Genomic DNA, 115343 nt, shown 5'->3' on the forward strand with positions numbered 1-115343 from the left:
GTCGAAGTGGCGCGCATTTTAGAGATTTCTGCCTCGCCGTCAAGCTTAAATCATGGATTTGGTAATTTTCTTTGATTTTATGATTACTTTATAACCAACCGATTGTTTTCTGTGCCATTTTGTTTATTTTTTGTTAAGTTGAACTCTGTCACCAGATTTTAGTCCTATTAACCCTGATGTACCTTTTTGTTGGAATCCGCAAATGAAGAAGATGCTCTGCTCAACGATAGTCCTTTCCATGTGCGCGATATGTCCGGTTCTGGCAGAAGAGTCAGTTTCATCCCCGATCAATGACAAAACCATCGACTTTATAGAAAAACAAGTTGAGCAGAATATGTCCGTGGGGCGTGCCGTAAAAAGTGTCGTCAGCCATTATCCTCAGGATGTTGAAATTGTTGTAAGAACGGCCCTTGATTTATATCCAGACCAATACAGGGAAATCGTCCATGCTGCAATATCCGCACAGCCGGCACTAACAGAGGATGTTGTTAGTATTGCTATCGAGAAGCACCCAGAGCATTGCGCCAGTATTGTCCAGACAGCCATTAATGCAGAACCCAGCTATATAGACTTCGTAGTTAATGCAGCCACTCATGCCACCCCCGGAGAGCTGGAGGAAATCGTCAGAGTTGCGGTAATCACTGAGCCAAACTCAGCGGACACTATTGTACGCTCTGTAGCACAAGCTCAACCTAACCGACTCGCTGAAATTGTTACGACGGCTATTGGCGCTGTGCCACTCGTGGGCGAATATATTGTTGAAGCCCTGCTGGTATCTTATCCTGACAGCACAGAAACCGTGATTACTAGTGCCTTCAGACAATCCAGCCTCAGTGATAATGGTCTTCTGAGGATCCTTGCAGCTGCCAGAGGAGCTGGCCTGAGTGATGATAAGCTCAGGGTTTATGCCCTGAATGGGGGGATTGAGGAAGAGGATTTTACCTCATTGATACAACAGCTTGATAAAGAGTAACGCTATAAACCATTAAAAGACAGACAATAAAAAACCGGGCATAGCCCGGTTTTTTATTGTCTCGGTAGCTTATTCAGCAACCACTTCCTCTGCAACGTCTTCTTCAACGTCAACAACAGGGCGATCAACCAATTCAACGTATGCCATAGGCGCGTTATCACCGGTACGGAAGCCACATTTCAAAATACGAATGTAACCACCCGGACGCTCGGTATAACGTGGACCCAGGTCATTAAACAGTTTACCTACCACCTCTTTATCACCTGTACGGGCAAAAGCCAGGCGGCGATTAGCCACGCTGTCTTGCTTTGCAAGTGTAATCAGAGGCTCAATTACGCGACGCAGTTCTTTCGCTTTGGGCAGAGTCGTTTTGATGATTTCATGTTTCACCAAAGAACCTGCCATATTGCGAAACATCGCTTGACGATGGCTGCTGTTGCGATTTAACTGACGACCACTCTTACGATGGCGCATGGTTCTTTCCTTCTTAACAAATCAGTTTAACTTGCGACCTGATTAGTCTTTCTCAGCGATGCTCTCTGGGGGCCAATTTTCCAGGCGCATACCCAATGAGAGACCGCGAGACGCGAGCACATCTTTAATTTCCGTCAGAGACTTTTTACCCAGATTAGGGGTTTTAAGTAACTCAACTTCTGTGCGCTGCACCAGATCACCGATGTACTGGATAGCTTCTGCTTTTAAACAGTTAGCTGAACGTACAGTTAGCTCCAGATCATCAACCGGACGAAGAAGAATCGGATCAAATTCCGGCTTCTCTTCTTTTGCAACAGGCTCTTTGATATCCCTGAGTTCAACGAAGGCATCCAGTTGCTCAGCTAAAATTGTAGCCGAACGACGAATAGCTTCCTCGGGATCAATAGTGCCGTTGGTTTCCATATCGATAATCAATTTATCCAAGTCAGTACGCTGTTCTACACGCGCAGACTCAACTGCATAAGCAATGCGTTCAACCGGACTGAAAGAGGCATCAACTAACAAACGACCAATGGGCCTCTCGTCTTCTTCAGAGGTGCGACGGGCAGCGGCAGGAACATATCCACGCCCCTTTTCGACTTTGATACGCATATTGATTGACGCATCACCCGTTAACGTACAGATAAGATGATCAGGATTAACAATTTCCACATCACCATCATGCTGTATGTCACCCGCTACAACCGGGCCTGAACCAGATTTAACCAGAGTCAGATTGGCTTCATCTTTTCCTTCGAGACGCACTGCCAACCCTTTAAGGTTCAACAGTATTTCGATAACGTCTTCCTGGACACCTTCCTTGGTACTGTACTCGTGCAGTACGCCATCAATTTCCACTTCTGTTACCGCGCATCCGGGCATGGATGACAACAGAATGCGACGCAACGCGTTACCCAGCGTATGACCAAAGCCACGCTCCAGCGGCTCAAGGGTCACCTTAGCGCGAGTTTGGGATACGTTATCTATCTCGACTAACCTTGGTTTAAGGAATTCAGTTACAGAACCCGACATTGTTTCCTCTCTTTGACCTTCTTTACTTACTGTAAAGTTCGACGATCAGCTGTTCGTTAATTTCGGCAGACAAGTCTCCGCGCTCAGGAATGCGCTTGAAAGTGCCTTCCATCTTCTTGCTGTCCACTTCTATCCAGGTAGGCTTTTCACGCTGGTCGGCGAGCTCCAGAGCCGCCACAATACGGGCTTGCTTTTTGGCCTTCTCACGAACAGACACAACGTCTTCAGCAGAAACGTTAAAAGAAGGAACGTTAACAACCTGACCATTTACCAGAATGGCTTTATGGCTAACCAACTGACGCGCTTCAGAGCGAGTGCTGGCATACCCCATGCGGTAAACAACATTGTCAAGGCGTTGCTCCAAAAGCTGAAGCAGGTTTTCACCTGTGTTGCCTTTCAGACGTGCCGCTTCTTTATAGTAATTACGGAATTGCTTTTCCAACACGCCGAACATCCGACGTACTTTTTGCTTTTCACGTAACTGCACGCCGTAATCAGACAGACGGCCACGACGGGCGCCATGCTGACCAGGTGCAGTATCTATCTTACATTTCGAGTCAATTGCCCGAACGCCGCTTTTGAGGAATAAATCTGTTCCTTCGCGGCGGCTAAGTTTGAGTTTTGGACCCAAATATCTTGCCATGATCTTTCTCCAACTGTCCTGAAAGCGCGCTTAAACGCGACGTTTCTTAGGTGGACGACAACCGTTGTGAGGAATAGGCGTCACATCGGTAATGTTAGTGATACGGTAACCCGTCGCGTTCAGGGCACGGATCGCAGACTCTCGGCCTGGACCTGGACCTTTGACAAACACTTCAAGGTTTTTAAGACCGTATTCCTGGGCCGCAATACCAGCGCGCTCGGCTGCAACCTGCGCAGCGAAAGGCGTGGACTTGCGAGAGCCACGGAAGCCAGAACCACCAGAGGTAGCCCATGATAAGGCATTACCCTGACGATCCGTGATAGTCACTATCGTGTTGTTAAAAGAGGCATGGATATGAGCCATACCATCTGCTACCTGGTGTTTTACGCGTTTACGTGTACGTACTGGTGCTTTTGCCATAAATCCCCCGCTTACTTCTTAATCGGCTTACGAGGACCTTTACGGGTACGCGCATTAGTTTTAGTGCGCTGACCACGTATAGGCAAGCTGCGACGATGGCGTATGCCACGAAAACAACCTAGGTCCATCAGACGTTTAATGCTCATCGATACTTCACGACGAAGGTCACCTTCTACGGTAAACCTGGCGACTTCTTCACGAAGTTTATCAACTTGCGTTTCATCAAGATCTTTAATCTTAGTACTCTCTGCAACACCAGCGGCTGCACAGATGCTTTTCGCACGTGTGGCGCCAACACCGAAAATAGCTGTCAAAGCGATTACGGTGTGTTTGTGTTCAGGGATGTTAATGCCAGCGATACGGGCCACTAACAGCACTCCTCTATGTTAATATGTCATCAGCCTAAAAAGCCCGCTAGGATACTTACCCGACGACAAAATTGCAAATTTAGCTCAATTGAGCTTGTTTATGGATTAACCTTGCCTTTGCTTATGCTTGGGCTCTGTGCAAATCACTCTCACAACACCGTTGCGCTTTACGATTTTGCAGTTACGGCAAATCTTTTTAACAGATGCACGAACTTTCATTTCGTTACTCCGTGATTGACCAATCTTAGCGGCCGAAGCCTTTCAGATTAGCTTTTTTCAGAACAGACTCGTATTGATTAGACATCAAATGGGTCTGCACCTGTGCCATAAAGTCCATGATTACCACCACGATAATCAATAATGATGTACCGCCAAAGTAGAACTGTACGTTCCAGGCAATCATCATAAACTCGGGCACTAAACATACAAAGGTAATGTACAAGGCACCTGCCAGCGTCAGTCGGGTCATCACTTTATCGATGTATCTGGACGTCTGCTCACCGGGTCGAATACCGGGCACAAAAGCACCGGACTTCTTCAGATTATCTGCCGTCTCGCGCGGATTGAATACCAGCGCAGTATAGAAGAAACAGAAGAAAATAATCGCCGCGGCATAAAGCAACACATACAACGGTTGTCCCGGAGACAGCATCAGTGAAACGTCCTGCAACCAGGACATGCTCTCGTTGGAACCAAACCAACTGGCAATGGTACCCGGGAACAGAATGATACTGGATGCAAAAATCGGCGGAATTACCCCGGCCATATTCACTTTAAGTGGTAAATGTGTGCTTTGCGCAGCAAACACCTTACGGCCCTGCTGGCGCTTGGCATAGTTAACAACGATACGACGCTGTCCACGCTCTACAAACACCACGAAATAAGTAACGGCAACGATAATTACACCAATCAGCAGGAGGAACAGCATATTCAGGTCGCCCTGTCTGGCTTGTTCCACTGTCTGACCGATAGCGGTCGGCAAACCTGCCACGATGCCGGCAAAGATAATGATAGAAATACCATTACCTATCCCTCTTTCAGTGACCTGCTCACCCAGCCACATCAGGAACATGGTTCCTGTGACCAGACTGACTACAGCGGTAAAGTAAAATCCGAGGCCGGGATTGAGTACCAATCCCTGCATCAGATTCGGCAAACCAGTTGCGATGGCTATGGCCTGGAAAATCGACAGTATCAGGGTCAAATACCTGGTGTACTGGCTGATTTTCTTACGCCCTGTCTCGCCTTCTTTTTTCAGTTCAGCCATTTGCGGATGAACCACTGTCATCAACTGCATAATAATGGATGCCGAAATATAAGGCATGATGCCAAGCGCCAATATTGATGCCCGCTCCAGAGCACCACCGGAGAACATGTTAAACATTTCTACGATAGTACCTTTTTGCTGATCAAATAACTGAGCCAGCACAGCTGCATCAATACCAGGAATAGGCACAAATGAGCCGAGCCTGAATACGATAATCGCCCCAAGGACAAACAACAGCCTTGATTTCAGTTCACTCAGCCCGCCTTTGGCACCTGAATCCAGTCCTGGTTTAGCCATTTAGCTTATTCCTCTACTTTACCGCCGGCAGCTTCAATAGCTTCACGAGCGCCTTTAGTTACCTTCAAGCCATTTACAGTCACCGCACGAGAGAGGTCACCACTTTTCATTACTTTAACAAACAGCACTTCTTTTTTGATCAGATTCGCTGCTTTCAAAGTTTCCAGTGATACCACCTCGCCTTCAACCTTAGCGATTTCTGTCAACGTTACCTGGTCACTGACCATGGATTTACGAGACGTGAAACCAAACTTTGGTAAGCGACGCTGGATGGGCATCTGACCACCTTCGAAGCCCGCACGGATTTTACCGCCGGAACGAGAAGTTTGTCCTTTGTGACCACGGCCACCAGTCTTACCCAGACCGGAACCAATACCACGGCCTACCCGCTTGGAAGATTTTTTCGCTCCTGGTGCAGGAGCAAGTGTATTCAAATGCATGGATTACTCCTCCACTATTTCAACCATATAGTTGACTTTATTGATCATACCGCGAACAGCAGGAGTGTCTTCCAACTCACGGACACGACCAATGCGACCTAATCCCAAACCAGTCAATGTTGCTCTGTGCTTTGGCAAACGGCCAATCGCACTCTTGGTTTGTCTAACTTTGATAGTCTTAGCCATTGTCCATTACCCCAAAATCTGTTCTACGGCCAATCCACGTTTAGCAGCAACCTGCTCTGGAGACTTCATCTCAACCAGGGCATTAATCGTTGCGCGCACGACGTTAATAGGATTGGTAGATCCGTAGCATTTTGAAAGTACGTCTTGTACACCAGCTACTTCAAGGACCGCACGCATTGCACCACCGGCAATAATACCAGTACCTTCTGATGCAGGTTGCATGTATACCTTGGAGCCGGAATGACGCCCTTTTATCGGATGCTGAAGGGTAGTCCCGTTCAGATCCACTGTTACCAGGTTACGACGCGCTTTTTCCATTGCTTTTTGAATAGCAGCGGGAACTTCACGCGCTTTACCATAACCAAAACCGACACGACCGTTACCGTCACCCACTACAGTCAATGCAGTGAAGCTAAAGATACGACCACCTTTAACCACTTTGGAAACACGGTTTACGGCAATCAGCTTTTCTAACAGTTCACCGTTTTGAACTTCTACTTTAGCCATAATAAACTCCTAGAACTGAAGACCTGCTTCGCGAGCAGCATCAGCCAATGCCTTCACTCGACCGTGATACTTGAATCCGCTGCGATCAAAAGCCACTTCTTTAATGCCTTTTTCAATCGCTCGCTCTGCAATCACTTTGCCTACTGTGGTTGCCGCATCTGCGTTACCTGTGGATTTCAGGTCTTTACGCAGATCCGCTTCAACAGTAGATGCCGTCGCCAGCACTTCTGCGCCATTAGGGGCGATCAGTTGTGCATAGATATGACGGGGAGTGCGGTGAATCACCAGGCGATGCGCTGCCAGTTCACTAATCTTTTTACGTGCGCGGGTAGCGCGACGCAAACGAGATGTTTTCTTATCCATCGTATCACCCACCTACTTTTTCTTAGCTTCTTTACGACGTACAACTTCATCGGCATAACGAACACCTTTACCTTTATAAGGTTCTGGTGGACGATATCCACGAATGTTAGCTGCGACCTGACCCACCAGCTGCTTGTCGGCGCCTTTGACGACAACTTCAGTCTGACTAGGGGTTTCTACGCTGATACCCTGAGGCATCTCGTAGGAAACGGGATGAGAGAAACCCAGTGTTAAATTGAGTTTGTTACCCTGTGCCTGAGCACGGTAACCAACACCATTGAGTTCCAGTTTCTTCTCGAAACCCGAGGTAACGCCAATCATCATGCTGTTCAATACAGAGCGAGCAGTACCAGCCTGAGCCCAGCCATCGGCTGCGCCGTCGCGGGGAAGAGTTTTCAGTTGATTCTCTTCTTTTACAACTTCTACGCCCTTATTGAACACAAAATTCAACGTTCCGTTTTTACCTTTAAGGCTGACTTCCTGACCTGCGATGTTTACTTCAACACCAGACAGTATATCAACCGGGGCTTTTGCTACACGTGACATCGATTAATCCTCCGTTACGCTACATAGCCGATGACTTCACCACCCATGCCGGCTTTACGCGCCGCACGGTCGGTCATCACGCCCTTGGATGTGGAAACGATTGCGACACCCAGACCACCCATAACTTTTGGCAGCTCATCTTTTTTCTTATAGATGCGCAAACCAGGGCGACTGACTCGCTCGATAGTTTCGATTACCTTTTTGCCTTCGAAGTACTTAAGCGTCACTTCCAAGACAGGCTTAACATCGCCAGAGGCCTGGTAGTCAGTGATATAACCTTCTTCTTTCAGTACGTTTGCAATGGCAACGCGCACCTTCGAAGAGGGCATAGCAACGGAAACTTTATTAGCCAGTTGACCGTTACGAATGCGGGTAAACATATCCGCGATAGGATCTTGCATACTCATCTTAAGCTACTCCTTACCAACTGGCTTTTTTCAGGCCAGGGACTTCACCACGCATGGCCGCTTCACGTAACTTAATCCGGCTGAGGCCGAACTTACGCAGGAAACCATGTGGACGACCAGTGATGCGACAGCGGTTATGCTGACGAGCACGGGAAGAGTCACGAGGCAGTTGTTGCAGCTTGAGAACCGCGTCCCAACGTTCTTCATCAGAAGAATTTACACTGCTGATAATGGCTTTAAGCTCAGCACGCTTCTCGGCGTACTTGGCTACCAGCTTGGCACGCTTTACTTCACGTGCTTTCATTGATTGTTTTGCCATAACCCTACACCTTATTTCTTGAATGGGAAGTTGAAAGCAGCCAGCAGAGCGCGACCTTCTTCATCTGTCCCGGCAGTCGTAGTGATAGTAATATCCATACCACGAACCTTATCGACTTTATCAAAGTCAACTTCAGGGAAGATGATTTGTTCGCGAACACCCATGCTATAGTTACCATGACCGTCGAATGACTTAGCATTCAGGCCACGGAAGTCACGGATACGCGGGATAGCGATTGAAATCAAACGCTCAAGAAATTCCCACATACGCTCGCCACGTAGGGTTACTTTACAGCCAATCGGATAACCTTCACGGATTTTAAAACCCGCGACAGATTTGCGTGCAACAGTGACAACAGGCTTCTGACCAGCAATTGCCTGCATATCAGAAGTGGCATTTTCCAATACCTTTTTGTCTGCTACCGCTTCACCCAGACCCATGTTCAGGGTGATTTTCTCAATCCGAGGGACTTGCATGACGCTTTTGTAGCCGAACTGCTTTGCAAGTTCCGCCACTACTGTTTCTCTATAGAAATCATGCAGTTTCGCCATCGTAATCTCCAATAATTAAACCAGTTCGCCGTTTGACTTGAAGAAACGTACTTTCTTCTCGTCTTCAAAACGGAAACCGACGCGATCTGCTTTACCCGTCTGCGGGTTAACAATCGCGACATTAGATACATGAATTGATGCTTCTTTCTCTACGATACCACCAGTAACACCTAACTGTGGGTTAGGTTTCTGGTGTTTCTTCATCAAATTCACACCTTCTACGATCAGTCGGTCAGACTCAGTCAGTACTTTCAGGACTTTACCTGTTTTGCCTTTGTCTTTACCGGCTAATACGACAACTTCATCATCACGACGAATTTTTCTTGCCATTATCGTGACTCCTTATAATACCTCTGGGGCCAGTGAGATGATTTTCATGAATTGATCTCCACGAAGCTCACGGGTTACCGGGCCAAAGATACGCGTACCAATTGGTTGCTTATTGGTGTTAAGCAACACGGCTGCGTTGTTATCAAAACGGATCAGAGAACCGTCAGGACGACGAACGCCTTTTCTAGTACGCACCACCACTGCATTCAGTACGTCACCTTTTTTAACTTTACCGCGAGGAATTGCTTCCTTGACGGTAACTTTGATGATGTCACCGATATGTGCATAACGGCGATGCGAGCCACCAAGAACCTTAATACACTGAACCCTGCGAGCGCCGGAATTATCGGCCACATCCAGGTTAGTTTGCATTTGGATCATGCTAGTGCTCCGCTGTTGTTACGGCCATTTTCAGGCCATTAGCTGCTTTAATAGTCATACCCCCATAAAAAGGGCGCGAAACTATAACAGAAAACAACGGGATGTGATACCCGAATGTGTAAAAAAACGCCGGGAGGCATTTTTGAGTGAGGGGAGAGGGGTGAAGAGTGAAGAGCGGGGCTACTGTCAGGTTCCCGTACCTGAAATTCACTCCCCAGATTAGTTAACCGATTTGGCGCTGGCGAACGATTTCGTACAGACAGATACCTGTTGCCACAGAGACGTTCAGGCTGGAAACAGAACCGGCCATGGGCAATTTGATCAGCTCATCACAATGCTCGCGAGTGAGGCGGCGCATGCCTTTGTCTTCGGCTCCCATCACCAGCGCCATGGGACCTTGCAAACTCGCTTGATAGAGGGTTTGTTCGGCTTCGCCTGCTGTGCCCACTACCCAGACTCCGGCCTGTTGTAACTCCTTGAGCGTCCGGGCCAGGTTAGTGACCTGGATAAAAGGCACCACTTCTGCAGCGCCACAAGCCACCTTGCTAACGGTGGGTGTTAACCCTGCAGATTTATCTTTCGGTACCACCACCGCATCCACACCAGCAGCATCGGCACTGCGAATACAGGCCCCCAGATTATGAGGATCAGTTACACCATCAAGGATCAGCAAAAATGGCGCATCACTGCCGGCTATAATAGCGTCAAGATCCGCTTCATCCAGCACTTTGGCCGGTTTGGCTCTGGCCACGACGCCCTGATGCTGGGCCCCTTCGACCTTGTCATCCAGTGTGCGGCGCTGACAAAACTGTACCGAAACGCCAAAGCGCCGCGCCTGATTAACGATGTCGATCAGGCGCTGGTCGTCACGCCCTTTTAGTACAAACAACTCGATCAGCCGTTCCGGCTCCCTGTCAAGCAGCGCTTCTAACGCATGTATACCGTAAAGCCATTGGGTTTGTGCCATAACTTACTTCTTCGCTTTTGCCGGTTTGCGCTTCGGTCCACGGCTTTTGGTTTTGGCGTCCCTTGCAGGCGCTTTCTTTTTCGCTGCCCCACCCTTACCTTTCGCTGAAGCTTTTTTGACTGCCACCCTGCGGCCGCCTTTACCCTTTCCCTGTGGCTCATCCATCACAAAATCGATTTTACGATCATCCAGATTCACACCGGCCACCTTGACCCGCACCTGATCACCAAGACGGTATACCGTGCCAAAATTCTCGCCTATCAAATGTTGTTTAACCGCATCAAAATGATAGTAATCATTCTCCAGTGCAGTAATATGCACCAGCCCATCAATATGAAATTCACTCAGGCGCACAAAGAATCCGAAGCTGGTCACAGAGGCAATCACGCCATCAAAGCTGGCCCCAACATGGTCCTGCATAAACTCGCATTTCAGCCAATCGGCCACATCACGGGTAGCGTCATCGGCACGGCGCTCAGTCATTGAGCATTGCTCACCCAGTTGTTGTACTTCTTCACTGGAGTAGGCTTTTCCGCCACTGATGCTCTTTCGCTTACTCTGCTTGTCCAGTACCCCTTTTATTGCCCTGTGCACCACAAGATCAGGATAACGCCGTATCGGGGACGTAAAGTGTGCGTATGCTTCCAGAGCCAGACCAAAGTGACCGATGTTTTCACGATCATAGATAGCCTGCTTCATTGAGCGTAATAACATGGTCTGAATCAGTTCCTGATCCGGTCTGTTAGCAACCTTGTTGACCACATTTGAAAAATCCGCGGGCACCGGATCATTACCAATACCATGGGGCACACCCACTTCGGCCAGATAACCCAGGAACGTCATCAGACGATCGGCATCGGGCTTGTCGTGTACACGGTATAAGGCTTCGGCTTCATATTTTTGCAGAATCATTGCGGCACTGACATTGGTCAGAATCATGCATTCTTCGATCATCTTGTGGGCATCATTGCGTTCAACTGCCACCACATGATCGATTTTACGCTGTGCATTGAAGATAAATTTGTTTTCCTGAGTCTCAAACTCAATGGCACCACGTTTGGCGCGGGCTTTCTTGAGCACCCGAAACAAATCATGCAGACTACGTAAATGAGGCACCAGCGGCTCATAGCGCTGATACAGCTCCTTATCGCCCTGCAAAATGTCCCACACTTTGTTGTAGGTCAGCCGGGCATGAGAATTCATTACTGCTTCATAAAACTGATAGCTTTTAAGATGCCCGGTTTTATCGATACGCATCTCGCATACCATACAAAGCCGATCCACTTCAGGGTTGAGTGAACAAAGCCCGTTAGAGAGCACTTCAGGCAGCATTGGCACAACCTGTTCAGGGAAATAGACCGAGTTACCCCGTTCAATGGCTTCTTTGTCCAGCGCAGTACCTGGACGCACATAATAACTGACATCAGCAATCGCGACCCAAAGTGTCCAGCCCCCTTCATCCAGAGGTTCACAGTACACTGCATCGTCAAAGTCACGTGCATCTTCACCATCTATGGTCACCAACGGCAGCTGGCGCAGATCCACACGGCCCTGCTTGGCTTGTTCCGGCACCTCTTCGGTTAAACCCTTAATTTGCTGGGTTACCGCTTTAGGCCAGTCATGAGGAATATCATAGGTGCGCATGGCCATTTCGATTTCCATGCCCGGGGCCATATGCTCGCCCAGTACTTCAACGATTTTGCCGGTAGCATTAACTCTCTTATTGGGACGTTGCACGATTTCAACCACAACAACATGCCCCTGACGCGCACCTTCGGTTTGTTCCGGAGGAATCACAATATCCTGGCAGATACGACTGTCATCCGGCACAACAACGCCGAAGCCATGCTCAACAAAATAGCGCCCCACTACTGGTTCGGTGCGGGGTTCAACGACCCTGACAATACGGGCTTCAGTTTTACCTTTATAGTTCTGATTGCTTTCCCGTACCAGCACAATATCGCCATGCAATAAGGTACGCATCTGAGCATTGTGAATAAATAAATCTGACTTCCCGTCTTCCCGTTTAAGAAAACCAAAACCGTCACGGTGACCAATGACCCGGCCACGAATCAGATCCATCTTGTCTGCCAGGCCATACTTCTTGTTGCGATTAAACAGAATTTGCCCTTCTCGCTCCATGGCCCTTAAGCGGCGCTGAATGCCAATACGGCTGTCTTCATCTTCGGCACCCACCAGCTCGCAAATTTCCAGCATGGAAAGAGGCTTGTTTTCATCGGTCAGGAGCTGAAGGAGATATTCCCGGCTGGCAACCGGGTTGTCGTATTTTTCTTTTTCGCGCTGGTAGTAAGGGTCATCTTGTTGCGTTGGCAATGCTAGTTTCCGTTATTTCTGAATATTTAACGCACAGTATAACGAATTCACAGCCTGAAAGATTGCACAATTTTGAAACCCTGAACGCCAGCTCAGGAGTTAAGCGGGCGACGAGCCTTACGCACGGCCTTTGGATGCATTAATTTTTCAAGGCCTTGCAGACAACGTGCAATCTGTTGATGCGTCTCGTTATCGGCAGTAATAGCATTATATAACCAGTGGTAGGCATCCTCATAATCGTAGGGGCTACCGTGGCCTTTGATAAACAACTCTGCCAGACGAATTTGTGCTTTGAGGTTGCCCATGCCTGCAGCTTCGCGCAAAAAGACAATGGCACGTTTGATGTCCTTTTGAACCAGCCTGCCGATGGCATAGTAACGGCCCAGTTGCTCCATGGCAGCCGGTAACCCCTGCTGTGCAGCCAGGTTCATGTAGTGAACGCCATGCTCAGGCTCAGCATCGACACACACACCCCAGGCCAGCATATCCCCCCATAAAAACTGATAGGCTGGAAGTTTCAGGGTCACCGCCCGGGCTTCGATATCCTGAACGAGTTGGCAGTCATCCATTACCACCCGATCTAAATGAGTGTTCTCATTGATCATATTGATCAACTCATCCTGAGGATAGATCTGTACGGCCTTGAGCTCGGCTTGCTGTGCCAGCACCGATGCCGTCATTGTCAGCAGGAAACAACTGCCAAACAGCTTCTTCAACATACTCTCGCTCCTCCGACAGCTGTTAGTTATAGATCAACGCCAGCCTATGTATCGGCAAAACAGACAATTCTTAAAGCCGCCCGCCTTATATAATTCTACTCAGTCTGACTTGTTTAATCTCTCGATAGCCTGGCGCAGGTAGTCGAGCGAACTGCCAAAGTTAATTCTCACAAACTGCTTTTCCCCAAAGTCAGCGCCAGGAGAGGGTCCGAGTCCCTTTTCTTCAAACCAACGCTGAGGATTGTCTACACCTAAGCCACTGGCATCAACCCAGGCCAGAAAGGTCGCCTGCGGAGAAATGAGTTCTAATCCGTCAATCTGATTGATTTGTTTAACCAGATAATCTCTGTTACTACGCAGATAATCGAGCTGTGCGTTATACCAATCATCGCACTGCGTAAAAGCCGCTTCAGTAGCGTATAGGCCAAGCACATTAACCCAGGGTACGATCCCCATTGCCGCCTGATTAAACTGACGACGCAGTCTTGCATCGGGGATTATAGCAAACGCCGCTCCGAGGCCCGCGATATTAAACGTTTTACTGGCAGCCATAAGAGTAATACTGTTGCACTTGAGCGAGTCCAGTTTGCCTGCGGGAATGTGATGGGCCTGTTCATCGAGGATAAGGTCACAGTGAATTTCATCACTGCATAACTTCACTCCATTGCGCTGACAAATATCTGCAATTCGCTCCAGTTCTTTTTCGGTTAATACCGTACCCACAGGATTCATCGGATTACACAATACAAACAGCTTAGTTGCCGGATCGGCTGCCTGCTTTTCCAGCTCGTCAAAGTCCAGCATCCAGCGACCATTTTGGTTCACAGTGGGAATATCAACCCGCTGCAATTGATTCAGCTGAGGTGCCGCCAGCAGAGGTGGATAGTTGGGCACCTGAATCATCACTTTGTCACCGGGTTCGCAACAAGCCTTGCAGGCCACATTGAATCCCGGCACCACACCAGGCATCCATACAATCCAATCCAGCTCAATTTGCCAGTTATAGCGCCGGTCAAGCCAATCTGCCACGGCTTGCTTGGCTGGTTCATACTGACCCGGTAATGTATATCCCAGCACCCCATGTTCGACTCTGCTGGTCAGAGCGTCGAGAATAGGTTGAGCGCATCTGAACTCCGTATCCGCCACCCACATAGGCAATATATCCTGGCCTTTATACTTCTGCCATTTGAAAGAGAAAGTGGGTTTGCGATCGATGATCTGGTCAAAATTCATAAATATCCCATGAAATTATTAGCGCTATTGGCAAGTACCGAAAAACTGACTACTACTTTATAAAGAGTGGCATACAAGACGCAACTTTGATCTGGAACAACATATACCAATCCAATTGACTATCCGTCCGGCAAGTTGATCCTAATCAAAGCATTGTGCCATGTGTCAGGTGATACTCAGTCTAAACGTAAAGGAGATAAGACGATGCAAGATAAAGACAATGTTGGTGTCTGGGATACGGCTATTCGCTCAGTGCTCTCATGCATTTTACTGGCCCTGGCGGTAGAAGGCATCCTTCCCCCGGTAGTGAGTGTGGTACTGGTTGTCGCTGGTATTATGCTCTGGACCACGGTATCAACCGGGGTTTGCTGGATATACAAGCTATTTGGTATCGATACTTACCATCATGCCAGGTAGTGGTGGCCAGATTGAACATTTGAAAAAGGCGCCTTATGGCGCCTTTTTGATTACCGGATGAGTTTACAGCGCGTAAACAAATAACAAGCCCAGAACCAGGCCGGTAATGCCGAAAAAAATGTATTCAACCTTAGACTTCATCTCGGCACCGGCTGCGACGGGTTTATACGCCATAGCCATGATAATACTGCTGACACCCAGCACCAAAGCCAGCAATGCCAGACCAAATAATACCGCTTCAACCCAATTTCCCATGATAATGCCCCTGAATAATAACGATGAGCGTATTATGCCGTAAAACGAACCACTGATCAGTGCACCAGATCAAATTTTTACCAGGCTATCTGCATAGAGGCCTGATTGGTAGAAATACACATTAAGTTGCGAAACTGACCACTGCTTTTGCACTTTCCTGATCGGGATCTGACTAATATACCCTATTAAACAACAAGTTAGTGTTGTGGCGCGAGACTTGCAGAGTCTATGGCAACGAATAATGTCAATTTCTTGAGGAAATCTAATGAAAACACTAGCCACTTCACTTTTGTTGCTGAGCTCATCTGTTTTAGCCGCTGACTGTAACGTCAACCTCAAAGGGGAGCTTAGTCTTGAAAAGGGCGTTGTGACCCTCTTTACGCAGGATAAGCATCCACTGGTCCTGAATGGAACCAATGCCACCTACAGGGGCAACACCTTGTCTCTGAACGACGAGCAACAGTTGCTACTGAATCAGTATCACCAACAGGTGACTGACTTAGCGCCTCAGGTAGCCGATATTGCTATGGATGCTGTCGCGCTTGCCAGTAAAGGAATTAACACTGCTTTTGGCGAGTTATTGGGTGAAGATGACCCCTTAGTGCTGGAATTCAGTGAGGAGATGGATATGCTCAGAGACAAAGTCTCACAGCAACTCTATGCTGAGGATGGCACTATCCGCTTTAACTCTGTGCAGCTAAAAAATGACCAATTTCTTGGGCCTCAGTTTGAATCTGAAATCGAACAGAAAGTAAAGCAAATGGTTGCACGTTCCATGGGTAGTCTGATGATGGCAATGGGCAAACAAATGCTGGCCAGCGGCGGTGATATGAAATCCTTTGAACAACGCATGGAAAATTTCGGTGAACGCATCGAACAGCAAATGACAACAAAAGCCGATGGCATTGAAAAAAGAGCTGATGAGCTCTGCTATGATCTGGCCAAACTCGATGGTCTGGAAAAGCAAATCGGTCAACAGATTCCTGCCCTGGCGGGTCTGGATATTGTCAGGGTTGATGGCCATAAAAACCTGATGTAATGATCTGTACGGTCCTGTCTCTGGTATATTGCTGATGATTATCAGGCGACAGGAACCGGCCACACTATGACTAATATTAGTATTTGCGGTTGCGGGTGGCTCGGCGAGCCGCTGGCGTATATGTTTCTGCAACAGGGATTCCGGGTAATGGGAACCTGCCGCAGTCAGCAGAAACGTGATCAACTGCAACAAAAGGGTATAAATGCCCGCCAGTTTGAGCTTGGCCATCCGATGCCGACAGATATATTCCATCAATCAACACTGATTCTGAATCTGCCGCCAGGACAATATCGTCAACAGCCTGAATTTTTCGTCAACAAAATACTTTACCTGATCGAAACGGCGAAACTACATGGCTGTCAAAACATACTGTTCATCAGCACCACTTCTGTTTATGGCGACAGCCGTGGTCGGGTGACAGAGCACAGCCAGCTAAAACCGGTGACGTCCTCAGCAAAGGCCCATGTACAAATTGAACAGGCGATACTTGCAGCAAACGGTACCGTACTGCGCCTGGCCGGCCTTATTGGCCCGGGACGTCATCCAGCCAGGAACCTTGCCGGCAGGAAGCAAATCAGCGGAGGGGCTAATCCGGTCAACCTTGTCCATCAGGAAGATGTGATCAACGCCGTGATCACGATTATCAAACAACAAGTATGGGGCAAGGTGCTGCATCTGGCTGCCACAGAGCATCCATCCAGAGCAGATTACTATCGGTGGGCTGCAGGCGAGGCCGGATTAGCCCCTCCTGAATTTAAGCCTGACAATGGTGGTGATAGCAAAGTAATTGATGCCACCGCCACTCTCAGTATGCTGAATCTGGAACTGGCCTATCCCAGTCCGTTTCAGATGCCGGTCAGTTAAACATCCCGGCATCGAAAAACTTGATTGCTACAGTGTTAATAAATATCACCAACAGAATGATGGGAATAAAGGTTCCGAGAGAAAAATCTACGTACTTCTCATAGAAACTACTTTTGTATCCGTCATCACCTTCACGCAGGGCATTATTAAAGTTCGCTTTTTTCCAGCGGTAGATCACAAACAGGCAGACCAGAAGCCCATTCAGGGGAAGAATGGTGTCATAGAAAACATCCACCAGCACATCGAAGAATGACTTATTCATACCGGCATAATGCGTCATTTCAGTAAAAAAGCTGAACATACCGAAAGAGGTAGTAGCAGCCAGCGTCAGGGCACCTATCCCTAAACCCAACACCAACAAAGCTTTACGGCGACTTAAGCCTTTTTCATCCATCAACGCCGCGGTAGGCACTTCAATAATGGATACCAGAGATGTTATAGCCGCAAAAAACACTAACAGGAAAAAGACGGCGGCGACAAAACTGGCGGCGCCATATCCAATACTGGTTTGCAGTGCCAGGAATATTTTCGGCAGAAAGGTAAAAATCATACCCACAGACGAATCACTTAGATCCGCCATATTGGTATCGGGGTTAAACGAGAATACAGCCGGCAACAACAACAGCCCCGCTACAAACGCAACCAGCGTGTCAGTCAATGCCACCAATCTGGCCGAGCCGGGTACCGAATTCTTGCGAGACAAATAAGAGCCATAGGTAATCAATATGCCCATACCCAGTGATAGTGAGAAAAATGCCTGTGACAGAGCCGCACTGACAACCGAGGCATTAATCTTGCTGAAGTCCGGGATCAGATAGTACTTTACCCCCTCCATCGCATTATCCAGTGTCAGCACAAAGATGACTAAGGCCACTAACATGAAAAACAGCGCTGGCATCAGGAATTTCGCCGCCTTTTCAATTCCTTGCCTGACCCCGCCTTGCAGAATCAGAAACACGATCGCGGCAACCACCAGCATATAGGCAAAAATGTCCCCGCTATTTATAAACACACCAAAGGTGGCCGGGTCCGCGAGGACATCAAGATTACCGATAGCGACCTGAATCAAATAGCCAATCAACCATACCGTGATGACCGTATAGAAAACGGCAATCATAAAAGGGGTCAGTATGGCTAACCAGCCTGCAAGCTTCCATTTAGACTCGCCACCGGATATATCCCGATACGCTCCCAGAGGATCTTTTTTAGCATGGCGGCCTATAGACATCTCTGCCAACATTACCGGCAGACAAATGAAGAACACAAACAAGGTATAAATTAACAAAAAGGCTCCGCCACCATTCTTTGCGGCAGCGACAGGAAATCCGACCATATTACCGATACCAACGGCTGAGCCAGCCGCAGCAAGAATAAAACCTAACCTTGAACCAAACTCTTCGCGAGGAGCTGAACTCATTAGTGATCCTTATTGTTATTATTGACCGTCAGGGATAGTTTTTTTATCCGTTTATAGTAATTTCGGATATTAACAGCAGGGTAACAAAATGTCTTTGTACCTCAGCGAATAATTCTACCCCTTATATCGACTACCAGGGAATGGGTTTGCCCTGCCAATCCAGATAGTAAGGAGCCTGGTCAGAGGTGAGTCCTTCGAGTTGACTCAGCAGATATCCGGCAGCCTCTTCTTTTTTGAATAATTTGTGCGCAGGCACCCTGTCCTGGAATGGCGCAGATAAAGGCGTATCGACGGTGCCGGGATGGTAGCTCACCAATGCAACACCAGGGCAACGGCGTCGATATTCTACCTGTGCAGTTTTAATCAACATATTCAGCGCCGCTTTGGAAGACCTGTAACCGTACCAGCCACCGAGCCTATTGTCGGTGATACTGCCGACCCTGGCGCTGAGAAACGCGATAACAGCAGATCGTTTAGCATCGACAAGTGCAGGGAGATGTTTTAGCCAGAGTGCCGGTATAATGCTGTTAACCGCAAAGTACCGATGCAAATGCTCAGCGTTGAGGTGTTCTAGTTTTTTCTCGGGTTGCAATTCCCCCTCATGCAACAAACCGACACAGCAGATAAACTGGTCGATATGCGATACGGTTTCCACCAGTTGCCGGCAGATACCCCCGATACTGCTGTCATCCTGTTCAGGTATCTGAAACTGTTCAACAGACGCAGGCAGATCAGGCTGTGGCTGTCGGCTTATGGCCAGAACCCGGTTATTTTTATTGTCCTTGCCGAGCCGGGTTGCCAAAGCTTTGCCAAGACCGCCGCCCGCTCCTACTATCATGGTCGTTTTCATTATCGCTGGCCTGTCTCAATACATTCAAAGATCTGCATACGCATAAAAGTTCGCTTTGGATGACTTGAATAACTGTCGCGCCAGTCCCAGATCGGAACGATAGTTGTGTATAAATCCATTATAATTTAACCACTTTCACGGAGGCCTTATGGCACAGAATTTACAGCAGGCAACATTGGCAGGCGGGTGCTTCTGGTGCCTTGAATCCGCGTTCAACGGCCTCAAAGGCATAGAATCGGCCTATTCTGGCTATGCAGGGGGTGAGGTAAAAAATCCGTCCTACGAGCAGGTCTGTCAGGGAAATACGGGACACGCCGAAGTGGTCCGCGTGACGTTCGATGCTGATGAGATAAGCTACAAAGAGTTGCTGGAAATATTTTTTGCACTACATGATCCGACTCAGTTAAATCGTCAGGGAAATGATGTTGGTACCCAATACCGAAGTGGGATTTTTTACCACAACCGTGAGCAAAAGGAGCAGGCGCAAGCCCTGATTCATGAACTGGAAGAGCAGCAACTATGGCCGGGAGACATCGTTACAGAACTGGTTGAAGTGAACAATTACTATCAGGCGGAGGATTATCATCAGGATTACTTCAGTAACAATCCTCAAAACACCTATTGCAATATGGTGGTGGCTCCGAAGCTGGCTAAATTTCGCCAGAAATTCGCCAACCGTCTGAAACAGGACTGATTCCCGACAGAGTCTGTCAGCGATTATCGGTGGTGGCCACGCAGACCCTGTTGCGGCCTTCCTCTTTGGCCCGATAAAGGGCATTATCGGCTCGATGCAATAACGCCTCTGCGTTTTCACCTTCTTTGGCTTCCGCCAGCCCAAGGCTGCCTGTCAGGCTAAAATCCCCGAGTAACAGCCGGCAATCCAGTTGACTGATTGACTGGCGCAGGCGCTCTGCGAGTGCCAGTGCATCCTCCAGGCAGGTATTGGGTAGTAACAAAGCAAACTCTTCACCGCCCCAACGGGCCAGTGTGTCGATTTCCCGGCTATTTTCACGAATACTCTGCGCGACCAACGTCAGAACCTTATCACCGATAGCATGTGAAAACTGATCGTTCACTCTCTTGAAAAAATCCAGATCCAACAGAATCAGGCATAGAGGGCTCTCGTGACGCCGCGCACGGGACAATTCACGGGTTATGGCTTCATCAAAAGCGCGCCTGTTGCCCAATCCGGTCAGCGCATCCTGGCGGGCCTGCAGTTCAAAGGCTTCAGATTGCTGGCGAATTTTCTCGACCAACGCTGATTTTTCGATATCGGCCCGCTGCAACGACTCGGCCTTTTCCCTCAATTCTGCTGTTTGTTCATCTACCTTGAGTTTAAGGGTATTGGCGGCACGCTGAAGGCTGACCAGTCGCCACTTTATCAACCCTGACACCAGTAAAAGAACCAATGCTATGACCAATACCCAGAAGCTGGTTCTTTGCCAGAAAAAAGGCTGGATAGAGAAGCGTACAGATTCCTGCTGACTCCATTCTCCATCAGGATAAGATGCCATAACTTTAAACTCATACTCACCAGGCGGCAGATTGGTAAACTCACTGCTGGTCTGTGTGTTGCGCGACACCCAGTCGTTGTCAAAACCTTCCAACAACGTGCGATACTGGATCTTCGAGGGCATCACAAACCCCAGTCCGGCATAACGGATTTCAATACGGTTGGTGCCTGCCGGAAGCAGTGGAAGATTTGCCGGTTGGTAAGGCTTGCCATCGGCCACCAGACTCTCAATCACAGCCGGGGGAACAATGGCGGAAAATTCAGATAACCGTTCAGGCTGTACGCGGGCTACGCCTTTGGCTGTAGCAATCCAGATGTCTCCATCATGCGTTTTAATTGCCGCCGGATTTGAGCCACCATTAGCCTGAGAACTGACCATACCATCAGATTCACCAAATAATTCATAATCCAGACTGGTGCGCTCCCCCAGTGCTACTTGTGTGGCATGCTCACTATTTATCCTGATGATGCCACGGTTACTGCTAACCCAGAAAAACCCCTGCTCATCGGCAACAATCTGAAAGTACTTGTCGAATGGCATTCCAGCACTAACCCCCACCAGGCCCAGTGATTCAGAGGCATAATCATAACGCAATAAACCACGGTCACTGGCGGCCCACAAGGCTTGATTATCGGGCTGCTGATAGAAGCCAAATATAAATTCAGCCTGCTCATGAGGCCCGAGATCCAGAACCTCTAGCTGGTTATCTTTCCAATACGCCAGGCCCTTTGCTGTTCCGATCCAGATGCGGCCATCGGGTGCACTTAATAGTGAGGAAATAAACGGGCTGGGCAACTCATTCTGCTGTGGTAAGGCGGTCACAAGCCGATTCTGAATTATATTCAGCCCATTGACTGTACCCACCCATAGCCGGGTGTCGTCAACAGGAAGAATTGCGCGTACCTCATTTGAAAAAAGCCCGCTATCCCTTGTAAAGGCTTGCTGCACCTTCCCTTCGTGCCATCGGGCCAGCCCCTGTGTATAGCTACCTACCCAAATCGCGTTATCCGGCGCCTGAGCCAGGCTAAGTACGCTACTGCTGACGACTTTCCCGTTAAGCGCCTTCAGTTGGTCGCCCTGTATGACATCTAAGCCCCGGCTGGTACCTATATAAATACTGCCATCTCTGGCCTGTAACAAAGCGCGCACAAAATTGTCAGTCAGTCCCTTTTCATCGGTCAGCGTTGAAAAAGGTGCATCTCTGAGCCTGAAAAGCCCTCCATTGGTACCCAACCAAAGACTGCCCTCGCGATCGATAAATAAAGAGGTGATACGGTTATTAGGCAATCCCTCCTGCGCCGACAAGTGCTCCAGCTCACCATTGTGTATTCTGAACAAGCCATTTTCTACTGTTCCGATCCACAATGCACCATTTTGCCCAACCAGCAATTCCAGTGCAGCGACATCATCAAGGCGAGAGTCAAGTCGAGTAAAACGTTGATTTTCAAGGCGATATACACCATTTTCCGTGCCAATCAGCAAGCGATCCTTAAGATCCACTTTAACAGAAAATACCGGGCCGTCAGGCAAACCGCTAAAACGCTTATCATTGTCGACAGCCTGCGCCTGTTCACTGACAATACGGAACAAGCCACCAGCAGTACCCACCCAAATAGCGCCGTCTTTATCACTGACCAGATCATAGACCCTTTCGTCTGTCAGCCCCTGTGCCGCTGAAAACCGGGTGCGTGTGCCATCAGGTTGCTGACGGATAACACCCGCATTGTCGGTGCCCAGCCATAAATCACCAGCGGCATCACAATGCAATGCTCTGACCATAGAGCTAAAAGCAGGTTCGGCAACCCATCTCTCTGGACGCACTTTACTCAGCCCACCTCTGGCACTGGTGACCAATAGATTGCCCTGACAATCTTTACCCAGATTATAGGTGCCGGTGTCGGGCAAACCGGTTTTCTCACCGCGCCCAAACACCTCCATACTGCGGCCATTGAAACGAGCAACCCCCTCCCAGGTAGCAAACCACAAATAGCCATCTTCTGTTTGCTGGATACTGTTGATGGTGTTGTGGGGTAATCCGTCCCGTGTAGTCCAACTCTCCTGGAAAAAATCGGTCAGCTTTCCCTGTGCATAGGTCATCTGAGGTATCAGTAACAAAACAGCGAATAGGAAAAATACCCCACACGCTATCCTGGAATATTCAACCTCAGCTTTCACTCTCATTCAATCTGTCCTTGCAATTTCATGACCCATTGCCAGTATCAATATTCAGCTACATATTATCAGTACAATAAACTATAAAACTTACGCCGGTACTGGCTGGCCAGCGCATCGCCTTCGGGCAGAGCGTTAAGGCTGTCAAGCATAATCCTGCGGGCTTCGCCAAAATTCAAATCTTTGCGTAACACCTCCAGAAGTAACGAAAGTGCTTCTTCTGCCCGTCCATTTTGTTGTAATTGCACCGCGAGTTTGACTTTTACGTCCATATCATCAGGATTCTGTGCCAATGTTTGCTGCAGGGCTTTGATTTCAGGCGACTCAGCCGCTTCCTCAGCCAACTCTATACGCCCTTTAAGACTCTGATAAGTAGCATCCTGGTCCACCAGTCCAATGGTCTCCAGCAACTCTCTCGCTTCACTGATACGTTTCAGTTCAATAAAACACTCGATCAGTACAAACTTAATATCACTGCGCTCAGATTCCAGTTCCAGTGCTTGCTTTGCCAGGCTAAAAGCTTGCTGAACATCGGATTGTGCCAACGCCGCCCGGGCCTGCTCGAGTAATCCATCCGCCGGACTGGGTAAATGCTTATCCAGCAACGTCCGAATTTCTGTTTCCGACTGCACTCCGGCAAAGCCATCCACAGGCTGGCCATCTTTGACAAGAATCACAGTAGGCAGACTGCGCACGCCGAATTGCATAGCAATCTGCTGTTGCTCGTCGCAGTTGACTTTGGCCAACACCAGATCGTCGGGCCGCTCCGCTGCCAGCTTTTCCAGCACCGGCATAAGATTCTTGCAGGGCTCACACCAATCTGCCCAGAAATCCACCAACACAAGCTTGTGTTGTGACGTTTCGAGAATGACTTGCTGAAAGTTGTCTAGATCTACATGGATAATGTTATTTGATTGTTGTTCCATCTGTTTTACTACCTGTTCTGATTCTATCTGGATTTATTGTCCTTCAGGACAGCGTTCTGGCCTTATTCGCCAGATGCGGGAAATGACTTTCAGGAACATAATCTGCCAGTGCCAGCATAGAAGTTGCCAGTTCCGGGTAGGTTTGCCCGACAAGATTAAAATGGCCCATTTTGCGCTTGTCTCTGACGGTCTTACCATACCAATGCAGATGGCATCCGCGGATCGTCAACATATCCCGTGCAAAAGAGGCATAACCGATAATATTCACCATGGCACAAACCGTTTTTATACTGGTATCCCCTAAGGGCAGATCACATATAGCACGTAAGTGGTTCTCAAACTGACAGGTATCGGCGCTTTGCATCGTCCAGTGACCCGAATTATGTACACGGGGGGCAATCTCATTGACAAGCAAACGATCTCCCAGCTGAAAAAACTCTACCGCCAGTACACCAGTGTAATTCAGTTCATCAGCCAGAGTCTTGAAGATTTCTCTGGCCTGTTGTGTCAGCGCTTCGGTTACCCCGGGTGCTGGCGCCAACGACACATGTAACTGTCCCTGATGGTGTAAATTTTCTGCCAGATCATAAAAACGAAAATGCCCTTTGCTATTGCGCACGCCAACCAGGGAAACCTCTCTGTCAAAGTGGAGCATTTTCTCCACCACCAGTGGCACTTTTCGCAAGTCCAATGCCAAGAGCTGTTGTTTCAAATCAGGCAGATCGTCCGATTTGTGTAACCGCCACTGACCATAACCGTCATAACCGTCCCGACTGGCTTTAACAATTAACTGGTCACCCAACTCGTCCACAGCACCGTCCAGCTGTTCGACGTTATCAATAACCCGATGAGGGCAATTGGCAATATCCAGTCTCTGAAGCAGGTGTTTTTCTCTGACCCGATCGGCCCCGGTCAGGATCGCACCAATCCCTGGCATTAATTTACCGCTGAGTTCGGCCTTTTCCAGCAGCGCCTCCGGTACATGCTCAAATTCTACCGATATGGCATCCGCCTGTTCTATCGCCTCTTCCAGACCGATATTGTAAGGCTCTTTGTTCACCGGGTTAACTACCTTGTGAGTATTAACATCTACCGCAGACACCTCAATACCGAGCGGACATCCCGCCAGATACATCATTCTGGCTAATTGACCGGAGCCAAAAATCAGCACGTTCATTCAGGCAACTCCAGATTCTGACTGGAAAGTACCTTATCAGTTTGAGTGCGTCTGAATTCCTGCACAGCAGTTCTGACAGTTTCATCATTAAGCGCGATGATCTGAGCCGCCATCAAGCCCGCATTGGCCGCACCGGCATCGCCGATTGCCAGCGTGCCCACGGCTACGCCCTTGGGCATCTGCACAATAGACAGCAAGGAATCCAGCCCGTTCAGAGTACGGGACTTCACCGGCACGCCAAACACCGGCAAATGGGTATGCGCAGCAATCATGCCCGGTAAGTGGGCGGCACCGCCAGCACCGGCAATGATCACGTCAAACCCATTGTCCGCGGCAGTGGCTGCAAACTCAGTCAGCAGCTCCGGGGTACGATGAGCAGATACGACCTGGGCGTGGTACTCAACCCCCAGCTCCTTAAGCATCTGCGCAGCATGCTGCATTGTCGGCCAGTCAGATTGAGACCCCATTACAATTGCCACTTTCGACATTTTTGCTCCTCAGGTATGAAGGACTCTGGTCCGCCCCTCTTAGTGAAAAAATAAAAGCGGGATTGTACCTCAAAAGATTGCCCCATCCTAATCCCGCCAGATATCTAAAACGTAACCGTTAAGCATAAAAACTTCCCCGTGGCCATCGTGCTCTGGCTTCTATCAGGCCTAATTTGCTTTACGCCAATATCTTTGTTCTACCGCTGACATTATAAGCAAGTCTGCTTGCATCGTATTAGCCATTACTACTCTCAGCACCAATTTTAAGGATAGCAGGCCCGTCTATGATAGCGCCATCAAGTCGCGCCCACTACGGCATCAAACGCACTGTCTGAATAGTCTGTGCCGTGCTATGCCACTGGGACAGAAACGGTGTTGACCATCTGTGAGATCACAGGAACCGATGACATTTGGTGAGATAAAAAGGACAAAATGGCTTGCCACTTGGACAGCAAGCGAAGTTACAAGCTGTGTTGCTCCAGCAATTGTTGAATAAAGGATTTGCAATGGCGACTTGCTTCTTCAAAATCCAGTTTCTTATGAGCGTCCAGAGTGCACCGTAACCAAAATCCATCGATCATCGCAGCGGTCATCGCCGCGGCAGTTCTGACCTGCTCCTGGCGAATCAAAGTCCGGAAAGAATAACGTAAGTTAGCCTCCAGCCGTGCAGCATTAACCCGCTGTAAACGCATCAACGCGGGGCTGTGCATCGATTGCGCCCAGAATGCCAGCCAGGTTCGCCCTGCGCGGTCAGAGCGCTGCAGATTAGTGAAATTGGCATCGACAATTCTCATCAGCCGCCGCTCTGCTGATTCATCGGTCCCCATTTGCTCCAGTAAATCTGTCTTCAGCTTTTCCAACAGGTACCTGACGGTGGCCTCCAACAACGCCTGCTTACCACCGAAATAGTGACTAATGATCCCCGAGGAAAGCCCCGCAATACCGCTGATGGTATTAATGGTCGTATTATGCAGGCCATAACGGGAGACTGACTCCAGTGTTGCGTTGATCAGTTGTTGACGTCTGATCTCTTCCATTCCTAGTTTTGGCATATCATTTTACTCATTCTGATTTGCCTTAGCATAGTCTTACAAGTTATTGCTTTTCAAGAGAATTTTCATTAGAAACTCAAATGTCATCTGACTGCCACCCTTTATTAATTAAACGTTCAATTAAGTTTAAATAAACCGTCATACACCCTGTTCACAATGATGTTTTAGTTATCCATTTGCACACGAAAATCAGACACAGACTAATCAGGAACAATAAAGAAATGAAACTCAAAAGCTCATACAGTTTAACCGCGCTGGCAGTAATCAGCGTATTATCCCATCAGGCCCACGCCAACGAAGAAAGCATGATGGAAGAGGTCTCGGTTGTTGGTAAGAAAATCTCCTATGCCAACAATCAGGTCGATGTGTCAATGCTACAACAGCAAGCTCCGGTGACCAGTGTTCTGGCGGTAATCGACAACCTTCCCGGAATCAGTATTAACGAAGGGGATGCGTTTGGCGGAGATGACTGGTCAACATCTATCACCATGCGCGGTTTCAGTATCGACGGTTCTCAGCAACAGTTAGGTATGACCATCGATGGTTTGCCAAATGGCGGCTCTAACTATGGTGGTGGTTCCAAAGCCAATCGCTATTTGGATGCCGAAAACATGAGTACGGTAGAAGTGGCCCAGGGTACATCTGATGTCTCATCTGCGTCGCTGGACGCCTTAGGCGGCACATTCAACTTTGTCAGCCGCGATCCTGGTATGCAAAAACAGACGACCTTCGCCTACAGTCAGGGCGATCATGATGCCAGCCGTTATTTTGTTCGTCATGAAACCGGTCAGATTTTCGATAACACCTACGCTTATGTGAGCTATTCACAAACCAGCAATAAGCGCTGGATTGGCAGCGGCGACAATGGTGGCGCCGACCGTCAGCACTTTGAAGCCAAGTTTGTATCCGAGTTCGGCAAGCTGTCCCTGACCGGGCGGTTTTCCTATGACGACGTGGAAGAAGACAATTACAATAGCGTCAGCAAGGAACAATTTGCACAAACCCCTGACTGGGATCAATTGACATGGGACTGGACCGGTATTCCGCATTTTGACCAAATGTATGCAGAGGGCTGGTCAACCCTGCGTGAGAACAGTCTCGCCTATCTGAAATTTGACTATCAAATCTCTGCAACCTCGTCGTTAACACTGACCCCCTACTTCCATAAAATGAAAGGCCGTGGTGATTGGATTCCGCCTTATCTGAATACTGTGGTTGACGAAGATGGCAACCCCACAAACAAGGGAGGCAGCAATACCCGATACGGGTTTACCGACCAGCAGGGTAATCCGCTTACTCCAGCCGCTGACTGCGACGCTAATTACAGCTGGCCCTGGACGTCCGGCCCTGGCTTGCATCCAGCTTGCTATCCCGATGACGCCGTTCCGGTGATGTCGTATCGCCACACCCATTACGGCAAAGATCGTTTTGGTTTTACCGGTAACTATCAGTTAACACTGGGAGACCACGATGTGCTGGCGGGTGTATGGTACGAAGATATTGATCGCGATGAGTCCAGAGACTGGCATAAAGTGATCGATGCGCGGATATTACATCATTTTGATAGTACCCCTTATTGGGTGCAGTACGAAAATAATTTCCAGACCGATGTTCTGAAACTGTATCTGCAGGATAACATCAGCTTTGGCGACCTGACCGTTAATCTGGGGGCCCAGAAGTATCTGGTTGATATTCAGAAAACCGACAATTTCAGTGGTAGTGTCGTTAAGGAAATTAATAGCGATTCCGAGCTGTTATATAACGCCGGGGCTGTGTACCAGTTGAGCCAGGAACTTGAAATCTTCACCGGTTACAGTGAAAACTTTTCGGCCATCAAAGATTTAGTGCTGGAGCGCAATGAAGCAAACGTCGATGACCTGGAACCTGAAACCGCAGAGAACATCGATATCGGTATCAGATACAGCAACGACGATTTGCAGTTCAGCGCTACCCTGTATGATATTCAGTTTGACAACAGAATCTCTCTGATTGCCCCCGGGGCCGAGGTAGAAGGGATTGTATATGATCAGGGTGATGGCACTTACCGAAACGACGGCGGTATAAAATCCCGTGGTATAGAGCTTGCCGCTAACTATCGGGTAAATGACAAGTGGAGTCTGTACGCGGCCTATACCAAGAACAATTCAGAGTACACACAGACCATTGAGAATACCGTGGATGGCGTGCGCACTGTAGAGGTGGTCGGCGACACCGATGTCATCGACGCTGTAGAAGACATGGTAACACTGTCGCTGGACTACTACAGCGGCAATTTACGCGGGGGGCTTTCGGCAAAATACACCGGCAAGCGCCAGGGCGGCTATTTAGATATTCTCAGTGACCCGTCACAGCGCAACCAGGTAGATGGCTATACCCTGCTCGATCTGAATATCGGCTATCATCTGCCTGTTGCCAACACGTTAGTCGATTCGATCGATCTGGCTTTTGTTGTCAATAACATCACCGATAAACGTTATCTGTCATCAGGCACGGGTAACGGCTTCAGTTACTACATTGGCGGACCACGCACCGCCGCATTAACGTTAACAGCTAACTTCTGAAACTGATTAACTGAGGCGGGTCACCGCCTCAGTTTGCAAGGATAAAATATGTTCAGGATTCTCTTTCTCAGCGTGTTGCTGTTTTGCTGTGGTATAGCCAGGGGAGCTCATAACGTGCTTCTGGTAACTATTGATGGGGTGCGCTGGCAAGAGGTATTTCGCGGTGCCGATCCGGACCTGATCAGTCACAATAAGTTTGTCCGTGACCCTGATACTCTAAAAGCAGCGTTCTGGGACGATAACAGCCACCGTCGTCGCCAGTTATTGATGCCATTTCTCTGGAACTCTCTCGCGAAACAGGGCGTTTTGGCAGGCAACAGAGATATTAATTCCGACATGCGGGTGGCAAACCGGTACTATTTCTCCTATCCGGGATACAGCGAACTGCTTACTGGCATAGTAGACAAGGCCGTCAACAGCAATGACCCTGTTCCCAATCCCCATGTTTCTTTTCTGGAATGGCTGCAACATCGACCCGGGTTTGAGGCAAGACCCGCGTTGTTCGGCAGTTGGGACATATTTCCCTATATTGTGAATCAACAACGTAGTCAGCTGCATGTAAATGCAGGGTTTCAGCCTGCTCATGGCTACCCCCTATCGGCGAGCATGCTGATGCTTAACGAGTTACAAAAACAAATCCCCAGTCCCTGGCATAACGTCAGACTGGATGCATTTACTTACCGCTTTAGTAAAGACTATTTACTGCACGTAAAACCCAGAGTCATGATGATTGCGTTGGGAGAGCCAGATGACTTTGCTCACAACGGAAAATATGACAAATACCTCCATGGGATCCGGCGTGCTGATGCCTATATTGCCGATCTATGGCAGACCATTCAGTCTACTGCTGGCTACAAAAACAATACCGTATTACTGATTACCACCGATCATGGGCGCGGCGATACTGCCGCTGACTGGCAGCACCATTCCTCCGCACTCGCTCTGAAGGGTAATAAAGAAGCCATGCAAAGCTTTCCCAATGGTATTGTCGGTTCTGAGTATGTATGGCTTGCAGCAATGGGGCCTGGCATCGCCAATAGAGGAGAAATCGAGCATCAAACGCCACTTTACCTGGCACAGCTAAGCTCAACTGTTGTTACTTTGTTAGGCGAGGATCCCAAACACTTCAACCCTGATTCCGCCCCCGCGATAAAAGAGATTCTCAAATGATACGACTGACATTATTGTTTCTGATTTTAGTGTTTTCCTCGCCTCCCCTTCAAGCAGCCCCAACCAAAATTCTGTTTGGTTCGTGTAGCAAGGAAGATCAAAACATGCCGATTTTTGAAGCCATAAATGCCGAACAACCAGACCTTTTCATGTTCCTTGGCGACAATATATACGCAGATACAACAGATATGCAGGAACTGGCCGCAAAGTATCAACAGCTGGGCAACAATCCGGGAATCAAAATGTTACGCCGTCAGACTCCCGTTATTGCCATCTGGGATGATCATGATTACGGCGAAAATGACGCCGGCCGGGAATACACAAAAAAGCAGGAATCCAGAAAGATCATGCTGGATTTCTGGAACGAACCTGCTGATTCAGTTCGTCGTAACCGGGAAGATGGCATATATACGTCTTACACATACACACACGGAAACAACATTGTCAGAGTCATCATGCCCGACCTGCGCTGGAATCGACCGCCGCTGAACAGTGTCAGCAAAGAAGAGTTCTATCAAAAACGAAATATCCGCAATATGGGACCTTATTCTCCGCACACAGATCCGCAGTTAAGTATGTTAGGGGAAAGTCAATGGAAATGGCTTGAAGAAGAGCTTAAAAAGCCCGCTACCGTTCGTATCATCGCCTCCAGTTTACAATTGTTAGCTGAATTCACGGGCTGGGAATCGTGGGCGAATTTCCCAGCCGACAGGCAACGACTCATCAGCTTTATTCAAAAACAACAAATTGGCGGTGTGCTGATCGTCAGTGGTGATACACATTGGGGTGAAGTTTCCAAATTGGATGCTGAGCTAAGTTATCCGCTGTGGGAGGTGACCAGTTCGGGTCTTACCGAAGAATGGAAACAAATCAGTCCTAATCGGCATCGTATTGGTGAGCCCACGCACAACATTAATTACGGTTATATTGAAATAGACTGGCAGCAAACGGACCCATTGATCCAAATTGGGCTACGTAATGTTGAAGGAGAACAGGTTACCGGTCAACGCTTTCACCTTTCTACGTTGTCTCCCCGGCAATCCAGATAACACTCAGAATGTACCTTAAAAGATTGTCCCATCCTAATCCCGCCAGTCCCGCAAGCCGTATCGTTGAAGAATGCGTAGCAGGTCACCAGAGGCTCTCATGTCGGCGATTCCCTTGCTGAGCATTTCAGCCCATTGTGCTGAGTCAGGTTTTGCTGGTGAAAAGGCAACATAGACCTTTGTATCCGCCGTCGGATTATCAACAGTACCGGCGTTTACATAGGGTATGCCATCAGGAAACTGATCAACGTGGTAACGAAAAACTGACTCATCTTCCACCATCACATCGATACGACCCGCTTTGAGCATTTTCAGCCCCTGGGCCAGCGGCTTGGTGCCAAACAGCACGTGAATATAATTCTGGTTCCTGGGATCAGCAACATAGCCGTCGATATCAGCGCCATAGCTGTACCCCGCGCTAACACCCAGAATGACATCAGACAGTGATGCGATCCTCTGGTAACGCCACTTGAACTCGGGTAAGACCCACAGACTGGTAAGCATTTGTCCTTGTTCAACAGCAGGAAAAACAAACCCAGGGGCATCATTAAGGGTGGCACCGATAACGGCATCAAAATCCCCTTCCCTGGTACTCTGCACCGCACGACTCCATGGCATCAGTCTGTACTCAACATCTATACCCTTTTGAGCGAACACGGCGCGAGCGATTTCCACCATAAAACCCGGCTTGTCACTGTCTGGTTCACAATTATAAGGGCACCATAAATCAGCAGCCAACACCAGGGTTTCGGCCTTAACTGTACTGGCAAACAGCACCAGCCAGAACAACAGGACATTAAATAAATTGCGCATCAGATACTCTGCTTGGTTTCAGGTTGAGCTTAATAAAATAATTGCCCCAATCAAATCAGACGTTTCAGTTTTCATCCGGTATATGCAGTACAGCAGGAGCCTCCACTTGCTCACGAGCCGTTTGCAGATTTCCCCAGAACTGTTTCACCTGTTGCTGATTATGCCGATAATAGGTCTTATTAAACGGAATATGCCAATGAGCAGCCATCAGAATATCTGAGGTAACCTGTATTTTTTCACTCAGTTTCAACTTTTTCACCGCACTAAGACCGATCTGAGTTTCTACCACGTAACCGTCTATTTTCCCCGCCGCTACCATTTGCAGCCCCTGTTCCAGTGATAAATCGAATGGTGCCAGCAGACCCTGTTCTTTTAATTTTTTATAAGGTACGTAACCAAACGGAGCACCTATTCCCGCTTTGGGTTTTTGACGATAGTTCTGGAACGAAAAATTGCTGCCTCTGGCAACAAAAAAAGGGTATCGGGCCTTCCACAAAAAATGTTCGGGCTGTTCCTTATCTGCACCTTTGGGGTAACGCATAGACTTAGCCCTTTGTGGTGTATAAATAACACTAAAAGCCGCATTGGCTGTGCCCATTTTCACCATATTCAGACAACGAGACCAGGGGCGACGAATATACTCAGCCGAGAATCCGGATTTTTTTGCAGCCCAGCGAGAGAGCTGTATCAGGTATCCTTCAGTCGAATCATTTTCCCCCTTTCCCAACACATCAAGGAATGGCTCGTACCGGTCAGACTCATAGCATATAAGCATTGGTATCGGGCTAGCTGCATTCGCCGGCAAAGGGAGAATTGTCAACCAGCATATCGCTGCAAAAGTGTTTACTCGCTTCAAGTCGGGCTCCAGGTCCATTTTACTGGTTCAGTTTAGTCGCTCTGTTGATCTTTGCCCCGCTGCTGAGACCCATCAGAACTCTTTCCTACCTTATGGGGGGAGACAAATGACTCATGGTGCTTTCTCTATTAAGATGATGAGGTTAGCCTAAACGCTCACTGCGATAATCTCCAACGGCAGCTTGAATTTGATCGTCACTGACCCAATTAAGGCTGACATTGTTTGTTAAACCGGTGTTCAGCAGAGGTACACGGGGCAATCCCCTTGTTGCCCTCCGGTTCAGAGGTGTCTTTATGCTTGCTTTGCAAATCAATGACTTACGAAAGGTATATCGCGGCGGAACCGAAGCGCTAAAAGGCGTTGATTTACATGTACAAGCAGGGGATTTTTTTGCCCTGTTGGGCCCTAATGGTGCAGGCAAGTCCACCACCATAGGCATTATCAGTAGCCTAATCAATAAAACTTCCGGTTCAGTTAAGGTGTTCGGAGATGATCTTGATAAGGACCTGGTCAGAGCCAAATCACATATCGGTCTGGTTCCGCAGGAATTCAATTTCAACCAGTTTGAGACCCTGATGCAAATCGTGGTAAATCAGGCAGGTTACTATGGCGTTCCCAGAACACTCGCTAAACAACGTGCAGAAAAATACCTTAAACAGTTAGATCTGTGGGATAAGCGCAACGCGCCCGCGCGCGAGCTGTCAGGCGGCATGAAACGCCGGCTGATGATTGCCCGGGCTCTGATGCACGAGCCGAAAATGCTGATACTGGATGAGCCCACTGCCGGTGTGGATATCGAAATTCGTCGCTCCATGTGGGTGTTTCTGAAAAAAATCAATCAGCAGGGCATTACCATTATTCTCACAACCCATTACCTTGAAGAAGCGGAAATGCTGTGTCGCAATATCGCCATTATCGACAAAGGGCAGATCATTGAGAATACCAGTATGAAAGGCCTGTTATCCAAACTGAATGTGGAGACCTTTGTGCTGGATTTGCCCCCCAACAGCATCCAACCCACCCTGCAAGATTTTGACTTCAGACAAATTGACGATCATAGCCTGGAAGTGGATGTGCCCAAGAGCAGCGGTTTGAATGCGGTGTTCAGCCAGTTATCAGATCAGGGAGTACAGGTGTTAAGTATGCGCAACAAGTCAAACCGGCTTGAAGAGCTCTTTGTCAGACTGGTAGAAAACGGACGTACCGATAACGCTTCAGCGGAGCAGGAGAATAACCTTGAATAGTTTACAACTTACCGCCCTGCGCACTATCTGGATTAAAGAGTGCACCCGTTTCTTACGCATCTGGATCCAGACACTGGTACCTCCTGCGATCACCATGAGTTTGTATTTTGTCATTTTTGGCAACTTAATTGGTAGCCGTATCGGCCAGATGGGCGGCTTCAGCTATATGGAGTTTATTGTGCCAGGCCTGATTATGATGGCAGTGATTACCAGTGCCTATGCCAATGTGTCTTCATCTTTTTTTAGTGCAAAGTTCCAGCGCAACGTGGAAGAGCTGCTGGTCGCACCGGTATCAAACTGGATAATTATTCTTGGCTATGTCGGTGGCGGTGTAACCCGTGGCTTGCTGGTCGGTGCGCTGGTAACCATGGTGTCTCTGTTTTTCGTTGATCTGCAGATTCATAATCCACTGATGTTGCTGTTAACCCTGGTACTCACTGCAACCCTGTTTGCCGCTGCCGGGCTTGTCAATGCGGTGTTCGCCAAGACCTTTGACGATATCAGCATGATCCCAACCTTTGTGCTCACTCCTCTCACTTATCTGGGCGGCGTATTTTATTCACTGGCTCTGCTGCCCGAATTCTGGCAATGGGTCAGCAAAGCGAATCCTATTGTGTATATGGTCAATGGTTTTCGCTATGGCTTTCTGGGCGTATCCGATGTGGGTATTGGTACTTCTGTAGCAGTGTTAATAGGGTTTAATGTATTGCTTTTCGGATTGGCCTGGAACCTGATTAACCGGGGTGTGGGAATTCGTAGCTGATGGCAGCTGGCAATTCCAGGGCCGTCACTTCAAACCAGAGCGGCCCCCATGAAAAAATACCGGAGTTGGTTAAACGGCACCTGGCCTCGCCGTCCCAAAAGCCCTTCAGTGAACATACTCTGGCGGCATTTGCGCAGGCCAGTGAATGGCTCGATGGCTGGAAGGGGCCGCTGGTGATGGACTCCTGCTGCGGAGTGGGCGAGAGCACGGCTGAGATCGCCCGACTAAATCCCGATGCTAAAATACTGGGAGTAGACAAGTCAGCCCTGCGTACTGAAAAACATCAGCGTGGTTATGCCGCCGATAAACAAAACTATCTGGTGCTACGCGCCGACCTCAATGATTTCTGGCGGCTTGCCCATCAGGCAGGCTGGCGTCTGTACAAACATTATCTGCTCTACCCTAACCCCTGGCCCAAGTCTGCACATATCAAAAGACGCTGGCACGGCAGTGCTGCCTTTGCCGATATTCTCATGCTCGGTGGCGAACTTATTCTGCGCAGCAACTGGCCACTGTATGTCGAGGAATTTTCTCTGGCGCTGAAAATCGCTGGAATAGAAGCCCCTGCGCATCTTTATCATGCGGAGTCTGCCATCACACCTTTTGAGCGAAAATACTGGGCCAGCGGTCAACAAAGCTGGCAACTGATAGCGAATTTAAAACAAAGCCCTGTCTGAATTCATTCTGGCAGGCAGACTATAGAAAAGTCGCTATTTCATGCAGATCTTTTTTCACCAGAGCATGCTCCGGTATTGTTGCATCTTCAGCAGGGTATCCTGCAACTAACAACATATAAGGCCGCTCGTTATCCGCATCACGCTGGCAGATTTCGGTGAGAAAGCTCATCGGTTTAGGTGTATGGGTCAACGTGACTAATCCAGCCTGATGCAGGGCCTGAATCAGAAATCCGGTGGCCAGACCCACTGATTCATGAACATAATAATTCTGCTGCTTGTCCTGCATATGGATCCCGCCGCGTTTTTGACTAAACACTGCGATCAGCCAGGGTGCCTGTTCCAAGTAAGGTTTGTGAGAGTCAGTGCCCAGGGGTTTGAGCGCCCCAAGCCATTCTTCACCGGCGCGCCCTTCATAGAAAGAACGTTCCAGGGCTTCTGCCTGCTCACGAATTTTACGCTTCACCTGCGGATCTCCCACTGCAACAAAATGCCATGGCTGATGATTGGCCCCGCTGGGTGCGGTGCCGGCGGCCCGTATACAGGTTTCGATCACATCCCGGCTAACCGGCCGCTCGGAAAAAGAGCGTATAGTATGTCGGCGCTGACATTGGGCGTAAAACTCACGGGCTCTGGCGAGCATTTGTTCGGGAGGAAATTCCTGATAGTCACTCAGGGGGACAGAAGCATGGTCTTGCATAGAGCAGTTCCTTTTGGCTGAAAGCCAGAACAAGTACCCTATTCGAACTGATCAGGTCAAGTTATCGGTACAATGGCGCTGCTACATTTCGTTTACAACCTGTCAAGTTTCCGGTACTCAGCTCCAAAACCGAGATTCAGTTCAGTTTAAAAAAGCCTGAGGCTTACTGAAGTAAAACCCCTGTCCGTAGCGTATCCCCAGACTTTGCACGGCGTCCAGACAATCTTTATCTTCTACATGTTCAGCAATAACAATAATATTGCGCTGCTGCGATAACTGATTTACATGGCCGACAAAATCCAGTGCTTCCTGGCTTCTTGTCATTTGTTTGATCAGATGTCCATCGACTTTAATACCGTCAACAGGTAAATCCAGCAAACTCAGGATATTACTGTTAATGGCACCGAAATGATCTACAAACAACTTAATCCCCAGCGCCTTACAGATATCCAGAAAAGATTTGAATTCATCCCGATACTGAAAGGCCGTTGCAGCCATCAATTCCAGTGTCACACGGCGCGGGCTGGGGTAGTCCTGTACAAATTCAGACAGAAACTTACTTAAACGCGGCTCCACAATATCCTGCTGGCTGATATTAATACTCCACCCTATATTATTATTGCGAAAGTATTCAGCACTGGCATGAAACACCCGCTGTGTCAGTTCCCCGAAACAGTGTTCACGCTCAACCAGACACAAAAATTCACTGGGCAGGAAAGTCTGTTCGTCCTCCGTCACCAGACGCGCCAGACATTCGTAACTGTTCACGGCATGGTGCTGTAAATCCATTATCGGCTGGAAGTAAGGCACAATCCGTTCAATGTCAAAAGAGCCCATTATCTGTTTGATATGCATGATAGCGTTTTCTCTGAAGGTGGCTCTGTAACTATACCCAACTGACCTCAAAATGCGAGCTTAGGCGGGGTATGAGGCGATTCTGGCCCCTTTGCGTCGCGAATATCCTCTTTTCAGGTTGATAAAGCTGTTTGCTATAGCCCCGCAAATCAAAGAGGTCCATTGCCCACCCTGCTTTAATTCGTTACCCGGGAATAATCTGGCGGGGTGACGAAAGACGGCAAGTGAGCTAAAGTCCTGCCAATTTGATCTTTCAGGAAATCATGTGAGCCAAGCGAAAGCCAGTCTCGAACACCTTTATAAGGTGTTTACCAAACCAGAGGGAGAGGACTCCCGACTGGCACAAATTGAAACCCAGTTATCTGCAAATCTGGCTGACTTTTTATCAGGCCATATTGTTTCCGAAGAGATACCGCTGGAGAAGATTGAACAGGACTTCAGCCGGGCACAAGTGCCCGAACAACCTCAGTTTGTTTCCGATCATGCCCAGCATTTACTCGACAAACTGGTATCTAAGTCAGTAAACACTTACTCTCCCCGATTTATTGGTCATATGACATCAGCACTGCCTTACTTTCACCTTTCTCTGGCAAAGTTACTGGTAGGTCTGAACCAGAATCTGGTCAAAATCGAAACGTCAAAAGCCTTTACGCCACTGGAACGACAGGTGTTGGGGATGATGCATCGCCAGGTATTTGCCAATGACGAAGCCTTCTACCAACAGCATTTGCACAGTGCAACCAGCAGCCTGGGCACATTCTGCAGCGGTGGCACACTGGCAAATCTCAATGCGCTGTGGGTAGCAAGAAATCGAGCGTTGCCGCCTCTTTCCGGGTTCAGGGGGATCAGCGAAGATGGCCTGTTTTCGGCCATGCGGTACCATGACATCAATCAACTTGCCGTAATCAGTTCAGCAAGAGGGCATTATTCGCTGGCCAAGGCGATGGATCTGCTGGGTCTGGGTAAATCGCAGCTACACAAACTGGATTGTCCGAAGCAGACCCTGGATCCACAGGAGGTGTTGCACCGAGGCCAGAAAATACTGGAAGAGGGTGGCCGGGTCATGGCGATAGTGGGCATTGCCGGTACCACTGAAACCGGCCACATCGACCCTCTTGACGAACTGGCAGACGTCGCATCTCAACTGAATTGTCATTTCCATGTCGACGCTGCCTGGGGCGGAGCAACCTTGTTTTCAACACGCCATGGGTCACTGCTGTCTGGAATTGAAAAAGCAGACTCGGTCACTCTGGATGCACATAAGCAAATGTATGTTCCCATGGGAGCCGGTATGGTGCTGTTTAAAGATCCGCTGGCCGGCAATGCTGTCCGGCATCATGCTCAGTATATCCTGCGTCAGGGCTCTAAAGATCTCGGCTCCACCAGCGTTGAAGGCTCGCGAAATGGCATGGCCATGATGCTCTATGCATCTTTGCATATACTCGGCCGCCAGGGATATGAGTTACTGATCGATCAGAGTCTGGCCAAAGCCCACAAATTTGCGCAGTTGATCAATGAGCACGAGGATTTTGAATTGGTAACCGAACCGGTACTGTGCTTGTTAACGTACAGGCTGTGCCCGGGACACCTGAGGGAAAAAAGCAAGAAAATTTCTGATACGCACAACCAACATCTGGATGAGCTAAACCGAATGGTGCAAAAACAGCAGCGCGAAGCGGGGCACTCTTTTGTGTCGCGTACCCGGCTGAGTAATGAGACGTATCAGCAACCTATCACTGTTTTTCGTGTCGTTCTGGCAAACCCACTTACTACCGAACAGGACCTTCAGGCTATCCTGAAAGAGCAGGCCGAGCTGGCCGCCCGGCAACCCTTATGGACACAATTGTAAAGACTTAATACCACTGCCCACACTAAACAACTGGTTAATTAATAAGCTGCATTTATTCCGGGAATACATGTGGTAGGCTAATATCTGTCTGCAAGTCGGAGCTTGTTACGGTGCGTCTTTCATTAACACTGATATTGACCCTTATTGCCTTTGCCAGTTACGGCCAGGATACACTGGTTGCCTGCCTGGACGAATTTCCTCCTTATCAGATGCTGGAGACCCCACCCAGGGGAGAACATGTTGCGGCGCTCGACCAACTTGCCGATGAGCTTGAGATGGAGTTGCAGTTTGTCACTGAGCCTGGCTTTTCACACTGTATAAAACGTATCGAAAACGGCACGGCGGATGTGATTGCAGGGATTCTGGATCGTGCGGAGCGCAGCCATTTTCTGCACCATTTACCCATGCGGGAAGACACCGCTTACATCTTTGCTACCCGCACAGATGCTCCGTCGATTAACAGCTATGCTGATCTCAGTAACCGGCTAATTGCCGTCAGTGAAGGCGTTTACTACTTTGACAAGTTTGATAACGATGACAGCCTTCAGAAAATTCCTCTGAACGATGTACACCATGCTTACAAACTCTTGCTCGCGGGTAGGGTGGATACCGTGATCAGCAGTATGGAAAACCTCAGCGCGATCTATGCCGGTGACCCGCAATTAAAGACAAAAATTAAAGTGCAACCTTATAGCTACCAACTGAATCGCATTGTCTATTTCGGCCTTTCAAAAAAATCCAGCCATGCCAGGAACATCAAAGAGTTTCGAGCCATAGCAGAAAAGGCCTTTAACGAAGGCAAGTTCAGCACCGCTATACACCAGTTTGCCGCCGACAATCCGCAGTATTACCAGGTTAAACCGCGCCCTGTCGGTGCCCAGTAATACCAGCTATCTGGCACTGCACCCGACAGGATTATTCTTCTAACTGAATCTGAATATTGTCGATTAGCCGGGCTTTGCCCAGAAACGCCGCCACCAGAACCACTAATCTCAGATCTTCATGCCCCGGATGTAACAAGCTGTCGGCAGCACGCACTTCCAGATAATCAATCTTGAAACCGGCATCCACCAGGCGCTGTCTGTTCTCCTGGATCAGCCGGGAATAGTCCCGCCGCCCAAGATTAATGGCATCAGCCATATCACTCAATACCCGGTACAACGTTGGTGCCGTTTCCCGTTCCGGCGTCGTCAGATAGTTATTTCTGGAGCTCATGGCCAGACCATCGCCTTCCCGTACCGTGGGCACACCATGAACATGCAGGTTCATTGACAGATCAGTGACCATGGCGCGAATCACCTGTAATTGCTGATAGTCCTTGTCACCAAAATAGGCATGATTAGGCTGTACCATGTTAAACAGTTTGCAGACAATCGTGGCCACGCCACGAAAGTGTCCGGGTCGGCTGGCACCACAAATCATGTACGAAATACCCGGTACCTCCACAAACGTCTGCTGCTCCAGTCCACGGGGGTAGATATCCTCAACACTGGGAGTAAAGACAATATCCACACCCATCGCTTCCAGGGCCGCCAAATCGTGCTCCATGGTACGGGGATAGGCAGCCAGGTCTTCATCCGGGCCAAATTGTAACGGATTGACAAAAATCGACACCACCACAATATCAGATTGTTCTCTGGCTTCTCTGACCAGTCTTAAATGGCCATGATGAAGGTTACCCATGGTTGGCACAAAACCTATACTCTTGGCTTCTATCTGCCAACGCCGCCGGGCCTGACGCAGTGAAATAATATCGCTGATGATTTCCATGCTGTAGCTCCTGGTACTCTGTCCGAACTAACTGAAACTGTGTTCTTCGGTGGGAAATTTTCCCTGCTTAACCTCTTCAATGTAGAGGCTGACCGCCTTACGGATATCGCCACATTCATTGAGATAGTTCTTGGAAAATTTAGGCATATAATTAGCGCTGATGCCCAACATGTCGTGCATCACCAGAACCTGACCATCAGTGCCGGGGCCGGCACCTATGCCGATAACCGGAATGTTCAGGGATTGAGTTATACGATTAGCCAGTACCGAGGGAACACATTCGAGCACCAGCATCAGCGCACCGGCATTTTCCAGCGCCACCGCCTGATTAACCAGTTCCTCCGCCTGCTGTTGCTCCCGCCCCTGCACTCTGAAGCCGCCAAGCTTGTGCACTGACTGCGGGGTCAGCCCCAAGTGGCCACAGACCGGGATACCGCGATCGGTCAGACCGCGCACACTATCCAGTAACCAGTCACCTCCTTCCATTTTAACCATACTGGCACCTGCCGCCATCAACTGAGTGGCATTGGCATAGCTTTGCTCTACTGTGGCGTAGGACATAAAGGGCATATCAGCAATCACAAAAGCACGCTGCGTACCCTTTCTGACAGAACGGGTATGGTAAGCCATCTGCGCGGTGGTCACCGGCAAAGTATCATCCTCTCCCATCAGCACCATGCCTAACGAGTCGCCAATCAGTATGGCGTCCATTCCCTGCTCATCAAAGAGTTTGGCAAAACTGGCATCATAGGCGGTGATCACACTAATTCGCTCACCCTGTTGCTTCATCTTAATCAAGGTAGAGATCGTGACTTTTTTCATCATATACCCCAAGGTTGAGCGTTAACTCTCAGTAGTCAGACCGGTCATCACTCTGCTGCGCGGCCCACTGAAAACGGCCTACTATACGGATCCTGTTACGGATTTCCATATATCCGCCCTATTGAATACTACTGTGAGTCCTTTGGCGTCACATTGACGGAGCAAGGCATTGAGTGTTGTACCATCCGGCAGAACCAGATCCGGGCTCAGTTCAGATAAGGGGTATAGCACAAATTCACGCTCAGCCAGACCATAATGAGGCACCCTGAGACGCGTGGTATCAATTTGCTGAGAACCAAACAGCAACAAATCCAGATCCAGAGTGCGTGCACCCCAACGCTCGGCTTTTCTCTGACGGCCTTGCTGCTGTTCTATAGATTGCATCAGATCGAGTAAATCATGGGCGGGTAACACTGTATCCAACTGTGCCACGGCATTGATAAAATCAGGCTGGTCCTGAGGGCCCATAGGCACACTCTGATAAAATGAAGAACAGCCCAACAACCTGATTTCCTCAGACTGATGCAGTGCCCTGAGCGCGGCAAGAAGCTGCTGCCGGGGGTCGGCAAGATTACTGCCAAGCCCCACATAAGCTACCGTCACTGCTGAGGCTTCCGTTTCCGCGGGCGGCGGCGACCTTTGCCTTTGGCGGAACCTTTAATCTGCGCCAGCATAGTACTGCGCTCATCGCCACCAGCATCCTGAAAGTCTGTCCACCACTTGCCCAGCTCTTCAAGCTCTCCCCCTTCAACGCTGGCCCGTAGCAACAGGAAATCGTAACCGGCGCGGAACTTCGGGTGCTCCAGAAGCTGGAATGCCCGCCGACCAAAGCGTTTGGGCAGGCGCTGCTGCAATACCCAGATATCGCGAATTGGCATACTGAAACGCTTAGGGATCATAATGCGCTTTTGCTGCGCCTGTAATACATCGTTGATAGCCAGATTGAAGGCATCGTGAGGACTCAGACCACTTTCCGCCGTCAGTTCATTAAAACGCTGTTCCAGTGGATACCAGAGCATGGCCGCATAGATGAAAGCCGGCGTAACCCGCTGGTCATTATTAATACGGTGATCGGTATTGATCAGCACCTGACGTACAAACAACTGTTCTTTGCTGTCAGCCACTTTGAGCATCGGTTCAACCAACGGAAACAGTTGTCCGAACAGCGCATACTCGCGGAGCAGATCAAAGGTCTGCTCGGCACGCCCCGCAAGAAATAGCTTCAGCACTTCTTCGAACAGTCTGGCAGGAGGGATATTTGCTAACAACGGCGCCAGGCTGGGTATAATATCTCCGGCTTCAGCAGAGATTTGCATGTCCAGTTTGGCGGCAAAACGCACTGCCCGTAACATCCTTACCGGATCTTCACGATAACGGGTTTCCGGATCCCCAATCAGGTGCAGTTTACGTTCTTTAAGTGACTGCATCCCGTTGGCAAAATCGGTAATACTGAAATCAGCGATATTGTAATACATCGCATTAGCGGTGAAATCCCGTCGTTCAGCATCTTCTTCTATACTGCCAAATACATTGTCACGCAATAACAATCCTTCATCTGACCGACGACTCAGTTTGTCGCTGGAGCCAGGCTCTTCGCTGTCGTGATGCCCGCGAAATGTTGCCACCTCGATAACATCGCGACCAAACACAATATGCGCTAACCGGAACCGGCGACCGATCAGGCGGCAATTCCGAAACAATGCCTTGATTTGCTCAGGTTCGGCGTCAGTAGCCACATCAAAATCTTTGGGATGCAAACCAAGCAGCAGATCCCGTACACAGCCTCCCACCAGATACGCCTGATAGCCCGCATTGTGCAAGCGATAAAGCACCTTTAGGGCATTGTCACTGATATCCTTACGGGAAACACCGTGATCAGAGCGCGGAATGATCCTGGGCTCAAGTTTGCTCTGTTTATCCTGTGTGTCGCCGGCAAAAGCCTGTTTTACCCTGTTGATTACCCGGGAAATGATAACCTTGTCTCCTCAACTGATACCAATCTGGTATTACACCAAGACCAAAAAATGGCCGCTATGATATACCGAATAACCGCTTATCGGCCAGCGATATAGGCTTTTTGACTGCAGCACATTAATCTGACGGCAGCCAGAGTACTTCTCTTGCCGAAGGCAGTTGCGCCACAGACCATTGACCAGCAGCCCACTGCAACAATGGATCAACGCGATCAAAACCGCCCACTTGTTGCCCAGGCAACCCCAGAAATACCAATGCCTGGCGCAAATTATCCACTGCCAGGTTATTGTCAATGGCAGGCGCATGGTTCTGTTTACTCAGTTTAAACCCGGCCCGTGCTGCCGCCACCGGAAGGTGCAACCAGCGAGGTGGCACTGCCCCCAGCGCACGATAAAGCGCTATCTGGCTGGTCGTTGTATCAAGTAAATCCGCTCCACGTACCACTTCTGTAATCCCCTGGCGAATGTCATCGGCTACCACGGCCAGTTGATACGCATAAAGCCGGTCTTTACGCCGCACAATAAAATCCTCCTCAGCCGTCGCTCTGTCCACCTCAATCAGACCCAGATGCTGGTCCTGAAACTGGTAAACAGGGTGACAATTACGAAAGCGCAATGCGCAGCCAGCCGGATGATGTTGTCTGTCACGGCAATGCCCCTGATAACGCCCACCGATAGCTTTAATCTGTGCCCGGGTACAATTACAGTTATAACTGAGGCTGTGCTCGCTCAGATACTGCAGTATTTCATCATAGTAATGACTAAAGTGGCTTTGATAACTGACATCCGCGTCCCATTCCAGACCGTGAGCCTGCAATGTTGAAAGGATTTCGCGTGTCGCACCGGGTTGTTCGCGGGGAGGATCAATATCTTCAATACGCACCAGCCACTTGCCATGCTGGCTTTTTGCCTGCAAATAACTGCCCAGGGCAGCCACCAGTGAGCCAAAGTGCAATGGGCCTGAAGGGGAAGGAGCAAAACGGCCGGTATATGTCATGGTGTGAGGGTGGTGCTTGTATCAGCTGCAACACCATACTGAACGAAAAACGTCAGTTTTATCGTTCAGCATGTTCAGCCGGGCAAAGATGCCGGGGCATCAGCCCTGCATTTGCTTTTCTTTAATTTCAGCCATGGTTTTGCAGTCGATACACATGTCCGCTGTTGGCCTGGCTTCAAGACGACGTACACCAATTTCTATACCGCAGGAATCGCAAAAACCGAAATCATCTTCATCAATCCGTTTGAGAGTTTTCTCAATTTTCTTGATCAGTTTACGTTCACGATCCCGGGTGCGCAGTTCCAGGCTGAACTCTTCTTCCTGCGCTGCACGGTCAACAGGATCGGGAAAGTTGGCCGCTTCGTCCTGCATATGATGCACCGTTCGGTCCACCTCAGCGCGTAACTGATCACGCCAGGCCTTAAGCAGCTTACGAAAATGCTCAAGCTGCGCATCGTTCATGTATTCTTCGCCGTCTTTCTCCTGATAGGGAGACAAGCCGGCAAGGGCCAGTAAACCTAGTGACTTTTGTGAAATTTCTGTTGGCATCAGCCACATCTCCTAAACAGCATTACAGGCTCGTCTGCACAAGCGGCTATCTATAACAGAAAGCGACCTGCCAGGCAATTCGATTCCGGCTTCCCGGAACGCTACTCGTTTCCATTTTACAGGTGCCCGCATTGGAAACCTGGATTTTGGCCCATGATCAAGGTGGAAGAGCGCCGTGTATGGGCTATACATGAGCACTTCCAACACAGAGCATGGGCCAAAAGACCGTTTCTGGTCGGGCACTAACTAAAGACTGCCAAATATGGCTACTACCAGTGAAAAATCAAGCTCTATCTTAACACTTAAATTCGAGTACTTGATTTAACTCAACTTTTTCAGCGCTGAACTGGCAACCATAACAAATCACCTCAACGCCACACGCAATCGCCTCGTCCAGCAAACGGGCATATTCTTTGTCTATATGCCCGGCTGCTTTTACCTGAGTGATACCGCTATGTTGCACACAGAACAACAACACCGCACGATGGCCCAGTTCCGGCAACTTCATCAATTCACGCAAATGTTTGCGGCCGCGCTCCGTCACTGTATCCGGGAAGTAGCCCATTCCTTTGTCCAACAGCGTGACAGATTTTACTTCCACATAACAATCCGGCTTCTGGTCATCTGATAACAACAAGTCTATACGGCTTTTCTCTTTACCGTAGCGTACTTCCTGTCGGATCTTATGGTACCCGGCTAACTCGGGGATCCGTCCTGACTGCCAGGCCTCTGCCACCAATCTGTTGGCATTATGGGTATTGATTCCAATCCAGTTCCCATACGGGTCCTCGGCCAGTTGCCAGCTGTAGGCCAACTTGCGTTTTGGGTCTTCATGGTATGACAGCCAAACCCGACACCCCGGTTGTGCACAGCCGGTCATCGCTCCGGTGTTGGCGCAGTGAGCCGTAACCACTTCACCATCATCAAGTTGTACATCGGCGAGGAAACGTTTGTAACGCTTGATCAGTGTGCCGCTTGTCAATGGTGGATTAAACGTCATAACGCATCTTCACTAAACACAAATCCATTATTCAGATATATTGGTACGTACAGTTAATTACCACTGTTGGTATTTACAAAACGGGGCGCATGATATAGCAAGAGTACAAAATGTACTAATTTGATTGTGCAAAATTTAAGATTTTCGGAGAAATACATGTCATTACTGCAGGTTAGCCTTAGCACCGAACAAGCAGAAAAGCACTGGGGCAACAATGCGCCGCTGAGTTTCGACGCGGGGCAGGCCAGGATCCACCTGCCCGATAACAGGGATTTGTACCTACGTAATATCAAGAAAGCCGCGCGTCTGCTTGAGTCTTTGTCTGTGGACACACTTCAGTTGCAGGGCCAATGGCACCCTGAGCAACAATGGGCCTTCGCTCAGGCTTTTACCACGGTAAAAAAGCAGCAGGCTATCCATTGGTGTGAAGATAAACACAAGACCAGATTACAACAGCAATATCAGGCCATGTTATTTACCCGCAACCTGATTAACCGGACTCCGGAAGATATCTCGCCACAAAAGCTCGCCAGTGAAGTGACTGACTGGTTGCGCGAGTTAGCCGGCGATGCCATTACTGCCAGAACCATTACCGGTGAAGCGCTGATCGAAGCGGGCTGGGCCGGAATTTATCATGTGGGTCGTGGCAGCGAACGACCGCCGGTGCTGCTGGAACTGGATTATAACCCGGGCAAAAATTCGGATGCGCCAGTCGATGCCGCACTGGTAGGCAAAGGCATCACCTTTGATAGTGGTGGTTACAGCATTAAGAGCAGCGAAGGCATGCTCACCATGAAGTGTGATATGGGTGGTGCAGCCACCGTAACCGGTGGATTGGGGCTGGCCATAATGCAGGGCCTGAATAAGCGGGTCAGACTCTTCTTATGTTGTGCAGAAAACCTGATCAGCGGTCATGCCTACAAGCTCGGGGATATTATTACCTATAAAAACGGCGTTACTGTAGAAGTGGTTAACACTGACGCTGAAGGTCGCCTGGTACTGGCAGACGGCCTGATGGCTGCGACAGAAACCGGGGCCCCGCTGATTATGGATGCCGCCACTCTGACCGGCGCCGCGGTAATGGCCCTGGGTAATGAATATAATGCCTTGTTCAGCATGGATAAAGGGTTGCAGGAGAAAGTATATGCTCATGCCACCAGCGAAAACGAACCGGCCTGGCCGTTACCCCTTGAACCATGGCATCAGGAAATGTGCCCATCCCCCTATGCTGATACAGCCAACAGCCGGCCAATGAAAGGGGGTGGCGCTGGCGGTGCATCTAATGCCGCAGGCTTTTTAGCCCGCTTTGCCCCACCAGAAGGAAAAGGCTGGCTGCATATGGATCTGGCCGCGGCCTTTAATGGTACCGCTACGTCCACCATGCCCGCAGGGGCTACCGCACAGGGTATTCGCACCATCGCCAAAACCTTGCTTGAGGAAAGCTGACAAGGGGCCCCGCCCCTTTTTATCTCAGGTTTGATTTGTTGGGCAGAGCAAGGTTGCCTGCCCATTATTATTCAGATACCACCGAGACGCTCAGCAAACTCCTTATATTTTTCCACATCGGCTTTTTCAAACATTGGCTTGCCCTCTGCATCTTTATCTTTACTGATCAACAAGCTTTCTCGCTCCAGCCGTTCTACCCGGATTTCCTGTACACCAAGGTACTGCGCCACCTCGGCCACTGACATTAAACTCATTTGTATATCCTCATCGCACCGAAAGCACCTGTATTACGGATGCTGTTACTATCCCGACATGGCAGAGATGCTCCGTAGATCACTCTGCAATAATAATTAACTTACTGAAATTTAGCTTGTTTTGACAGATAATATTAGTCTGGTCGAAGAATTTGTAAGATCCCGGGGGGAAATGGATACCTGGTCTGCCGCCATCATGCTATTTTTTATTATGGATCCGCTGGGTAATCTCTCTATTTTCATGTCTGTACTCAAAGGTATTGACCCCAGGCGTCAGCGTATTATTTTAATCAGAGAACTGTTGTTCTCGCTCGGTATTATGTTGTTGTTCCTGTACAGCGGCCAGGCGGTACTGGATTTCCTGAATGTCCGTCAGGAGACAGTCAGTATCGCGGGCGGAATTATTTTATTTCTGATTGCCATTCAGATGTTGTTAGATGGAATTTCCAGTTATCTGGAGCATAGTTTATGAAACTCAGTACATTTGCCAGAGTAAGACAACTTGATGGCTGGCAGGCGGTAGCCTTTGCTGCCACGTTAACAGAACGCAGCCTGCCCAATTACCAGTTATTCTGTGAACTCACCGGCTTTTCAGATCCGAGTCAATATCGCAATACCCTCGACGCCATCTGGGACTGGTTAGCCAACCCCAAAGCGCGCATCAACCTGGATGTGCAACTGGAGAAAACCGAGCTGGCCATACCCGATGCGGCTGACTTTGACAGCTATGGCGTTTACCCGGCTATCGATGTGGGCATTTCTCTGGCCTCTTTGTTATTACTGATGATGGATGAGGATCCCCAGGGTGCAGTGGTAGTCAGCAAGCTGTCCCAGGGTTCGGTCGAGGCCTATATTGATGCCACCAGCGAATCACAGCTGAGCTCTGAGGAGATTAAATCTCATCCGTTGATGCAATTGGAGATTGAATTCCAGCAGGATCTGCTGGACAGCATAGACAAGGCAAAAAGAAACAAGGAATGTATCAAAGCGCTGCGGCAAATGGCCATCGCCGAGGGCATTACCAATATTGGCCTGGAAATCTCCTGAACCGCTTTACTGCCCCCTGGGACATCAGAGTATTTTCGGCAAGCCAATTACCAGCCAACTGAGCAGATTGATCAGCATACAGAAAAACACCGCAGCTGAGCCAAGGTCCTTGGCGTGGCCAGAGAGCGGGTGACGCTCTGTGCCGATACGATCCACCGCCGCTTCAATGGCGCTGTTAAGGCACTCCACCACCAATAGCAGGATCAGCGGCAAAATCAGCATCAGCCGCTCTACCGGATTGGCGGTAAGCCAGAAAGCCAACGGCATCAGCACCAGGCATAAAATCAGTTCCTGCCGGAACGCCGATTCGTGCAAAAAAGCAAAGCGAATGCCCTGCCAGGAGCATCTTGCCGCCCGTATAATCCGCATTGGTCCCGTGCCATTGGGCTTATGCATCCGCCTTACCCTGGACGCCTGACTGGTAAAGTCTGTAGTCCACCTGACCACTTTGTTTGTGTTTTAATAACTGCCATTGTGCGGGTACAGCCAACTGCGTACCTTTCTCCATCTCCAGATAGATCAAGGCATCTTCAGTCAGCTTTTCAGATTGTTCCAGAGCGTTTACGGCTTGCTGCAACAGGCCTTTATTAAAAGGTGGGTCAAGAAACACCAGTGAAAATGGACCGCTTAGCCTGCTCAGGGTATTCAGCATTTCCCCCTGATGAACCTGCGCCTGCTCAGGCGTAAGCTCCAGTCTGCGGGTATTCTCACGCAACATTCTGACAGCACCCTTGTCCTGCTCAATAAAATCAACACGGGTGGCGTGGCGGGACAACGCCTCCAAACCCAGCCCTCCTGAGCCGGCAAATGCATCCAGACAGCATCGCTCAGCCACATAGGGGGCGAGCCAGTTAAACAAGGTTTCTTTGTTTCTGTCGGTAGTGGGACGCAACCCCTGTAGATCCAGCACGGGTAATTTCCGACCACGCCAACGACCGGCAATAATACGGATCTGTCCCTGCGCCTTAGTCCGGGTTTTTACAGCTCGCTTCATTTGTCAATTCAAGAAATGCTATGATTGCCATAGTCTAATCGGCCCCTGCCGATAACCCAACGATTTTCAAAGGATTCTCACCGCCCATGTCTAAGTTTTTTGGCTGGTTCAATAAAGATAAATCCGCTAAGCAAGAAGAATCAGAGTCGCAAGATAAAGATCCGACAACTCAGCAACCTTCTGAACAGCATGAACAGGAGGATTCCCGGGAATCCTCCAGTGAGGTGGAACCTTTAGAACACCCATCTCAAACGTCTCAATCCGATTCTGATACACAATCCGTTGTCGATAAGGTTGCGGCCTCTGAGCCGGTGACAGAAATACCCTCAGAACCGGAGACGGAACCTGCACCTGAGATAGAAACCCAGCCAGATCCGGAGACGGAACCAGAATCTGTGCTGGAAACAGAGCCAGAGCCAGAGCCAGAGCCAGAGCCAGAGCCAGAGCCAGAGCCAGAGCAAAACAGTAAAGCCGGTTTTTTCAGCCGCCTGAAGCAGAGTCTGACCCGTACCCGTTCAAATCTTGGTTCTGGTATCGTGGGGCTGTTCAGCGGTAAAAAAATCGACGATGAACTGTTTGAAGAACTGGAGACCCAGTTACTGGTGGCCGATGTGGGGATCAATACAACGGCTAAAATTATCAATAATCTAACCGAAAGTGCCGATCGTAAAGCCCTGAAAGACGGCGATGCATTACTGGAACTGCTAAAGCAGCAATTGACAGAAATCCTCGCCGGTGCAAGCGGTCCGTTGCAGCCTGAGACCAAATCAGGGCCTTACGTCATCCTGATGGTGGGCGTTAACGGCGTGGGCAAAACAACCACCATAGGCAAGCTTGCCAAGCAATTTCAACAGGCCGGAAAAAGCGTCATGCTGGCTGCCGGCGATACCTTCAGGGCAGCCGCAGTAGAACAACTTCAGACCTGGGGTGAACGTAATAGTATCCCGGTTATTGCCCAGCATACCGGCGCCGACAGTGCCTCTGTGATTTTCGATGCTCTGCAGTCCGCACAAGCCAGGAATACCGATATTCTGATCGCCGACACTGCCGGGCGCTTGCAGAATAAAGACAATCTGATGGAAGAGCTGATAAAAATTGTGCGGGTGATGAAGAAGCTCGACCCGGACGCGCCCCATGAGGTAATGCTGACCCTGGATGCCGGTACCGGTCAGAATGCCATCAGCCAGACGCGACTGTTTAATCAGGCAGTCAATGTCACCGGCCTGACGCTGACTAAACTGGACGGCACGGCCAAAGGGGGCGTGATTTTCGCCCTTGCCGATCAATTCGGTTTGCCTATCCGTTATATCGGTGTCGGTGAAGGAATTGACGATCTGCGCCCCTTTAACGGCAAAGAGTTTGTGGATGCGCTGTTCAGTGAAAAGCAACAGGATGTCAGCGACTGATGATACGTTTTGAAGGGGTGAGTAAAACCTATCCCGGAGGACAACAAGCCCTCCGCCAGGTGAGTTTTCATATCGCACCGGGCGAAATGGCGTTTCTTACCGGTCATTCCGGGGCGGGGAAAAGTACTCTGCTCAAGCTCATCAGTATTATGGAGCGCCCGACTGTCGGAAAGGTACTGATCAATGGCCATGATCTGAATCATATCCACAGCCGCCAGATACCCTATATTCGCCGCGATATCGGTATGATATTCCAGAGCCATCAACTGCTGATGGACAGAAGTGTATTTGATAATGTCTCACTGCCATTAATTATTGAAGGCTATTCGCACCGGGAAATCAGCAAACGGGTCGGCGCGGTGTTGGATCGTGTGGGATTAACTGACAAAAGCCGTAGCCTGCCTGTAACACTTTCCGGCGGAGAACAGCAACGGGTCGGCATCGCTCGTGCCGTCATCAACAAGCCTCCATTGCTGTTGGCTGATGAGCCCACCGGGAACCTGGATCCCAAATTGTCGATGGAGATTATCCGTTTATTTGAGGACTTCAATCAGGCCGGCGTGGCGGTACTGATCGCCACCCACGATCTGGGCCTGATCGCGAGAATGCGATACCGGACACTGACGCTGAAAAAAGGCCAGATGATCACCGATGGTTTAACCGAGGATTGGTACGATGAGCCTGCTGTTTAAAGGTCGCGATCAGGGAGCCCAGCGTACCCGCATTTCATCTGTGCAGCGCCTGCTGATGTTTTTTATCAGCCATATTCGCCAGGCGCTGGCCAGTCTCGGTGAATTATGGAGAAGCCCCGGGGCTTCAATGATGACGATTGCGGTACTGGGGCTGAGCATCACCCTGCCCAGCACCCTGTATATTCTGCTGAAAAACACCGAGAAGGTCAGTGCAGGGTGGGAGCAGGCATCGGAAATTACCTTGTTTCTGCATCAGAATACCCAACCAGGGGATATCAGACAGTTAACCACACGGCTGAGTCTGTGGCCCGAAGTTGAGTCCCTGAAGCACATTGATAAAGCCGAAGCGCTGAATGAGTTTAAGCAGCTTTCAGGCTTTGGAGACGCGCTCAATTACCTTGAAGAAAATCCTCTTCCGGATGTGATCCTGGTTACGCCTGACAGTAAGAACACTTCGCCGACCGCCGCCGGAAAGTTACTGGAAAAACTACAAAAAGAACGGGAAGTAGAGCTGGGTCAGCTAGACATTCAGTGGCTGGAACGACTGCATGGTCTGGTAGACATCGCCAAAGAACTGGTCAGTGTGGTAGCCATGTTGCTCTTTATCGCTGTCGCACTGATTATTGGCAACACCATAAGGCTGAACATTCTTAATAAGCGGGATGAAATACTGGTATTGAAACTGGTGGGTGCCACCGATGCCTTTATCCAGCGCCCCTTTATGTACACCGGGTTCTGGTACGGTCTGTTGGGTGGGTTATTGGCCTGGTTCACCACCTGGCTACTGTTATGGTGGATGAGTGACAGCATTGGTCGGGTCACTCAGTTGTATCAGACCCAGTTTGAACTGACCGGGCTACAAGGAGAGTCATTACTCGGCATGCTCGGGTTGTCAGTGTTCCTCGGCCTGGCGGGTTCACTGCTTTCCGTGCATAAACATATTCGTGCCATAGAACCGAAGTAATTTCTGATTGCGCGATCAGATTCCGTAAAAGGAAATGTCACCACAGAGACACAGAGATCACAGAGGCTTGGGGGTAAGAGATCCTGACTTTCGTGAGGATGACGGTGCGACTGGCATTTATTCGTGTCTTTTCGTGCCTTTCGTGGTCAAGCACTTTTAGACCAGGCCAATAAATCGGCCCCTGCATGATATTGCTCTTCTCCGTGTTCTCCGTGCCTCTGTGGTTAGCTTTATCTTTCTCAAAGGACGCTGGGCCTGTCCAGCACCTTTGGTTACTCAATGCTGATGGGGACGCAGTTGCATATTCAAAGGCTGCTGGATGCCCGACAACAACATTCGGGCATGACCAGAATCAGGCGAAGTTCTCCCGTATTCCGATGCGCTGCATACGGGTATATCGAGCACCTCGGGTTGCTCAGTTGTCGGGCTAAAGCCACGACCTACAACCCTCGATGGTGCCGGGCTACCAAACTGAAAACTTACTCCCTGAACGCGTCCGGGGTCAGATGGTGCTTATCCAGCAACTTGTAGAATTCAGTGCGATTACGACCTGCGATCCGTGCAGCCTGAGTAACATTCCCCTCTGTGGCTTTCAGTAAATCAGCCAGATAACGGCGTTCAAATTCATCTCTTGCACGGGCAAACGTCGGCAACGAGCTGGGCTTATCACGCAGCGCTTTTTGCACCAGTTCAACAGGAATAAGCGGGCCATTGCACAGGGCAATCGTTTGCTCCACCACATTCTGCAGTTGTCTGACATTCCCGGGCCAGGGGGCAGAAATCAGAATTTCCATTGCCTCATCGGAAAAACCGGTAACCTTTTTCTTGCTCCGGGCAAGTACCTGATTTAAAAAGTGGTTCACCAACAGCGGAATATCATCCCTTCTGTCGGCCAGAGGTGGTAACCGCAGCTCCACCACGTTAAGACGGTAATACAAATCTTCCCGGAACTGTCCCTCGGTAATCGCCTGCTCCAGATCTCTGTGGGTAGCACTGATAATTCTTACATCGATGGGCACTGACTGGGTCGCTCCAACCGGGCGCACTTCACGCTCCTGCAAGGCACGTAACAACTTAACCTGAAAGTTAAGCGGCATATCTCCGATTTCATCCAGAAACAACGTACCGCCATTAGCTGACTGAAACAGCCCCACATGCTCCCGGTTGGCTCCGGTAAACGCGCCTTTAACATGACCAAATAGTTCTGATTCAAACAAAGTCTCAGGAATCGCCGCGCAATTTACCGGCACAAATGGCGCATCACACCGCTCACTGACCTGATGAATCGCGTTCGCCAGCAGCTCCTTACCCGTGCCGCTCTGACTATGAATCAGCAAACTGACGTCACTGTCAGCAACCTGTCGGGCCTGCTGAAGCAACTCTTCCATCTTGTTACTGCGACTGATAATGGCGCTGCGCCAGTTGCCAGCATCTTTGTGTTGCTGATCTTCCTCCACCACGGGGTGCAGGCGAATCGCATCAGTCACAGTGCTGAGTAATTGCTGACTGTCAAAAGGCTTGGTCAGATAGGAAAACACCCCTTTTTTAGTGGCTTCGATGGCATCAGGAATGGTCCCATGGGCAGTCAGAATGATCACCGGTAAACCGGGGCTACGCTCACGGGTTGCAGCAAATAACGCCATCCCATCCATACCCTGCATACGCAGATCGCTGATTAACAAATGGGGTTTAAAACTTTCCAGAATCCCCAACGCCTGTTTACCATTGTCGGCGCTCTGAATTTCATATCCTGCGCCGGTCAATCGCATACCGATCAACTTCAGCAAACTGGGATCATCGTCAACCACCAAGACCCGCTTCTTCTCCTGTTCAGTTGCCATTATTATTCACTTCTCGCTTAAGAATATTTTGCTCAATGAGCTTGAGCTGCTGCAATTGTTGTTCCAAAGATTGCTTCTCAAGCAAAATCTGATCGAGACTCTCCGACGTGTCCACCAGTTGCCGTTGCCACCTGATATTTTCAGTCAACTGGTCAAATAAGGCGTAGAAGATACCGGGAATCGCCACTTTTTGCTGATTAAATAAACGGCGTAGTTCAGTTCTCGCCTGATGGGGGTTCTTCACCGGTGAATTCGGCAAACTGTACAATAACACCAGCTTCAGCATATCAGTCACATCCCCATGCTGCTTACCCTGTCGTCGTTTCACCACTTCCTGTTCCAGAACCGGGATCGGCTGTTCTTTTAGCCAAAGATAATACTGACCAAAATCCTTCCTGATATCCCCACTGCGATGCTTATCAACTTTCAGTTCTGTTGACTTGCCAGACTCCGCACCTAAATCTTCAACTGGCGCATTGATTTGTGGCGACAGGGCCTGGCAACCGGAAAATAACGACGCCATCAGAAGCGCTGCCGCAATCCTGCAACTCCTTTTCTCAGACATATTCTTTTTGCTCCACCAATATCGCAGGGAATTGTATCTCAAAGCAGCATCCCTCTGACGCTTCCTTTAAACGGATACTTCCCTTGTATTTTTCAATCAGTTCCCGGGTAATTGTCAGCCCCAGACCGCTTCCTTTAACTTTAGCCTGAGGTTGCTGGCTGCTTTGGAAAAATGGTTCGAATACCTGTTCTCTGTCATCAATCGGAACACCGGGCCCCTGATCGGCAACCCTTAACCACCAGGTATCGGTTTCAAAACCAGCGGTGATGCTTATCTCTCCTTCGGATGGCGAGAACTTCACGGCGTTGGAAACAAGATTATCCAGGATCACCCTCAACTGCTCCGGATTAATCCGCAGCAGATAATCGTGCTCAGGCAGCCTGACCGTCAACGCTTTACTTTGTATCTGCAATTGACGATCCGCTATCACCTTTTGCAAAGCCAGTCCTAACAGACCACTCTGCTTCAGCGCTTTGGCATGATCTAAAACCATATTAAAGTTGAGCAGATCCTCAATCAATTGCTGCAACCGCCCCACGCTGTTGCGGATAATAGCGCTCACTTCTTCCTGCTCCGGATTAAGCTTTCCGGTCGTGCCATCATACAGCAACTCAGCCCCCTCACGGATAGCCGCCAGCGGCGTTTTCAGCTCATGGGATATGTGCCTGATAAAACCGGTTTTCTGTTTTTCCAGTGTCAGTAGTTTCTCTCGCATCGCCTCGAGGATTTCGGCGACTTCGACAATATCCATCGCGCCTTTAACCGTCACCGGACGATCAAAATCGCCTCGTTCCAGGCGGCGGATCTGCGGTTTAAGCTGATTAATCGGGCCGGTAATCAGCCGTACAAAGAGTATCGCAATCAGCATTGAAGCAGGGATCACCAGTGCAGACTGTAATAACGTCTCACGCAACTGATCGGCTTTTTGTTCAATAGCCTCAATTTCAGTATCAATAATACGCCGGTTAAGACGAAACAAATCATTGCTCTGACTGTTCAGTTGGCTATACCCCCGCTGCAGTCGAGCGATGGGGAACTCAGCGCCTGCCTGCGCTAATTCCTCATGCAGGCTCTCTTCCTGCCTGAGTAATTTGGCCACTGCAGGTTCAATAACGGGATTATTATTGGCCACCATTTCAGTTGCCAGCTGCCGAAATTCTTCACGTAAATGCTGATAACTGTCCCAAAGAGCCTGGTCTTTGAGAACCAGGTACTGACTGGCGCCGCGCTCCATATTGTTCAGCAACTGGCTTACCTGACGACTCACGTAAACCAGCCTCGATACTTGCTGTATGGCACCCGTTCCCTGAACCGAAAGCTGTTCTATGCGCACCAGAGCCAGCCCTAACGCCACAACCAGAGGCAACCCCACCAAAGAGAAGCCGAGCAACGTGAGTCTTCTGATTGAAAAAGTTAACAATTTCACATTCGCTCCTTACAAAACCCGCTGATCATGCCCTAAAACCCCTGCTCAGCTGAAGCAAATTGGCTCTTTTCTGGCATATTTCTTTTACTGTCTGCTATTTGCGACATTCATTTAATCACCAGGGAATATAATCCAAAGCGTTGATATATATAACATTAAACAGATTCCTGAGGATGCCATGCCAATCCACAATTGAGACTGACTCAAACATTGTCTCTTTTTTGCGACAGATTTCCTCCTCTCATTCGGCAAAAAACGTCATGATCCTACCCATTTCGGGCTCTTGCCAGTTTGGCACGTTATCCGCATTGTCTCTTGCAACCTGTTTCAACAGGCTTGTGGAAAAGAGGCTGGCAAGGGACGTATTCACCTTTGGCCTCCTCTTAACAATCAGGAGTTAAGGAGAAAGTGATGAAAAAATTTGCAATGTTAATCGCGGCGGTAATGAGCTTTGGTGTTCTGGCAACAGAAGCTGATACCACCGCAACGAAAGAAGAAGCCAAACAGGAAGCGCAGCAAAAAGCTGAAAAAATAGCGAAAGAGCTGCAAGCCAAAAAGGCGGAAATCGCTGCTGCGGCCAAAGAAGCTAAAAAAGAGCAAGCAGAAGAAGACAAAAAATAAGGTTGTTGCGGTGAAACCCCGCAGTCGTTGGTAGATGATCTCGTCACAAAACATTCATCCATGGGGCTTGCAGCACAATGCCAGCCAGGTAGAATGACCAGCGAAGTAGCGTCGGAGCAGCAGGGTAAGGACATCCCCCTGCGCTCTGTTACTTCACTCAGGATAATCGACAGTTTTCCCCCGGCCGGAGGCCGATTTCCCAACAAGTAAGTGTATTCAGGTTTCAAAGAAGAAACCGGATCCTCAGCAGTTTACTTACGGCGAGTCGAAACGCCTGTTTTTTTCGTTTTACGGGCAGAGGCCCTATACCTACACCTTGGGGGAAAGATGAATAAAGACGCAAACCGCTACGTGAAAGTCGGTGACTGGATGTTTGAAGTGAAGATGGTTCGTGCCATACGGGTTGAAGAATACGGCAAGCCTTATGATGCCGTTGCACATATGACCTTCAATGGCGATGAAGTCTATGTGGACAGCCAGCTTAACAGCGCCAATGAAAACCTGGGACGCAAGGATCTCGAAGCCTTTCTCGATTTTGCCCAGATGATGGAAGTACACAACTTCCGCTACGACAGATTCCAGAATGGTGAACGACGCAGTCGCAACATAAAATTGGTTGAAACGGTTGAAAATGCCGATCCTCAGCCCAATATAAGGTTAGTTAAGTAGAAACAGGAACTTCAGGCCGTTTTAGCGGTCAGAGCCGGCGAGCAGAAAACGGGATCTGGTGATCCACTCAGGCCAGTGATACACTGATTCGCAATAAATTTCCGAGAGGGTAAGTATGAGCACAAAAATGCATTCAATGGCGTTGAGCGTTCCTCAGTCAGGCAGTCTGGATACCTATATGCAGGCCGTCACCAGCATCAATATGCTGAGCGCAGAGGAAGAGCAAAAATTAGCTGAACGACTGCATCATGAAGGAGACCTTGAAGCAGCCCGCAAGCTGATCATGTCTCATCTGCGTTTTGTGGTGCATATTGCCAAATCTTATTCCGGCTATGGTTTACCTCAGGCAGATCTGATCCAGGAAGGAAATATCGGTCTGATGAAAGCCGTGAAGCGTTTTGATCCTACAGTGGGTGTGCGCCTGGTTTCATTTGCCGTACACTGGATCAAAGCGGAAATTCATGAATTTGTTTTAAAGAACTGGCGTATCGTTAAAGTCGCGACCACCAAAGCCCAGCGCAAATTGTTCTTTAACCTGCGTAAAGCTAAAAAGCGCCTTGGCTGGTTTACTCACGAAGAAGTGCAGAAAGTGGCCGAGGATCTCGGCGTCAGCACCAAAGAAGTGTTGCAAATGGAAGCGCGTATGAGCAGCCAGGATCAGACCTTTGATCTGTCTGCAGACGATGATGAAACCGGTAATTTCGCGCCGGTTCAGTATCTGGAAGATAAGAGTCCTGACGTAGAATCTGAAGTGATGAATGCCGACTGGGATGATTCTGCCAGCCAGCGTTTACATTCCGCCATCAAGACTCTGGACGACCGCAGCCAGCATATTATTCAGTGCCGCTGGTTGTCTGATGACAAAACCACCTTGCAGGATTTGGCAAACAAGTACGAAGTCTCTGCCGAGCGTGTCCGTCAGATTGAAAAGAACGCGATTAAAAAGCTCCAGTCCGCAATGGTCTGAAGCGAATTAAAGATTCAAAAAAGGAGCCTCTGGCTCCTTTTTTTATGGGATACCTGATAAGGCACAAAACAAAAACCTTCACCGCCGAGTCGCTCAGAGCACAGAGATTTAAAGAGAGCGCACCTAAACATCTCAGCGGCTCAGCAGTTAATTTCGCTCTTCTCAAAGGTTGCTGCATACCCGATAACAACATTCGGGCATGAACAGCGGCAAGGGAGCATTCCCCTGTAGGGCCCAATTTATTGGGCTGCTAAGACTATGCTTTGGCTCATTCGTCGAATCAATTCGACCCTACAAGGGGTGACCTGCTTAATTCGTCAGGGAGCTCGCAAAGGCGCAAAGACGTGGAGGGAGAACGAAACCGGTTGTTGGTATCCCTGCGTCGCAGCGCCTCTGCGAGAGATAGTTGTTTGCTGTTAGTGGTTGAAGGCCTTTACCACCAACCACTGAAAAATGAAGTATCACTGTGCAGCTTCATCTTCTTTTTGCTCTGGGGGCGGCAGAATCCAGTACACACCTTTAAATTCAGCTACCGGGTTCTGACCATCGTGAATATCCACCCTTAACGTAAAGGGCTTTTTGCGTTTTTTCTCTATTGACTCAAATTTACCACTGACACTTTCGACATTACATACTGCTCTCGGCTGACTGGTAATCGGCTTATGATAATGAATATCCGCATCCCCCAGCACAATCTCACCACTGAGTCCTTTCTCTTTAAGCATCAGGAACAACATGCCCCAACCCGTCAGCGTCGCCAGTGAAAAGATGCTGCCCGCAAACATCGTACCATGCAGATTAATGTTCTTATTCAGCGAGGCCCTGACTTCCAGAGTGCGGCCGGTAAAACGGTATATCTTTATTCCCATCTGTTCACTGATAGGAATCGTCTCGTACCAGGTACTCTGTAATTCCTTACACCAACGCGGATGCAGCAGCACCGTATTCAGTTCTGTAAGCTTCTTTACCATCTGTTCGCGCTTGAGTTGCCCCAGTTCCGTTGTCGCCTCGCCAACCACTTCAAAGCCGCAGCTTTTGAAAAAAGGCGTCGACAGCTCACGGCTGTTAGTCACAATTCTCTCTATTCCTTCAGTGCGGGCAACACTTTCCAGTGCAGCAACCACAAGCTTGCCCAGCCCCTTGCCATGATAATCAGGATGTACCGCAATATGCCGCAACTGCGCCTCTTCCGGCGTATTAAAGTGGAGTCGGCCAATGGCAATCACTTCACCATCGGCGTCGAGGATCATTCTGTGAATGCCCACCTGTTCATATTCATCTTTCTCTGAACCCAATGGGAAATTCCATGGTTTACGCAACATAAACCAGCGAAAAGCAAAGTACTTTTCAAATTCTTCGTCACTTTGTGGTGTATCGACTTTGTACATGTAACTCACCTGTTTGGCGCCTGGCGCTTAACATTTGTCCCTGCTGGCTCTATATTGGAGCCGAATAATAACAATACGACTCAAAGGCACTGTCAGTGTTTCATCTCGCGCGCGAACTCAACAACGCTAAACTGCTTTACTGGCACCAGCAACAGCGCCTGCGAGTGCTGCAAAATCAACAGTATCGCTGGCTTTGCCTGGGCGATACTGTCCAATCTGTGATGGATCTCAACACACCTCAGCGCCTGGTACTGCCCCACTTACATGGTCTGGCTCTGGCCCTTTATCTGCGCCCTCAGCCAGGGTGTATCACCGAGCTGGGTCTCGGAGGCGGCGCATTCCAGCGCTATCTCCAGCAACATGCCCCAACTTCCCGAATCAACAGCATTGAATTCAGCCATCCCATCATTCACTGCTTTGAGGAATTTTTCAATCCATCGGCCCTGAACCTGAATATTCAACAGGCGGATGCCGGGCAAGCCATACACCATATCAGCAATCAGGATCTGCTGATACTGGATTTATTTGGCGAACAGGACCATCCCTCTTTTCTGCGTGACCCACCTTTCTATGAGGCGTGCCTGGCAGCTCTGGCTGCAAAAGGATTGTTGGTCATTAACCTTTTACCCGCACTCAGTATTCAGCTGGACTCGGTTACCGACCTGCTCCGAAACCTGACCGGCCAGCCCTGCACAGTGGTTGGCATACCCGGTTATCAAAACAAAATTATTTTTGCGGCAAATTTGCCGCTACCAGACATGCATCAGTTCGATGCGCTGTCTGTGTTTGCCTCAACCCATCAGGTGGATCTCAATCAACTCATACTGTTGTGACAAGTGGACTAAACACTCAACTGAAACGTCACCGGTCCATCATTGGTCAGACTCACCCTCATATCAGCGCCAAAGCAGCCCGATTCACAATGAATACCCGCCGCGCCGGCCTTTTCAATAAAATACTCATACAGCGCCCGGCTGGTATGCGGATCACCACCACGGGAGAAGCCCGGTCGATTGCCTTTTTGTGTGTCGGCTACCAGAGTAAACTGCGAGACGACCAGTAACTCACCGCCAGTCTGGCGCAGGCTGAGATTCATTTTACCCTGCTCATCATTGAACATGCGGTAGTTAAGCACCCGCTCACACAGGCGTTCCGCCTTTGCCTGATCATCCCCTTTCTCGACACCCAGCAGTAACATAATTCCAGGGCCGATTTTACCCACAACCTCGTCATCAACTCTGACATCCGCGTGCGTAACCCGCTGCAATAACCCAATCATAAATTTACGACTCCCTGATAATCTTTGTAACACTGTCTGTGCAGGCATATGTTGTAACTGCCAAATAATTGCATTAACTTAACCGATGTCACTATCAAAAATGAAGGAAAAATCATGGCAGGACAAGGCTCTGGCGGTAATGTAATCGCCGCTATCTGTAATATCTTCATCCCGGGTTTAGGACAACTGGTACAGGGTCGTATTCTGGCGGCATTGTTGTTCTTCGTGCTGGTCTCCGTATGTTACGGGATGGCAGCCACCGTAATCCTGATTTTCATGTGGATCCCCGGTGCACTGCTGCATCTGTGGGCGATTATTGACGCCGCCAAGTTCAGGTCCCCGGGCATATGAAAAGCGCACTGCTGATCATGGGGCTGACCTGCGGTCTTCCCCTGCTATCCGGATGCCAGTCTGCCTATTATTCGGCGATGGAAAAAGTTGGCTTTGAGAAACGCGATATTCTGGTGGATCGGGTAGAAGATACCCGTGACGCTCAGGAAGACGCTCAGCAACAATTCAGCTCCGCCCTGGACCAGTTCAGCCAGTTAATTAATTTTGACGGCGGTGAGCTGCAGGAGGTTTACGACAACCTCAAGGATCAATACGAAGCCAGCAAAAGCTCGGCAGAGAGGGTCACCGAGAGAGTCGACAAAGTTGAGTCAGTGGCCGAAGCGCTGTTTGATGAATGGCAGGAAGAACTGGAACAATATTCCAATGAATCCCTGCGCCGCGACAGCAGCCGTAAACTTAAACAGACCCAGCGCCGTTATGATGACCTGTTGCGCTCAATGCGCAGAGCAGAAAGCAAGATGGCACCGGTGTTAGCGGCACTGCAGGACAATGTGTTGTACCTGAAACATAACCTCAATGCCAATGCTATTGGTGCGTTGCAGGGAGAATACGGCAACATCAAACGGGACGTTGAGCAGTTGATTAAAGAAATGAACGGTGCTATTTCCCAGTCTAACGACTTTATCGCCAGTATTAAGCAGGGTTAAGAAGGGTCCCCCCCCTCATCCTGTTTTTCGGCAGCCGCAGTGTCGCTTTTTTTATGCGCTGCCGAATCTTCCACCTGCACCGTAAACTCGGCCCCCAGTAGCACCACAATCCAGGACAAATACACCCATACAAACAGCAATGGAATCGTGGCCATAGCACCATAAATAATCTGATAAGACGGAAAACTGCTCACATACAAGGCAAACCCCTTCTTCGACAACTCGAACAAACAGGTCGCCAGAAAAGCGCCAGCCAGAGCATGACGCGCCCGCACAGCCTTGTTAGGCACCACCATATAGAGAATAAAAAAGGCGCCGATAGAGGTCACAAAAGGCAACAGCTTTAGCAAGGCCGTGGTGATCCCCGGGGTATACTCCTCGGCGAAGTTAGCCAGCCCGGTAAGGTACGAACTGACCGCCAGGCCAGAGCCAATCAGCAAAGGGCCCAATGTCAACACCATCCAGTAGATAGCAAATGTCACAATGGGCCGCCGCCCTCCGGGTGTACCGAAAATGGTATTCAGGGTTTTGTCCACATTGGAGATCAACAGCAGAGCCACCACCACCAGAAACAAAATGCTGATCGCCCCCATCTGCGAGGCATTGCCAACAAACTCGGCTACATACTTCTGCACCACGCCGCCTGCGTGAGGCACAAAGTTACTGAAGATCATCGACTCGAGGTCGCCACGGATCGAAGAGAAAGCAGGAAAAGCTGAAAGTATGGTGAAAAACACCATAATAAAGGGAACCAGCGACAACAGTGACACATAGGTCAGATGACCCGCAGTAACGGAAATACGATCGTCTCTGCAACGTCTGCTCATCGCCACGACAAAGTCTTTCATTTCGATGGCAATACTGGCTGCCCTGTCCCTGATGTCGCGCGACTGTGACATAACTGATTCCGCTTGCTGATACCGACTGAGAGTCAGTTTACCCGGAATTTGCCCTTAACCCCAACATATGGCTGATCGCATAGCTCAGCTCACAACGGTTCAGCGTATAGAAGTGGAAATTACGCACCCCTTCCTTGGCCAGAATCCGGGTCATGTCCATGGCAATACTGGCACCAAGCAGATTACGGGTGGTCTGGTCGGCTTCATCCAGCCCCTCATACATCTTGTGCAGCCATTGCGGTACATGCACATTTGTCATGCCCGCGAATTTTACCAGCGTCTTGTAATTGGTCACCGGCAAAATACCGGGGATAATTTCCAGATCGATACCCGCCGCTGCGGCCCGGTCGCGAAAACGCAAAAACAGCTCAGCATCGAAGAAAAACTGTGTGATCGCAGAACTGGCACCGGCTTCGGCTTTACGCTTAAGGTTTAGCAGGTCGAACTGGCCATTCGGTGCTTCCGGGTGAATCTCCGGGTACGCTGCCACGGCGATATCAAAATCGGCCACGTCTTTTAACAGCGCCACCAGATCCGCTGCATAGAGATCGGTTTGTGAAACACCCGGTGGCAAATCACCGCGCAAGGCCACAATCTTCTTAATATCCGCAGCCCAGTAATCTTTGGCAATCTGAATCAGCTCTTCACGGCTGGCATCCACACAGGTTAAATGGGGCGCCGCCGCCACACCAGTTTCCGCCTGAATCCGCTTAACCACATCATGGGTTCTGTCACGCTCCCCACTGTTAGCACCGTACGTCACTGACATATAGGCCGGTTTCAACGGTGCGAGACGCTCTACTGAGTTCCAAAGGGTTTTCTCCATCTGCTCAGTTTTCGGCGGAAAGAACTCGAAGGACACGTCAATATTGCGCAACTCCGACAACGAATTGTTTAACGCATCAATGCCCTGAGCATAAGAAACCATGGTGACTCCTGATAAGGATAATTTAATTAGCCGTTTAGATGGCTAAATCTACTTGTATTTGATTCAGACATCAAGATGTTTGGATATCCATTTCCACACGGGTTAGAATTTTACTCTCTAACATACAATAAAAAGGCTCAAAGCATGGCTAAATGGAATGGTGAGTATATCGACCCCTACGCGGAACATGGCAAGAAAAGCCAGCTGGTTAAGAAAATTACCGTTTCAATTCCCACTCGTGTACTTAAGGTGTTGACGGATGAACGCACCAGGCGGCAAATTAACAATCTGCGCCATGCAACTAACTCAGAATTACTCTGTGAAGCTTTTGTACATGCCTTTACGGGTCAGCCTCTGCCCAACGATGAAGATCTACGTAAAGATAATCCCAATAAAATTCCGGCTGAAGCACGTAAGATCATGGCGGAAATGGGTATCGACGTCGAAGCCGCCGAAGCCCAGGAACAGGAAGCTCAGGAAAAAGACGAGTAAATAAGCCCTCAGCATCATTGTCGTAGGTCGGACTAAAGTCCGACAAACGCACAATATTTTCTTTAAACCCAGTGTATTTTCACAACCCTGCAATCCTCTGCGCCTTAGCGCCTCTGCGAGATCAAAAAAGATAAAAGCCTGAGATCACGCGAAAGACGCAGGGCGCGCAGAGAAGTAAAGGCCATGACACTAACAAACCTCTGTGGCCCCGTGGTTAATTGTACATTTCGCACAGGTCACTGGATGCCCGATTACAACTTTCGGGCATGACAGAGGGTCGTTCCCGCATGCAGTTGGCGGGAACCAAGTGCCTTTGCGGATAGGCGTGAGAAAACAGACCACGGACTATATAAAAAAGGCAATTTACCACAGAGACACAGAGGGCACAGAGAAGTAAAGGTGGTTGAGTCTTGATGTTTCTGCGCCTCAGCGGCTCTGCGAGAGGTCATTATAGGTTCGTTAATTTAGTGTTTTTGGTGGTTGAGTACTTTTGACCACGAAAGGCACGAAAAACACGAAAGAGGTCAAAGCATTTAACCATTCAAATCTCTGTGTTCTCCGTGCCTCTGTGGTTACTTTTGTCTTTATTAGAGTCGCTGGATGCCCGATTACAATATTCGGGCATGACCAACACTCTGCCGTCATTCCCGTAAAGTCGGACTGAAGTCCGACCTACGAACTCACCCGCCTTGTACCGGCCTGACTTCTAATTCACCGACGCTGACTTTGGTCACTTCCACTTCCTGTTTGGCTATGATCGGCGCGTTACTGCGTACATTCCAGTTAATGCCGGAATAGCGATAAGTAATGCTCTCACCAGGGAGCAGCGCTTCTGGCAGATAAAAGCGATAACCAATGAGATCACTGGTTACCTGCTCAGGCTCAGTCTTCGCCTGAATCCGCTTCATCGGTTGCCATAATATTGCGGCCAGCAGCGCGGTCAACACGGCCATACTGCCAATGGCACCAAACAAGGTTGCCGGCACCAGTGAAATGTACATCAGCCCGCCTGTCACCAGGGCAGCCAGGCCAACAAAAAACAACACAAAGGTAGAAAAGCCCAGCACCAGAATCTCAATGGCCAGTAAGGCCAGGCCAACAACGATGAGGGTCTCGGCCAAATGCTCGGTAAACAAACTCATCATGCCTCCCTGGTGCTCATCTTGTTAATAATGGTCATTGCCTGCGCAACAACTGACGCGGCATCGGTGCTGCCATCGGGCAACAGCACCACAGAAGACTCCTTCGCAATCGCTTGTTTGGCTTCAATGGCCTTGGTCGCCAGATCAAGCTGAATCGCCTTCTGTCCCTGCTCGGTATTCGCAGCATCACCCACCACGCGCAAGGCTTCAGCCTGCGCATCGGCCACCGCCAGAATCGCTTTCGCTTCACCTTCGGCGCGCAGCACCTGCTCTTCCTTGTCCGCTTCGGCGGCGAGTACCACCGAGGCTTTCTCCCCTTCGGCGCGGTTAATGGCTGCCTGACGATCCCCTTCTGACTCAAGAATCTGAGCCCGTTTTACCCGTTCCGCTTTCATCTGGGCTTCCATCGCTTCCATAACCGACTGAGGCGGCACAATATCCTTTATCTCATAGCGCAGCACCTGAATGCCCCAGGGGCCGGAGGCATCATTAATGGCGGCAACAATGTTGGTATTGAGCAGATCCCGCTCCTCAAAGGTTTTATCCAGCTCCATTTTTCCCAGCTCAGAACGCATGGTGGTCTGCGCCAGTTGAGTTACGGCAAACACATAACTGTCTACACCATAGGTAGCCTTGTACGGGTCTAATACGCGGAAATACAGTACCCCATCCACTTTCAGGGAAATATTATCCTTGGTGATGGCGCTTTGCTCAGGCACATCCACGGCCTGCTCTTTTAGAGAACGATCGGCTGCAATGCGGTCGATAAACGGCATAATAAAATTCAGCCCCGCTTCACGGGTGGACTGAAATTTACCGAAACGTTCAATCAGGTAAGCGCGGTTTTGCGGCACAAAAATAATCGAAGATTTGAGCACCACCAGCACAAATATCAGCAGGAAGGTTTCAATTCTCAACACATAGTCAAACAGGATATCCATATTAAAGCTCCATCAGGGAATTCGTCAGCACTTACATTAAGCCAGAGTTGCTCCACCGACAATTAAAATCTGCTGTTTGATCATAACCCGCAATCCGCTGCGCTCCTTGCAGGCTACACCCCTGGGATCACGCAGAGGTGCAGGGCGCGCAGAGAAGTAAAGGCCATTACACCAATAAACCTCCGTGGCTCTGTGGTTAATTGTAACTTTCGCAAAGGTCGCTGGATGCCCGATTACAACATTCGGGCATGACAGAGNTGGGATCACGCAGAGGTGCAGGGCGCGCAGAGAAGTAAAGGCCATTACACCAATAAACCTCCGTGGCTCTGTGGTTAATTGTAACTTTCGCAAAGGTCGCTGGATGCCCGATTACAACATTCGGGCATGACAGAGGGTCGTTCCCGCATGCAGTTGCTGGGAATCCAGTGTCTTTTTCGATGTGTCAATTACTTAATCCTCTGCGCCTTAGCGCCTCTGCGAGATCAAAAAGATACAAGCCTGGGATCACGCAGAGGCGCAGGGCGCGCAGAGAAGTAAAGGTCTTTCCGGCGTACCAGCAAACCATCTACTGCGCGGATAGCAGGCTAAATCGGCAGGCTCACCCGTACGCACACACCGCTGCCATCCTCCAGATTAGTCAGTTGGATCTGCCCCTGATGAAACTGCACAATCAGCCGTGCAATATACAGCCCCAGACCAAGATGCGGCTGGCCCGTGCCTTTTCCTCCGGGGCGCACCGAGACCATAGAATCAAACAGCCTGCCGGCCATTTCCTGGGGCAATTGGGGCCCCTGATTGGTGATCTCCAGTACCGCCTGGCGCGGTTGCTTGCTCAGGCTCACCACCACAGGCGTATCGGGGCGGGCAAACTCCACCGCATTGGCAATCAGTTTGTCCAGCAACTGTGCAATTAATTCCGGCGCACCATTTAGCTCCAGCGGCTGATGCCTGATATCCGCTTGCAGTGCGCGCGCCGCATAAGCCAGTTCGTAGCCCTGCATACACCCCTTAACTACCTCAGCCAGATCAAACTTATGTCGCTCTGCACTTTGCAGGCTCTGTTCCAGCCTCGTGGCCTCACTCATATTGGTCAGAATCGCTGATAAACGGTTCAGTCCCTCCTGCGCACGTTGCATATACACCGATTTTGCCGCGCCTTCATCTTCCATGCTCAGGGTTTCCAGAGAAGAGCGCACCACAGCCACCGGCGTGCGCAGCTCATGTGACAGTCTTGATGACATGTTCTCCAGATAGTGATGATACTGGCCGAGGCGTTGCACCATATCAGCGAAACTGCGTGACAGATCACCAATTTCATCGCTGGCCCGTGACGGCTGAATGTTCCCGCGCAGACGTCCCTGCTCATCAATAGCCTGCTCGCTCTGGTCACGCAGACGGCGGATCCGGGTAGAAATACGCGACGCCAGCAGAAATAACCCCAGGGTACCGAGTAACATGATCGCCAACATCAGTGTAAACAGCTTCTCCAGTGCCAGATTACGCAGGCTGCGAATGCCATTGGTAGTTTCTTCGGCGATCACCGCCCCCATGACCTGGTCTTCAATAAAGATCGGGTACGCCGCTGCCAGTACCACCGCCTTGTTATCCGGCGTCAGTCGCCAGTCAGAACCGGGTTCACCGCCCAGCGCCTGTTCAATATGACTGCCCTGTAATTCGGCCACGTCATAAAACTGATCGATAAAATCCTTTGGCGGGCGGGTCAGAAATTTGTAGTACAGCGGGTGCAGCCACTGGCGTTCAAAGCGGGCAAACCAGCCCTGTTCCTGTTCCCGGCTGACATTCCGGCTCCAGATGCCATCAGAATTGCGGATATCACCGGAACGGGCCAACACCCGCTGATGACGATCCACCACCCAGATCCGTGAGTCAGTATGGCCAAGACCGCGGATAATCTGCTCAATCTCCGGCGACGGCACCAGTACCGTGCCCAGTGTATCGGCATCCCCCACATCTGAGGTACCGATGGTGGCGACCGGTTCTTCGCCACTCTGATCCACATCAGTGATAGCAAAACTCAGCTTGCTGCCGAGCAGTTCCAGCGGAATGCGCAGCTCCACGTTATAACCCTGTTGCGTTTCTGCCCAGCTCCCCTGGATACGCGGCTCCGGCTTTAACGGGCGCACCCCGCTGACCGACTCCCCCGTATCCAGTTCATATGGAGTGAGCCAGCCCGGCCCGGTGGTAGCAATCAGATAGCGGCGAAAATCACCGGCCGGCGTTGTAAAAGCAATCTGCAAGTGATCATTCTTGTCGACCCGCAAACTGTTTTCAGGCCGGTAGACAATCTGCTCATCAAAAACCTCAAAGTAAGCGTACAGATAGTTGCGGTATTTACCCACCATATGCTTAAACGTCAGGCTGCCTTGTCGGTACCCCGCACTCTGGTCAATCAGATAGGTATCATCATATCTCAGCGCATGCTGTTGCTGGCGCCAGTCATTCAGTCTGCCGTCCAGGTGGATGGGGTCAACAATCGGATAAGCGTATAGATCACGGCCCTTTTCCACACTCAGGTAACTGGCCTGTGCATCGAACAAGCGAGGCCGTTCATGCAGTGCCGTGGCTACAGCCCTTACCGTGCCCAGCAGTGTGCGCTCCTGCCCGGCGCGCAGATACTTTTCCATTTCCCACACATACTCATAACCCAGCCAGGGTATCGCAAACAAAAACAGCGACATCAATACCAGCTTGGCGCGCAGGCCAAACACAAAGGTTCTGCGTGACAAAATCGATCAGTCTCCGTCTGCTGTCCAGCGGTAGCCCATGCCGTAGACCGTATCAACACAATCAAAGTTGGCATCGAGCTGGATAAATTTTTTACGAATACGCTTAATGTGCGAGGTGATAGTGCTGTCATCCACCACCACTTTGGCATCCTGCATCAGATGCTGGCGGCTTTTAACATGTCCGGCAAAGCGGGCCAGCGCGTGCACCATCCAGAATTCGGTAACGGTAAGGTCCACCGCCTGCCCCTTCCAGTGTGCCTGCATGCGTTTAAGATCCAGCTCCAGGCTGCCACAGTTTATGCGCTGCTCACTGTCTTGTGGCTCGCTGAGTGCTTCCATACGACGGAACAGCGCCGAAATACGCGCCGTCATATGCGGCATGCTGATATCCTTGGTCAGGTAGTCATCGGCGCCCATACGCAAACCCGAAACCGTATCCAGGTCACTGTCTCTGGCGGTCAGAAAAATAATCGGCAATGAAGAAGACAGCTTGCGCAATGACTGGCACAGTAAAAAGCCCCCGTCCATTTCATCCTCCAGGCCAATGTCGATAATCGCAAGGTCCGGCAGGCGCTGATCAAAGTTATGCATCGCCTGTTTGCGGTTAGCAAACGTCAGTACTTCATACCCCTGGCGGCGTAATACTGCGGCGTAGTTTTCTCTTATCGCGTCTTCATCTTCCACTATCGCTATTCTGCGGCCCATAACACTCTGCCTGAATTCATCTGCCTGATACTTATAATCCGCGACTATACCGTAATTGGCCTTTGATACTAGCGCCTGGCGACCAATGGGGTGAAAAGCCATATTGTTGCCACAATTGATCCGCAGATTGCCCTTTTTGTTCCTCTTTTGTGCCAATTCGGGGGTGTTTAATAAGCACAGTGAAAAAACACCAACGCAAAAAATGCAATCCAAGGAGAACACCATGAAAAAACTGATCCTCACCACCACTGTTATTGCCGCTCTGTCTGCCCCTGCTGCTATGGCTGGCGAAAAAGACATTAAACAGGCTCAGAATATTGGCTTTGGTTCCGGCCTGGTCATCGGCGCAGTTACCGGTGGGCCTGTAGGTGCCATCATTGGTGGCGTCAGTGGGCTGTTTATCGGTAATTCGGTTGCCGCCGACACAGAAATGAAACACCTGAATGCGGCGCTGAATCAACATGAAGCCGAGATCAATCAGCTGCTGGCCTCTAACCAGACCTTGCTGACACAGCTGCGCAGCGCTCAGGAACAAAACCGTACCCAACTGGTTTCCATGAACAACGATGAGTTGCTCGACAGCCTGCCTAATCTCAGCCTGAATGTGCAGTTTCGTACCGGTTCGGCGAAACTGGAATCGATTTACCAGCAACAGCTGGATGAACTGGCCAAGCTACTGAACAGTAATAAAGCCCTGAGGATTGAGCTGACCGGCCATGCGGATCGCCGCGGCGATGCCAGTTACAACAAACAGCTCTCTGCACAGCGAATAGATTCTGTGAAACAGCAGCTGTTAGCTAAAGGCGTCTCCGATGGGCGTATTCAGAGTAAAGCGCTGGGTGCAAGCAAACCCCTCGACCCTCAACCATCACTGGATGGCAATGCCTTTGACCGCCGCGTGTCACTGACCCTCACGGCATCCGGCCAGCAAACGGCGGCAAACCGATAAACATCCCCTGAAATACTCGCGTGTAGTTATATCTGGTATATCAGCACCAACCTGGCCGTGGCGATAACAGAGCACTTCTATTATCGCCCGGTTATTTTACCTTCTCGATATCCAGAAACGACCACCTGATCACGCCCACGTGCTTTGGCGGCGTATAAGGCTTTATCTGCTCGCTCTATAAACTCCCATGCACTTTCATCTCCTCGCTGAGCCACACCAAAGCTTGAGGTCAACTTGATACCCTTTGCCCAGCTTTTTTCACGTATGATCTGGCATAAGGCCTTTGCCAGATCATAGGCATCAGTCAGGGAAGTATTAGGGCAGACCAACAGAAACTCCTCGCCACCCCAGCGAGCCAGAAAGTCGGTGTACCGGCAATTTTTACTGATGGTTTCAGAGAAATTCTTCAGAATTTCATCACCAACCCCATGACCGTATTTATCATTAATGGATTTGAAGTGGTCAATATCAATAAAAATAACAGACAGCACTTCAAGCTCTTTGGTAAAGACCTTTTTTATTCCCGCCCGGTTAAGGGCGCCGGTCAGTGGGTCCCTCTCGGCTTTATCTTTCAGCTCTTTTGTTTTTACATTCAGCAGCTGATTCAGTTGCCTTAGTTCCTCTGCTTTTTTCTTGGTTTTACCCAGTTGCTGACGTGACCACTTAAGGTTAAAAAGCAAGAAACACACAGCTGAACCCGCCCAAAGGACAATAAGAAAGAACAGAACCTGGTTATTGCTAAAATATTTACCAACGAACTTAATATATTCCAGTTCAATAACATACTTGCCAGGCTTAACATTATTACCTGTCGCCAGCTCTAACATCATTACGTTATCAACTTCAGGCACGGTATGCTCTACAGCAAGCTTTTGTTCAATAATCCACCAGGTTGCTACCTGCAGACTCCTCATGGGGATTTTTTTTGCTTCTGTGCTACCGGGCCAATACTCTATGCCGACATACTTCCAGGTGCTTTGACTGTCGACACGGCTATATTTGGAGCTGAAATTTCTTAACTGAAAGCGAATACTTTCATGTTGCTTATTGAGATAGCGTGCTTTGATATGAACACTTGAAAAATATGATAAATCCACACCCTTATTAGCCCCTTCCTGCTGTAAATCAAAGAAGCTGATCGAGAGCTCACAAAAGGGCCAGTTGTAGTCAGAGGCAATGATATTGCATTCTAAAAGCCAGCTATCATCTTCCGTTGTCAGCTTTGCAACGGAGTCTCCCCCCACGCTTTCATCAGCGATTACTGAAACACGGTCTGTGTTGTCGGGTTGAAGTATCAGTGTTCTTTCCAGTAAGAAAAACTGCAAGGCTATGGCAAGGAAGGTAACAACCAATAAGAAAACCAATGCTACGTTGTAGAGCTTTCTGCGCTCCATGATCACCTCAATACAAAATAACTACGCATCCTTCTTTTTAATCATTAACATCACACTATGCAGAAGATGTTGGGTTGCAGACCTGGCTGCTCCATAACGTTCAGGCATTGACCAATGACACAAGCGGTTTTTTACCGGGGGGTATGCCAGACTGAGTTGGCGAACAACAAAGGTGAACCGGGCATGTCTGGTTTGGGTTACATTCTATTACAGTTATTGGGTGAAATGTAACCACTAGTATCTATGCTCACAACCACTATGACAAGCCATGTGCCCATAAATACGTTTGTGCTGCCATAAAACCGGATAGTTCACTTCATCCGAAAACCCGCAATCCGCTTCCCTACCTGGCCGGCTACCCTGACCAGTTGTCCCGCCCCGTCATTTCCGCGAAGGAGGGCATGGCAACAGCTTGTAGGGGCGAAAGCGAATACAGGGACGTATTGTCTCGCGAACCGAAGGATGGAATTTATTCGCCTTGCTGTAGGAAGAAATTCATGCCCAGCAAAGTGCTGCTCTGAGTCTTTGCCGCGAAAGCAGGCATCCAGCGCCCTGTCACGAATAAGTTTAAAGACGCGGGATGCCCGATAACATCAGATGCTTTGGCATTAGCACAGAGGCGGGCTCTATGCGGCACGTGCCTTATTGGTCATCGCCACCAGTGCCTGGCGCACTTCCTGGCTGGTATGGCAGGGAGTGGTAAAAGGAACAAAATAGCGTTTACCGTCGAGCATAAAATGGCAACCATCAGCATACACACTAAGCATCGTTGGCTGACCTTGCTGCAAAAAGTGATCCGCCAGTATCAACTGACAGGCATCGCTGTGATCGGCATTCATGTGCCTGACCATGTCTGACTCCTGCTCTGCTGACCATTGCGGCGCCAGTCGTTGCCATTCCGACTGTTTCAGCCAGAAAATTTTGCCAAAACCACCAATAAAGCGCACATCTTTAACTTTCAATAGCCAGAACCTGAAATCATGGGCTTTCTCATAGCGCTGTGCCTCCGGGAACAATCTGAAATAGCGCGGTGCATAAGCAGCGCTTTGCACATCGGTCAGTGGATGTGCCAGCCCCGATAAAGTCAGCCTGCCCTGCTCATTCTGATCGCCGTGTGAAGCCTGATGATACAGGGTCAGACTCAGCCTGGGGTCCTGGTCAAGGTTGCGGGCATGCTGGGCAATATCCGATACATAAAACACCATATTGCCGTCGTCGGCTAACATCACCGGAGAAACCGAACCAAAAGGATGGCCTTGTAGTTTGACCGATATGGTTGAAAATACCGCAGTCTGGCATTGTTGTGCCAGCAGCCTGGCCTCATTAGCCGCCTCTGTACGTTCATTCATTGTGATTCTCCTTTAGTAAATCAAACGTTGGTTTTCTCAGTTTCATTTGTGCGCCACATGCGTGACTCCCAAACCTTCCCTGTCTTTCCAGCTAAGGCGGAAATCAAGCGCCCTTATGCTCTGCATCATCGAATACAGACTCTGAATGCCCGATAGTTGCATTCGGGCATGATGAAATGCGGCATAGCACCTAACCTAGTGCCGAAAACACCATCGGCACCTCCAGTGTAGGGTGGGGGCTGATATGCATATTGATCTGATACACAGATTCCAGCGTGGAAGACTGCAATACCTGCTGCGCGCTTCCCTGTGCTATCAGACGCCCCTGTTTTAGCAACAAAATATGGTCGGCATACAGCGAAGCCAGATTGACATCGTGCATCACTGCGATCACCAGATTACCCTGTTGTGCAAAGTGCCTGACCTGCTGCAAGCATTGATGCTGATGGTAAAGATCCAGCGCCGAAGTGGGCTCATCCAGCAGCAACACACTGGGCTCAGGCTGAGCATTGTCGAGTTGTGCCAGACAACGGGCCAGTTGTACCCGTTGCTGCTCACCGCCTGACAAACTCATTACTTCTCTGTGGGCAAATTCCTGTAGCTGCGTGTGCACCAGCCATTTTCGAACCAATTGCTGTGTTCGTGCATCACTTTCGCGATAGATATATCGCCCCAGAGCCACCAGTTCCTGCACTGCCATCAGCGGTGGTGGTGAAAACTGTTGTTCCATTACCGCTCGAACACTGGCCAGCTGTGCCGCAGACCACTTATGCAGACTGCGGCCCTGCAGCTGAATATGGCCGCTAAAGGCCAGATCACCGGCAATGGCACGAATCAGTGTCGACTTTCCAGCACCATTTTCACCCAGTATCGCCACCATCTGACCACTGAAGAGTTCAATACTCAGATCTTCAATCACTTTTCTGCCACCACGGCAGATGCTCAGGTCATACAGATTAAGCATGATATTGTCGCTTCTGTCGTATCAGTAAATACAGGAAGAACGGGGCTCCCACCAGCGCCGTAATAATACCGATGGGCAACTCGGCGGGTGCCACCAGCATTCTGGCAAGCCAATCGGCAAACCCCAGAACCGCAGCACCGAGCAGCATCGACATCGGCATCAGACGTTTAATATCTGCTCCCACTAACAAACGGCTGATATGGGGGATCACCAGCCCCACGAAACTAATAATGCCAGTGAGAGCCACCGCACCGCCCACACTCAGTGCCACCAAAACGATGATTTCCCGTTTTAGCCTGTGAGTATCTACGCCCAGATACCCGGCCTGACGCTCACCCAGCAACAGTGCATTGATAGCGCGGCGGCGAACAAACAGCAGCAGCCCACTGACACCCATACACACCACCCCAAAGGGTAATTCCTGCCAACTGGCACCGGCCAGCGAACCCATCTGCCAGTAGGTCATCAGCCTTAATGCATCGTCATCAGCGAAATAGCTGAGTAAGCCGATAATGGCAAAAGCCAGAGCATTTAAAGCCACACCCGCGAGGATCAGCGTGGCAACCGAGGTTTGCCCGGCACTGCCTGCCAACTTGTACACCAACAACGTGGTGCCCAGTGCACCCAAAAATGCACCACTGCTGATCCAGAAGGGGCCCTGCAAACCCAGCTGTGAACCAACAGAAATCACCAGTAATGCGGCCACCGCAGCCCCGGCCGAAATACCAATCAGGCCGGGATCCGCAAGGGGGTTACGGCATAAGGTCTGAGTGGCGGTGCCGCTCTGTGCCAGCACGCACCCCACTATTAACGCCAGTAATAACCGTGGCAGGCGAATTTGAGTCACTACGTCGATGTGCAGATCACTGATACCGCCAAACTCAGCGGGCCACCACCAGGCCAGTGCCAAACGCCAGTCGTTGATTACCGGACCAGACGACAGCGCCAGGGTCGCACACACCACGACGGCCATTACAACCGCGGCGAATAGCAGCCGCTGCCGCTGTTCAGCGAATGCCTGCATAAACCGCCTTCTTACCCGGCATTGCAAGACTGTTTAATACGGCTGTCTCTGCTGCCGGCAACCCGGACGCAAAAGACGCCAGTTGCGAAATGGCCTGCGGCAGGCGTGTTGTCATGCCAAGTGCCAGTAATGAATCCATCACCAACAGGCGGCAATGCTTCGCTGCAGCTAATAATCGTAATGCCGGTTGCTGGCAAAACGCCTGTTTGCCTCCGGCGGCCGCCACGCTGTGTGCAGGAGCAACCAGCAGCTCAGGCTGCTGCATCACCAGGTGCTCTATTGACACCGCTTTAAACCCCTTATGAGTAATAATGTTCTGCAATCCGTTATAGTCGAACAGTAGCTGCGGCACGGTTTCACTGCCGGCACTGACTACGCCCCGGGCAGAAGCCTGCAATACAAATAATGCCTTGTGCGGTTTGCCGGGCTCAATCCCTGACAGCTGCTGCTGCAGTTCCCGGATTAACGATTCTGCCCTGTCACTGGCATTGAGCCTGCTGGCTAATTGCCTGATCAATTGGTACAAACCTTCCACTGAACGGGGTTTGGCAAAGTGGGTAACGCTCACCCCGGCCTGTTCAATCTGTTGCAGACTTTTGTCGCTGCCGCCCCCTTCCAGTACCCACAAACGCTGCGGCGCAAATGACAGCACGCCTTCACTGGACAGATCCCGGTAATAACCCACCTGAGGCAAGGTGGTAGCTTGCTGTGGCGATGTGCTTGAACTGTCAGTGGCCACAAGCACCTGCTCCGCCTGCAGCGCAAAAATAATGTCTGTAAGAGTACCGCCAGCCGTAATCAACCCCTGCTCTCCGGCCTGGCTGGGTATTGCCATAACTCCAGCCCAAAGCCCACAGAGCAGGGCGATGGCGCGCAATAACGAGGCCCGCATTTCCATTGGTTTACTCCTTTGTGATTAACGATAACAAATAAATTACTCACTTCTAGTTGCAAATGCAAACCATTTTCGTTTAGATCTATGCGAAATCAAATCACGACAACAGGAGTACAGAGTGAAATTTGGAATTGCAGGCATTTCTCCCCTCGGGCTGGCATTAGCCTCTCTTGTCAGTGGCACCGCACTGGCGGAGCAGGCTCCGGGGCTGGTACCCAAACATGATGTGATCGTCGTCACCGGCTCACGCATCGAACAGAAACTCAGCGATGTGGCAGGCTCTGTAGCGGTCATGGAAGGGGCCGATATTGAGCGGCAGTTGAGCAACAGCCTGGCCGATGTATTTCGTTATGACCCCAGCATCACCAGTACCGGCAACGCAGGGCAGGCGCAGGAACTGAGCATTCGTGGGGTGGGTGGAAACCGGCTGATTTACATCAAAGATGGCCGCCGCCTCAATGACGGCTATGCCGGCGGCGGAGGGTTACTGGTTGGCCGCGGTTATCTGGACGTGGCACAGATACAACGCATCGAAGTGGCAAAATCTGCAGCCTCTTCGCTGTACGGTTCCGATGGCCTGGGCGGCATTGTGGTGATCACCACTCCTGACCCGGCAGACTTACTCGATAGCAACAACAGTTACAGCCGTATTAATGCAGGTTTTCAGGGGCAGAGTGACGAATACAATACCCATTTAATGCACGCCAGAGGCTGGGGTGATACCCAGGCCATGGCCAGTTTCAGCTATCGAGAAGGGAATGAGACTCAGAACTTTTCCGAAACCCTGCCCGGCTATGATTACGACAGTTATAGCCTGCTGAGTAAAGTGAACTGGGATATCAGCCCGCAGCAACATCTGAAACTCACCCTCGACGGATACCGCCAACAGAACCAGCAGGTGATCAGCGCCGGCAGCACTGAAACAGACGATCTCGACCGGCAACTGGCGCTGTCACTGGATTATACCAGCACCCTCAGCACCCGCTGGTATGACGCCATGGCCACACAGCTTTACATTTCTGACTATCAGCAACAAAGTGATCAGATTCGTGCCGGTAGCGGGCGTACCGGGCCCTACACCGATTATAACGACTACCGTTTTGAGCAGCAGATTATCGGTTTTCGCTGGCAGGGTGACAAAACCCTGACCAGCAACAAAGTAGACCAGCACTGGGTATTTGGCACCGACATTGACTACTACGACACTGAACGCCCCCGGTTTAAGACCCGCGTTGAAGCGAACGGCACGCTCAGCCAGAACAATGAGCCACAAAAGGCCTTCCCCGGCGCCAATACTTTTTTAGGTGGCGTGTTTGTACAAAACAATATGGCTCTGAAAAACCTGCCAGTAAAGCTGATTGCCGGGCTCAGGCTTGACCACTACAGTATGCAGGCTAAAACCAGCCCACTGTATGATCAGAGCCTGCTGGCGGATGTCACCGAAACCGCTGTTTCACCCAAATTAGGGGTAATCTACAGCCATAATCAGCAACTGAACCTGTACGTACAATATGCTCAGGGGTTTAAAATACCGCCCCATGACCAGGCCTATCAGAACCACGGTGTTGAACCTTTTTATGCGATTTTGCCCAACCCAAATCTGGAGCCGGAAACCAGCTACGCCAGCGAACTGGGCCTGAAATATCACAATGACGATATCAGTGTGAATCTGGCCGCCTTTTACGCCGATTTTGATGATTTTATCGATAACGTAGTGGTGGGCAGCGCACCCAGCCCTATTCCGGGTGTGCAAAGGGTGGAATACCAGTATCAGAACAAAGACAGCGCGCGTATATACGGCGCCGAAGCCAGTATCAATGCGTGGCTGAATGACGCCTGGGAAATCAATACCGCAATCGCCTACAGCCAGGGTAAAGACAGCGAAAGCGACAGTTACCTGAGCTCCATCTCGCCGTTGACCGGCACGCTGATGCTGCGCTACAACGCGGATAACTACTACCTCGGTGCCCTGCTCAGCGCCGCCGCCAGCATGAACAAAGTGCCGGCTGACGATTCAGCAAAAACAGCCGGATGGGGGACACTGGATATCCTTGCGGGCCTCGACCTGGGCCAGTTGCGGCTAAATCTTGCGCTGCAAAATGTGCTGGACAAAGAGTATATTCCCTACCAGCGCATAGCCGGGCAAAACAGCGACGCGTCGCTGGGCCAATACACGCAGCCAGGGCGCAACCTCTCGGCTCAGGTAACCTATCAGTTCTGAACCCATGCCATTTGGGCCTGTTAAAGGGTTCGCCTTGCTGCAGGACGAAGAGCGAATACAGGGACGTATTGAAAACCGAAGGATGGGATTTATTCCAGGCCTGGACAGCACCTTGTAGGGGCGAATTTATTCGCCTTGTTGTGGGTCGGAAAACGAATACAGGGATGGTTTGTCTCGCGAACCGAAGGACGGGATTTATTCCGATAAAATGCCGCCCTCAGTCATTCCCGCGAAGGCGGGAATCCAGCGCCCTTGCTTTATGTAGGTCGCGGCTTTAGCCCGACAAATGAGTAACCAGAGGTGCTGGATAAACCCGACAGCTGAGTAACCAACGGTATGGATTAGCCGGAATCTCTATCAGGCAACTACTGCACAAAATTCCACCCACAAGGCAGACTCACTTATCCCGCTCGCCCTGAATCTTTGCCAGGATGATCGCATTCTTTGAACAAGAGGTGAATATGACACTCTGACGGTCATTCATTGAACGGTTGGCAGTCCTTACGAAGCGAACTTGTCAAACGCCTTTAATCACCGATATGCTAAAATCGACACTTCTGGGGCGTACCTCAAGCTACAGACGACAGAGGAGTGGGTTTGTAGTTCATCACCCAAAAGATGATGATTTAGCGTCAGTTATGATAAAATCACAGTACAGCATTATTCTGATTCAATAGTAAGTGAAAAGGAGCAAGCATGAATACCAATTATGATGAAGGTCACCGCAGATAGACTTAGCCGATATTCTGGATTGTGTCGCATCCGCCGTGATTAGCATAATCAAATGGTTTGAAGGGTTTCCGAGCTCATTAGCAATTTTATTTTCAACGCTAATTGCTGGTTTCTGGGCTTGGTATACCATATGTAACACTCGAAAAATTAATAGAATCCGAGCCACAATTGATATCATCCAAAAAAGTGAATCTGAGCAATTCTATATAAATAGCTATGAGGCATTCATCAAAGTAAGAGATGAACAGCATAGCTTCCTGTCGCTCAGCGTTAAAGAGCTATCCAATGCTGATTGGATAAGGCACGCGGATAAGCAAGATACAGTTGATATTTTCCTGAACCACTATGAGTTTGTGGCTCTGGGCATTAAAAACAAAGTGCTGGATGAAGGCATATACAAAGGCTGGATGAGAAGCACATTTGTCAAACACTATACTAATGCAGCCGCATACATCGCTTACTTGCAGTCTGGCTCCCATCCTCAGTTTTTTTGTGAGTATAAAAAGCTCGCTTTGAAATGGGCAACGCCTGAAGAGAAAGCGGCAATAGACAAAAAGCTAACCTAAAATCTCATTTACAAAAACCGCGCAATACCAAAGTTACCCAACTACTGCCTGCGTAAGATGAAAGCCCGGTACGCTATCCTGGACTAGAAGTGAACAACGCGCAGAGTGAAGCGGCCAGTTTAAAAGCCTGCTTATAGACTACCCACACTAAAATTTTATTTGACAGTTAAACTGTCGTTTATTATAACAGTACAACTGTCAAATAAATGTTCCTGAAAAATGCCTTATTCCCTTGACCAGTTGGCAACATTAACCGACCTGCCCAAACGCACTATCCGCTATTACATGCACAAAGGGCTGGTGGCCAGGCCAGAAGGCGCGCGTAAAACTGCGACTTACACCGAACAGCATCTGGAGCAGCTGATGCTGGTCAAAAAGTGGAAACAGGCGGGGCTGAACCTTGAACGCATTGGTGAACTGCTGCAGCAAGAAACACCGGAGATGCCTCTGGCTCCCTCACAACAAGTGGGCGAGACCAGCCTGGTACAGAGGATATTTGTCAGTGAAGGTGTCACTTTAGAGCTGGATCCGGCCCGGGCGAAACTGGATCAGGCCAGCCTGCGTAATCTGATTAACGGGCTGAACCAATTACTGAATCAGGTACAGGAGAGCAAGGATGAATAACCCCGGTTTCACCCACAACAACACCCTTTTGCAAAAGGCCGACATAGATATAGAACTTCACGCGCCGATGGCCATTACCCGTTATAGCCTGATGTTTGAAAACCGGGGAGAAGAAGCAGTCGAAGCGCTGTTCCATTTCACCCTTGCGCGAATGGCCTGCCTGATGCAAACCCGTTTGCAGTTGAACGACCGTGAGTACCAGGGCGAAGTCATGGCGAAAGCATCGGCCGATGAACGTTATGAAGAGGCCATCGAAGCAGGCAAAAAATCCCTGTTGCTGGAGGCCATAGACGATGGTTTGTACCAGATTAATCTGGGTAATCTTGAGCCAGGTGACAGCGCCAGGCTGGAATTGCAGATTGCCGGGCTGTTAACACCTCAGCCCGGTGCCTGGCAGTACCGGCTGCCTACGGTAATTGCGTCTAAATATGGTCAGGCTCAGGCGCCAACTGCACCAACCAACAGCCTGCTGGCCTGTTACCCCTTTGAAGGGCGCCTGCATTGCCATGACTTGCCCAAGCCCCACATCACCAGCCATGCCCTGTGTGAACAAAACGGCCACTTAGCCTTTAAGGGTGAACTGGACCGGGACATTCTGTTTTGCCTGGCAACCACTGAGGGCAACAGCCAGTTACTGAGCGCCAACTGGCAGAATGCTCACTACAGCCTGGGTTATATCGCCCCGCAAACCCAAAACCTTTCGGAATCGCGATCTTCTTCAACGCCCGTATTACATGTACTGATGGATTGTTCAGGCTCAATGATGGGCGACAGCATAGAGCAGGTAAGGCAGGCCTTACTGACCCTGGTGGAACTAGCCGATGAACAGCTGCACCTGAACCTGTACCGGTTCGGCAGCGATTTTGAAGCATATAACCGCACTCCTCTGCCCTGTGACACCCGCCATAAAAAAGGCTTACGCCGCTACATTAAATCCATACAGGCGGATATGGGCGGTACTGAGATTATGCAGGCACTGAATGCGCTGTGTATCAATGCCAACCACCCCGGCCCGCAGCAGGTGCTGCTGATCACCGACGGTCGGGCTTACGTGCAGGACGAAGAGCTGGCCGCATTGCAGGCCCGCTGCCTGCAACAACACTGCACGTTACATGCTATGGGAGTGAGCCATGCTGCCGATGAATCCCTGCTCAGCCGGCTGACACAACCAGGTGGGCAGTTGGTACTGGTCAACCCGGTAGAGCCTGTAGAACAGATCACCGGGGAGCTATTACACCACCTCAGCCAGCCAGCTCAGGCCATTAGCATAGAGTGGCAACATAACCCCCAATGGCAACAGACACCTCGCCTGCGCTTTGGCAACACCCCACTGCTGCTGGCCGCTAAACATTCCAATGATGCGCCACCAGCTCTTGAATACCAGAGTGCTGAAACGAAAGAAACGTTACAGGCCAGGCAACTCAATAATCCACAGCTGGCCCGCGCCCTGGTGCAATTGGCAGCCAGCCAGCACCTGATTACCCTGCCCCCACAGGAGCAAACCGCTCTTGCGGTGCAGATGCAGTTAATCAGTGAACACACCAGCTATGTACTGGTGACCGATCAGCAGGTTAAACATCCTGAGCGCTACCCGACGATTAAGGAAATTGCCCAGATGCACGGCTTTGACACCAGAGTGATGGCCTGTATGGCACGCAGCGACACCGCTTCGCCCCAGAATGACTATCTGGATATACCAGGCTTTTTGCGAAAAGATGCAGACGATACCGAAATGCACAGCCTTATCCCCTCCCATCTGCCACAGGCACCCAGACCTTTGTTAAAGCTGCAAAGACGTATGACCCGGCGCTTTTTCAGAAATGACCTGCCGGATCTGGCCCTGCTGCAAAAATGGGGCATTGACGCAGCAGCCCTGAACACATTGCAGGCCGAAACCCAGGCCTACCCGGATCAGGCCAGGGCACTGATGGCCCTGTGGCTTTCAATACTGTTCAACCGTTTTATTCTTGCTGTGCCGGCAAGTATCACAGCCATACTGAGAGCCCATCCACAGCTGAACATTCGTAGTATCCGTGAGGCTATGCAGGACGATATCGAACCCATTGCTGAAAAAGCCCCGCTTAAGCCCTTTACCCTGGCGGATTAATCCGCCAGGGCTGAAATACAGCCCGTTATACTGGTCGTTCACGCCTCCCTCTTTCATTCCCGCGAAGGCGGGCATGCCCAGCACCTTGTAGGGGCGAATTCATTCGCCTTGCTGCAGAACGAAATTTATTCCGACAAAATGCTGCCCTCAGTCATTTCCGCGCAAGCGGAAATCCACATGACACAACCTGCCTGTTAGAGTTATAATTTGGGGTAAACAGGAGGGCAGATGACAGACTCAGTGCAGACTCAGCAACAGACAGTCAGTTCGGCAAAGACCAAAGCCCGGTTCACTCCGAAAATGGATAACTTCAGAACCAGCCTGATGTATGAGGGGCTGACGCTGAAGAAAAACCCAGAGAACCAAAGTATTGCGGATCTAAAACGCAAATATGCGCGATAAGTATGGCGTAACACAGGACAAGTATTGTTATCCTGACTCGGATGTCTTAATAAACCTATTGAATATTCGCGAAGCTGACACATTGGCAGAAGCAGAAGCAGAATTCACTGCGGAACGATATCGCACCTACCAATCACCTCAATTGTCTATCAGCGACTTCACGTTTAAACACCTTAAAGCACTTCACTATCATCTTTTCCAGGATCTATATGAATGGGCCGGAAAAGTGCGTGATGTAGACATTTCTAAAGGTACCACTCGGTTTTGCAACTGTCAGCGCATTGAGCCTGAAGCCGAAAGGCTTTTCAAAGCCATTCCTGTCCTGATTGAGGCGTGATCTCGTGAACAACTGATAGGTCAGACTGCTGATCTGTTTTGTGAGTTAAACTTACTGCACCCTTTCAGGGAAGGTAATGGCCGGGCTCAGAGATTCTTTTTTGAAGAAATGATATTCACATTAGGGTATGAAGTAACCTGGCCAGAAATTTCCCAGGAAAAGTGGATTGAAGCCAATGTCGCAGGGGTAAACCTCAACCTGACACCTTTAATGAACATCATCGACAGAGCAATATCCGAATCCAAAACACACTCTTTCTGATCCACGCCAGATCATCACGCTTCTCCCGTCATTTGCGCGAAGGCAGGCATACCCAGAACCTTGTAGGGGCGAAAGCGAATACAGGGATGTATTGTCTCGCGAACCGAAGGATGGAATTCATTCGCCTTGCTACAGGACGAAATTTATTCAGACAAAAAAATGCCGCCCTCGGTCATTCCCGCGAAGGCGGGCATGTCCAGCACCTGTGATAGTACGAGGTTCTTGGCCAGCACATAGATAATTCAAAGGTTGCTGGGAATCCAGCGCCCTGTAACTCATAGATTTAAAGGCACTGGATGCCCGACAACAGCCTTCGGGCATGACAAAACCTCACCGTCATCCCGACCCCACACACCGTCATTCCGGGCCCCCGTCATTCCGGCATGTTGTTAGCCGGAATCTTTATCAAACCAAACAGCAGAGAAGGTTAAATTCAACCACCAGAATCGCCCGACAATAGGGGTAGGGAAGCTTATGCTCCCCTCCCTCCGAACCGTACGTGCGGTTCTCCCGCATACGGCTCTCCAGTTGGTGGTTTCAACTTCGTGATTGACTCGCCTTAGCGTGGGCTGTGGTTAAGGTGAACAACCCTCGTTCAGCGAAGAAGGCATTCGGCCAGCGTTTGTGATCGTTCAGGCAGTACCCAAATCCAGAGCGCTTGTTTTGCCTACGCAATATCGCCCTGAGTCGGCGCCTGACGAAACCGTCTATTGCCCTGAATGTTGTTCTGCGGGCGTGTTTAAAGTAGTTAAACCAGCCCCGTAACATCGGGTTAAGGTCGGCGATGATGCAGGCCAGACTGTTGCCTCGAGACCGCCCTGTCTTGCTCCGTATCTTATCCTTGAGGCGCTGCATACTTTTCTTGCGAACCCATCGCCGCCTTGCTTCAAAACGGTATCCCAGAAAGTCGAACCCCTGCCCTTTTTCCAGACAATTCCCGATATGGGTTTTGTCCGGGTGCAGGGTTAAGCCATTATCGCTGACCCATTCCCGGATTAACGTCAGGGCTTGTTCCGCTTCCTGTTGGCTACGGCACAATACAACAAAGTCGTCTGCGTATCGTACCATCTGGTAGCCTTTGTTTGTCAGCAGCGCATCCAGTGGGTGAAGGTAGATGTTCGCTAATAAGGGGCTGATTACCGCACCCTGTGGACTGCCTCCCGTTGGCGTCCATCGCTTCATCCCGTGTAATACATCCTGTTTTAGCCAGCTTCTTAACAGCTCCAGAACACGACCATCGCTGATCTGTTCTGATACCCGCTCCATCAACCTGTCATTGGGAATGCTGTCGAAATATCCCTGCAAATCGGCATCCACCACCCAGTGGTAACCGGCCTGTAGTTTCTGATTGACGTCCCTTAACGCATCTTTGCCACTTCGCCCCGGCCTGAACCCATAACTGCATGGCAGAAACAGGTGCTCGAATATCGGCTCCAGTGCCAGTTTTGCCGCTGTTTGTACCATCCGGTCTTTCACCGTGGGTATACCCAGTGGTCTGACTCCGCCTCCGTCCTTTGGCAACTCGACGCGTCGAACTGCCTGCGGACGATAGGTGCCCGTTTTCAGCGCCTCTTCCAGCTCTTGCAGATAGGTTTCGGCCTTGGCTGCGAAGTGCTCTATGCCTTGTTTGTCTACTCCCGCCGCCTTACCGTCTTTGCGCCGGACTTTTGTCCATGCACTGTGTAGCGTTGTGGCTGAGGTGATTTTGTCTATCAGGCTAAACCACTTGCCTCCTTTGACGCCGTGTTCCAGCGCCGTCAACATGCGTGGTGTCCAAATCGAAGTTTCCACCCAACTCCAGTCGCGCTGGTGTTGGGGTTCTGCGTCTTGTTTAGTCCTTGCGGACACTCCCGGCGCTTCGCTCATGCTCTACCTCTTTTTTGAATTTCACACATCCACCTTCCTGCCTCCCTTCGCTAACGTCAGTTTTTACTCTTTGACGCTTTCTGACGGCTTTGGCACCCCTTACACCTTTTTTCCGCGATGGGTACACATCTGTGCTTTGCTCCAGTGTTGTCTGGTTATAACGGTGTAAGCCCTGCCGTCATGCGCTACTATGAAGGCTCTGACTCCTGTCGAACGCACACCTCGTTTGACAGGTCTCCCCGCTTATCTCACGATACCTTCCTGACATTCCGCCTCCAATCACGTGGCATGCCCCAGCATCGCTTTGCCATAACAGCGTGTTGGGTGAGTTTCAGACTTCACCATGATCCCGTAGGCTCGTCGCATCACCCCGCCGAATCGAGTTCGTTATCCTGCGGACTGCCGGTTCACCGCCGGTTGCTTCCTACCCCACCTCGCAGTGACGCAGTTACCTTTGGTTACGAGGAGTTGGCTTTCCCCGACACGGACTTGCACCATGCTGATATCGCGCCTTGACGGGCGCACGAGATCCTGATTTTCATCAGGATGACCAGGGGAGGTTAAAGATCCTGACGTGCGTCAGGATGACGCTGCTTTTGTAGCCAGGATGGAGCGAAGCGCAATCCGGGTAAATGCGGCATTCTCACTACCCCGCAATCCGCTTCTTGCAGGCTACACCTGGCAACACCCCCCGTCATTCCGGCACCTGTCCAGCCCCTTCTGTTTTTGGAGGTTGCGGCTTTAGCCCAGCACCCTCTGCTTTTTGTAGGTCGCGGCTTTAGCCCGACAAATGAGTAACCAGAGGTGCTGGATAAACCCGACAACAGAGTAACCAAAGGTGCTGGATTAGCCGGAATCTTTATCAGGCAACTACAGCGTAAAATTCAACCACAAGGCAAAATCACTTATCTCGCTCGCCCTGCACTGCACGCTGAGCCACCTGATAAGCAATGGCGTTAATCTGCTCCTGGCTATAACTGGCATTACCTGATTTGGGTAAGGTCGAGGCGAGTTGTTTATGATTCAGAATAGGGAAAGGAACACGGAAACCACGGCTGACAAACCAACCGGGAAAAACCAAAACAGGCACAGCTTTAACCTCAATACCAGCGGCTTTGCTTAGCCATTGGCTAACCCATTTAGCCTGCCGCTGGGCCTGCTCAATGGGTTCTACTTCAACCCAGGAGGGGAACTCCAGCTTGCCGGACTTATAAACCACCTCATGGCCTTTTACTCCCTTTGCCTTAGCGTTGGCAGAAGCATCGGCATGGCGCTTATGCCTGCCCTTGGTTTCGATAGCGAACACACCATTGGGACCAATCGCCAGATGATCGATATTAAATTTCTCGGCCTGAATATCATGAAATACCTGATAGCCCTTCGCCTGCAGTTGCAATAACTCTTCGGCAGTAGCCAACTCGGCGGCATGGCCCAGCCTTTGCTTGGTAAGATGATTGAAATTTATGAATTATTTGTGGGGATTCCTCAGCCTCCGATATCAATGCTCTTAGTCTATGCAAAAATACGAAAGAATGCTGCGCTCCCAGCCTCAGGGTGGCGCTTTTTACAAGAGCCAATTTACTATTATCCGGACCAAAATATTCATACAGACGTATGTTAACTTTCATATAGACGAATAGAAACTTTCATTTGGACGCTTTCCAAGCTAATCTTAGCCGTAGACTCCTTAGCACCCATCTACAAATGGATAGCAACCTGTATCATCGATTTTCACAATCCACACTCCTTGAAGCATTGCAGGATACCCCCGCCGTACTGATACATGGTGCCCGCCAATGCGGTAAAACCACGCTGGCCCGTTTTGTTGGTAAACAGCTTGATTATGACTACATCAGCTTCGATGATGACAACCAATTGCAATCCGCTAAAACAGACCCTGTAGGTTTTGTCATCAGCCTGCCAGAACGCATCATTCTTGACGAAGTTCAGCGTGCACCTGAAATCTTTGCAGCGATAAAATCAAGTATTGACCGCAACCGCCAGCCCGGAAGGTTTATTCTGACCGGTTCTGCCAACGTGCTGCTATTACCACAGCTGGCCGATTCACTGGCCGGGCGCATGGAAATCATCCATTTGCGCCCCCTGACTCAAACTGAAATTGCCGGTTATAGACCGCAATTCTTCCAGGCACTCTTTAATGCTGAGCAGAACACTATACCTCTGGAAGCCAACACGCAAAGAGGCTATCCGAGATTGGGGCCGGGTATTGCTCAACTACTTTGTAGAGGAGGTTATCCTGCCGCTATCGCTCGCAATAGTGAAAAACGCCGTAGTGTCTGGTATCGAGACTATATCCAAACTATTATCCAGCGCGATGTGCAGGATATTGCCAGTATCCGCAATCTGGAGATTCTGCCAAAACTACTCTCCCTGGCTGCCGGGCAAACCGCCCGCTTATTCAATGCTGCTGATTTAGCATCCCCATTTGCCGTTAGCCGCCCTACCATCAGGGAATATCTGACACTTCTCGAACAAATATTTCTGCTCGAACAGCTACAACCCTGGCACAGCAATCGATTAAGCCGACTGATCAAAACACCCAAGATGCATCTATCCGATACAGGTTTAGCTTGCGCGTTGTTGGGGGTTAACAGTCAGGACTTGTGGCAAGATAAATCACTGCTCGGCCAGCTTTTAGAAACATTTACTTATCAGGAACTGCGCAAATATGCAGACTGGCACGATCAGCCATTGGCCTTTTACCACTTTCGTAACAAAGATAAAGTCGAAGTGGATATTATTGTTGAACAAGGGCGGAGACTGGCAGGAATTGAGATCAAAGCTGCCGCTACGGTGACGAAGAAGGACTTCAGAGGGCTGGATAAATTAAAGCAGGCCTGTGGTGAAACATTTGCCGCGGGCGTAGTATTTTACGATGGCGAGTCGATTCTGCCTTTTGGTGAAAAACTCTTTGCAGTGCCGATTTCATTGCTGACTCCTTCCGCCTCCAAATAAACGACATACGGCCAAAATTCTCCGGCGGTGCCAGCACCACCCGCCGAATATATGCAGTGACAGAAACGGTCACCCGTCACTCCCTGTCATTCTTGCGCAGGCGGGCATGTCCAGCACCTGTGATAGTACGAGGTTCTTGGCCAGCACATAGATAATTCAAAGGTTGCTGGGAATCCAGCGCCCTGTAACTCATAGATCTAAAGGCACTGGATGCCAGACAACAGCCTTCGGGCATGACAAAACCTCACCGTCATTCCGGCCCTGCACCAGTCATTCCGGCACCTGTCCAGCCCCTTCTGTTTTTTGTAGATCGCGGCTTTAGCCCGACAAATGAGTAACCAGAGGTGCTGGATAAACCCGACAACAGAGTAACCAAAGGTATGGATTCGCCGGAATCTTTATCAGGCAACTACGATGCAAAGTTCCACCCATCAAGCAGATTCACTTATCCCGCCCTCCCTGCATCGCACGCTGCGCCGCTTGCCAGGCAATAACATGCAATTGTCATAGAAGCTGATAAAGTACATATTAGTTAACTTAGAGTACTTACTTAGCATAGTGTCCATCACTTTTGGTACAAAGCGTTGCGACATTGAGGTTGCAAAAAAATGAAAATGAATCCTGAAGTCGTTTATAGATTCGATAGCAATGCCGAAAGAAAGCTTTTTCAAGCTTTTGAAAGAACCAACTTTGAGGGTGCAACTGTTTTCCATTCACTCAATATACCCAAACACCAGAAAAAACAATTCTCTGAAGCGGACTTCGTTATAGTCTCCAATAAAGGAATTCTCGTTCTTGAAGTCAAAGGCGGACGTTTGTCAGTAAAGGGGGGGATCTGGTACACGCGTGACAGAAATAACAATGATGATAGATTAAAGGAAAGTCCTGTTGCACAGGTGACAAGTGCTCGCATATCTATTGAGAAAATGCTTCAGGAAAAACCGCTGGATATTAACCTCAAACGAGTAAACTTCGGTTTTGGCGTGATGTTTCCAGACGTAAAACTCGGTGACATTGGCATTGAACTAACCAAGGAAGAGGTGTTTGATGTAATAGACTGGGATCGAAAAAATTTAGGTCGATGGCTGGAGAAACTTTACAGGTACTGGACCGAGCGCACAGGTAGAAACCAGCGCCTCACAGATCATGAAGTGGCAGTACTCTGCAGTGCAATGAGAGAGGAGTTTGACCGAGAAAAGTCTCTCCTAGCAAGTGTAGGTGAGAGCTGGGATCAAATGATCAGTCTAACGGAACAGCAGTACCTAGCCGTTGATACGATAATAGCCAATAAGCAGGTTGTTGTAGAAGGTGGGGCTGGCACCGGAAAGACATTAGTGGCAATTAAAGCAGCCAAGGGATTGGCATTTTCAGGCAAACGAGTCCTGTTTGTATGTCGAAGCCCTGTCCTAACATCCTTTGTGAGAGACGAACTAAAAGGTGCACAGTTCCAAGTCGTCAAGTTCTCAACACTACAAGAATCACGCAACAATATTTCCATTTTCGATTGCCTAATTGTGGATGAAGGCCAGGACATGTTAGATATGGATAGTATTTCAGTGATTGACTCCCTTTTTGAAAATGGCATGAGTCATGGCTCATGGTATTTCTTTATGGATCCAAATAACCAGAGCTCGCTTTACGCTCAGATGGATGTGGACGCTGCCGAGTATCTCAAAAGTTGTGGAACCAAGGTTCCACTGTCAAGAAACTGTCGAAACACCAAACAAATAGCCATACATACGTTGATCTTTACAGGAGGCAACATCGGCAAGTGCAAGGTTTTGGGTGACGGCTTGCCAGTCTTGGAGAAGGAGCTTGATCATGACAGCAGAGTTCACCTAGTGTCTCTCGTTGAAACTCAACTTAGCAAGTGGATTGACGAGGACGGGGTAAAGCCAGGTGACATTGTACTTCTGTCCCCGCTTTCATATGAGCAGAGCTGTGCACAGCAGTTGGACAAGCGCTGGCGTCGTAAAATTACAATCATCAATGAGAGTTTCGGAGAAAGGTGGCTTGATACTGCGTTACCATTCAGTACGATTCGCGATTTCAAGGGACTAGAGAATAAGTACGTGATGATACTGGATCTGGGAGCTTTGCTTAAACACTCCAATGCAACTAATGAGCTTTATGTGGCAATGACCCGTGCGAATACAGTTCTCTGGATGTCTATACCGAAATCCGAAAGGGAATGGTTTAATCGGTGCCGAGAAGAGAATGCCAGTTCATTATTGGCCTATTTGGAGGATGTAGATCTATGAGCGCAAGTAACAAAGATTCGGTAACACAACTGGTTTTAGACAGGCAGGCAATTGTAGATTATCTGAACCGTAAACTTGTTGGACCCTCCAATGGTGACAATGAAGCACTACTTAAGAAGGACGTTCCCCATACTTACTATCTGATGGGTGCTGTTTTCCCGCAAGGGGTCGGTATGGGAGACTTATCAGGAGAGGAAGAGGGTGATCAAACTGAAGACGACCCTATTGCCCTCGCGTATCAGTTAAAGCCGGCATCTATTGGTTTGTCCTTTTTTGTCACTTCTGAATCAACAAACCCTACAGTCACAGTTGAGCTCGCAGCCGCCGTATACGAACTTCTAGACGGTAAATGGGAAAGACGGCCGCTAGCTACTAGGGAGAAGCCTTACACGATTACTCTTGATGCGGGTGCAGCCAATACTGCACGCGGTACTCTCAACGGCCGAGTCGATGTCGTGTCCAGATGGCGAAAAATGTCTAGTGGTCATCTTGTAACTGTAACGCTCCTTAATCCGAGACATGCGGACGAGAAACTGAACCCTACAGACGTTTTGCATCAAGTGTGGATGCGTTGTAAAGCAGAACGCGGGGCTATAGGTAATTATCCGGGGCCAAACAGGTTTTCGTGGGATGAAGAAGAGGAAGAGTTAGCACTGATCTATCAAAATAAGAGGACTTTTGCTATTGGACATGGATGTGCAGCAAACTGGCCTACCGATCGGCATTATGATGTCGCGCCTTGGATTGAAACGGCCTTTATCCCCGAGTTTGAAGTACCACCGGTCACTGCCGATCTGCCTGAAGGGCACGAGCTCTCGAACAACAAGGTTTTTTCGCTCCAATACCTCGCCGACTCTTCTGTTGATTGGCAAGAAAAGTACAAATTGCTGACTCAGTTTATCACTAGCTATGAATGCTGGGTTGCAGAACAACTTTCTCTTAATGCCCCTAATGGTTTAGAGAATGCCGCGGAACGAATTGGTCGCAGGCTAGAAATTTCTGTTGCGCGAATGATAAAGGGACTGGAATATTTAAACAATAATGAAGGCGCCAAGCAGTGTTTCTTATTGGCAAACCAAGCCATGCTTATGCAAATGATTCACTCTGGAAAAGGTTATGGCGGCACACAGAAAGCTGCAAACAGTTTTATATTCGAGAGGCCAGATTACACAGAGTTCGCATGGAGTAATTATCGCTGGCGGCCTTTCCAACTAGCGTTTCAGCTTCTAGCTATCGAGTCAGTTGGCAATTCAAACTCTGATGACCGGGAGCTAGCTGATCTGATATGGTTTCCTACTGGTGGTGGCAAGACAGAAGCATATCTTGCTGTTACTGCGTTCGAACTTTTTCACAGGCGCTATCAGTTCGGTGAGACTGGCGGAGGTACTGCAATACTCCTGCGCTATACCCTTCGTTTACTGACCACGCAACAATTCGAACGTGCCGCCGCTATGATATGTGCATGCGAATCCCTTCGCAGGAAGGATTCTGAGGCATGGGGAAATGAACCGTTCTCCCTAGGTCTCTGGGTTGGACAAGGTACAACACCTAACACTTTCAGCAACGACTCAGATACTTCCCCGGGCGCTTACCAAGTCTTCAAGGAATTGTGTGAAGCAGCTAAACCTGAAAATCCATTCCAATTACTGTCTTGTCCTTGGTGTGGGTCGCGCCTTGTCCCTGAAGCACATAGCGATAATGCAAAGAAATATGGCTTCAGGGTTTCCGCATCTAGCTTTGAAATTTTCTGTACAACAGAAACCTGCGATTTTCATAACCAGATACCGGTCCAAGTTGTGGATGAAGGATTATACGCATCCCCACCTTCATTTCTAATCGGAACTATCGACAAATTTGCACGACTTGCATGGCGAGATGAGCCGAGCTCATTCTTTAATGGAGGTCGCCACCAGCGCAAGCCACCGTCGCTCGTGCTCCAAGATGAATTGCATTTGATATCAGGTCCCTTAGGAACGATTGCTGGAATTTATGAAGCAGCTATCGACGTTGTAATGAGACGACATGGTGCTAACCCAAAATACATTGCAGCTACTGCAACAATTCGTCGCGCAGATGAACAGGTGGAGAGGCTGTATGCGAGACCATGCAATATTTTCCCCCCGGCCGGTATGCGGGTGGAAGATTCTTGGTTTTCAAGAGAACAAAATTCATCGGCAGAGAATCCCGGCAGGCTTTACGTTGGTATCATGGGGCAGTACCACACCCCTGTCACTTCCCTTGTTCAAACCAGTGCTGCGCTTGCACAGTCGGTTATAGACGTACCTCTGGGAGCCAAAGCTGCAGATGGTTACTGGACTCAGGTCGTGTTTCACAACAGCCGACGCGAGTTAGGTAAAACCATGACAATGGCGCTCGATGATATTCCGAAGAGAGCTGAGGTGATTGCCCAAGATAGGTCGAGAGCCAGAAAAATTCAACCTACAGAAATGTCGGCAAATATCCCCTCAAGAGAAATACCCGAGGTACTTGAAGCACTTAAAACTCATAGAGAGAGTGGTAGTGCAATAGACATGTTACCGTGCACCAACATGTTTTCAGTTGGTGTCGATGTTAAAAGGCTCGGGCTTATTATGATGAACGGGCAGCCCAAAACCACAGCAGAATACATTCAAGCTTCGTCACGCGTTGGTCGTGACATCATCCCCGGGTTAGTGGTTGCCTTGTATCCAAACAACAAGGCTAGGGACCGCTCCCAGTATGAATCGTTCATTCCCTATCACCAGGCCCTTTATCGAGCTGTTGAGCCGACGAGCGTAACACCGTATGCACAACCAGCAATGGAAAGGGCATTACATGCAGCCCTTATAATCGTGATGCGGTATGCAGCCGGATTGTCTGGCATAGATGGCGCGAAACGCTTCGACCCTGATGAACCTACTGTAGCCGACGCGATAGAAACATTGCGTTCCCGAATGCTGGCGGCAGACCCAACGAACTCTACGTCCAAAGCCTCGGTAAATAGCTATCTTGATCAATGTGTACAAGCTTGGGCCGATCTGGCCCGATGTGCCAGGGACGGTAATATCCAACTACGATATGAATCCCGTAATTCATCGAATATGAAGCCCTTGATTGTAGAATACACCCCGGGGGCCAGTGTGAAGCCAGAAGTTCCTTGGCCAACACTGAATTCCATGCGCAATGTAGATAGGGAAAGTAAAATATATGTTTGGGGTGAAGACTAATGGCAGTTGATAGAAAAATCAGGCAATCACAAACTATTACGCCGTTTGGAGTTGGCGCAATTTACGATTTCGGAGCTGAATCCTTCGTTGCTATGGATATCTCAAAGTGGCGAGTAGAACGAGAGGCTGATATTCGACTGCCAAGGCTTGAGAAAGTGTTGCGCGTACATAAATTTAAGGCTGCACCTGTCGCGGGGCGCCCCGCATATCCAGGGGCAGCTTCTGCTGGTCAACAGGTTCCCTACGTTCGTTTTCCTGCTTGGCTTTTTTGCCCGAATTGCAGAGTGATGCACAAGTGGAGTTATGCCAAAGAGAAAACAGGAGTTCACCCGGTCTGTTCTGAATGCAGGAAGAGTAGCAAACTGGCTCCCATGCGTTTCATGGCTGTTTGTAGAAACGGTCACTTGATGGATATCCCATGGGTCAGATGGGCACACAGAGGCGCCAGAAAGGCAGAACAAAGGGACTGTCGCCACGAAAATCTGATATATAAATCTGACCCAACGAGAGGAGCTGGCACTCAATCATTGATCGTGGCATGTCGATCTTGTCTTGCAGAAAATGATCTGGATGGGTTGCAGCACAAGGATTCACTGAAAGGCTTCTTCCGGTGCCAGGGAAAGCATCCATGGGAAAAGTCGGAATTCTCTATAGACTGCGACCAAATTCCACAAGTTGTCCAACGTGGCGGCAGTAATGCCTATTTTGCTGATACAACATCAGCGATAGATATCCGAGTCGGTGGCAAGAAACAATCAAATGTTTTCGATCAAATTCGATTACATGAAAAGTGGCAACCATTGTTAGATCTCAAAGCAAATTTAGCTTCGCCGGAAGATGCCATCGCCAAGATATTTATCGATCCAATGGTAAATGATCCTCATCTGAAACAACTTGGTGTGACAGCCGAAATCGTCTGGAACTGTTTGTTTGAGAGTGATACTGAAAAACGGGATGTCATAGATTCTGATGATCCGGCTGACCTGTTAAAAGATGAATGGAATGCCTTTATTAGCCCACCAAAAGCTACCCAGAATGACAACTTTGTTGCTGAGCAAGTAAATCTTGAAGAGTTTGAGTTTGTTTTGCCTGAAAGTGAGCATAAGACTTGGAGGGAATTTAGCAATCTCGTATCCACAGTAACACTGGCGAGAAAACTTCGTATTGTTACTGCCCTGACCGGTTTTTCGCGGCTTGAACATAGCTACGAATACCAATTGTCGCCGTCACTTGGGGCCAATAGTAGTTGGCTACCAGCAACCGAGATATATGGCGAGGGGATTTTTTTGGCGCTAAATGCAAAGACACTTGATAACTGGGAGAAGAAGATCCCGCATACTGTTTTGGAGGCAATGAGGGACGCCCGAAAAAGAACCACCCTTGGTTTTCTACCAGCAGTGACTGAAAGGTTCGTACTTCTACACACATTTGCTCACTTACTTATCAGGCAATTGTGTTTCGAGTGTGGCTACTCGTCATCATCGCTTACCGAAAGGATCTACAGCGATGCAGAATCAGGGATGGCTGGCATTCTGATTTATACAGCTTCTGCAGATAGTGAGGGAGCCTTGGGTGGTCTTGTGCGCCAAGGCCAGCCTGAACGGTTGCTCTCAACCGTTAAGACCGCACTCTTTAGAGGAAGCTGGTGTTCAAATGATCCAATTTGCAGCGAGCTGCCGCGTCAAGGTGTACAGGGCCTCAACAAATCCGCTTGCCATGCATGTACGTTGATAGCGGAGACAGCGTGCAACCACGCGAATAGCATGCTAGATAGAAGTTTACTGTTTGGAGAACAAAACGACACACCGTTCGGATATTTCTCGAATCTCATCGCATTAACTGAGGAGACGCTGTAGTGCGACTACCAAAACGAGCGGAGCTAAGTGAAGAGCAGGAAGAATTCCTCATGGAGGCCCCACTGGATTCCTCGGTTATATGTGTTGGACCTCCCGGCACAGGCAAGACTGTATTGGCACTATATAGAGCAGCTGTTCTGGCAAGAAAGAATATGAAGTCAGATTTGGTCATGCACAGCAGGCTACTTAATCGCTATGTCAAACGCTCACTCGAAGAGTTGGAGATAGATGTCGATACAAAGACTTGGCATTCATGGGTCTACTCTCATTGGCGCAAGGGAAATGGTAGTTTTAGGATTCCCCAACATAGTAATTACAACCCTAATTTCGACAAAGCTATTGAACTAATTAGTCAAGAAAAGCCTTTGAGACCTCAAGGCCTTTACTGGGAGCACCTGATAATTGATGAGGGGCAGGATTTCCCTAGGAGCTTTTATCTATTTTTGATGGTAATGAGTCACAGTAAATCTATTGTTCAGGACAGGCCCAAACCTGTTGTCGCCGTATTTGCGGACGAAAACCAGCGCATGGAAGAGGAGAAGAACTCTACTATTAGTGACATTAAAACTTATTTGCCAGGAGCCGGATTTTATACGGTAACAGAGAACTATAGGAATACAGCAAGTATAGCCTTACTTGCCAGCCATTTTTACGTTGGTATGTCCACTGGACTGCCGGATATTCCCGAGCACCGGCCTGGGAAAGTACCAGTAATTCGCAAATTTGATTCACTGGAAAAGGAAATGGAGTCGATAGTGAGATGGTTAAACAACAACGAAGACCTTTCCGCTGGTATTATTGTCGAAAATACTCGAGTACAGAGCAGAGTCGCCAGTGCAATTAAGCCGCTCGCCCAAGCAAAGGGCCTTAAGGTGCAGAAATACAAATCAGGCGGAAATGTGGATACGATAGATTTCTATTCTAGGGGGACCATTACCATTGTATGTCACCATAGTTGCAAAGGCCTCGAATTCGATGGAGTGTTCATTCCTCAAGTGCAGCATTATCAACATGATGGAGTTAATGAAGAATTCTTAAAAATGAAGATGTATGTGATGATCAGCCGCGCCAGGACCCATCTACAGCTATCATTTACGGATTGTTCTGAGCCACCATCTATACTCAAGCTGTTTCCGGCTAGCAATGAGGAGGCATTAAAATGGGACATCTAGACGTAACAAAAAATAATCAAACTGCATTATTTGAGCAAGTAGAAAAGTCGCGACTATTTTTTATAACTAATCAGCGAAATCTGATGTCATTTCTTGGCGCTGGAATGGTAGTTCCCGCCAAGTCGCAGTTCCGCTACAAAAAAGATAGCCGTGAACTATTTAACGGAGCGGTGCCGCTCTGGAAAGCCAGAATACCCAACATATCAAAAACCTTTCCTCATATTGATCAAGACCGAGCTGTTGTAATCGAATTTGATTTTACTCACCTAGAGACCTTCCTAGAAAACGGCAGAATTCTGGATCAAGAAGCGGTAGTCGTTATGAATGCACCGCTTCCTATATCAGCGATAAAGTCGATTTACCTCAAAAGCCAACAAGCAATTGATGATTTTTTGTTAAGGCTGACCGACGATGTTATTGCTGACCCTGCACTTTTTGAGGTTTTGGATGATGCTTCCACTATTGACACTATCAATGTGGAGAGTGATTACGAAATAAAAGATCTAGAAGATCCATTAAAAGTTATCAACTTTGTAGACCGCTTTGGCGGCGCAGTAATGAGCCTCAATTTATTATCAAACTCCAATTCATCACAAGTAGATTATGCGACACTCTTGCTTTTAGTCTGCGTTGAACATTGGGGATTCGGCAACACAAAATCGGTTGACCCAGAGAAAATCCCATCTATTCCTACCGACGATAGAGAAATTATAAAAGCCTTACTGGATATCCTATCAAACACCTATCCGGAACGAGGATTTGATCCAGATAATGTGTTGACAGAAATTGAAAAAAAACTACGACCATTGAGGCCAGAATATAGGGAGGGAGTTAGTAGATGGCTGGACTTCTGCAAAAAGGTCGTAAATTCCGAAAAAGATGTTCCTGAGTTGAACGATAAAGGCGACATAATTAAACGTGGAGTACTATTGTTCTTGTTGCGTCCAGATCTGGAACGGCTCCGTTCGGCTCCTGATTCATCGATCAATCCTGGTAGTTCAGTGTTCCTCGTGGCAAATTTCCTGTCTGGGTTCTTTACAGGTATGTTTCGGATTGGGAGTGAATATAAAGGAAGTTTTTCACAGTATAGTCAGTTCTGCCAAAGTTTATTGGATTCGTTTTGGTGCATACGGAATAGGCATTTCGAATCTGTGCATGAATCCGACGCCATATATGGCGCTTCACAGATCCTCAAGATTAATGGCATTACTTTGTTTTCACAAAAAGTGGAAAAGAATTTAAGCTTGGCCCGCGTCCAAAGTATCGCCAGATCTACACGTTACGATATGCAATATGACTACAAGGAGCATAGACTGTCTTACGAGATGACTCTCGATAAGGGCCGCAAACGGAAAGTCTATATTGAGCTGGTGAAACCACTGATTGGAGGTTCGGAAGTAATCCGCTTTATTTCTCCATGCCAAGACCTAAAAGGATCCAAGAGAAAGCGAGTATTAACTAAAAATAAAGTTTTAGATTTACTCTTGCGAAATAGTCGTGATGATATGTATTGCTCCTTCGCTGTTTCAGATTCAATGGAAGCAATAGTTGTTGAAGCAACTCAAATTGTGCGAACCATGGATGATGATGAATTTGAACTACTGTTAAATCATGTTGCTACAGTTGCTGATGAATATGAGCATGAGTGAGTTTAAATAATCTATGTAAATGCCATTTCTTAATATTTATTGTATTAAGCAGTAACAACTCTAAAAGTATGACTCTATATAATATCGCTAACAATAGCTGCCAACTGTATAGCCAGAAATGGCGGAACCGCATTACCAACCTGAACATATTGCTGTGTACGGTTACCTTCAAAAAAGTAGTTATCGGGAAAAGTTTGTATTCTCGCTGCTTCTCTGACCGTCAGGCTCCGGCATTGTGTCGCGTCAGGATGAATAAAATAATGTCCATCTTTGGAGATGTGACTTGTTACTGTAGTGGCTGGTCTGCCGTACCGCTGTACCCTGAACCGGTCAGCAAACTTACCACTTTTCCAGTTTGCATGAGCCGGAGCCAGCAAGTCAGGATAGTCTTCTGACTTTGGAAATGGCTTGTCGCTATCTCCGAATACATTCGGATTAGCCCAGCAGGCGCTGAACAGGTAGCGTATAAGGTCACTATTCATATGCCCCCTGGCAGAGTGATTCAGCACTTTTCCCGGTCTACTGTTGAGTAACCAATCTTTCAGATCTGAAGGTAATGCATCGTTTGGATTTGCCAGTGGATATGAACTTCCAACTGTTGGTGCTTGATGTCTGAGGTTTTGAACTGCATCGTTCATTTCCTTTATCAGGGGCTCAAAGCGCTTTTCCTTTACCAGTACTTTTTTAAGTTCAGTAACGTAGTCGGCAATAACTTCCCGCCAACGCATAGGCTGATCCTGTTCTTTGGATAGTTTACTTCTCAGGACAGGCAACCCGGCAAGAATACTTTCAACAGGAACTACGGGCTTCTTATTGAGCACTGAAGGTTTTGTCTGAATATCCATTGCCACCCCCAGCAAAATAACTCTGTGCCGCGCCTGAGGTACGCCAAACTGTTCTGATCTGATAATGAAATCCCGGCTGTCAGAGTAGCAAGGTTCCAACAGGTCTTCTTTATCGGGTCTTTTAGTCAATGAATAAATCCTGTATTTCCTGCCCTCATTCCCGGTTACTACAGCCAGGTTCGGGTTTTCCAGATCCTCCAGAATCTTTGGGAAAATATGTTCTCCGCCGACTTTTGAGGAAAGAATTCCCTTCACATTCTCCATTACGAATACATCAGGCTCCATGATAGTCAGTACATTCAGATACTCCTGATACAGAAAATGACGATGATCATTTTCTGCTGAATATCCGACTATCCCTTTGTTTCTGGCTCGCCCAACCAGTGAGTATGCCTGGCACGGAGGTCCCCCGATTACAATCCATGGCTCATTTGAATATTGTTTCTTCAGTTCAGATAATCGGCTACGGATTTTGTCATTGTCCTCACCCAAAGCCGTTGGCCTGAACATTGTTTCCTGCAGGGCCTCATTCCAAACATCCGGATGTTTGGATATCATCTCATTTCTGGAAATACGCCCTTCTGCGTAATCAAAGTATGCATCCTGCTTACCGGCCCCTTTCAGAAGTCGGAAGAATGCCCTCGACGTCAGTGTTTTGTGAGCACTTTCTTCTTTTTCTACCGACATCCGGATTCTGAATTCTGCATCGTCACTCCGGTGTGAGCTGAATCCTTCGCCCAACCCCCCCGGACCGGCGAATAGATCTATGATGTTTATGGTCTTCTTCATCTGATGCACAATACTGAGTTTGCAGAAGAATAATAAGATTTAAATCAGATTACTATCAAAGGTTTGAAAAACTGAGACAGCGAATGGCAGATGTTCACTCTACAAAAATCCGAAGCAAGAACATGTCAGCGATTAAAGGTCTGAATACGAAGCCAGAGATTCTGATACGTCGAATGCTGCATGCAAGAGGCTTCAGATACCGGCTGAAGAATAAACACCTGCCGGGTAACCCTGACCTCGTATTTCCTCGATACAGCGCCGCTATTTTTGTCCATGGTTGCTTCTGGCATGTCCATGAATGCCCGGTCTTCCGATGGCCTTCAACACGCACAGAATGGTGGAAGGAAAAGCTGCTGGGGAACAAAACGAGAGATGAAAAAAATCTGGAACGACTGTTGGACTCTGAGTGGCGGGTTTGTATCGTGTGGGAGTGCAGCCTTAAAGGAAAATACAAACTAAATGAAGAATCCCTGGCGGATCAGATATCTTCGTGGCTTGGTTCTGATAGGCAATTTTTAATCCTGGAAGGTAAGAAATCTTAACAGAACACCCCCGACTAATCGCCGCTATACGATCCCGTTGTCATGCACTCACCACAATATTCCTGCTAATGTACTGACTTATCATCACTTTTCCAAACTTATCAATGTCTTTAGACTATTACCAGCAGCATGCACAGGCTTTTTTTGAGGGTACAGTGGATGTGGATATGCAGTTGCTGTATCAGCGCTTTCTGCCATTGTTGCCTGCTGGTGCGCATATTCTGGATGCCGGTTGTGGCTCGGGAAGGGATGCTTTTTATTTTCTTCAACAGGGTTACCGGGTTACGGCTTTTGATGCCAGTGCTGAACTGGTTGCTATGGCCTCGGAATTAACCGCTATTGATGTGCGCCACTGCCGTTTTGATGAAATGACGTTGTCTGAGCCGGTGCAGGGTATCTGGGCCTGTGCCTCATTGCTGCATGTTCCGCATGCCGATCTCGCTGCTACTTTTGCTCATCTTGCTTCGTTTTTGGAATCCGGCGGCTGGTTTTATTGTTCATTTAAGTACGGCCAGGGGGAAGTCTGCCGTGATGGCCGTACCTTTTCTAATCTGGACGAGGCGGGGCTGGAGTCTGTGATTAATGCTACTTCTCTTAAGTTAAAAGAAAGCTGGCAGACTGCCGATCTCCGCCCTGGGCGGGAACAGGAAAGGTGGCTGAATGCTCTGCTGGTAAAAACCACTGATGTGCAGGGTGCTGAATGAGTTATATGCAGCAACAACTGGCCTTTATCACCTATATCCAGCGCATGCTGGTTGAGGGAGATTTCAGCGCCACGTATAAGTTTGCTCTTTTGCATGCACTGGCTGATCTTTGCATTGAACACCCCTTGCAGGATGAAACCAGTGAGCTGGTGATTACCCTCGATAGCCTGGTGGATAAGCTGATTATGCTCTACTGGCACCATGCGGTGCCCTTTTCTTCCGAGCATCAGGGCGAAGAGGCCTTGTTGCGCCAGAACTCGGGCAGGCAGTCCAAACTGATCAGCATTCTGTATGAGTGCCAGAGCCGCGGTGTGCGCAATATCCACCAGCTTAAGGCCAGTGACCGCTGGCCGGAGATTTATAAGGCCACGCTGCGTACCCTTAAAGAAGGGCCATTATGGCGGTTACAGATTCTGTCGAAGCAGGAAGAGTGCTTTTTATACCCTCATCACCGTGAACAGCAGTTTATTCAGCTTAATGGCGGCATCGCCCACTGCTTCCGGCGTTTTTATGATCTGGTGGTGTTTCTGGCCAAAAATGCCTGGCTGCAGAAGATACAGAGTATTAAGTTCAATCAGGCTTTGATCGGGGCGCAGAGCCAGTTGCAGGATTTTCTGTTTGGGGTGGATCGTAATGCGCTGAGCAAGGTGGCGCCGGTGTTGGTGGAGATCCAGCAAAACCGCTGCTTTTATTGCCGCAAACCGATGAAAGACAATGTGGCGGTGGATCATTTTATTCCCTTCTCGCGCTACTCCACCGATTTAGGCCATAACTTTGTTGCCGCCCATGCCGGCTGCAATAACAGTAAGCGGGATCATCTGGCGGCCCAGCCTCACCGCGAACGCTGGCAGGAGCAGAATCTGGTGGTTCACAACCGTACCCTGGCTGAGGCACTCAGCGCCTGGTTCTATTGTGATGAGCAAAAGTCTCTGGCCGTTGCAGACTGGGCCTATGCGGTAGCCAGCAGCACGGGGGCAAAGTTGTGGCTGGCTAAAGACAGTTTTACTGAGGCAGGCATAGCCCACTCCGGAGCGGCCGATACCGCGCCTGTTATTGAACAGGTAGCAGAAACTACAACAAAACCCGCTGCTGAGCCGGTGCCGATCAACCAGCAGGCCGCCAATCAGGTGCCGTATTTCCCGGATTTAAAAATTGCCTGCGGGCATTTTAAAACCGGCCGCAGTGATGAGGTCGAAATGCGCTCGGTTGAGCAATACGCTGGTGTGCTTGACCCCCAGCGTCATTTTCTGGCCCGCGCCAGCGGTAATTCCATGAACGGCGGCAAAAACCCGGTGGCCGATGGCGATTTGTTATTGCTGGAATGGGTGACGCCGGAGCATGCCGGTTCCATCACCGGCCAGACCATGGCCATTGAGCGCCAGGATGAGGCCGGTGATAACCAGTATGTGCTGCGGGTGATTCGTAAATCTGCTGAGGGCGAGTATTGGTTGCATGCTACTAACCCGGATTATAAGGATTTTGCGGCTACGGAGGCTATGCGGCCTTTTGCGCGGCTGAAAGAGCAGTTATGAGTGATGAGGGATTAGTGATGAGTTTGTCGGAATAAATTCCGACCTACAGCAAGGCGAATAAATTCGCCCCTACAACTGATAACGGCATTTTGGTATGACTAATCCCACCCTTATTCCGGCGCGTTGTTGCGCTTCTTGACCGCACCTGTTAACTGGTGCTATTAATAGCACCTGATCATTGACTGGGTAATCGCTATGCAAGTGAAATTTTCCGAGGATGTGATTCCTCTCTCAGAGCTGAAGATCAATCCTGGAAAGGTGGTTGGTCGAACGCAAGATACGCATCGCCCAATCCTGCTTACCAGCCGTGGCCGCGGTGTCGCCGTTGTTCAGGGGCTTGAAGATTATGAGAGAACCGCAGAGGAATTGCGGTTTGTAAAGGCTGTGGCGCAGGGGCTTATGGATGTTCGCGAGGACAATACCCTGTCGTTGGAGACCGCCAGGAAAACCCTGGGCATCAAGTAAATGGAATTACGCATCGCGCAATCCGCTCTTGAGGACTTAAAGGCTATTCAGGAGTATTACGCAGAGCAGGATGTGCCACATATCGGTAACGATTTCGTGACTGCTATCCTGGAGCATTGTGGAATGCTTCAACGCCACCCTGATGCTGGCCGGGTTGTTCCTGAATTCAATCAGGAGCCTATTCGCGAATTAATTCACGCGCCATTTCGGGTTATCTACCTCCGGCAAGCCACAGAGATTGTGCTCATCCGGGTCTGGCGGAGTGAAAGAGATCTCGAATTGCCAGATAACGAAACATAATCAGACCATGCACCGGCTGCTGAAGTCTTCACTGCCTCCTGACTACAAGCTAAACCAATAACACCATATCGTCAAAGGTGCTGGACATGCCCGATAACGGCATTCGGGCATGACTAACCCTACCCTTATTCCGACGCCATCCACACAGTCATTCCGGCGCCTGTCCAGCCCCTTTGATTAGCAGTTGGCTAAGGTGATAACACTAGCCTTAAAAATCGAAGGTGCTGGATTAGCCGGAATCCAGTGACCTGATTGCTATGATGTGAAAAGGCACTGGATCTCCGCCTTCGCGGAGATGACAGAGAGAAACGGAGATGACAGAGAGGGGCGCAGCGGAATGCTGACTGGGAGATATGGCAGGCTTTCCCGGATCCCAGCAGCCTTTCACTACCCACCTGAGTCACCCTTTTTAAGGTAACTCACAGGTGCTGGACAAGTCCGCTTCACTGCATCCAGGTATATCCAGCACCGTTGATAAACGGATATTACTGGTTAGTACATTGTAAAACTCAACGGATGCTGGGCTACGTGCTGATTAGAAACACCAAGGCAGCAAGGGCACTGGATCTCCGCCTTCGCGGAGATGACAAAGTAGAGCTGAAATGACAAAGTAGAGCTGAAATGACAAAGTAGAGCTGAAATGACAGAAAGAGACATGAGCCCCGGCATATATCAACCGATAGTTGACAATAGAGGATCGGTCGGCGAAACTATTTACTAAATGGATTGGGCAATCCCGGTCGGCGTTAATGCCTCAGTGGTTTCACTGGGGCTTTTCGCTTTTTGGGGTTGGATAAATCATCATTCCAACATTTTCATAGCCATCCCCCACTGCATTTCTTCCACCTTCACAATAGAATTTTTGCCTGAGTGATTCAAAAGCCCGATTATCTTGAGCTGGTCGAAGTGTTTTTAGTCCTATTGGCCTTGCGACCAAGTCAGCAAGTTGCAGGCCTGAAGACATTACCTGTTTATGAGCGAACAGAATTTCAAATGGTAGATTAATGCCAAGTGAGTTGTTTCCATCGCATACGCGCCGGAATTCAAGTTCCAGCTCATCATCTTCTCTGCTGCCTCGTCGTTCAACCACAATATGTGTCTTTTTTTCATGCTGGTGCTTTTCACATAAAAACGCATGCAATTTTTCCATACACAGGGCCAGAGCAATATGATAGGCATTATCACCAGGGTTACTCTTGGCAATAGGACGTTTATCAACAGTCGCACTGATGAGCACAAAGTTACTGAACTCTATGATCTCAGTTAACTGATCCATAAATGTCTGCTGATGTGAGCTGCTTCGGAAGATATTAAATTGACCTGTCCGGCGTCGAATTTCATTCTCATGCAAAACAATCTGATCGTGCCCAAAGTGGTTGAACTTAAATTTCTCCAGGGCTGGAACAATAACTTCACTGTAGTGGCGTTTATGGAACACACAGAAAGCCAACACAAAGATAGGGTACTGTGGATCAATACTTTGCAAACTGTGATCGCCACTCTCATCAACATACACAATAAACTTGCTAAACTGGTTGTCGCCACCAACGCCTATTGGCTGATGTTGACGAATCTTATCTAAGTTTTCTTGTTCAAATTCAAATAAGGGAAGTTGCGTACCAATCTCGCGTTTACTATCAGTGTTGCTCATCTTTATAACTTCCTTGCTTTATCGCTATACGTTAAGTGTCTGCGTTTTTAATGGATGCTGGCTTACCACTCACTGTGCTCCTTTATCAGTATTCTCTGACATTGAGTCCTAAATACTGTAACTGCGGTCAATTCTGATAATGTAGTGAGTTAACTACGGTTTTCCAATCTTATTAATATTTTTGGACTGTTACCGGCATTATGCACAGGCTTTTTGTGAGGATGAGGTCACATCCAGGCTACGCGCTGATTAGAAACACCAATCCATCAAGGACGCTGGATCTCGGCCTTCGGGGAGATGACAGAGATAAGCCGCGATTACAGACAAGAGCGCAGCGGAATGCTGACTGGGAGATATGGCAGGCTTTCCCGGATTCCAGTGACCTTTCATTGCTCAACTGAGCCACCTCTTTTTAAGTTAACTCTCAGGTGCTGGACAAGTCCGCTTCGCTGCATCCAGGTATATCCAGCACCTTTGGGTACTCAATTGTCGGGCTAAAGCCGCGACCTACAACACCAGAGGGTGCCGGGCTACCCCTACACCGTGATGGTGGGGTGCGTTGTCGGACTGAAGTCCGACCTACCAGGCCGCTAAGGAAATAACTGTACTATGCCGCTTTCGCCCTGCATATCGCCCACTATCCAGATTTGCTCAAAGGGGTGCTGATCCGGCACATCGATATGGTGCTGCAGTGACTGGATCTCTTCTGCTGTCCAGGCCGGATGTGCATTGCGCAGCACCAGCCATACGCGGTGAGTTTTATACCGTTTTACAGACTTATTGGCGAGAATCCGGTTGAGGGATTTGAGCAGGCGCTGATGGGCGTCGGTGTACTGGTCAAGTTCCTTTAATTCCTGGCGGGTTTTCTCATCCAGTTCGCGCCCGAGGATCTTCATCGCCTCTTTTTCTGAGCCGTACACATGGGCAATTTCCAGATCCAGCCGCTCGCCGTTTAAAAAGCAGGAAACATCCGGTTTACGGGGCCGGTTGTGCCAGATATGGCGGATAATCTCACCGGTTTTGTGCTCATACCAGCGCATAAATAGCCGGGCCGCTTCGTGCTCAAGGGCGATTTTTTCGGATTCGCTACTCTGTGTATGCTTCATCGGTTACAGCTAAGGTTTACTATTCAGGGTTTGCGCTCTACGGCGGGTATTTCGTAGTACTTTTCCGGTGATTGCTTTTTGATGGCATTGAGTTTTTCTTTACGCTCCAGGCGGTGTTGCACGGTTTCACCAAATACCTGTTGGTGGGCCGATTCGATCATCTCTTTGGCTTGCAGTTGGCTGATAAACCCCAGCAATTGTGCAGCATGAATACAACCTTCGGTACGGTGTTTAAAGGCATCATCAGGTTCGCCCGCTTTGGTGCGCTGGTACACCTCAAGTATCTGCTGTTGGCAATGCTGTATAAAGGCGTTTTTATCCATGTTGATCTGCCGGTTGGGGAATCTTCGACCAGCTTATTGAATTTTGCCCGGGGTGTCATGGGTTTGCGTTTTTTCTGGCTTTGTTTGGTTTTATGGGGTTTTGTCGGACTGAAGTCCGCACCTACCGAGCCTTTAGCCGTCATGCCCGAGTGTTGTTATCGGGCATCCAGCACATTTGATGATAAGGCGTTATTGGTTAGCACCTTGGTAATTCAAACGTTGCTGGGCACCCATCGCACTTAAAAAAAGACCAGAATAACCACAGAGAACACCGAGAACACCGAGAAATGCAGGGCCCATATCTTAAAACCTCTGTGTCCTCTGTGGTTAAATTTCTTTTTCTGACTGCTGATACAGAAAAAAGGCACGGGGTTCCCGCCAACAGCTAGCGGGAACGACGGGAGTGTTACCGGGATGCCGGATGTAGGTCGGATTTTAATCCGACAATAGCCCGCTGGCTATGTAGATGTTTTCGGGTTTATCCGGCAGCTCTGATTGCTCAGTTGTCGGGCTGAAGCCTCGACCTACAACACCAGAGGGTGCTGGACAAGCCCGATAACAACTTCGGGCATGACAGGGTTCGCTGTGATTCGAATACATTCTCCCCTGCATAGCTTCGGCGGGAATTGTTCGTTGTTCGCAAGTTCCGTTTACAGTGTAAGCCGGTGTGACTCGCTAATCTCTTCAATCAGAGAGCCGGGCACCTTCTCTTCGGCGGCTATCTGTGGCCACTGGCTGATAACGCTGATGGTATGGTCAATAATGTTGTCAGCCTTTTTACGGGAGAAGTTGGATATCAGGCTAGCGATGGTTAACAGATCATCGCGGCTAAAGCCGTCCCGTTTGCCATTGATCGACATCTGATGTCTGGCTACCCATTCTGAACCTGGCCTATAGCTCCAGGCCATGTCATAGGCCGGTGCCAGGGCCCACTCGAAGTTATCATCCACATAAAAGGAGGTGTTTTTTGTATGGTCGTCGTGATTGCGGCTCACCACATTGAACACCATGCGCCGGAAGATCTGCACCTGCTCTTTCTGGGTTAAATTGAGCTGGCGGGCCTGAGCCAGCAACTGTTCGTAGCTGAAATGGCCGGGCTTTTTATAATCAGCATGGGCGAGGCCGTTCAGGGTTAATACGTGATACTTCTGATTTTGCTCACGGTCAAAACGCCGGGTCATAAAGTGGCGACGGTTGCCTTCATGCAGAATTTCACAGGGGCTCATCTCAATATCGCAAGCTTTGGCCATTCTGTAGTAAGCATATTCCATCAGCCCATAGCCAATGGGGTCGCCAAAGGTCTGTACGCCCTTACGGTGCTCAACCACGCCGTCAAATTTAAGCAGATAATGTTGATACCCCTCTGGCGCCGGCACCTGGCCCGACAAAATATGATCGCGTTTTTCATTGATGGCAATCACCGCTTTGGGCCGCGCGCCCCCTGCTGATGTACCCACTTGCAGCAGATTTAACAGCCCATCGGCGTCCTGCATGCTGGCAGCAAAATGGGCTCTGTCGTCCAGCACTTTCTGGGCCAGTTGCACCAGTTCGGCCAGTTCCACCTCAAAGGGGTTGTCAGAGTCCAGTTCCACGGCGGGTTGATATTCCAGTGCCCCCATGCCGCGCTTACCGGTATACAGTAACCGGTCAATTGCGGTGAACTGAGCCGCATCCAAACCCTTGCGGGCCAGCCAGGCATCAATTAATGCATTGCCAAAGTCATCGGGAAGGGAGTCAGCAAATACCGCTGGCAAGCCCTTGTAGGTGTCAAATGCCAGCCCCGGAAAACTGAATACCCCCTTTTGCAGTGGCAGGTGGTTAGGGTCAAGGGAGAACCCGCTCACGATCCACTCCGGCGTATATTCAAAAGACACAATGGCCGAGTCGTCTTCTTCGGCCAGTGCTCCAACCCGAACCCCGTCAAATTCTACGGTACAGACTTTTGCTACCATGCTTTATTCGCCTTTTGTTTTGAGTGGCTTTCTTTTCAGCAGCAGGTCTGCCTGAGTCAGGGCTCTCTCCCGTGCTCCTTTAACGCCCCCCAAAGTTCGCGCTCGTGAACCACTGTGCTTACTGGCTAGCTGCAAAGGGCTGATCCGCTGTTCCGGTATCAGGTCGTCAAACTGCTCCACCAGCCCGAACTGCCGTACCAGGGCCACAAAAACCTCAAGCTTGCACTTACCCTCTTTAATGGCCCGGTATGATTTTGGGGTAATCCCCACACGTTCAGCCATGTCGGCTTGTTTGATGCCCTGCTGTTTTCTGCGCTCTTCCAGCCGGTTATAGAGCTCTTCGATAACCGCTGTATCTGACAGGCTTCGGGTGATCTTCGTCATGAGTACTTTACTACCTATTATCGCAACTTTATGGCCTCTATGGGTAATATAGTACTCTTACAACATAACGACAAGCTCTGGTTTAAATGGGTAATACATTACCTTTAATAACCACAAAACCTGTAAAAGGGTATTTATTTACTTATCAAATGGATTGATGAACAAGGCAGGGCTGGCTATGTACTGGCCGCACCTTTGTGACCAGGCAGTTCAAGTAGCGCCTGTTCAACAGCAAACACGTGCTCATCCTGTTCGTCCAGCTCACGCAGTGCCTCGGCCAGTTTAAGTAAGTATTCACTGTTTGGCCCGCTGGGGCCTTCACTGCGGGCAATATGAGCGGCGATGTCGGCTTCACTGGCCGGACCCAGCCAGGCGTCATTATCAGAGCTGGCCATATACACCAGGCCCTCGGTTTCGCCGGGCTCATCTAACCATTGCAGTTGGGTAAGTACCCGTAAATAACCGTTTTTCTCACGATGATCGAGGTGGTCAAAGGTATCCGGCGTCACTTTATAGGCCATTCCGGCACAACGCGCACCCGGTTTTTCGATTAAGGTGGCTACCCGCCCCGGCGCCTCCGGCGTGCCGCGATGATCATGTGAACCCTGCCAGAAACGCCGTTGCCAGCCGCGGATAAAGGCCGGCCTGCGCTGCAGATACGGAAAATCTGCTTTGTAGATAAGTGAGCCATACCCAAACAACCATACGGATTCGAGGTGATCCAGCGGCTGGCGTTGTTTGTTCAGGGCGATGGTGTTGTGCGACATATTCTCCCGGGCCAGGTCAGCCGTTGTTCAGGGGCTTTTATTAGCCTAACGGTACCATCCTCTGATGCATGATTACCATAAACCTGCGGTGTTCTCACAATCCAGCAACCTTTTAATCTATCACTGTCGCTTTTCCTCACCGAGAGGAGTCAAAGGTGCTGGGCACGTCCGCTGCGCTCCTTGCAGGCTACGCGGCAATGTAGTCCGGATGCAGCGAAGCGGAATCCGGGAATATGCTGGCGGCATTTTTTGCCGTTCAGTAATTGGAACACAGGGCTAAAAAAGGCTCTGGATCTCCGCCTTCGCGGAGATGACAAAGAGAAACGGAAATGACACTCCAAGACCACATTCATCCATCGTTCCCGCATGCTGTTGGCGGGAACCCAGTGCCCTTAAACAACGCAGGCAAAAAAGCGCTGGATGCCCGACTACAACATTCGGGCATGACAAAGAGAAACAGAGCCGACAGCAACAAACCTGGCCCAGATCAAACAACCATCAATGTTCACAGTGAATTTGCCGTCTGTGTTGTAGACTGATTAGCAGTCAATGTGTTCACAAGGGTTACTATGCTGAGTCTGCCTCTTTTTCTGCAACCTGTGGTGAAGCTTACCGCACAATTCGACAAATTTATTCAGGGGCGCCTCTGGCTTAAGGTGCTGATTGCGTTATTTCTTGGTGTCATCTGCGGCATTCTGCTCGGCCCCGATCTGCGCTGGGTATCCGTGGGTGCCGTGAAAAACATTACCGCCTGGCTGGCGCTGCCTGGCCAGTTATTTCTGGCTATTATTCAGATGATTGTGGTGCCACTGGTGCTGGCCTCGGTGGTGCGTGGGCTGGCCGCCAATAACAATCCTGATGCGTTAAAGAAGAACGGCCTGATTGCCCTGCTATTTATTGTCGGCTCTACCGCCGTGGCCGCCGCGCTGGGGATCACACTGGCACTAAATATTCAGCCCGGCTCTTATATTGATGCGGGGATCCTCGCCGATACTCAGGCCGCCCCGCTGACCAGTGCCGTGGCCAAAGGCTTTCCGGAAATGGCAGAACTGCCGAATAAAGTTTCGGGGCTTATCCCTAAAAATCCGCTGGCCTCGATGGCCTCGGGAGAAATGCTGCAGGTGATTTTGTTTGCCGCCGTGTTAGGGGCAGCGCTGTTATCGATCCCTGCACAACAGTCTAAGCCACTGTTTGAGCTACTTGGCGCATTGCAGGAAGTGAGTCTGCGCATTGTTTCCTGGGCCATGGTGCTGGCCCCGTTGGCTGTGTTCGGCCTGATCACCAAACTGGTGGCGAATCTGGGGATTGAAGTACTGGGCGGCATGCTGGTTTATGTGCTCACCGTATTGCTGGGCATTGTGATCCTCGCGACGCTGTACCTGCTGGTGGCCAAATTCACCTGGCCGGGCCCCATCCGTGTGTTTATTGGCCATATCCGCGAACTATTGCTGCTGGCCTTTTCCACCAGCAGTTCGGCAGCGGTGATGCCCATCAGCCTGGATGTGACTGAAAACAAACTCGGGATCCATGCCGATATCGCCCGTTTTCTGATCCCTCTCGGCGCCACCATCAATATGACCGGCACGGCCTTGTATCAGGGCGTGGCCACGGTGTTTCTGGCTCAGGTATTTGGCGTTGACCTGAGCCTGGCCAGTTACCTGTTTATCGTGACCATGGCGGTGGCCGCCTCAATCGGCTCACCCGCCACGCCGGGCGCCGGTATTATTATTCTGAGTATGGTGCTGGAGGGCGTTGGGATCCCGGCGGCCGGTATCGCCCTGATTCTGGGCGTAGACCGGATTCTGGACATGTGCCGTACCTCCGTCAATGTGCTCGGCGATGTGGTTTCCTGTACCACGGTGCAATATTTTACCGCCAATAAGAGTCGCCTGCCGGCTCCCCCGGAAGACTCATCACCCTCCACACAAAACGGGGAGTCTGTCTGAAACCGATATAAAAACTTACTGAGCACCGGTTGTGCTGAGGCAACCCGGTGATGTTCCCGCAATCCAGCAACCTTTGAATCTATCACTGTCGCATTTCCTCACCGAGAGGAGTCAAAGGTGCTGGACACGTCCGCTGCGCTCCTTGCAGGCTACGCCCCACCAACGGCAAATGGTCATGCCCGAATGAAGGGCGAGTATGGCTCACGCCCCAATCCGGGTATATGCCACTGGCGGCTTTTTTGCTTTACCGATAAGCTGTCTGGAATTACCGGAAGATGGAGCGGAGTATGATCAGAGCGCGTTTGTTTAAACAGGGCGAAAACCTTGAAGAGGGCGGAGCCGAGCTGCTGGAAAGCTGGAAGAAAGATCGTCACAGCCGCATCTGGATTGATTTGCAGGGCGAGCCACCGGAGCAACAGCGCCAGTTTCTGGAACAACTGCAATGCCACCCGCTGGCCATCAATGACGCCTTACGTGAACGCCACCCGCCCAAGGTGGAAGAGTTCGGGCAACATACGCTGATTATCTATCGCGGCATGGCCAGCCTGGATGAGCACCTGAATTATGAGCCCCGGCAGATTGTGTTTTTTCTGTTTGAGCGCATGCTGGTAAGCCTGCATGCAGGCAGTGCCAAAAGTATCGATCAGATGTGGAGCCAGCAAACCGCCTACCTGCATCAGAAAACCATCGGCGAATGGGCCCTTAAAACCATGCATACTTCATCGGGCTTTTATCTTGAGAGCCTGCTGGCGTTTGAAAACCAGCTCAGCGATCTCGAAGACGAGTTACTCAGCCGCCCCACCGATACCCAGATGAAAACGCTGACGGTATACAAATCGCAACTGGTGAAGCTGCGCCGGGTGTTTAATTATCACCTGTCGATCACCCATGAGCTGAGCGGCTATGATTATCGCCTGCTGCCCCGGGAAAACCCGGAAATATTGCACGCCATCAATGATCTCTACGAGCGGTTCGAGCGCCTGCACAGCCTGGCGCAGATGTATTATGACATCAGCGGTGACCTGGTTGAGGGCTACATTTCGTTGTCATCCCATCAGCTGAATAACACCATGCGGATCCTGACGGTGATCACGGCGATTTTTGTGCCACTGACCTTTCTGGCCGGTATCTACGGGATGAACTTTGAACATATGCCGGAGCTGGCTTTCAGGTATGCCTATTATGTGTTGCTTGGTGTGATGGGAGTCATGGCAACGGCACTGGTATGGCTGTTTAAACGCAATGGCTGGCTGTAGCGCCGGCTTTACCCGGCGTTTAACTCAGAGGTTATCGTAAATCGACATCTCACGGGCGAAGCGCGCTCTGTCAGAATCTTCAATAATGGGGGTCTGCACGATCAGGTTCTGGTGTTCCGCCGGCAGGTTATTCTGCCGCGCACCAGACAACACATGTTCCAGATACCAGTCGAACGGCTGCAGATCATCATCAATCTCGGTGGCCACATAAATCTGCGTTTCTATCCGCTGTTGCTCGTAATATACCGCAACGGTGCGCCGCTGATATCCCTGGCCTGTACCTTCTAACTGATCCAGCGTCTCCAGCTGGTCAGCACTGAGTTCATACAACACGCCCCAGAGGGTATCTCTCTCTTCACCGGTACACCAGGCATTACATTTTGCAGAACCATCCTTGCCAACTTTGTGAAATTTCAGGGCGAAGCCATACAGCTGGGCCACACCTACCCTTTGAATCGGCGAAATACGCGCACCAACGCGCTGCCACGACATATTCGAGCCATATGCAAAATATAGGCATTTTCCGGCATCATCCTGCATTAGTGTTTCTCCTTAATAAACAAAGGGTAAGTTGAACCTAGTGCAATATAGCTCAGCTTTTGGCAAAGCGCTCAAAATCTGCGGCTACGGCTTCGGCAGCCGTCTGAATAATCTGCTTGCCATCTTGTTCTGAAGACTGAGACGGATCAGAGCCAATACGCCCATCAGGAAACTGACGGCGGTAATCATCGGCATGCGTAATGGTGCCGGTCGGCGCGATTTTTGGCTCCATCGTGACCTGCTTTTGTGCTTCGGGGTAAGCGGCATAGGTCACCGACACTTCTGATGCGGTGGCATGCTGGCCATCCCCCACCGGGTAAAGCTGTTTGCACAGCGTTGCCACAGACTCAAACTGCCACCAGTTCTGCAGTTTATGCAACAATTCTGTTGCCTGCTGTTCGCCGGAAAAACTTCGTTGTGCATAGCTTTCAGCAAACGCCGCATTCACC

At 49.6% G+C, this 115343-nt stretch carries 114 protein-coding genes and 3 pseudogenes (1 of these 117 running past the window's edge); 46 read left to right on the plus strand and 71 right to left on the minus strand.

Annotation, left to right across the window (positions count from 1 at the left end; all coding sequences use genetic code 11):
* The first annotated feature begins 202 nt into the window (after positions 1 to 202).
* Positions 203 to 973, plus strand: coding sequence for a hypothetical protein (locus CDA54_RS08990; RefSeq protein WP_099034676.1), 771 nt, complete (start codon positions 203 to 205; stop codon positions 971 to 973).
* A gap of 69 nt (positions 974 to 1042) precedes the next feature.
* Here the strand turns inward: CDA54_RS08990 and rplQ are convergent, their stop codons facing one another.
* The 21 genes from rplQ to CDA54_RS09095 form a co-directional block, all read right to left on the minus strand.
* Positions 1043 to 1447: a 50S ribosomal protein L17 gene (gene rplQ / locus CDA54_RS08995; RefSeq protein ID WP_099034677.1), complete on the minus strand. Its 405-nt coding sequence runs from the start codon at positions 1445 to 1447 to the stop codon at positions 1043 to 1045.
* Positions 1448 to 1489: 42 nt separating this feature from the next.
* Positions 1490 to 2479 (minus strand): DNA-directed RNA polymerase subunit alpha, encoded by a 990-nt coding sequence (locus CDA54_RS09000; RefSeq protein WP_099034678.1) that lies wholly within the window; start codon positions 2477 to 2479, stop codon positions 1490 to 1492.
* Between the two features lie 22 nt (positions 2480 to 2501).
* The gene (gene rpsD, locus CDA54_RS09005) at positions 2502 to 3122 is read right to left on the minus strand and encodes a 30S ribosomal protein S4 (RefSeq protein ID WP_099034679.1); all 621 of its coding nucleotides are present in this window, start codon (positions 3120 to 3122) and stop codon (positions 2502 to 2504) included.
* Positions 3123 to 3152: 30 nt separating this feature from the next.
* On the minus strand, positions 3153 to 3542 hold the full coding sequence (rpsK, locus tag CDA54_RS09010) for a 30S ribosomal protein S11 (RefSeq protein WP_099034680.1): 390 nt from the start codon (positions 3540 to 3542) through the stop codon (positions 3153 to 3155).
* An 11-nt stretch (positions 3543 to 3553) separates the two neighbouring features.
* Positions 3554 to 3910 (minus strand): 30S ribosomal protein S13, encoded by a 357-nt coding sequence (gene rpsM, locus CDA54_RS09015; RefSeq protein ID WP_062475994.1) that lies wholly within the window; start codon positions 3908 to 3910, stop codon positions 3554 to 3556.
* Positions 3911 to 4015: 105 nt separating this feature from the next.
* On the minus strand, positions 4016 to 4129 hold the full coding sequence (rpmJ, locus tag CDA54_RS09020; protein ID WP_082633126.1) for a 50S ribosomal protein L36: 114 nt from the start codon (positions 4127 to 4129) through the stop codon (positions 4016 to 4018).
* A 25-nt stretch (positions 4130 to 4154) separates the two neighbouring features.
* Positions 4155 to 5474 carry a preprotein translocase subunit SecY gene (gene secY / locus CDA54_RS09025; RefSeq protein WP_099034681.1) on the minus strand — a complete coding sequence of 440 codons (1320 nt, stop codon included), beginning with the start codon at positions 5472 to 5474 and terminating at the stop codon, positions 4155 to 4157.
* A gap of 5 nt (positions 5475 to 5479) precedes the next feature.
* Positions 5480 to 5914, minus strand: coding sequence for a 50S ribosomal protein L15 (rplO, locus tag CDA54_RS09030; RefSeq protein WP_099034682.1), 435 nt, complete (start codon positions 5912 to 5914; stop codon positions 5480 to 5482).
* 3 nt (positions 5915 to 5917) lie between these two features.
* Positions 5918 to 6100 carry a 50S ribosomal protein L30 gene (rpmD, locus tag CDA54_RS09035; protein ID WP_099034683.1) on the minus strand — a complete coding sequence of 61 codons (183 nt, stop codon included), beginning with the start codon at positions 6098 to 6100 and terminating at the stop codon, positions 5918 to 5920.
* Positions 6101 to 6106: 6 nt separating this feature from the next.
* Positions 6107 to 6607 carry a 30S ribosomal protein S5 gene (rpsE, locus tag CDA54_RS09040; protein ID WP_062475983.1) on the minus strand — a complete coding sequence of 167 codons (501 nt, stop codon included), beginning with the start codon at positions 6605 to 6607 and terminating at the stop codon, positions 6107 to 6109.
* Positions 6608 to 6616: 9 nt separating this feature from the next.
* Positions 6617 to 6970: a 50S ribosomal protein L18 gene (gene rplR, locus CDA54_RS09045; RefSeq protein ID WP_099034834.1), complete on the minus strand. Its 354-nt coding sequence runs from the start codon at positions 6968 to 6970 to the stop codon at positions 6617 to 6619.
* 12 nt (positions 6971 to 6982) lie between these two features.
* Positions 6983 to 7516 (minus strand): 50S ribosomal protein L6, encoded by a 534-nt coding sequence (rplF, locus tag CDA54_RS09050; RefSeq protein ID WP_099034684.1) that lies wholly within the window; start codon positions 7514 to 7516, stop codon positions 6983 to 6985.
* A gap of 14 nt (positions 7517 to 7530) precedes the next feature.
* Positions 7531 to 7923: a 30S ribosomal protein S8 gene (rpsH, locus tag CDA54_RS09055; RefSeq protein WP_099034685.1), complete on the minus strand. Its 393-nt coding sequence runs from the start codon at positions 7921 to 7923 to the stop codon at positions 7531 to 7533.
* Positions 7924 to 7936: 13 nt separating this feature from the next.
* A complete protein-coding gene (rpsN, locus tag CDA54_RS09060) occupies positions 7937 to 8242 on the minus strand; it encodes a 30S ribosomal protein S14 (RefSeq protein ID WP_062475975.1) in 306 nt (101 codons plus the stop codon).
* An 11-nt stretch (positions 8243 to 8253) separates the two neighbouring features.
* On the minus strand, positions 8254 to 8793 hold the full coding sequence (rplE, locus tag CDA54_RS09065; protein ID WP_099034686.1) for a 50S ribosomal protein L5: 540 nt from the start codon (positions 8791 to 8793) through the stop codon (positions 8254 to 8256).
* A gap of 15 nt (positions 8794 to 8808) precedes the next feature.
* Positions 8809 to 9123: a 50S ribosomal protein L24 gene (rplX, locus tag CDA54_RS09070; RefSeq protein WP_099034687.1), complete on the minus strand. Its 315-nt coding sequence runs from the start codon at positions 9121 to 9123 to the stop codon at positions 8809 to 8811.
* 12 nt (positions 9124 to 9135) lie between these two features.
* Positions 9136 to 9504: a 50S ribosomal protein L14 gene (gene rplN, locus CDA54_RS09075; RefSeq protein WP_062475966.1), complete on the minus strand. Its 369-nt coding sequence runs from the start codon at positions 9502 to 9504 to the stop codon at positions 9136 to 9138.
* Positions 9505 to 9727: 223 nt separating this feature from the next.
* Entirely contained in the window at positions 9728 to 10471 is a 744-nt protein-coding gene (gene rlmB / locus CDA54_RS09080; protein ID WP_099034688.1) for a 23S rRNA (guanosine(2251)-2'-O)-methyltransferase RlmB, read from the minus strand.
* A gap of 3 nt (positions 10472 to 10474) precedes the next feature.
* Entirely contained in the window at positions 10475 to 12805 is a 2331-nt protein-coding gene (gene rnr / locus CDA54_RS09085; RefSeq protein ID WP_099034689.1) for a ribonuclease R, read from the minus strand.
* A gap of 92 nt (positions 12806 to 12897) precedes the next feature.
* Positions 12898 to 13485 carry a tetratricopeptide repeat protein gene (locus CDA54_RS09090; protein WP_099034835.1) on the minus strand — a complete coding sequence of 196 codons (588 nt, stop codon included), beginning with the start codon at positions 13483 to 13485 and terminating at the stop codon, positions 12898 to 12900.
* Positions 13486 to 13623: 138 nt separating this feature from the next.
* The gene (locus CDA54_RS09095; protein ID WP_099034690.1) at positions 13624 to 14757 is read right to left on the minus strand and encodes a MalY/PatB family protein; all 1134 of its coding nucleotides are present in this window, start codon (positions 14755 to 14757) and stop codon (positions 13624 to 13626) included.
* 204 nt (positions 14758 to 14961) lie between these two features.
* Between CDA54_RS09095 and CDA54_RS09100 the strand changes: the two genes are divergently transcribed.
* Positions 14962 to 15174 (plus strand): YgaP family membrane protein, encoded by a 213-nt coding sequence (locus CDA54_RS09100; protein ID WP_099034691.1) that lies wholly within the window; start codon positions 14962 to 14964, stop codon positions 15172 to 15174.
* Positions 15175 to 15237: 63 nt separating this feature from the next.
* Here CDA54_RS09100 and CDA54_RS09105 read toward each other — a convergent pair whose 3' ends face one another.
* Positions 15238 to 15429, minus strand: coding sequence for a hypothetical protein (locus tag CDA54_RS09105; RefSeq protein ID WP_099034692.1), 192 nt, complete (start codon positions 15427 to 15429; stop codon positions 15238 to 15240).
* Positions 15430 to 15694: 265 nt separating this feature from the next.
* Here CDA54_RS09105 and CDA54_RS09110 point away from each other — a divergent pair, with 265 nt between their 5' ends.
* Positions 15695 to 16468 carry a DUF2884 family protein gene (locus tag CDA54_RS09110; protein ID WP_099034693.1) on the plus strand — a complete coding sequence of 258 codons (774 nt, stop codon included), beginning with the start codon at positions 15695 to 15697 and terminating at the stop codon, positions 16466 to 16468.
* Between the two features lie 66 nt (positions 16469 to 16534).
* Positions 16535 to 17332, plus strand: a complete 798-nt coding sequence (locus CDA54_RS09115) for an NAD-dependent epimerase/dehydratase family protein (protein WP_099034694.1) — start codon at positions 16535 to 16537, stop codon at positions 17330 to 17332.
* Here the strand turns inward: CDA54_RS09115 and CDA54_RS09120 are convergent.
* Both CDA54_RS09120 and CDA54_RS09125 read right to left on the minus strand, forming a co-directional pair.
* Positions 17325 to 18749 carry a sodium-dependent transporter gene (locus CDA54_RS09120; protein WP_099034695.1) on the minus strand — a complete coding sequence of 475 codons (1425 nt, stop codon included), beginning with the start codon at positions 18747 to 18749 and terminating at the stop codon, positions 17325 to 17327. The genes CDA54_RS09115 and CDA54_RS09120 overlap by 8 nt on opposite strands.
* Before the next feature lie 130 nt (positions 18750 to 18879).
* A complete protein-coding gene (locus CDA54_RS09125; protein WP_099034696.1) occupies positions 18880 to 19599 on the minus strand; it encodes an SDR family NAD(P)-dependent oxidoreductase in 720 nt (239 codons plus the stop codon).
* 148 nt (positions 19600 to 19747) lie between these two features.
* Between CDA54_RS09125 and msrA the strand changes: the two genes are divergently transcribed.
* Positions 19748 to 20293, plus strand: a complete 546-nt coding sequence (msrA, locus tag CDA54_RS09130; protein WP_099034697.1) for a peptide-methionine (S)-S-oxide reductase MsrA — start codon at positions 19748 to 19750, stop codon at positions 20291 to 20293.
* Positions 20294 to 20309: 16 nt separating this feature from the next.
* Here the strand turns inward: msrA and CDA54_RS09135 are convergent, their stop codons facing one another.
* From CDA54_RS09135 to betI, 5 genes are all read right to left on the minus strand, one after another.
* Positions 20310 to 23294: a ligand-binding sensor domain-containing diguanylate cyclase gene (locus CDA54_RS09135; protein ID WP_099034698.1), complete on the minus strand. Its 2985-nt coding sequence runs from the start codon at positions 23292 to 23294 to the stop codon at positions 20310 to 20312.
* A gap of 59 nt (positions 23295 to 23353) precedes the next feature.
* The gene (gene trxA, locus CDA54_RS09140) at positions 23354 to 24211 is read right to left on the minus strand and encodes a thioredoxin (protein WP_099034699.1); all 858 of its coding nucleotides are present in this window, start codon (positions 24209 to 24211) and stop codon (positions 23354 to 23356) included.
* Between the two features lie 43 nt (positions 24212 to 24254).
* Positions 24255 to 25388, minus strand: coding sequence for a 5-(carboxyamino)imidazole ribonucleotide synthase (locus CDA54_RS09145; RefSeq protein WP_099034700.1), 1134 nt, complete (start codon positions 25386 to 25388; stop codon positions 24255 to 24257).
* The gene (gene purE, locus CDA54_RS09150; protein ID WP_099034701.1) at positions 25385 to 25876 is read right to left on the minus strand and encodes a 5-(carboxyamino)imidazole ribonucleotide mutase; all 492 of its coding nucleotides are present in this window, start codon (positions 25874 to 25876) and stop codon (positions 25385 to 25387) included. The genes CDA54_RS09145 and purE overlap by 4 nt, the downstream gene beginning before the upstream one ends.
* 461 nt (positions 25877 to 26337) lie before the next feature.
* On the minus strand, positions 26338 to 26928 hold the full coding sequence (gene betI, locus CDA54_RS09155) for a transcriptional regulator BetI (RefSeq protein WP_099034702.1): 591 nt from the start codon (positions 26926 to 26928) through the stop codon (positions 26338 to 26340).
* A gap of 221 nt (positions 26929 to 27149) precedes the next feature.
* Between betI and CDA54_RS09160 the strand changes: the two genes are divergently transcribed.
* Genes CDA54_RS09160 through CDA54_RS09170 form a run of 3 tightly spaced genes read left to right on the plus strand, consistent with a single transcriptional unit; the run spans position 27150 to position 31708 of the window.
* Positions 27150 to 29489, plus strand: a complete 2340-nt coding sequence (locus tag CDA54_RS09160) for a TonB-dependent receptor (protein ID WP_099034703.1) — start codon at positions 27150 to 27152, stop codon at positions 29487 to 29489.
* Between the two features lie 48 nt (positions 29490 to 29537).
* Entirely contained in the window at positions 29538 to 30659 is a 1122-nt protein-coding gene (locus tag CDA54_RS09165; protein WP_099034704.1) for an alkaline phosphatase family protein, read from the plus strand.
* Positions 30656 to 31708, plus strand: coding sequence for an alkaline phosphatase D family protein (locus CDA54_RS09170; RefSeq protein WP_099034705.1), 1053 nt, complete (start codon positions 30656 to 30658; stop codon positions 31706 to 31708). The genes CDA54_RS09165 and CDA54_RS09170 overlap by 4 nt, the downstream gene beginning before the upstream one ends.
* A gap of 33 nt (positions 31709 to 31741) precedes the next feature.
* Here CDA54_RS09170 and CDA54_RS09175 read toward each other — a convergent pair whose 3' ends face one another.
* A complete protein-coding gene (locus CDA54_RS09175; RefSeq protein WP_099034706.1) occupies positions 31742 to 32518 on the minus strand; it encodes a substrate-binding periplasmic protein in 777 nt (258 codons plus the stop codon).
* Between the two features lie 64 nt (positions 32519 to 32582).
* A complete protein-coding gene (locus CDA54_RS09180) occupies positions 32583 to 33293 on the minus strand; it encodes a substrate-binding periplasmic protein (protein WP_180237170.1) in 711 nt (236 codons plus the stop codon).
* 374 nt (positions 33294 to 33667) lie between these two features.
* Here CDA54_RS09180 and CDA54_RS09185 point away from each other — a divergent pair, with 374 nt between their 5' ends.
* Genes CDA54_RS09185 through trmB form a run of 3 tightly spaced genes read left to right on the plus strand, consistent with a single transcriptional unit; the run spans position 33668 to position 36058 of the window.
* Entirely contained in the window at positions 33668 to 34618 is a 951-nt protein-coding gene (locus CDA54_RS09185; protein ID WP_099034708.1) for an ABC transporter ATP-binding protein, read from the plus strand.
* Positions 34611 to 35381 carry an ABC transporter permease gene (locus CDA54_RS09190; RefSeq protein WP_099034709.1) on the plus strand — a complete coding sequence of 257 codons (771 nt, stop codon included), beginning with the start codon at positions 34611 to 34613 and terminating at the stop codon, positions 35379 to 35381. The genes CDA54_RS09185 and CDA54_RS09190 overlap by 8 nt, the downstream gene beginning before the upstream one ends.
* Entirely contained in the window at positions 35381 to 36058 is a 678-nt protein-coding gene (gene trmB / locus CDA54_RS09195; RefSeq protein WP_099034710.1) for a tRNA (guanine(46)-N(7))-methyltransferase TrmB, read from the plus strand. Before CDA54_RS09190 ends, trmB begins: the two co-directional genes overlap by 1 nt.
* A 19-nt stretch (positions 36059 to 36077) precedes the next feature.
* Here the strand turns inward: trmB and CDA54_RS09200 are convergent, their stop codons facing one another.
* Both CDA54_RS09200 and CDA54_RS09205 read right to left on the minus strand, forming a co-directional pair.
* The gene (locus CDA54_RS09200) at positions 36078 to 36755 is read right to left on the minus strand and encodes a nitroreductase family protein (protein WP_099034711.1); all 678 of its coding nucleotides are present in this window, start codon (positions 36753 to 36755) and stop codon (positions 36078 to 36080) included.
* Positions 36756 to 36896: 141 nt separating this feature from the next.
* The gene (locus tag CDA54_RS09205; protein WP_099034712.1) at positions 36897 to 37610 is read right to left on the minus strand and encodes an EAL domain-containing protein; all 714 of its coding nucleotides are present in this window, start codon (positions 37608 to 37610) and stop codon (positions 36897 to 36899) included.
* Between the two features lie 265 nt (positions 37611 to 37875).
* On the opposite strand from CDA54_RS09205, the gene panP reads away from it, so the two are divergent.
* Both panP and CDA54_RS09215 read left to right on the plus strand, forming a co-directional pair.
* Positions 37876 to 39459, plus strand: a complete 1584-nt coding sequence (gene panP / locus CDA54_RS09210) for a pyridoxal-dependent aspartate 1-decarboxylase PanP (protein ID WP_099034713.1) — start codon at positions 37876 to 37878, stop codon at positions 39457 to 39459.
* A 110-nt stretch (positions 39460 to 39569) separates the two neighbouring features.
* Positions 39570 to 40343, plus strand: a complete 774-nt coding sequence (locus CDA54_RS09215) for a substrate-binding periplasmic protein (protein WP_099034714.1) — start codon at positions 39570 to 39572, stop codon at positions 40341 to 40343.
* A gap of 31 nt (positions 40344 to 40374) precedes the next feature.
* Here CDA54_RS09215 and panC read toward each other — a convergent pair whose 3' ends face one another.
* From panC to sfsA, 7 genes are all read right to left on the minus strand, one after another.
* Positions 40375 to 41229, minus strand: coding sequence for a pantoate--beta-alanine ligase (gene panC / locus CDA54_RS09220; RefSeq protein WP_099034715.1), 855 nt, complete (start codon positions 41227 to 41229; stop codon positions 40375 to 40377).
* A gap of 27 nt (positions 41230 to 41256) precedes the next feature.
* On the minus strand, positions 41257 to 42051 hold the full coding sequence (gene panB / locus CDA54_RS09225; RefSeq protein WP_099034716.1) for a 3-methyl-2-oxobutanoate hydroxymethyltransferase: 795 nt from the start codon (positions 42049 to 42051) through the stop codon (positions 41257 to 41259).
* A gap of 81 nt (positions 42052 to 42132) precedes the next feature.
* Positions 42133 to 42654, minus strand: coding sequence for a 2-amino-4-hydroxy-6-hydroxymethyldihydropteridine diphosphokinase (gene folK / locus CDA54_RS09230; RefSeq protein WP_099034717.1), 522 nt, complete (start codon positions 42652 to 42654; stop codon positions 42133 to 42135).
* Positions 42651 to 43940, minus strand: a complete 1290-nt coding sequence (gene pcnB, locus CDA54_RS09235; RefSeq protein ID WP_099034718.1) for a polynucleotide adenylyltransferase PcnB — start codon at positions 43938 to 43940, stop codon at positions 42651 to 42653. The genes folK and pcnB overlap by 4 nt, the downstream gene beginning before the upstream one ends.
* 202 nt (positions 43941 to 44142) lie before the next feature.
* Positions 44143 to 45021 (minus strand): tRNA glutamyl-Q(34) synthetase GluQRS, encoded by an 879-nt coding sequence (gene gluQRS / locus CDA54_RS09245; protein WP_099034720.1) that lies wholly within the window; start codon positions 45019 to 45021, stop codon positions 44143 to 44145.
* A 99-nt stretch (positions 45022 to 45120) separates the two neighbouring features.
* On the minus strand, positions 45121 to 45570 hold the full coding sequence (dksA, locus tag CDA54_RS09250; RefSeq protein ID WP_099034836.1) for an RNA polymerase-binding protein DksA: 450 nt from the start codon (positions 45568 to 45570) through the stop codon (positions 45121 to 45123).
* Positions 45571 to 45865: 295 nt separating this feature from the next.
* Positions 45866 to 46570: a DNA/RNA nuclease SfsA gene (sfsA, locus tag CDA54_RS09255; RefSeq protein ID WP_099034721.1), complete on the minus strand. Its 705-nt coding sequence runs from the start codon at positions 46568 to 46570 to the stop codon at positions 45866 to 45868.
* Positions 46571 to 46726: 156 nt separating this feature from the next.
* On the opposite strand from sfsA, the gene pepB reads away from it, so the two are divergent.
* Positions 46727 to 48016: an aminopeptidase PepB gene (gene pepB, locus CDA54_RS09260; protein ID WP_099034722.1), complete on the plus strand. Its 1290-nt coding sequence runs from the start codon at positions 46727 to 46729 to the stop codon at positions 48014 to 48016.
* Between the two features lie 71 nt (positions 48017 to 48087).
* Here the strand turns inward: pepB and CDA54_RS09265 are convergent, their stop codons facing one another.
* Complete coding sequence (locus CDA54_RS09265; protein ID WP_099034723.1) at positions 48088 to 48270, minus strand: helix-turn-helix domain-containing protein; 183 nt, start codon at positions 48268 to 48270, stop codon at positions 48088 to 48090.
* A gap of 172 nt (positions 48271 to 48442) precedes the next feature.
* Between CDA54_RS09265 and CDA54_RS09270 the strand changes: the two are divergent.
* Positions 48443 to 48703 (plus strand): annotated as a pseudogene (locus CDA54_RS09270) (MarC family protein); the annotation flags it as partial.
* A 35-nt stretch (positions 48704 to 48738) separates the two neighbouring features.
* Positions 48739 to 49317: a YjaG family protein gene (locus CDA54_RS09275; RefSeq protein ID WP_099034725.1), complete on the plus strand. Its 579-nt coding sequence runs from the start codon at positions 48739 to 48741 to the stop codon at positions 49315 to 49317.
* Between the two features lie 24 nt (positions 49318 to 49341).
* Here CDA54_RS09275 and CDA54_RS09280 read toward each other — a convergent pair whose 3' ends face one another.
* A complete protein-coding gene (locus CDA54_RS09280) occupies positions 49342 to 49713 on the minus strand; it encodes a diacylglycerol kinase (RefSeq protein WP_099034726.1) in 372 nt (123 codons plus the stop codon).
* Positions 49706 to 50311: a 16S rRNA (guanine(966)-N(2))-methyltransferase RsmD gene (gene rsmD, locus CDA54_RS09285; protein ID WP_099034727.1), complete on the minus strand. Its 606-nt coding sequence runs from the start codon at positions 50309 to 50311 to the stop codon at positions 49706 to 49708. Before rsmD ends, CDA54_RS09280 begins: the two co-directional genes overlap by 8 nt.
* 86 nt (positions 50312 to 50397) lie before the next feature.
* Between rsmD and ftsY the strand changes: the two genes are divergently transcribed.
* From ftsY to ftsX, 3 genes are read left to right on the plus strand one after another with little or no spacing between them, the layout of a single operon-like run.
* The gene (gene ftsY / locus CDA54_RS09290; RefSeq protein ID WP_099034728.1) at positions 50398 to 51717 is read left to right on the plus strand and encodes a signal recognition particle-docking protein FtsY; all 1320 of its coding nucleotides are present in this window, start codon (positions 50398 to 50400) and stop codon (positions 51715 to 51717) included.
* Entirely contained in the window at positions 51717 to 52409 is a 693-nt protein-coding gene (gene ftsE, locus CDA54_RS09295) for a cell division ATP-binding protein FtsE (protein ID WP_099034729.1), read from the plus strand. Before ftsY ends, ftsE begins: the two co-directional genes overlap by 1 nt.
* Positions 52393 to 53373, plus strand: a complete 981-nt coding sequence (gene ftsX, locus CDA54_RS09300) for a permease-like cell division protein FtsX (RefSeq protein ID WP_099034730.1) — start codon at positions 52393 to 52395, stop codon at positions 53371 to 53373. Before ftsE ends, ftsX begins: the two co-directional genes overlap by 17 nt.
* Before the next feature lie 479 nt (positions 53374 to 53852).
* Here ftsX and CDA54_RS09305 read toward each other — a convergent pair whose 3' ends face one another.
* From CDA54_RS09305 to CDA54_RS19945, 4 genes are all read right to left on the minus strand, one after another.
* The gene (locus CDA54_RS09305) at positions 53853 to 55214 is read right to left on the minus strand and encodes a sigma 54-interacting transcriptional regulator (RefSeq protein WP_099034731.1); all 1362 of its coding nucleotides are present in this window, start codon (positions 55212 to 55214) and stop codon (positions 53853 to 53855) included.
* Positions 55204 to 55779: a hypothetical protein gene (locus CDA54_RS09310; RefSeq protein WP_143452279.1), complete on the minus strand. Its 576-nt coding sequence runs from the start codon at positions 55777 to 55779 to the stop codon at positions 55204 to 55206. The genes CDA54_RS09305 and CDA54_RS09310 overlap by 11 nt, the downstream gene beginning before the upstream one ends.
* Entirely contained in the window at positions 55772 to 57205 is a 1434-nt protein-coding gene (locus CDA54_RS09315; protein ID WP_099034733.1) for a HAMP domain-containing sensor histidine kinase, read from the minus strand. Before CDA54_RS09315 ends, CDA54_RS09310 begins: the two co-directional genes overlap by 8 nt.
* 241 nt (positions 57206 to 57446) lie before the next feature.
* Positions 57447 to 57575 carry a hypothetical protein gene (locus tag CDA54_RS19945; protein ID WP_268235305.1) on the minus strand — a complete coding sequence of 43 codons (129 nt, stop codon included), beginning with the start codon at positions 57573 to 57575 and terminating at the stop codon, positions 57447 to 57449.
* A gap of 41 nt (positions 57576 to 57616) precedes the next feature.
* Between CDA54_RS19945 and CDA54_RS09320 the strand changes: the two genes are divergently transcribed.
* From CDA54_RS09320 to rpoH, 3 genes are all read left to right on the plus strand, one after another.
* A complete protein-coding gene (locus CDA54_RS09320; protein WP_099034734.1) occupies positions 57617 to 57826 on the plus strand; it encodes a hypothetical protein in 210 nt (69 codons plus the stop codon).
* 327 nt (positions 57827 to 58153) lie between these two features.
* On the plus strand, positions 58154 to 58495 hold the full coding sequence (locus CDA54_RS09325) for a hypothetical protein (RefSeq protein WP_099034735.1): 342 nt from the start codon (positions 58154 to 58156) through the stop codon (positions 58493 to 58495).
* 115 nt (positions 58496 to 58610) lie between these two features.
* Positions 58611 to 59462, plus strand: a complete 852-nt coding sequence (rpoH, locus tag CDA54_RS09330) for an RNA polymerase sigma factor RpoH (RefSeq protein WP_099034736.1) — start codon at positions 58611 to 58613, stop codon at positions 59460 to 59462.
* Between the two features lie 461 nt (positions 59463 to 59923).
* Here rpoH and CDA54_RS09335 read toward each other — a convergent pair whose 3' ends face one another.
* Positions 59924 to 60850 (minus strand): bifunctional GNAT family N-acetyltransferase/hotdog fold thioesterase, encoded by a 927-nt coding sequence (locus tag CDA54_RS09335; protein WP_099034737.1) that lies wholly within the window; start codon positions 60848 to 60850, stop codon positions 59924 to 59926.
* Positions 60851 to 60945: 95 nt separating this feature from the next.
* On the opposite strand from CDA54_RS09335, the gene CDA54_RS09340 reads away from it, so the two are divergent.
* Positions 60946 to 61683 carry a class I SAM-dependent methyltransferase gene (locus CDA54_RS09340; RefSeq protein ID WP_099034738.1) on the plus strand — a complete coding sequence of 246 codons (738 nt, stop codon included), beginning with the start codon at positions 60946 to 60948 and terminating at the stop codon, positions 61681 to 61683.
* An 8-nt stretch (positions 61684 to 61691) separates the two neighbouring features.
* Here the strand turns inward: CDA54_RS09340 and dtd are convergent, their stop codons facing one another.
* A complete protein-coding gene (gene dtd / locus CDA54_RS09345; protein ID WP_099034739.1) occupies positions 61692 to 62129 on the minus strand; it encodes a D-aminoacyl-tRNA deacylase in 438 nt (145 codons plus the stop codon).
* Positions 62130 to 62243: 114 nt separating this feature from the next.
* Between dtd and CDA54_RS09350 the strand changes: the two genes are divergently transcribed.
* Positions 62244 to 62480, plus strand: coding sequence for a hypothetical protein (locus CDA54_RS09350; RefSeq protein ID WP_099034740.1), 237 nt, complete (start codon positions 62244 to 62246; stop codon positions 62478 to 62480).
* Positions 62477 to 63127: a DUF2959 domain-containing protein gene (locus CDA54_RS09355; protein ID WP_099034741.1), complete on the plus strand. Its 651-nt coding sequence runs from the start codon at positions 62477 to 62479 to the stop codon at positions 63125 to 63127. Before CDA54_RS09350 ends, CDA54_RS09355 begins: the two co-directional genes overlap by 4 nt.
* On the opposite strand, the gene CDA54_RS09360 is transcribed toward CDA54_RS09355, so the two are convergent.
* Positions 63124 to 64026, minus strand: a complete 903-nt coding sequence (locus CDA54_RS09360; RefSeq protein ID WP_099034742.1) for a virulence factor BrkB family protein — start codon at positions 64024 to 64026, stop codon at positions 63124 to 63126. The genes CDA54_RS09355 and CDA54_RS09360 overlap by 4 nt on opposite strands.
* 37 nt (positions 64027 to 64063) lie before the next feature.
* Positions 64064 to 64954, minus strand: a complete 891-nt coding sequence (gene metF, locus CDA54_RS09365) for a methylenetetrahydrofolate reductase (protein WP_099034743.1) — start codon at positions 64952 to 64954, stop codon at positions 64064 to 64066.
* Positions 64955 to 65098: 144 nt separating this feature from the next.
* On the opposite strand from metF, the gene metJ reads away from it, so the two are divergent.
* Positions 65099 to 65446 (plus strand): met regulon transcriptional regulator MetJ, encoded by a 348-nt coding sequence (gene metJ / locus CDA54_RS09370; protein ID WP_099034744.1) that lies wholly within the window; start codon positions 65099 to 65101, stop codon positions 65444 to 65446.
* Positions 65447 to 66126: 680 nt separating this feature from the next.
* Here the strand turns inward: metJ and CDA54_RS09375 are convergent.
* The 4 genes from CDA54_RS09375 to pdsR all read right to left on the minus strand — a co-directional run bounded on the left by CDA54_RS09375 (position 66127) and on the right by pdsR (position 70981).
* Positions 66127 to 66588: an NfeD family protein gene (locus CDA54_RS09375; RefSeq protein WP_099034745.1), complete on the minus strand. Its 462-nt coding sequence runs from the start codon at positions 66586 to 66588 to the stop codon at positions 66127 to 66129.
* The gene (locus CDA54_RS09380) at positions 66588 to 67529 is read right to left on the minus strand and encodes an SPFH domain-containing protein (RefSeq protein WP_099034746.1); all 942 of its coding nucleotides are present in this window, start codon (positions 67527 to 67529) and stop codon (positions 66588 to 66590) included. The genes CDA54_RS09375 and CDA54_RS09380 overlap by 1 nt, the downstream gene beginning before the upstream one ends.
* Positions 67530 to 68113: 584 nt before the next feature.
* Positions 68114 to 70276, minus strand: a complete 2163-nt coding sequence (gene pdsS / locus CDA54_RS09390; RefSeq protein ID WP_268235308.1) for a proteobacterial dedicated sortase system histidine kinase — start codon at positions 70274 to 70276, stop codon at positions 68114 to 68116.
* A 6-nt stretch (positions 70277 to 70282) separates the two neighbouring features.
* Positions 70283 to 70981, minus strand: a complete 699-nt coding sequence (gene pdsR / locus CDA54_RS09395) for a proteobacterial dedicated sortase system response regulator (protein ID WP_099034838.1) — start codon at positions 70979 to 70981, stop codon at positions 70283 to 70285.
* Positions 70982 to 71204: 223 nt separating this feature from the next.
* On the opposite strand from pdsR, the gene pdsO reads away from it, so the two are divergent.
* The gene (gene pdsO, locus CDA54_RS09400; RefSeq protein ID WP_180237171.1) at positions 71205 to 71930 is read left to right on the plus strand and encodes a sortase-associated OmpA-like protein PdsO; all 726 of its coding nucleotides are present in this window, start codon (positions 71205 to 71207) and stop codon (positions 71928 to 71930) included.
* Between the two features lie 80 nt (positions 71931 to 72010).
* Here pdsO and CDA54_RS09405 read toward each other — a convergent pair whose 3' ends face one another.
* From CDA54_RS09405 to CDA54_RS09425, 5 genes are all read right to left on the minus strand, one after another.
* The gene (locus CDA54_RS09405; protein ID WP_099034749.1) at positions 72011 to 73324 is read right to left on the minus strand and encodes a GGDEF domain-containing protein; all 1314 of its coding nucleotides are present in this window, start codon (positions 73322 to 73324) and stop codon (positions 72011 to 72013) included.
* A gap of 626 nt (positions 73325 to 73950) precedes the next feature.
* Positions 73951 to 74673: a HugZ family pyridoxamine 5'-phosphate oxidase gene (locus tag CDA54_RS09410; protein WP_099034750.1), complete on the minus strand. Its 723-nt coding sequence runs from the start codon at positions 74671 to 74673 to the stop codon at positions 73951 to 73953.
* A 190-nt stretch (positions 74674 to 74863) separates the two neighbouring features.
* Positions 74864 to 75637: a heme ABC transporter ATP-binding protein gene (locus tag CDA54_RS09415; protein WP_099034751.1), complete on the minus strand. Its 774-nt coding sequence runs from the start codon at positions 75635 to 75637 to the stop codon at positions 74864 to 74866.
* Positions 75630 to 76661, minus strand: a complete 1032-nt coding sequence (locus CDA54_RS09420; RefSeq protein ID WP_099034752.1) for a FecCD family ABC transporter permease — start codon at positions 76659 to 76661, stop codon at positions 75630 to 75632. The genes CDA54_RS09415 and CDA54_RS09420 overlap by 8 nt, the downstream gene beginning before the upstream one ends.
* On the minus strand, positions 76645 to 77559 hold the full coding sequence (locus tag CDA54_RS09425) for a heme/hemin ABC transporter substrate-binding protein (protein ID WP_229748079.1): 915 nt from the start codon (positions 77557 to 77559) through the stop codon (positions 76645 to 76647). Before CDA54_RS09425 ends, CDA54_RS09420 begins: the two co-directional genes overlap by 17 nt.
* Before the next feature lie 115 nt (positions 77560 to 77674).
* Here CDA54_RS09425 and CDA54_RS09430 point away from each other — a divergent pair, with 115 nt between their 5' ends.
* The 6 genes and pseudogenes from CDA54_RS09430 (at position 77675) to CDA54_RS09450 (ending at position 84806) form a co-directional block, all read left to right on the plus strand.
* On the plus strand, positions 77675 to 79777 hold the full coding sequence (locus CDA54_RS09430; protein ID WP_229748080.1) for a TonB-dependent hemoglobin/transferrin/lactoferrin family receptor: 2103 nt from the start codon (positions 77675 to 77677) through the stop codon (positions 79775 to 79777).
* Between the two features lie 767 nt (positions 79778 to 80544).
* Positions 80545 to 81075, plus strand: a complete 531-nt coding sequence (locus CDA54_RS09435; RefSeq protein WP_180237173.1) for a DUF4760 domain-containing protein — start codon at positions 80545 to 80547, stop codon at positions 81073 to 81075.
* A gap of 219 nt (positions 81076 to 81294) precedes the next feature.
* Positions 81295 to 81699 (plus strand): helix-turn-helix domain-containing protein, encoded by a 405-nt coding sequence (locus CDA54_RS09440; RefSeq protein WP_099034754.1) that lies wholly within the window; start codon positions 81295 to 81297, stop codon positions 81697 to 81699.
* A complete protein-coding gene (locus CDA54_RS09445; RefSeq protein ID WP_099034755.1) occupies positions 81692 to 83806 on the plus strand; it encodes a VIT and vWA domain-containing protein in 2115 nt (704 codons plus the stop codon). The genes CDA54_RS09440 and CDA54_RS09445 overlap by 8 nt, the downstream gene beginning before the upstream one ends.
* Before the next feature lie 228 nt (positions 83807 to 84034).
* Positions 84035 to 84208, plus strand: coding sequence for a hypothetical protein (locus CDA54_RS19580; RefSeq protein ID WP_180237174.1), 174 nt, complete (start codon positions 84035 to 84037; stop codon positions 84206 to 84208).
* Positions 84198 to 84806, plus strand: a pseudogene (locus tag CDA54_RS09450) (Fic/DOC family protein). The gene CDA54_RS19580 and the pseudogene CDA54_RS09450 overlap by 11 nt, the downstream one beginning before the upstream one ends.
* A gap of 537 nt (positions 84807 to 85343) precedes the next feature.
* Here CDA54_RS09450 and ltrA read toward each other — a convergent pair.
* Positions 85344 to 86597 (minus strand): group II intron reverse transcriptase/maturase, encoded by a 1254-nt coding sequence (gene ltrA, locus CDA54_RS09455; protein ID WP_218962393.1) that lies wholly within the window; start codon positions 86595 to 86597, stop codon positions 85344 to 85346.
* Positions 86598 to 87573: 976 nt separating this feature from the next.
* A pseudogene (locus tag CDA54_RS09460) lies at positions 87574 to 88134 on the minus strand (nuclease-related domain-containing protein); the annotation flags it as partial.
* 242 nt (positions 88135 to 88376) lie between these two features.
* Between CDA54_RS09460 and CDA54_RS09465 the strand changes: the two are divergent.
* The 6 genes from CDA54_RS09465 (at position 88377) to CDA54_RS09490 (ending at position 99792) form a co-directional block, all read left to right on the plus strand.
* Positions 88377 to 89648, plus strand: coding sequence for an ATP-binding protein (locus CDA54_RS09465; protein ID WP_099034758.1), 1272 nt, complete (start codon positions 88377 to 88379; stop codon positions 89646 to 89648).
* Between the two features lie 608 nt (positions 89649 to 90256).
* A complete protein-coding gene (locus CDA54_RS09470; RefSeq protein WP_099034759.1) occupies positions 90257 to 91909 on the plus strand; it encodes a nuclease-related domain-containing DEAD/DEAH box helicase in 1653 nt (550 codons plus the stop codon).
* The gene (locus tag CDA54_RS09475) at positions 91906 to 95115 is read left to right on the plus strand and encodes a helicase-related protein (protein WP_099034760.1); all 3210 of its coding nucleotides are present in this window, start codon (positions 91906 to 91908) and stop codon (positions 95113 to 95115) included. Before CDA54_RS09470 ends, CDA54_RS09475 begins: the two co-directional genes overlap by 4 nt.
* The gene (gene drmB, locus CDA54_RS09480; RefSeq protein WP_099034761.1) at positions 95115 to 96971 is read left to right on the plus strand and encodes a DUF1998 domain-containing protein; all 1857 of its coding nucleotides are present in this window, start codon (positions 95115 to 95117) and stop codon (positions 96969 to 96971) included. Before CDA54_RS09475 ends, drmB begins: the two co-directional genes overlap by 1 nt.
* Positions 96971 to 98143 carry a 3'-5' exonuclease gene (locus tag CDA54_RS09485; RefSeq protein ID WP_099034762.1) on the plus strand — a complete coding sequence of 391 codons (1173 nt, stop codon included), beginning with the start codon at positions 96971 to 96973 and terminating at the stop codon, positions 98141 to 98143. The genes drmB and CDA54_RS09485 overlap by 1 nt, the downstream gene beginning before the upstream one ends.
* Positions 98131 to 99792: a hypothetical protein gene (locus tag CDA54_RS09490; RefSeq protein WP_099034763.1), complete on the plus strand. Its 1662-nt coding sequence runs from the start codon at positions 98131 to 98133 to the stop codon at positions 99790 to 99792. Before CDA54_RS09485 ends, CDA54_RS09490 begins: the two co-directional genes overlap by 13 nt.
* Before the next feature lie 74 nt (positions 99793 to 99866).
* On the opposite strand, the gene CDA54_RS09495 is transcribed toward CDA54_RS09490, so the two are convergent.
* Complete coding sequence (locus CDA54_RS09495) at positions 99867 to 101426, minus strand: DNA cytosine methyltransferase (protein WP_099034764.1); 1560 nt, start codon at positions 101424 to 101426, stop codon at positions 99867 to 99869.
* Positions 101427 to 101548: 122 nt separating this feature from the next.
* Here CDA54_RS09495 and CDA54_RS09500 point away from each other — a divergent pair, with 122 nt between their 5' ends.
* From CDA54_RS09500 to CDA54_RS09520, 5 genes are all read left to right on the plus strand, one after another.
* A complete protein-coding gene (locus tag CDA54_RS09500) occupies positions 101549 to 101968 on the plus strand; it encodes a very short patch repair endonuclease (RefSeq protein WP_229748083.1) in 420 nt (139 codons plus the stop codon).
* Positions 101969 to 102072: 104 nt separating this feature from the next.
* Complete coding sequence (locus CDA54_RS09505) at positions 102073 to 102672, plus strand: class I SAM-dependent methyltransferase (protein ID WP_099034766.1); 600 nt, start codon at positions 102073 to 102075, stop codon at positions 102670 to 102672.
* Complete coding sequence (locus tag CDA54_RS09510) at positions 102669 to 104204, plus strand: S24 family peptidase (protein ID WP_229748084.1); 1536 nt, start codon at positions 102669 to 102671, stop codon at positions 104202 to 104204. The genes CDA54_RS09505 and CDA54_RS09510 overlap by 4 nt, the downstream gene beginning before the upstream one ends.
* 195 nt (positions 104205 to 104399) lie before the next feature.
* Positions 104400 to 104669 carry a type II toxin-antitoxin system Phd/YefM family antitoxin gene (locus CDA54_RS09515; RefSeq protein WP_099034767.1) on the plus strand — a complete coding sequence of 90 codons (270 nt, stop codon included), beginning with the start codon at positions 104400 to 104402 and terminating at the stop codon, positions 104667 to 104669.
* Positions 104670 to 104969: a type II toxin-antitoxin system RelE/ParE family toxin gene (locus tag CDA54_RS09520; RefSeq protein ID WP_099034768.1), complete on the plus strand. Its 300-nt coding sequence runs from the start codon at positions 104670 to 104672 to the stop codon at positions 104967 to 104969.
* Between the two features lie 763 nt (positions 104970 to 105732).
* On the opposite strand, the gene CDA54_RS09525 is transcribed toward CDA54_RS09520, so the two are convergent.
* The 6 genes from CDA54_RS09525 to CDA54_RS09550 all read right to left on the minus strand — a co-directional run bounded on the left by CDA54_RS09525 (position 105733) and on the right by CDA54_RS09550 (position 111152).
* Positions 105733 to 106620, minus strand: a complete 888-nt coding sequence (locus CDA54_RS09525) for a DUF3800 domain-containing protein (RefSeq protein ID WP_099034769.1) — start codon at positions 106618 to 106620, stop codon at positions 105733 to 105735.
* Between the two features lie 590 nt (positions 106621 to 107210).
* The gene (locus CDA54_RS09530) at positions 107211 to 107726 is read right to left on the minus strand and encodes a hypothetical protein (protein WP_099034770.1); all 516 of its coding nucleotides are present in this window, start codon (positions 107724 to 107726) and stop codon (positions 107211 to 107213) included.
* A gap of 23 nt (positions 107727 to 107749) precedes the next feature.
* Positions 107750 to 108049 (minus strand): hypothetical protein, encoded by a 300-nt coding sequence (locus CDA54_RS09535; protein WP_099034771.1) that lies wholly within the window; start codon positions 108047 to 108049, stop codon positions 107750 to 107752.
* A gap of 650 nt (positions 108050 to 108699) precedes the next feature.
* On the minus strand, positions 108700 to 110001 hold the full coding sequence (locus CDA54_RS09540; protein ID WP_099034772.1) for a type II toxin-antitoxin system HipA family toxin: 1302 nt from the start codon (positions 109999 to 110001) through the stop codon (positions 108700 to 108702).
* Between the two features lie 3 nt (positions 110002 to 110004).
* Positions 110005 to 110385: a helix-turn-helix transcriptional regulator gene (locus CDA54_RS09545; protein ID WP_099034773.1), complete on the minus strand. Its 381-nt coding sequence runs from the start codon at positions 110383 to 110385 to the stop codon at positions 110005 to 110007.
* Between the two features lie 176 nt (positions 110386 to 110561).
* Positions 110562 to 111152 carry a gamma-glutamylcyclotransferase gene (locus CDA54_RS09550; protein ID WP_099034774.1) on the minus strand — a complete coding sequence of 197 codons (591 nt, stop codon included), beginning with the start codon at positions 111150 to 111152 and terminating at the stop codon, positions 110562 to 110564.
* A gap of 569 nt (positions 111153 to 111721) precedes the next feature.
* Here CDA54_RS09550 and CDA54_RS09555 point away from each other — a divergent pair.
* On the plus strand, positions 111722 to 113098 hold the full coding sequence (locus CDA54_RS09555) for a dicarboxylate/amino acid:cation symporter (RefSeq protein ID WP_099034775.1): 1377 nt from the start codon (positions 111722 to 111724) through the stop codon (positions 113096 to 113098).
* A gap of 287 nt (positions 113099 to 113385) precedes the next feature.
* Positions 113386 to 114354 (plus strand): magnesium transporter CorA family protein, encoded by a 969-nt coding sequence (locus CDA54_RS09560; protein WP_099034776.1) that lies wholly within the window; start codon positions 113386 to 113388, stop codon positions 114352 to 114354.
* 24 nt (positions 114355 to 114378) lie between these two features.
* Here CDA54_RS09560 and CDA54_RS09565 read toward each other — a convergent pair whose 3' ends face one another.
* Together CDA54_RS09565 and CDA54_RS09570 are read right to left on the minus strand one after the other, a co-directional pair.
* Positions 114379 to 114894, minus strand: a complete 516-nt coding sequence (locus CDA54_RS09565; RefSeq protein ID WP_099034777.1) for a gamma-glutamylcyclotransferase family protein — start codon at positions 114892 to 114894, stop codon at positions 114379 to 114381.
* A gap of 52 nt (positions 114895 to 114946) precedes the next feature.
* Positions 114947 to 115343 carry the 3' portion of a creatininase family protein gene (locus tag CDA54_RS09570; RefSeq protein ID WP_099034842.1) on the minus strand. It continues 347 nt past the right edge of the window, so 397 of the gene's 744 nt are visible here — the last part of the coding sequence; the start codon falls outside the window, past its right edge; its stop codon occupies positions 114947 to 114949.

It is taken from the genome of Lacimicrobium alkaliphilum, from assembly GCF_002591895.1.
GTDB classification, from domain to species: domain Bacteria; phylum Pseudomonadota; class Gammaproteobacteria; order Enterobacterales; family Alteromonadaceae; genus Lacimicrobium; species Lacimicrobium alkaliphilum.

Bases quoted from the DNA above. Each gene is read 5' to 3' on its own strand.
- CDA54_RS09265 (WP_099034723.1), bottom strand. From the start codon at position 48,270: ATGAGTTTAATGTCAGTGGCCGAGGTGGCGCAGTACCTTGGTGTACAG.
- CDA54_RS09110 (WP_099034693.1), top strand. From the start codon at position 15,695: ATGAAAACACTAGCCACTTCACTTTTGTTGCTGAGCTCATCTGTTTTA.
- rplQ (WP_099034677.1), bottom strand. From the start codon at position 1,447: ATGCGCCATCGTAAGAGTGGTCGTCAGTTAAATCGCAACAGCAGCCAT.
- gluQRS (WP_099034720.1), bottom strand. From the start codon at position 45,021: ATGACATATACCGGCCGTTTTGCTCCTTCCCCTTCAGGCCCATTGCAC.
- rpsH (WP_099034685.1), bottom strand. From the start codon at position 7,923: ATGAGTATGCAAGATCCTATCGCGGATATGTTTACCCGCATTCGTAAC.
- CDA54_RS09090 (WP_099034835.1), bottom strand. From the start codon at position 13,485: ATGACGGCATCGGTGCTGGCACAGCAAGCCGAGCTCAAGGCCGTACAG.
- CDA54_RS09000 (WP_099034678.1), bottom strand. From the start codon at position 2,479: ATGTCGGGTTCTGTAACTGAATTCCTTAAACCAAGGTTAGTCGAGATA.
- CDA54_RS09305 (WP_099034731.1), bottom strand. From the start codon at position 55,214: ATGGCAACTGAACAGGAGAAGAAGCGGGTCTTGGTGGTTGACGATGAT.
- drmB (WP_099034761.1), top strand. From the start codon at position 95,115: ATGGCAGTTGATAGAAAAATCAGGCAATCACAAACTATTACGCCGTTT.
- CDA54_RS09170 (WP_099034705.1), top strand. From the start codon at position 30,656: ATGATACGACTGACATTATTGTTTCTGATTTTAGTGTTTTCCTCGCCT.
- CDA54_RS09565 (WP_099034777.1), bottom strand. From the start codon at position 114,894: ATGCAGGATGATGCCGGAAAATGCCTATATTTTGCATATGGCTCGAAT.
- rpoH (WP_099034736.1), top strand. From the start codon at position 58,611: ATGAGCACAAAAATGCATTCAATGGCGTTGAGCGTTCCTCAGTCAGGC.
- rplE (WP_099034686.1), bottom strand. From the start codon at position 8,793: ATGGCGAAACTGCATGATTTCTATAGAGAAACAGTAGTGGCGGAACTT.
- sfsA (WP_099034721.1), bottom strand. From the start codon at position 46,570: ATGACGTTTAATCCACCATTGACAAGCGGCACACTGATCAAGCGTTAC.
- pdsO (WP_180237171.1), top strand. From the start codon at position 71,205: ATGAAAAAACTGATCCTCACCACCACTGTTATTGCCGCTCTGTCTGCC.
- dksA (WP_099034836.1), bottom strand. From the start codon at position 45,570: ATGCCAACAGAAATTTCACAAAAGTCACTAGGTTTACTGGCCCTTGCC.
- CDA54_RS09405 (WP_099034749.1), bottom strand. From the start codon at position 73,324: ATGGAGCGCAGAAAGCTCTACAACGTAGCATTGGTTTTCTTATTGGTT.
- rsmD (WP_099034727.1), bottom strand. From the start codon at position 50,311: ATGAAGCGAGCTGTAAAAACCCGGACTAAGGCGCAGGGACAGATCCGT.
- pdsR (WP_099034838.1), bottom strand. From the start codon at position 70,981: ATGGGCCGCAGAATAGCGATAGTGGAAGATGAAGACGCGATAAGAGAA.
- CDA54_RS09200 (WP_099034711.1), bottom strand. From the start codon at position 36,755: ATGCAAGACCATGCTTCTGTCCCCCTGAGTGACTATCAGGAATTTCCT.
- CDA54_RS09555 (WP_099034775.1), top strand. From the start codon at position 111,722: ATGCTGAGTCTGCCTCTTTTTCTGCAACCTGTGGTGAAGCTTACCGCA.
- CDA54_RS09095 (WP_099034690.1), bottom strand. From the start codon at position 14,757: ATGAATTTTGACCAGATCATCGATCGCAAACCCACTTTCTCTTTCAAA.
- CDA54_RS09175 (WP_099034706.1), bottom strand. From the start codon at position 32,518: ATGCGCAATTTATTTAATGTCCTGTTGTTCTGGCTGGTGCTGTTTGCC.
- CDA54_RS09360 (WP_099034742.1), bottom strand. From the start codon at position 64,026: ATGTCACAGTCGCGCGACATCAGGGACAGGGCAGCCAGTATTGCCATC.
- CDA54_RS09515 (WP_099034767.1), top strand. From the start codon at position 104,400: ATGCAAGTGAAATTTTCCGAGGATGTGATTCCTCTCTCAGAGCTGAAG.
- CDA54_RS09325 (WP_099034735.1), top strand. From the start codon at position 58,154: ATGAATAAAGACGCAAACCGCTACGTGAAAGTCGGTGACTGGATGTTT.
- CDA54_RS09145 (WP_099034700.1), bottom strand. From the start codon at position 25,388: ATGAACGTGCTGATTTTTGGCTCCGGTCAATTAGCCAGAATGATGTAT.
- CDA54_RS09520 (WP_099034768.1), top strand. From the start codon at position 104,670: ATGGAATTACGCATCGCGCAATCCGCTCTTGAGGACTTAAAGGCTATT.
- CDA54_RS09275 (WP_099034725.1), top strand. From the start codon at position 48,739: ATGAAACTCAGTACATTTGCCAGAGTAAGACAACTTGATGGCTGGCAG.
- pepB (WP_099034722.1), top strand. From the start codon at position 46,727: ATGTCATTACTGCAGGTTAGCCTTAGCACCGAACAAGCAGAAAAGCAC.
- CDA54_RS09350 (WP_099034740.1), top strand. From the start codon at position 62,244: ATGGCAGGACAAGGCTCTGGCGGTAATGTAATCGCCGCTATCTGTAAT.
- CDA54_RS09425 (WP_229748079.1), bottom strand. From the start codon at position 77,559: ATGGAAATGCGGGCCTCGTTATTGCGCGCCATCGCCCTGCTCTGTGGG.
- CDA54_RS09470 (WP_099034759.1), top strand. From the start codon at position 90,257: ATGAAAATGAATCCTGAAGTCGTTTATAGATTCGATAGCAATGCCGAA.
- CDA54_RS09105 (WP_099034692.1), bottom strand. From the start codon at position 15,429: ATGGGAAATTGGGTTGAAGCGGTATTATTTGGTCTGGCATTGCTGGCT.
- rplO (WP_099034682.1), bottom strand. From the start codon at position 5,914: ATGCATTTGAATACACTTGCTCCTGCACCAGGAGCGAAAAAATCTTCC.
- rpmD (WP_099034683.1), bottom strand. From the start codon at position 6,100: ATGGCTAAGACTATCAAAGTTAGACAAACCAAGAGTGCGATTGGCCGT.
- rpsN (WP_062475975.1), bottom strand. From the start codon at position 8,242: ATGGCAAAACAATCAATGAAAGCACGTGAAGTAAAGCGTGCCAAGCTG.
- CDA54_RS09465 (WP_099034758.1), top strand. From the start codon at position 88,377: ATGGATAGCAACCTGTATCATCGATTTTCACAATCCACACTCCTTGAA.
- CDA54_RS09205 (WP_099034712.1), bottom strand. From the start codon at position 37,610: ATGCATATCAAACAGATAATGGGCTCTTTTGACATTGAACGGATTGTG.
- CDA54_RS09380 (WP_099034746.1), bottom strand. From the start codon at position 67,529: ATGGATATCCTGTTTGACTATGTGTTGAGAATTGAAACCTTCCTGCTG.
- rplR (WP_099034834.1), bottom strand. From the start codon at position 6,970: ATGGATAAGAAAACATCTCGTTTGCGTCGCGCTACCCGCGCACGTAAA.
- CDA54_RS09165 (WP_099034704.1), top strand. From the start codon at position 29,538: ATGTTCAGGATTCTCTTTCTCAGCGTGTTGCTGTTTTGCTGTGGTATA.
- CDA54_RS09445 (WP_099034755.1), top strand. From the start codon at position 81,692: ATGAATAACCCCGGTTTCACCCACAACAACACCCTTTTGCAAAAGGCC.
- CDA54_RS09185 (WP_099034708.1), top strand. From the start codon at position 33,668: ATGCTTGCTTTGCAAATCAATGACTTACGAAAGGTATATCGCGGCGGA.
- rplF (WP_099034684.1), bottom strand. From the start codon at position 7,516: ATGTCACGTGTAGCAAAAGCCCCGGTTGATATACTGTCTGGTGTTGAA.
- ftsE (WP_099034729.1), top strand. From the start codon at position 51,717: ATGATACGTTTTGAAGGGGTGAGTAAAACCTATCCCGGAGGACAACAA.
- trxA (WP_099034699.1), bottom strand. From the start codon at position 24,211: ATGGAACAACAATCAAATAACATTATCCATGTAGATCTAGACAACTTT.
- CDA54_RS09310 (WP_143452279.1), bottom strand. From the start codon at position 55,779: ATGTCTGAGAAAAGGAGTTGCAGGATTGCGGCAGCGCTTCTGATGGCG.
- CDA54_RS09160 (WP_099034703.1), top strand. From the start codon at position 27,150: ATGAAACTCAAAAGCTCATACAGTTTAACCGCGCTGGCAGTAATCAGC.
- trmB (WP_099034710.1), top strand. From the start codon at position 35,381: ATGGCAGCTGGCAATTCCAGGGCCGTCACTTCAAACCAGAGCGGCCCC.
- CDA54_RS09415 (WP_099034751.1), bottom strand. From the start codon at position 75,637: ATGCTTAATCTGTATGACCTGAGCATCTGCCGTGGTGGCAGAAAAGTG.
- ftsX (WP_099034730.1), top strand. From the start codon at position 52,393: ATGAGCCTGCTGTTTAAAGGTCGCGATCAGGGAGCCCAGCGTACCCGC.
- rlmB (WP_099034688.1), bottom strand. From the start codon at position 10,471: ATGGCACAAACCCAATGGCTTTACGGTATACATGCGTTAGAAGCGCTG.
- metJ (WP_099034744.1), top strand. From the start codon at position 65,099: ATGGCTAAATGGAATGGTGAGTATATCGACCCCTACGCGGAACATGGC.
- CDA54_RS09375 (WP_099034745.1), bottom strand. From the start codon at position 66,588: ATGAGTTTGTTTACCGAGCATTTGGCCGAGACCCTCATCGTTGTTGGC.
- CDA54_RS09440 (WP_099034754.1), top strand. From the start codon at position 81,295: ATGCCTTATTCCCTTGACCAGTTGGCAACATTAACCGACCTGCCCAAA.
- rplN (WP_062475966.1), bottom strand. From the start codon at position 9,504: ATGATCCAAATGCAAACTAACCTGGATGTGGCCGATAATTCCGGCGCT.
- CDA54_RS09115 (WP_099034694.1), top strand. From the start codon at position 16,535: ATGACTAATATTAGTATTTGCGGTTGCGGGTGGCTCGGCGAGCCGCTG.
- CDA54_RS09180 (WP_180237170.1), bottom strand. From the start codon at position 33,293: ATGCTTATATGCTATGAGTCTGACCGGTACGAGCCATTCCTTGATGTG.
- rpsE (WP_062475983.1), bottom strand. From the start codon at position 6,607: ATGGCTAAAGTAGAAGTTCAAAACGGTGAACTGTTAGAAAAGCTGATT.
- CDA54_RS09530 (WP_099034770.1), bottom strand. From the start codon at position 107,726: ATGAAGCATACACAGAGTAGCGAATCCGAAAAAATCGCCCTTGAGCAC.
- CDA54_RS09545 (WP_099034773.1), bottom strand. From the start codon at position 110,385: ATGACGAAGATCACCCGAAGCCTGTCAGATACAGCGGTTATCGAAGAG.
- CDA54_RS09505 (WP_099034766.1), top strand. From the start codon at position 102,073: ATGTCTTTAGACTATTACCAGCAGCATGCACAGGCTTTTTTTGAGGGT.
- CDA54_RS09525 (WP_099034769.1), bottom strand. From the start codon at position 106,620: ATGAGCAACACTGATAGTAAACGCGAGATTGGTACGCAACTTCCCTTA.
- CDA54_RS09335 (WP_099034737.1), bottom strand. From the start codon at position 60,850: ATGTACAAAGTCGATACACCACAAAGTGACGAAGAATTTGAAAAGTAC.
- panC (WP_099034715.1), bottom strand. From the start codon at position 41,229: ATGGAAATCATCAGCGATATTATTTCACTGCGTCAGGCCCGGCGGCGT.
- betI (WP_099034702.1), bottom strand. From the start codon at position 26,928: ATGCCAAAACTAGGAATGGAAGAGATCAGACGTCAACAACTGATCAAC.
- CDA54_RS09355 (WP_099034741.1), top strand. From the start codon at position 62,477: ATGAAAAGCGCACTGCTGATCATGGGGCTGACCTGCGGTCTTCCCCTG.
- dtd (WP_099034739.1), bottom strand. From the start codon at position 62,129: ATGATTGGGTTATTGCAGCGGGTTACGCACGCGGATGTCAGAGTTGAT.
- CDA54_RS09500 (WP_229748083.1), top strand. From the start codon at position 101,549: ATGTCAGCGATTAAAGGTCTGAATACGAAGCCAGAGATTCTGATACGT.
- CDA54_RS09550 (WP_099034774.1), bottom strand. From the start codon at position 111,152: ATGTCGCACAACACCATCGCCCTGAACAAACAACGCCAGCCGCTGGAT.
- CDA54_RS09560 (WP_099034776.1), top strand. From the start codon at position 113,386: ATGATCAGAGCGCGTTTGTTTAAACAGGGCGAAAACCTTGAAGAGGGC.
- CDA54_RS09135 (WP_099034698.1), bottom strand. From the start codon at position 23,294: ATGAGAGTGAAAGCTGAGGTTGAATATTCCAGGATAGCGTGTGGGGTA.
- CDA54_RS08990 (WP_099034676.1), top strand. From the start codon at position 203: ATGAAGAAGATGCTCTGCTCAACGATAGTCCTTTCCATGTGCGCGATA.
- rpsK (WP_099034680.1), bottom strand. From the start codon at position 3,542: ATGGCAAAAGCACCAGTACGTACACGTAAACGCGTAAAACACCAGGTA.
- CDA54_RS09100 (WP_099034691.1), top strand. From the start codon at position 14,962: ATGCAAGATAAAGACAATGTTGGTGTCTGGGATACGGCTATTCGCTCA.
- CDA54_RS09535 (WP_099034771.1), bottom strand. From the start codon at position 108,049: ATGGATAAAAACGCCTTTATACAGCATTGCCAACAGCAGATACTTGAG.
- secY (WP_099034681.1), bottom strand. From the start codon at position 5,474: ATGGCTAAACCAGGACTGGATTCAGGTGCCAAAGGCGGGCTGAGTGAA.
- rpmJ (WP_082633126.1), bottom strand. From the start codon at position 4,129: ATGAAAGTTCGTGCATCTGTTAAAAAGATTTGCCGTAACTGCAAAATC.
- CDA54_RS09320 (WP_099034734.1), top strand. From the start codon at position 57,617: ATGAAAAAATTTGCAATGTTAATCGCGGCGGTAATGAGCTTTGGTGTT.
- metF (WP_099034743.1), bottom strand. From the start codon at position 64,954: ATGGTTTCTTATGCTCAGGGCATTGATGCGTTAAACAATTCGTTGTCG.
- CDA54_RS19580 (WP_180237174.1), top strand. From the start codon at position 84,035: ATGACAGACTCAGTGCAGACTCAGCAACAGACAGTCAGTTCGGCAAAG.
- rplX (WP_099034687.1), bottom strand. From the start codon at position 9,123: ATGGCAAGAAAAATTCGTCGTGATGATGAAGTTGTCGTATTAGCCGGT.
- CDA54_RS09540 (WP_099034772.1), bottom strand. From the start codon at position 110,001: ATGGTAGCAAAAGTCTGTACCGTAGAATTTGACGGGGTTCGGGTTGGA.
- CDA54_RS09490 (WP_099034763.1), top strand. From the start codon at position 98,131: ATGGGACATCTAGACGTAACAAAAAATAATCAAACTGCATTATTTGAG.
- CDA54_RS09410 (WP_099034750.1), bottom strand. From the start codon at position 74,673: ATGAATGAACGTACAGAGGCGGCTAATGAGGCCAGGCTGCTGGCACAA.
- panB (WP_099034716.1), bottom strand. From the start codon at position 42,051: ATGAAAAAAGTCACGATCTCTACCTTGATTAAGATGAAGCAACAGGGT.
- msrA (WP_099034697.1), top strand. From the start codon at position 19,748: ATGGCACAGAATTTACAGCAGGCAACATTGGCAGGCGGGTGCTTCTGG.
- CDA54_RS09280 (WP_099034726.1), bottom strand. From the start codon at position 49,713: ATGCATAAGCCCAATGGCACGGGACCAATGCGGATTATACGGGCGGCA.
- CDA54_RS09120 (WP_099034695.1), bottom strand. From the start codon at position 18,749: ATGAGTTCAGCTCCTCGCGAAGAGTTTGGTTCAAGGTTAGGTTTTATT.
- ftsY (WP_099034728.1), top strand. From the start codon at position 50,398: ATGTCTAAGTTTTTTGGCTGGTTCAATAAAGATAAATCCGCTAAGCAA.
- CDA54_RS09475 (WP_099034760.1), top strand. From the start codon at position 91,906: ATGAGCGCAAGTAACAAAGATTCGGTAACACAACTGGTTTTAGACAGG.
- CDA54_RS09125 (WP_099034696.1), bottom strand. From the start codon at position 19,599: ATGAAAACGACCATGATAGTAGGAGCGGGCGGCGGTCTTGGCAAAGCT.
- CDA54_RS09420 (WP_099034752.1), bottom strand. From the start codon at position 76,661: ATGCAGGCATTCGCTGAACAGCGGCAGCGGCTGCTATTCGCCGCGGTT.
- purE (WP_099034701.1), bottom strand. From the start codon at position 25,876: ATGTCGAAAGTGGCAATTGTAATGGGGTCTCAATCTGACTGGCCGACA.
- CDA54_RS09495 (WP_099034764.1), bottom strand. From the start codon at position 101,426: ATGAAGAAGACCATAAACATCATAGATCTATTCGCCGGTCCGGGGGGG.
- rpsD (WP_099034679.1), bottom strand. From the start codon at position 3,122: ATGGCAAGATATTTGGGTCCAAAACTCAAACTTAGCCGCCGCGAAGGA.
- CDA54_RS09510 (WP_229748084.1), top strand. From the start codon at position 102,669: ATGAGTTATATGCAGCAACAACTGGCCTTTATCACCTATATCCAGCGC.